General features: G+C 54.8%; 108 protein-coding genes and 1 riboswitch. Of the genes, 49 read left to right on the forward strand and 59 right to left on the reverse strand.

From position 1 onward, the window contains the following. Positions 1–478: 478 nt before the first annotated feature. Positions 479–793, forward strand: coding sequence for a hypothetical protein (locus OK412_RS17960; RefSeq protein WP_010672113.1), 315 nt, complete (start codon positions 479–481; stop codon positions 791–793). 262 nt (positions 794–1,055) lie between these two features. Here OK412_RS17960 and mobA read toward each other — a convergent pair whose 3' ends face one another. Beyond that, the gene (gene mobA, locus OK412_RS17965; protein ID WP_264353406.1) at positions 1,056–1,661 is read right to left on the reverse strand and encodes a molybdenum cofactor guanylyltransferase MobA; all 606 of its coding nucleotides are present in this window, start codon (positions 1,659–1,661) and stop codon (positions 1,056–1,058) included. A gap of 44 nt (positions 1,662–1,705) precedes the next feature. On the opposite strand from mobA, the gene OK412_RS17970 reads away from it, so the two are divergent. The 4 genes from OK412_RS17970 (at position 1,706) to polA (ending at position 6,834) form a co-directional block, all read left to right on the forward strand. Further along, a complete protein-coding gene (locus tag OK412_RS17970; RefSeq protein WP_033759287.1) occupies positions 1,706–1,981 on the forward strand; it encodes a YihD family protein in 276 nt (91 codons plus the stop codon). A gap of 45 nt (positions 1,982–2,026) precedes the next feature. Beyond that, a complete protein-coding gene (locus tag OK412_RS17975) occupies positions 2,027–3,013 on the forward strand; it encodes a serine/threonine protein kinase (protein ID WP_010258460.1) in 987 nt (328 codons plus the stop codon). Between the two features lie 26 nt (positions 3,014–3,039). After that, positions 3,040–3,669 carry a thiol:disulfide interchange protein DsbA gene (dsbA, locus tag OK412_RS17980; RefSeq protein ID WP_264353407.1) on the forward strand — a complete coding sequence of 210 codons (630 nt, stop codon included), beginning with the start codon at positions 3,040–3,042 and terminating at the stop codon, positions 3,667–3,669. A 378-nt stretch (positions 3,670–4,047) separates the two neighbouring features. Then, complete coding sequence (polA, locus tag OK412_RS17985; protein WP_033773173.1) at positions 4,048–6,834, forward strand: DNA polymerase I; 2,787 nt, start codon at positions 4,048–4,050, stop codon at positions 6,832–6,834. Positions 6,835–7,251: 417 nt separating this feature from the next. Here polA and yihA read toward each other — a convergent pair whose 3' ends face one another. Next, a complete protein-coding gene (yihA, locus tag OK412_RS17990) occupies positions 7,252–7,887 on the reverse strand; it encodes a ribosome biogenesis GTP-binding protein YihA/YsxC (protein WP_010258448.1) in 636 nt (211 codons plus the stop codon). Between the two features lie 551 nt (positions 7,888–8,438). Between yihA and yihI the strand changes: the two genes are divergently transcribed. Together yihI and hemN are read left to right on the forward strand one after the other, a co-directional pair. After that, positions 8,439–8,963, forward strand: a complete 525-nt coding sequence (gene yihI / locus OK412_RS17995) for a Der GTPase-activating protein YihI (protein WP_010258445.1) — start codon at positions 8,439–8,441, stop codon at positions 8,961–8,963. Between the two features lie 233 nt (positions 8,964–9,196). Further along, positions 9,197–10,570, forward strand: a complete 1,374-nt coding sequence (gene hemN, locus OK412_RS18000; protein ID WP_264353408.1) for an oxygen-independent coproporphyrinogen III oxidase — start codon at positions 9,197–9,199, stop codon at positions 10,568–10,570. A 41-nt stretch (positions 10,571–10,611) separates the two neighbouring features. Here the strand turns inward: hemN and glnG are convergent, their stop codons facing one another. The 3 genes from glnG to glnA form a co-directional block, all read right to left on the reverse strand. Then, entirely contained in the window at positions 10,612–12,021 is a 1,410-nt protein-coding gene (gene glnG / locus OK412_RS18005) for a nitrogen regulation protein NR(I) (protein WP_010258440.1), read from the reverse strand. A 7-nt stretch (positions 12,022–12,028) separates the two neighbouring features. Continuing rightward, positions 12,029–13,078: a nitrogen regulation protein NR(II) gene (glnL, locus tag OK412_RS18010; RefSeq protein WP_008926971.1), complete on the reverse strand. Its 1,050-nt coding sequence runs from the start codon at positions 13,076–13,078 to the stop codon at positions 12,029–12,031. Between the two features lie 139 nt (positions 13,079–13,217). Further along, positions 13,218–14,627 (reverse strand): glutamate--ammonia ligase, encoded by a 1,410-nt coding sequence (glnA, locus tag OK412_RS18015; RefSeq protein WP_010258434.1) that lies wholly within the window; start codon positions 14,625–14,627, stop codon positions 13,218–13,220. Positions 14,628–15,065: 438 nt separating this feature from the next. Between glnA and typA the strand changes: the two genes are divergently transcribed. The 5 genes from typA (at position 15,066) to fabY (ending at position 20,007) form a co-directional block, all read left to right on the forward strand. Beyond that, a complete protein-coding gene (gene typA, locus OK412_RS18020) occupies positions 15,066–16,889 on the forward strand; it encodes a ribosome-dependent GTPase TypA (RefSeq protein WP_010258429.1) in 1,824 nt (607 codons plus the stop codon). 210 nt (positions 16,890–17,099) lie between these two features. Continuing rightward, positions 17,100–17,696, forward strand: a complete 597-nt coding sequence (gene yihX, locus OK412_RS18025; RefSeq protein ID WP_010258428.1) for a glucose-1-phosphatase — start codon at positions 17,100–17,102, stop codon at positions 17,694–17,696. 3 nt (positions 17,697–17,699) lie between these two features. Continuing rightward, positions 17,700–18,569 carry a virulence factor BrkB family protein gene (locus OK412_RS18030; protein ID WP_010672108.1) on the forward strand — a complete coding sequence of 290 codons (870 nt, stop codon included), beginning with the start codon at positions 17,700–17,702 and terminating at the stop codon, positions 18,567–18,569. After that, entirely contained in the window at positions 18,566–19,003 is a 438-nt protein-coding gene (gene dtd / locus OK412_RS18035) for a D-aminoacyl-tRNA deacylase (protein ID WP_010258426.1), read from the forward strand. The genes OK412_RS18030 and dtd overlap by 4 nt, the downstream gene beginning before the upstream one ends. 56 nt (positions 19,004–19,059) lie before the next feature. Further along, entirely contained in the window at positions 19,060–20,007 is a 948-nt protein-coding gene (gene fabY, locus OK412_RS18040; protein ID WP_010258423.1) for a fatty acid biosynthesis protein FabY, read from the forward strand. Between the two features lie 34 nt (positions 20,008–20,041). Here fabY and OK412_RS18045 read toward each other — a convergent pair whose 3' ends face one another. The 7 genes from OK412_RS18045 to gmk all read right to left on the reverse strand — a co-directional run bounded on the left by OK412_RS18045 (position 20,042) and on the right by gmk (position 29,175). After that, the gene (locus OK412_RS18045; RefSeq protein WP_182501009.1) at positions 20,042–21,721 is read right to left on the reverse strand and encodes an AsmA family protein; all 1,680 of its coding nucleotides are present in this window, start codon (positions 21,719–21,721) and stop codon (positions 20,042–20,044) included. Positions 21,722–21,839: 118 nt separating this feature from the next. After that, positions 21,840–23,213, reverse strand: coding sequence for a nucleobase:cation symporter-2 family protein (locus OK412_RS18050; RefSeq protein ID WP_122457462.1), 1,374 nt, complete (start codon positions 23,211–23,213; stop codon positions 21,840–21,842). A gap of 103 nt (positions 23,214–23,316) precedes the next feature. Then, positions 23,317–25,395, reverse strand: coding sequence for an ATP-dependent DNA helicase RecG (recG, locus tag OK412_RS18055; protein ID WP_010258417.1), 2,079 nt, complete (start codon positions 25,393–25,395; stop codon positions 23,317–23,319). Next, positions 25,392–26,090, reverse strand: coding sequence for a tRNA (guanosine(18)-2'-O)-methyltransferase TrmH (gene trmH, locus OK412_RS18060; RefSeq protein ID WP_003851348.1), 699 nt, complete (start codon positions 26,088–26,090; stop codon positions 25,392–25,394). The genes recG and trmH overlap by 4 nt, the downstream gene beginning before the upstream one ends. A gap of 2 nt (positions 26,091–26,092) precedes the next feature. Next, a complete protein-coding gene (spoT, locus tag OK412_RS18065) occupies positions 26,093–28,201 on the reverse strand; it encodes a bifunctional GTP diphosphokinase/guanosine-3',5'-bis pyrophosphate 3'-pyrophosphohydrolase (protein ID WP_010258411.1) in 2,109 nt (702 codons plus the stop codon). A 20-nt stretch (positions 28,202–28,221) separates the two neighbouring features. Then, entirely contained in the window at positions 28,222–28,497 is a 276-nt protein-coding gene (gene rpoZ, locus OK412_RS18070; RefSeq protein ID WP_003851346.1) for a DNA-directed RNA polymerase subunit omega, read from the reverse strand. Between the two features lie 54 nt (positions 28,498–28,551). After that, the gene (gmk, locus tag OK412_RS18075; protein WP_010258405.1) at positions 28,552–29,175 is read right to left on the reverse strand and encodes a guanylate kinase; all 624 of its coding nucleotides are present in this window, start codon (positions 29,173–29,175) and stop codon (positions 28,552–28,554) included. 239 nt (positions 29,176–29,414) lie between these two features. Here gmk and ligB point away from each other — a divergent pair, with 239 nt between their 5' ends. Continuing rightward, a complete protein-coding gene (gene ligB, locus OK412_RS18080) occupies positions 29,415–31,166 on the forward strand; it encodes an NAD-dependent DNA ligase LigB (RefSeq protein ID WP_264353409.1) in 1,752 nt (583 codons plus the stop codon). Here ligB and OK412_RS18085 read toward each other — a convergent pair. The 7 genes from OK412_RS18085 to OK412_RS18115 all read right to left on the reverse strand — a co-directional run bounded on the left by OK412_RS18085 (position 31,104) and on the right by OK412_RS18115 (position 37,704). Next, complete coding sequence (locus OK412_RS18085; protein ID WP_010258398.1) at positions 31,104–31,721, reverse strand: trimeric intracellular cation channel family protein; 618 nt, start codon at positions 31,719–31,721, stop codon at positions 31,104–31,106. The genes ligB and OK412_RS18085 overlap by 63 nt on opposite strands. 433 nt (positions 31,722–32,154) lie before the next feature. Continuing rightward, positions 32,155–32,799, reverse strand: a complete 645-nt coding sequence (locus tag OK412_RS18090) for an oligosaccharide flippase family protein (RefSeq protein ID WP_010258395.1) — start codon at positions 32,797–32,799, stop codon at positions 32,155–32,157. 146 nt (positions 32,800–32,945) lie between these two features. After that, positions 32,946–33,146 (reverse strand): hypothetical protein, encoded by a 201-nt coding sequence (locus OK412_RS18095; protein ID WP_249655193.1) that lies wholly within the window; start codon positions 33,144–33,146, stop codon positions 32,946–32,948. 434 nt (positions 33,147–33,580) lie between these two features. Further along, positions 33,581–33,976 carry a hypothetical protein gene (locus OK412_RS18100; RefSeq protein WP_010258391.1) on the reverse strand — a complete coding sequence of 132 codons (396 nt, stop codon included), beginning with the start codon at positions 33,974–33,976 and terminating at the stop codon, positions 33,581–33,583. A 136-nt stretch (positions 33,977–34,112) separates the two neighbouring features. After that, on the reverse strand, positions 34,113–35,255 hold the full coding sequence (locus tag OK412_RS18105; protein WP_264353410.1) for an alanine racemase: 1,143 nt from the start codon (positions 35,253–35,255) through the stop codon (positions 34,113–34,115). A gap of 238 nt (positions 35,256–35,493) precedes the next feature. Continuing rightward, positions 35,494–36,417 carry a kdo(2)-lipid IV(A) palmitoleoyltransferase gene (gene lpxP / locus OK412_RS18110; protein ID WP_031591897.1) on the reverse strand — a complete coding sequence of 308 codons (924 nt, stop codon included), beginning with the start codon at positions 36,415–36,417 and terminating at the stop codon, positions 35,494–35,496. Between the two features lie 423 nt (positions 36,418–36,840). Continuing rightward, positions 36,841–37,704 carry a YicC/YloC family endoribonuclease gene (locus OK412_RS18115; protein WP_264353411.1) on the reverse strand — a complete coding sequence of 288 codons (864 nt, stop codon included), beginning with the start codon at positions 37,702–37,704 and terminating at the stop codon, positions 36,841–36,843. Between the two features lie 155 nt (positions 37,705–37,859). Between OK412_RS18115 and OK412_RS18120 the strand changes: the two genes are divergently transcribed. Then, positions 37,860–38,285, forward strand: coding sequence for a DUF3574 domain-containing protein (locus OK412_RS18120; RefSeq protein WP_010672099.1), 426 nt, complete (start codon positions 37,860–37,862; stop codon positions 38,283–38,285). A 38-nt stretch (positions 38,286–38,323) separates the two neighbouring features. Here OK412_RS18120 and OK412_RS18125 read toward each other — a convergent pair whose 3' ends face one another. Beyond that, entirely contained in the window at positions 38,324–39,508 is a 1,185-nt protein-coding gene (locus tag OK412_RS18125) for a NupC/NupG family nucleoside CNT transporter (RefSeq protein ID WP_010672098.1), read from the reverse strand. A 150-nt stretch (positions 39,509–39,658) separates the two neighbouring features. On the opposite strand from OK412_RS18125, the gene rph reads away from it, so the two are divergent. Further along, positions 39,659–40,375: a ribonuclease PH gene (gene rph, locus OK412_RS18130; RefSeq protein WP_010258378.1), complete on the forward strand. Its 717-nt coding sequence runs from the start codon at positions 39,659–39,661 to the stop codon at positions 40,373–40,375. A gap of 49 nt (positions 40,376–40,424) precedes the next feature. Beyond that, positions 40,425–41,066: an orotate phosphoribosyltransferase gene (gene pyrE / locus OK412_RS18135; RefSeq protein ID WP_031591887.1), complete on the forward strand. Its 642-nt coding sequence runs from the start codon at positions 40,425–40,427 to the stop codon at positions 41,064–41,066. Between the two features lie 35 nt (positions 41,067–41,101). Here the strand turns inward: pyrE and slmA are convergent, their stop codons facing one another. The 3 genes from slmA to coaBC form a co-directional block, all read right to left on the reverse strand. After that, positions 41,102–41,698 (reverse strand): nucleoid occlusion factor SlmA, encoded by a 597-nt coding sequence (gene slmA, locus OK412_RS18140; protein ID WP_010258372.1) that lies wholly within the window; start codon positions 41,696–41,698, stop codon positions 41,102–41,104. Between the two features lie 120 nt (positions 41,699–41,818). After that, positions 41,819–42,277 (reverse strand): dUTP diphosphatase, encoded by a 459-nt coding sequence (gene dut, locus OK412_RS18145; RefSeq protein WP_022624903.1) that lies wholly within the window; start codon positions 42,275–42,277, stop codon positions 41,819–41,821. After that, on the reverse strand, positions 42,255–43,475 hold the full coding sequence (gene coaBC, locus OK412_RS18150; protein ID WP_187493098.1) for a bifunctional phosphopantothenoylcysteine decarboxylase/phosphopantothenate--cysteine ligase CoaBC: 1,221 nt from the start codon (positions 43,473–43,475) through the stop codon (positions 42,255–42,257). Before coaBC ends, dut begins: the two co-directional genes overlap by 23 nt. A gap of 180 nt (positions 43,476–43,655) precedes the next feature. On the opposite strand from coaBC, the gene radC reads away from it, so the two are divergent. From radC to mutM, 4 genes are all read left to right on the forward strand, one after another. Then, a complete protein-coding gene (radC, locus tag OK412_RS18155; RefSeq protein WP_010258361.1) occupies positions 43,656–44,312 on the forward strand; it encodes a RadC family protein in 657 nt (218 codons plus the stop codon). 241 nt (positions 44,313–44,553) lie between these two features. Next, positions 44,554–44,790, forward strand: coding sequence for a 50S ribosomal protein L28 (rpmB, locus tag OK412_RS18160; RefSeq protein ID WP_006121249.1), 237 nt, complete (start codon positions 44,554–44,556; stop codon positions 44,788–44,790). Between the two features lie 19 nt (positions 44,791–44,809). Next, positions 44,810–44,977: a 50S ribosomal protein L33 gene (gene rpmG / locus OK412_RS18165; protein WP_003024094.1), complete on the forward strand. Its 168-nt coding sequence runs from the start codon at positions 44,810–44,812 to the stop codon at positions 44,975–44,977. A gap of 69 nt (positions 44,978–45,046) precedes the next feature. Then, the gene (gene mutM / locus OK412_RS18170; RefSeq protein WP_031591878.1) at positions 45,047–45,856 is read left to right on the forward strand and encodes a bifunctional DNA-formamidopyrimidine glycosylase/DNA-(apurinic or apyrimidinic site) lyase; all 810 of its coding nucleotides are present in this window, start codon (positions 45,047–45,049) and stop codon (positions 45,854–45,856) included. Here mutM and coaD read toward each other — a convergent pair. The 11 genes from coaD to rfaD form a co-directional block, all read right to left on the reverse strand. Next, positions 45,853–46,332, reverse strand: coding sequence for a pantetheine-phosphate adenylyltransferase (coaD, locus tag OK412_RS18175; protein ID WP_264353413.1), 480 nt, complete (start codon positions 46,330–46,332; stop codon positions 45,853–45,855). The two genes, mutM and coaD, sit on opposite strands and share 4 nt — an antisense overlap. After that, on the reverse strand, positions 46,329–47,105 hold the full coding sequence (locus OK412_RS18180) for a glycosyltransferase family 2 protein (RefSeq protein WP_264353414.1): 777 nt from the start codon (positions 47,103–47,105) through the stop codon (positions 46,329–46,331). Before OK412_RS18180 ends, coaD begins: the two co-directional genes overlap by 4 nt. Next, a complete protein-coding gene (gene waaA, locus OK412_RS18185; protein WP_264353415.1) occupies positions 47,105–48,379 on the reverse strand; it encodes a lipid IV(A) 3-deoxy-D-manno-octulosonic acid transferase in 1,275 nt (424 codons plus the stop codon). Before waaA ends, OK412_RS18180 begins: the two co-directional genes overlap by 1 nt. Positions 48,380–48,460: 81 nt before the next feature. Further along, positions 48,461–49,594 (reverse strand): glycosyltransferase family 4 protein, encoded by a 1,134-nt coding sequence (locus OK412_RS18190; RefSeq protein WP_264353416.1) that lies wholly within the window; start codon positions 49,592–49,594, stop codon positions 48,461–48,463. Next, the gene (gene rfaQ / locus OK412_RS18195; protein ID WP_010672090.1) at positions 49,587–50,663 is read right to left on the reverse strand and encodes a putative lipopolysaccharide heptosyltransferase III; all 1,077 of its coding nucleotides are present in this window, start codon (positions 50,661–50,663) and stop codon (positions 49,587–49,589) included. The genes OK412_RS18190 and rfaQ overlap by 8 nt, the downstream gene beginning before the upstream one ends. Before the next feature lie 73 nt (positions 50,664–50,736). Beyond that, entirely contained in the window at positions 50,737–51,723 is a 987-nt protein-coding gene (locus OK412_RS18200) for a glycosyltransferase (RefSeq protein WP_223564656.1), read from the reverse strand. A gap of 327 nt (positions 51,724–52,050) precedes the next feature. Beyond that, the gene (locus OK412_RS18205; protein ID WP_089415157.1) at positions 52,051–53,055 is read right to left on the reverse strand and encodes a glycosyltransferase family 8 protein; all 1,005 of its coding nucleotides are present in this window, start codon (positions 53,053–53,055) and stop codon (positions 52,051–52,053) included. Between the two features lie 9 nt (positions 53,056–53,064). After that, the gene (locus tag OK412_RS18210) at positions 53,065–54,141 is read right to left on the reverse strand and encodes a glycosyltransferase family 9 protein (protein ID WP_050680319.1); all 1,077 of its coding nucleotides are present in this window, start codon (positions 54,139–54,141) and stop codon (positions 53,065–53,067) included. Beyond that, a complete protein-coding gene (gene rfaC / locus OK412_RS18215; RefSeq protein WP_010258262.1) occupies positions 54,138–55,115 on the reverse strand; it encodes a lipopolysaccharide heptosyltransferase RfaC in 978 nt (325 codons plus the stop codon). The genes OK412_RS18210 and rfaC overlap by 4 nt, the downstream gene beginning before the upstream one ends. Further along, positions 55,103–56,158, reverse strand: a complete 1,056-nt coding sequence (gene rfaF / locus OK412_RS18220) for an ADP-heptose--LPS heptosyltransferase RfaF (RefSeq protein ID WP_010258260.1) — start codon at positions 56,156–56,158, stop codon at positions 55,103–55,105. Before rfaF ends, rfaC begins: the two co-directional genes overlap by 13 nt. A gap of 17 nt (positions 56,159–56,175) precedes the next feature. Next, positions 56,176–57,108, reverse strand: a complete 933-nt coding sequence (gene rfaD / locus OK412_RS18225) for an ADP-glyceromanno-heptose 6-epimerase (RefSeq protein WP_010258257.1) — start codon at positions 57,106–57,108, stop codon at positions 56,176–56,178. Positions 57,109–57,338: 230 nt separating this feature from the next. On the opposite strand from rfaD, the gene OK412_RS18230 reads away from it, so the two are divergent. Both OK412_RS18230 and tdh read left to right on the forward strand, forming a co-directional pair. After that, positions 57,339–58,535, forward strand: coding sequence for a glycine C-acetyltransferase (locus tag OK412_RS18230; RefSeq protein WP_061704418.1), 1,197 nt, complete (start codon positions 57,339–57,341; stop codon positions 58,533–58,535). A 10-nt stretch (positions 58,536–58,545) separates the two neighbouring features. Then, positions 58,546–59,574, forward strand: coding sequence for an L-threonine 3-dehydrogenase (tdh, locus tag OK412_RS18235; protein WP_031591867.1), 1,029 nt, complete (start codon positions 58,546–58,548; stop codon positions 59,572–59,574). Positions 59,575–59,602: 28 nt separating this feature from the next. On the opposite strand, the gene OK412_RS18240 is transcribed toward tdh, so the two are convergent. The 4 genes from OK412_RS18240 to envC all read right to left on the reverse strand — a co-directional run bounded on the left by OK412_RS18240 (position 59,603) and on the right by envC (position 64,048). Next, positions 59,603–60,514, reverse strand: a complete 912-nt coding sequence (locus tag OK412_RS18240) for a hypothetical protein (RefSeq protein WP_033759220.1) — start codon at positions 60,512–60,514, stop codon at positions 59,603–59,605. Beyond that, positions 60,507–61,736: a glycosyltransferase gene (locus OK412_RS18245; RefSeq protein ID WP_033759218.1), complete on the reverse strand. Its 1,230-nt coding sequence runs from the start codon at positions 61,734–61,736 to the stop codon at positions 60,507–60,509. The genes OK412_RS18240 and OK412_RS18245 overlap by 8 nt, the downstream gene beginning before the upstream one ends. A 104-nt stretch (positions 61,737–61,840) precedes the next feature. Continuing rightward, on the reverse strand, positions 61,841–62,743 hold the full coding sequence (locus OK412_RS18250) for a divergent polysaccharide deacetylase family protein (protein WP_264353417.1): 903 nt from the start codon (positions 62,741–62,743) through the stop codon (positions 61,841–61,843). A gap of 3 nt (positions 62,744–62,746) precedes the next feature. Next, on the reverse strand, positions 62,747–64,048 hold the full coding sequence (gene envC, locus OK412_RS18255) for a murein hydrolase activator EnvC (protein ID WP_029519509.1): 1,302 nt from the start codon (positions 64,046–64,048) through the stop codon (positions 62,747–62,749). A gap of 252 nt (positions 64,049–64,300) precedes the next feature. On the opposite strand from envC, the gene OK412_RS18260 reads away from it, so the two are divergent. The 5 genes from OK412_RS18260 to cysE all read left to right on the forward strand — a co-directional run bounded on the left by OK412_RS18260 (position 64,301) and on the right by cysE (position 67,421). Beyond that, positions 64,301–64,732 (forward strand): rhodanese-like domain-containing protein, encoded by a 432-nt coding sequence (locus OK412_RS18260; RefSeq protein ID WP_010258234.1) that lies wholly within the window; start codon positions 64,301–64,303, stop codon positions 64,730–64,732. Positions 64,733–64,751: 19 nt separating this feature from the next. Next, entirely contained in the window at positions 64,752–65,006 is a 255-nt protein-coding gene (grxC, locus tag OK412_RS18265) for a glutaredoxin 3 (protein WP_010258231.1), read from the forward strand. 38 nt (positions 65,007–65,044) lie between these two features. After that, positions 65,045–65,515 (forward strand): protein-export chaperone SecB, encoded by a 471-nt coding sequence (secB, locus tag OK412_RS18270; protein WP_010258229.1) that lies wholly within the window; start codon positions 65,045–65,047, stop codon positions 65,513–65,515. Continuing rightward, positions 65,515–66,531 carry an NAD(P)H-dependent glycerol-3-phosphate dehydrogenase gene (gpsA, locus tag OK412_RS18275; RefSeq protein ID WP_010258227.1) on the forward strand — a complete coding sequence of 339 codons (1,017 nt, stop codon included), beginning with the start codon at positions 65,515–65,517 and terminating at the stop codon, positions 66,529–66,531. The genes secB and gpsA overlap by 1 nt, the downstream gene beginning before the upstream one ends. Before the next feature lie 68 nt (positions 66,532–66,599). Then, the gene (gene cysE / locus OK412_RS18280; RefSeq protein ID WP_010258225.1) at positions 66,600–67,421 is read left to right on the forward strand and encodes a serine O-acetyltransferase; all 822 of its coding nucleotides are present in this window, start codon (positions 66,600–66,602) and stop codon (positions 67,419–67,421) included. Here cysE and trmL read toward each other — a convergent pair. From trmL to cpxR, 3 genes are read right to left on the reverse strand one after another with little or no spacing between them, the layout of a single operon-like run. After that, the gene (trmL, locus tag OK412_RS18285) at positions 67,418–67,891 is read right to left on the reverse strand and encodes a tRNA (uridine(34)/cytosine(34)/5-carboxymethylaminomethyluridine(34)-2'-O)-methyltransferase TrmL (RefSeq protein WP_010672079.1); all 474 of its coding nucleotides are present in this window, start codon (positions 67,889–67,891) and stop codon (positions 67,418–67,420) included. The two genes, cysE and trmL, sit on opposite strands and share 4 nt — an antisense overlap. A gap of 35 nt (positions 67,892–67,926) precedes the next feature. Continuing rightward, positions 67,927–69,306, reverse strand: a complete 1,380-nt coding sequence (gene cpxA / locus OK412_RS18290; RefSeq protein WP_010258221.1) for an envelope stress sensor histidine kinase CpxA — start codon at positions 69,304–69,306, stop codon at positions 67,927–67,929. Then, positions 69,303–70,001 (reverse strand): envelope stress response regulator transcription factor CpxR, encoded by a 699-nt coding sequence (cpxR, locus tag OK412_RS18295; RefSeq protein WP_009088062.1) that lies wholly within the window; start codon positions 69,999–70,001, stop codon positions 69,303–69,305. The genes cpxA and cpxR overlap by 4 nt, the downstream gene beginning before the upstream one ends. A 148-nt stretch (positions 70,002–70,149) precedes the next feature. Here cpxR and cpxP point away from each other — a divergent pair, with 148 nt between their 5' ends. The 6 genes from cpxP (at position 70,150) to OK412_RS18325 (ending at position 75,651) form a co-directional block, all read left to right on the forward strand. Further along, the gene (gene cpxP / locus OK412_RS18300) at positions 70,150–70,659 is read left to right on the forward strand and encodes a cell-envelope stress modulator CpxP (protein WP_010258214.1); all 510 of its coding nucleotides are present in this window, start codon (positions 70,150–70,152) and stop codon (positions 70,657–70,659) included. Between the two features lie 455 nt (positions 70,660–71,114). Beyond that, the gene (locus tag OK412_RS18305; RefSeq protein WP_010258211.1) at positions 71,115–71,270 is read left to right on the forward strand and encodes a general stress protein; all 156 of its coding nucleotides are present in this window, start codon (positions 71,115–71,117) and stop codon (positions 71,268–71,270) included. A gap of 239 nt (positions 71,271–71,509) precedes the next feature. Beyond that, positions 71,510–72,412, forward strand: coding sequence for a CDF family cation-efflux transporter FieF (gene fieF / locus OK412_RS18310; RefSeq protein WP_010258208.1), 903 nt, complete (start codon positions 71,510–71,512; stop codon positions 72,410–72,412). Positions 72,413–72,619: 207 nt separating this feature from the next. Continuing rightward, positions 72,620–73,582, forward strand: coding sequence for a 6-phosphofructokinase (gene pfkA, locus OK412_RS18315; protein ID WP_003851263.1), 963 nt, complete (start codon positions 72,620–72,622; stop codon positions 73,580–73,582). A 143-nt stretch (positions 73,583–73,725) separates the two neighbouring features. Further along, positions 73,726–74,715 carry a sulfate ABC transporter substrate-binding protein gene (locus tag OK412_RS18320; protein WP_010258203.1) on the forward strand — a complete coding sequence of 330 codons (990 nt, stop codon included), beginning with the start codon at positions 73,726–73,728 and terminating at the stop codon, positions 74,713–74,715. Positions 74,716–74,877: 162 nt separating this feature from the next. Further along, entirely contained in the window at positions 74,878–75,651 is a 774-nt protein-coding gene (locus OK412_RS18325; RefSeq protein WP_033759213.1) for a CDP-diacylglycerol diphosphatase, read from the forward strand. 27 nt (positions 75,652–75,678) lie between these two features. Here the strand turns inward: OK412_RS18325 and tpiA are convergent, their stop codons facing one another. Continuing rightward, a complete protein-coding gene (gene tpiA, locus OK412_RS18330) occupies positions 75,679–76,446 on the reverse strand; it encodes a triose-phosphate isomerase (protein ID WP_033759211.1) in 768 nt (255 codons plus the stop codon). A gap of 120 nt (positions 76,447–76,566) precedes the next feature. Beyond that, complete coding sequence (locus OK412_RS18335; RefSeq protein WP_033759209.1) at positions 76,567–77,157, reverse strand: DUF1454 family protein; 591 nt, start codon at positions 77,155–77,157, stop codon at positions 76,567–76,569. Positions 77,158–77,255: 98 nt separating this feature from the next. Here OK412_RS18335 and OK412_RS18340 point away from each other — a divergent pair, with 98 nt between their 5' ends. Continuing rightward, positions 77,256–77,690, forward strand: a complete 435-nt coding sequence (locus tag OK412_RS18340) for a DUF805 domain-containing protein (protein ID WP_010258192.1) — start codon at positions 77,256–77,258, stop codon at positions 77,688–77,690. On the opposite strand, the gene fpr is transcribed toward OK412_RS18340, so the two are convergent. Continuing rightward, positions 77,681–78,427, reverse strand: a complete 747-nt coding sequence (gene fpr / locus OK412_RS18345) for a ferredoxin--NADP(+) reductase (protein ID WP_264353418.1) — start codon at positions 78,425–78,427, stop codon at positions 77,681–77,683. The genes OK412_RS18340 and fpr overlap by 10 nt on opposite strands. Positions 78,428–78,700: 273 nt before the next feature. Between fpr and emrD the strand changes: the two genes are divergently transcribed. Further along, positions 78,701–79,894 (forward strand): multidrug efflux MFS transporter EmrD, encoded by a 1,194-nt coding sequence (gene emrD / locus OK412_RS18350; RefSeq protein ID WP_022624918.1) that lies wholly within the window; start codon positions 78,701–78,703, stop codon positions 79,892–79,894. On the opposite strand, the gene glpX is transcribed toward emrD, so the two are convergent. From glpX to OK412_RS18365, 3 genes are all read right to left on the reverse strand, one after another. After that, a complete protein-coding gene (glpX, locus tag OK412_RS18355) occupies positions 79,884–80,894 on the reverse strand; it encodes a class II fructose-bisphosphatase (protein WP_264353419.1) in 1,011 nt (336 codons plus the stop codon). The genes emrD and glpX overlap by 11 nt on opposite strands. Positions 80,895–80,990: 96 nt before the next feature. Continuing rightward, on the reverse strand, positions 80,991–82,502 hold the full coding sequence (gene glpK, locus OK412_RS18360) for a glycerol kinase GlpK (protein ID WP_010258184.1): 1,512 nt from the start codon (positions 82,500–82,502) through the stop codon (positions 80,991–80,993). A gap of 30 nt (positions 82,503–82,532) precedes the next feature. Further along, a complete protein-coding gene (locus OK412_RS18365) occupies positions 82,533–83,387 on the reverse strand; it encodes an MIP/aquaporin family protein (protein ID WP_010258182.1) in 855 nt (284 codons plus the stop codon). A gap of 405 nt (positions 83,388–83,792) precedes the next feature. Between OK412_RS18365 and zapB the strand changes: the two genes are divergently transcribed. After that, positions 83,793–84,032, forward strand: a complete 240-nt coding sequence (gene zapB / locus OK412_RS18370; RefSeq protein WP_003851242.1) for a cell division protein ZapB — start codon at positions 83,793–83,795, stop codon at positions 84,030–84,032. Positions 84,033–84,085: 53 nt separating this feature from the next. Here zapB and rraA read toward each other — a convergent pair whose 3' ends face one another. The 6 genes from rraA to priA all read right to left on the reverse strand — a co-directional run bounded on the left by rraA (position 84,086) and on the right by priA (position 91,284). After that, positions 84,086–84,571 carry a ribonuclease E activity regulator RraA gene (rraA, locus tag OK412_RS18375; RefSeq protein ID WP_009088032.1) on the reverse strand — a complete coding sequence of 162 codons (486 nt, stop codon included), beginning with the start codon at positions 84,569–84,571 and terminating at the stop codon, positions 84,086–84,088. Positions 84,572–84,729: 158 nt separating this feature from the next. Next, a complete protein-coding gene (gene hslU, locus OK412_RS18380; protein WP_031591847.1) occupies positions 84,730–86,067 on the reverse strand; it encodes an HslU--HslV peptidase ATPase subunit in 1,338 nt (445 codons plus the stop codon). Between the two features lie 10 nt (positions 86,068–86,077). Next, positions 86,078–86,608 carry an ATP-dependent protease subunit HslV gene (gene hslV, locus OK412_RS18385; protein WP_010258174.1) on the reverse strand — a complete coding sequence of 177 codons (531 nt, stop codon included), beginning with the start codon at positions 86,606–86,608 and terminating at the stop codon, positions 86,078–86,080. Positions 86,609–86,696: 88 nt separating this feature from the next. Further along, a complete protein-coding gene (ftsN, locus tag OK412_RS18390; protein WP_264353420.1) occupies positions 86,697–87,734 on the reverse strand; it encodes a cell division protein FtsN in 1,038 nt (345 codons plus the stop codon). 152 nt (positions 87,735–87,886) lie between these two features. Continuing rightward, complete coding sequence (cytR, locus tag OK412_RS18395) at positions 87,887–88,924, reverse strand: DNA-binding transcriptional regulator CytR (RefSeq protein ID WP_010672069.1); 1,038 nt, start codon at positions 88,922–88,924, stop codon at positions 87,887–87,889. 164 nt (positions 88,925–89,088) lie between these two features. Next, positions 89,089–91,284 carry a primosomal protein N' gene (gene priA / locus OK412_RS18400; RefSeq protein WP_250328053.1) on the reverse strand — a complete coding sequence of 732 codons (2,196 nt, stop codon included), beginning with the start codon at positions 91,282–91,284 and terminating at the stop codon, positions 89,089–89,091. A gap of 225 nt (positions 91,285–91,509) precedes the next feature. On the opposite strand from priA, the gene rpmE reads away from it, so the two are divergent. Continuing rightward, positions 91,510–91,725, forward strand: coding sequence for a 50S ribosomal protein L31 (rpmE, locus tag OK412_RS18405; protein WP_003851227.1), 216 nt, complete (start codon positions 91,510–91,512; stop codon positions 91,723–91,725). Positions 91,726–91,804: 79 nt separating this feature from the next. Here rpmE and metJ read toward each other — a convergent pair whose 3' ends face one another. Further along, the gene (gene metJ, locus OK412_RS18410; protein WP_009088019.1) at positions 91,805–92,122 is read right to left on the reverse strand and encodes a met regulon transcriptional regulator MetJ; all 318 of its coding nucleotides are present in this window, start codon (positions 92,120–92,122) and stop codon (positions 91,805–91,807) included. 273 nt (positions 92,123–92,395) lie between these two features. On the opposite strand from metJ, the gene metB reads away from it, so the two are divergent. The 3 genes from metB to metF all read left to right on the forward strand — a co-directional run bounded on the left by metB (position 92,396) and on the right by metF (position 97,096). Beyond that, positions 92,396–93,556, forward strand: a complete 1,161-nt coding sequence (gene metB / locus OK412_RS18415; protein ID WP_182505218.1) for a cystathionine gamma-synthase — start codon at positions 92,396–92,398, stop codon at positions 93,554–93,556. A 2-nt stretch (positions 93,557–93,558) separates the two neighbouring features. Beyond that, the gene (locus OK412_RS18420; protein ID WP_010258152.1) at positions 93,559–95,994 is read left to right on the forward strand and encodes a bifunctional aspartate kinase/homoserine dehydrogenase II; all 2,436 of its coding nucleotides are present in this window, start codon (positions 93,559–93,561) and stop codon (positions 95,992–95,994) included. Between the two features lie 202 nt (positions 95,995–96,196). Continuing rightward, positions 96,197–97,096 carry a methylenetetrahydrofolate reductase gene (metF, locus tag OK412_RS18425; protein ID WP_010258148.1) on the forward strand — a complete coding sequence of 300 codons (900 nt, stop codon included), beginning with the start codon at positions 96,197–96,199 and terminating at the stop codon, positions 97,094–97,096. A gap of 67 nt (positions 97,097–97,163) precedes the next feature. On the opposite strand, the gene ppc is transcribed toward metF, so the two are convergent. After that, complete coding sequence (gene ppc / locus OK412_RS18430; protein ID WP_022624923.1) at positions 97,164–99,815, reverse strand: phosphoenolpyruvate carboxylase; 2,652 nt, start codon at positions 99,813–99,815, stop codon at positions 97,164–97,166. A gap of 353 nt (positions 99,816–100,168) precedes the next feature. Further along, complete coding sequence (gene argE / locus OK412_RS18435) at positions 100,169–101,317, reverse strand: acetylornithine deacetylase (RefSeq protein WP_033786464.1); 1,149 nt, start codon at positions 101,315–101,317, stop codon at positions 100,169–100,171. Between the two features lie 167 nt (positions 101,318–101,484). Between argE and argC the strand changes: the two genes are divergently transcribed. The 4 genes from argC (at position 101,485) to argH (ending at position 105,986) form a co-directional block, all read left to right on the forward strand. Further along, positions 101,485–102,489, forward strand: coding sequence for an N-acetyl-gamma-glutamyl-phosphate reductase (gene argC / locus OK412_RS18440; RefSeq protein ID WP_010672063.1), 1,005 nt, complete (start codon positions 101,485–101,487; stop codon positions 102,487–102,489). A gap of 14 nt (positions 102,490–102,503) precedes the next feature. Further along, a complete protein-coding gene (gene argB / locus OK412_RS18445; protein ID WP_010258140.1) occupies positions 102,504–103,280 on the forward strand; it encodes an acetylglutamate kinase in 777 nt (258 codons plus the stop codon). A 24-nt stretch (positions 103,281–103,304) separates the two neighbouring features. After that, the gene (locus OK412_RS18450) at positions 103,305–104,522 is read left to right on the forward strand and encodes an argininosuccinate synthase (RefSeq protein ID WP_022624925.1); all 1,218 of its coding nucleotides are present in this window, start codon (positions 103,305–103,307) and stop codon (positions 104,520–104,522) included. Positions 104,523–104,612: 90 nt separating this feature from the next. Beyond that, entirely contained in the window at positions 104,613–105,986 is a 1,374-nt protein-coding gene (argH, locus tag OK412_RS18455) for an argininosuccinate lyase (protein ID WP_264353421.1), read from the forward strand. Positions 105,987–106,104: 118 nt separating this feature from the next. Here argH and OK412_RS18460 read toward each other — a convergent pair whose 3' ends face one another. Continuing rightward, positions 106,105–106,839, reverse strand: coding sequence for a glutathione peroxidase (locus OK412_RS18460; RefSeq protein ID WP_010672060.1), 735 nt, complete (start codon positions 106,837–106,839; stop codon positions 106,105–106,107). A gap of 124 nt (positions 106,840–106,963) precedes the next feature. On the opposite strand from OK412_RS18460, the gene oxyR reads away from it, so the two are divergent. Further along, positions 106,964–107,881, forward strand: coding sequence for a DNA-binding transcriptional regulator OxyR (gene oxyR / locus OK412_RS18465; protein ID WP_010258132.1), 918 nt, complete (start codon positions 106,964–106,966; stop codon positions 107,879–107,881). Here the strand turns inward: oxyR and sthA are convergent. Further along, positions 107,864–109,264, reverse strand: a complete 1,401-nt coding sequence (gene sthA, locus OK412_RS18470; RefSeq protein ID WP_010258130.1) for a Si-specific NAD(P)(+) transhydrogenase — start codon at positions 109,262–109,264, stop codon at positions 107,864–107,866. The two genes, oxyR and sthA, sit on opposite strands and share 18 nt — an antisense overlap. Before the next feature lie 192 nt (positions 109,265–109,456). Here sthA and fabR point away from each other — a divergent pair, with 192 nt between their 5' ends. Then, on the forward strand, positions 109,457–110,104 hold the full coding sequence (gene fabR / locus OK412_RS18475; RefSeq protein ID WP_010258128.1) for an HTH-type transcriptional repressor FabR: 648 nt from the start codon (positions 109,457–109,459) through the stop codon (positions 110,102–110,104). Positions 110,105–110,118: 14 nt separating this feature from the next. Next, positions 110,119–110,472, forward strand: a complete 354-nt coding sequence (locus OK412_RS18480) for a YijD family membrane protein (protein WP_010258126.1) — start codon at positions 110,119–110,121, stop codon at positions 110,470–110,472. 39 nt (positions 110,473–110,511) lie between these two features. Here the strand turns inward: OK412_RS18480 and trmA are convergent, their stop codons facing one another. Beyond that, positions 110,512–111,615: a tRNA (uridine(54)-C5)-methyltransferase TrmA gene (gene trmA, locus OK412_RS18485; RefSeq protein ID WP_010672059.1), complete on the reverse strand. Its 1,104-nt coding sequence runs from the start codon at positions 111,613–111,615 to the stop codon at positions 110,512–110,514. Between the two features lie 110 nt (positions 111,616–111,725). Beyond that, a riboswitch (cobalamin riboswitch) is annotated at positions 111,726–111,909 on the forward strand. Between the two features lie 68 nt (positions 111,910–111,977). Between trmA and btuB the strand changes: the two genes are divergently transcribed. Together btuB and murI are read left to right on the forward strand one after the other, a co-directional pair. Beyond that, positions 111,978–113,855: a TonB-dependent vitamin B12 receptor BtuB gene (gene btuB, locus OK412_RS18490; RefSeq protein ID WP_264353422.1), complete on the forward strand. Its 1,878-nt coding sequence runs from the start codon at positions 111,978–111,980 to the stop codon at positions 113,853–113,855. Continuing rightward, positions 113,800–114,651: a glutamate racemase gene (murI, locus tag OK412_RS18495; protein ID WP_264353423.1), complete on the forward strand. Its 852-nt coding sequence runs from the start codon at positions 113,800–113,802 to the stop codon at positions 114,649–114,651. The genes btuB and murI overlap by 56 nt, the downstream gene beginning before the upstream one ends. Positions 114,652–114,893: the final 242 nt, after the last annotated feature.

The raw sequence follows: 114,893 nt of genomic DNA on the forward strand, positions 1-114,893 counted from the left end.
AACGCCGTAGCGCCGATGGTAGTGTGGGGTCTCCCCATGCGAGAGTAGGGAACTGCCAAGCATTAAATAAGTGAAAAAGCCCCGCACGAAAGTGCGGGGCTTTTTTACGTCTGCACTTTGCCACGTTAAGCTGAAAACTTGACCTGTAAGCCTGCTCCGGTAGCCTCCAGGTTCCTCCATTTCCTTTTTGAATTACCAGTAGCCTGATAAACACCGGAAACTATAATAATCATTAGATCAAAATATAAAATAAAGACTAGCAGATACAAAGTTTTTGAAATTTATAGCTTAATAAGTTACCAACTTATTAAGCTAATATGATAATAAATCTGCTAACAGGACTAACGCTTAGCATTTAGAATGAATGGATTTTATTCTATTTACATTTTTTAGTGCTTGATTGAAACTAATTTCGACATTTAATTAAATGTCTCCGATGGATTTCTATTGAGCATTAACTAATTTAAGGAAGATTAAAATGAAAGAACTGACTGTTGCTGAAACAGAATTAGTATCAGGTGCCGCCTCTACTGGGATCTTAGACAGCATCGGTGGTGCAGTTATCGGAATGTTTGCTGGCGGAATGGGCGTTGCATGGGCGGGCTGGAACATCTCTGCTAATACTAATGGCGTAACCAGTGGAATCCTGGCTCCAGCACAGGGTGTTTTAGGCGGCCTGTTTGGTGGCATTTGGGGCGTTGTTTTTGGTCTGGTAGTCGGTGCTGCGGAAGGTACTGCTGATTCAATGGCACGCGCAGATTCAGTCTGGACAAATATTTTGAACGCTGGCTGATAATGCTCTGATCGTCCGGGGCATCACCTGCCATTTTAAATATCAGGCGTGCTGCCCCTTTTTTCTCTATCCCTGTCTGAAGCTATTTTACTGGTAATCAGTCATCCGATGTTGCAATGGCTGAGAATGCTCAGCGACTCTTATTCCACGAATAACTGTAGCCATCGTCATCCAGAGATAAAAAAGCTCTTTTTTTTGCAAAAATAAGGACGTCCCGTTAATTGTTACTATCGGGCTGGATCTTCTGCTACTGGACTTTACATTATGCTGGCTGACGACCATTTCCGTCCGGCATATTGCCGGCAGGATAGTCCCTAAGGTCATCAGACGTATTCACATTCAGGAATAGCGATTCATCATCATCCAGCAGCACCGCATGTCCACCCTGATCGCGCAGGAACTGCATCAGGCGACGCTCACCAGCCTGCAGGTATTCACCGAGTGGCGTACGGAGATCGCGATGAATAAGCGCCAGAGTAGGATGATCCCGGGTTTGTGAGCGCACCCACACTGCGGGGGCATCGCCTCGTTGTTGCATCAGCCGCTCCACGAAGTTGAGCGGGATAGCGGGGGTGTCGCAGGCGCTGAATACCGCCCATTCCCCTTCAATCTCACGCAACCCACTGTAGATCCCGGCCAGCGGACCGGGATAATCCTCAAAGACGTCCTGCACCACGCGGCATCCGCTTAACTGATAGCGATCAATATTACGATTCGCGTTAATCATGACAATGTCGACTTGTGGCCTGAGCCGTTCAAGGACATGCTGATAAAGCGGCCTGCCATCCAGCTGTACTAACCCTTTGTCCTGACCACCCATACGGCGGCCCTGACCACCGGCCAGAATGATGCCGGTTAATATTGTCATGACTGTGCCCTCGCTGATGACGCACTGTGAAAGGAGAAATCTGAATGAAATGCCATCGTTTAAACGAGTTAATCGAGTTGCTGCAACCCGCCTGGCAAAAAGAGCCTGATCTTAATCTGGTCACATTTTTGCAGAAACTGGCTCAGGAATCTGGTTTCCGTGGCCCGTTAAGTGAATTAACCGATGATGTATTAATTTACCATCTCAAGATGCGTGACTCAGCCAGCGATGATGAGATCCCAGGCCTGAAAAAAGACTATGAAGTTGATTTCAAAACAGCACTGCTCCGCGCACGGGGTGTCATCAAACAGGACGAGTAGTGTTATCCTTGGCTGCTATTTGCAAGGGCAACTACAGGTAACATGATGAGCGACGCTGCTTTTAACTTCCAGACATTGAATCCCGACGTGTTGCTTGATGCGCTCTGGGAAACAGGAATTCGCGTCGAATCGGGTCTGACAGCCCTGAACAGCTACGAGAACAGGGTTTATCAATTCAGCGACGACGAAAAACGCCGCTATGTTGCGAAGTTTTATCGCCCACAGCGCTGGCGTGCCGAACAGATTGCTGAAGAACATCAGTACGCACTTGATCTGCTGGCTGACGAAGTGCCCATCGCGGCGCCACTGCGGTTAAAGGGTGAGACACTGCATAGTCACGCTGGCTTCTTCTTTGCCGTATTCCCCAGCCTGGGCGGGCGACAATATGAGACAGACAACGAAGATCAGATGGAGTGGGTAGGCCGCTTCCTGGGCCGCATTCATCAGACCGGGCGTAAAGCGCTGTTCAGGCATCGGCCTGCCATCGGTCTGGATGAATATCTGCATGAACCCCGACAGGTGCTGGAGCACTCTCTGTTAGTGCCTGCATCGCTTAAAGTCGCACTGCTACAGGCTATCGATAAGCTGGGAAACACGCTGCAACAACAGTGGCACACCACGTGGCAGCCGCTACGATTACATGGCGACTGCCATCCGGGTAATATCCTGTGGCGTGACGGACCGCTGTTTGTCGATCTGGATGATGCCCGTAATGGCCCGGCTGTGCAGGATCTCTGGATGCTGATCAGCGGCGATCGTCAGGAACAGCGTATTCAATGGGATATACTGCTGGAGGCGTACAGTGAGTTCAGTGATTTTGATATTAATGAATTGTCACTGATTGAACCTTTACGCGCCATGCGCATGGTTTATTATCTGGCCTGGGTTGTCCGACGCTGGCAGGATCCCGCTTTTCCGCGCGCTTTCCCCTGGATGACAGATGAAGATTTCTGGCGCAGGCAAATTTCACTCTTTACCGAGCAGGAGAAGCTGTTGCAGGAACCTCCTCTGCAGCTGACACCGCAATATTAATGACGTAGTCAGGAGAATTTTTCACGATGAAAAAAATTTGGTTTGCACTGATGGGTTTAGTGCTGGCATTCAGCGCATCTGCTGCCCAGTTCACTGAAGGTAAACAATATGTGAGTCTGCCTAAACCTGTGGCCGGCGAACCTCAGGTGATGGAGTTCTTCTCCTTCTTCTGCCCGCACTGCTATCAGTTTGAACGTATTTATCACGTCAATGACGCGGTGAAAAAGAATCTGCCTGCTGACACTAAGATGGTGAAATACCACGTCGATTTTCTCGGTGGAGAACTGGGGCCGGTCGTGACCCATGCCTGGGCTGTCGCGATGGCGCTGGGCGTTGAAGATAAAGTGACAGCACCGATCTTCGATGGCATTCAGAAAACGCAGACCATCACCGATCCTGTCAGTCTGAAAGAGACCTTTGTCAAAGCGGCCGGTATCTCTGCGGCGGACTATGATGCAGCCTGGAACAGCTTCGCCGTAAAAGCGCTGGTTGCGCAGCAGCAAAAAGCCGCTGCTGATGTTGATCTGCGTGGTGTGCCTGCTATTTTCGTGAATGGCAAATACATGGTTAACAACGGCGGTCTTGATACCAGCTCTATGGATAATTTCGTCGCAGACTATGCGAACGTGGTTAAATTCCTGGTAAGCCAGAAGTAATCAGCCTCACACCCCCGTTAAACGCCAGCTCTGCTGGCGTTTTTTTTATGCCTTTGAACAACGGTCCAATTTTTGTCCATCTCCAGGGCATAAATTTAATATCCACACAAGGGATCGCGCTATTAAAAATAGCGATCGGGTCACGGAAATTAAATAAGCCAATGAAATTTATGGTTTTTATTCAAGTGTCGATTATTTATTTTCCTGAAAAACAGCGCGTTATAATTTTTACGCACAAAGTTATCCACAGAACGATCGTTGCGATCCTGTCCCCAAAAGCGTGAAAAACACCAGACGTGGCACGCCTTAGTTCACCATTTCTGCCTGGTTGTGGCATCCTTATAGCCCAACTCATAGCAACGAAGACTACACAGACTTATGGCGCAAATAGCAGAAAATCCCCTGATTCTGGTCGATGGCTCATCCTATCTTTATCGCGCGTATCACGCGTTTCCGCCGCTGACCAACAGTGCAGGTGAACCCACTGGCGCCATGTACGGCGTGCTCAACATGCTTAAAAGCCTGCTGGCGCAATACAATCCGAGTCACGTTGCTGTGGTGTTCGATGCCAAAGGCAAAACCTTCAGAGACGAGCTGTTTGAGCATTATAAATCTCACCGTCCCCCGATGCCTGACGAGCTCCGTGCACAAATTGAGCCTCTGCATGAGATGGTGCGGGCGATGGGGCTGCCGTTGCTGGCTGTGAGCGGCGTCGAGGCTGATGATGTCATCGGTACGCTGGCGCTGGAAGCGGAAAAAAAGGGTCTCTCAGTGCTGATCAGCACCGGCGACAAAGATATGGCGCAGCTGGTCACGCCCGCCATCACGCTGATTAACACCATGAGCAACACCATTCTGGGACCAGAAGAGGTTGAGCAGAAATATGGTGTTCCACCCGCATTGATCATCGATTTCCTTGCCATGATGGGTGATAGCTCCGATAACATTCCTGGCGTGCCAGGCGTCGGTGAGAAAACGGCACAGGCGTTGCTGCAGGGGCTGGGCAGCATGCAGACGATCTATGACAATCTGGACAAAGTGGCCGATCTCGGATTTCGTGGTGCCAAAACCATGGCGACCAAACTTGAGCAGAATCGTGATGTGGCGTTTCTCTCTTATCAGCTGGCGACCATTAAGACAGACGTTGAGCTGGCGCTGCCCTGTGAAGAGCTCACAGTCACTGAACCCGATACAGAGGCATTGCAGGCCCTGTTCAGTCGTTACGAGTTCAAACGCTGGCTGAGTGACCTGCAGGACGGTAAATGGCTGCAGGGTAAAAAGAGCACTACGCAGGCGCAAAAAGCGCAGGCCGATGAACCGGCCCCGGTGGCTGAAACCAGCAGCGTGTTACCGACCGAGGGTTATGTCACCATTCTGGATCAGGATCTCTTTGATAGCTGGCTGGAGAAGCTGAAAAACAGCGAAGTCTTTGCGTTTGATCTGGAGACCGACGCGCTGGATACCCTGAGCGCTAATATCGTCGGCATCAGCTTCGCGGTGGCGCCCGGTGAAGCCGCCTATCTGCCGGTTGCCCATGACTATCTTGATGCGCCTGATCAACTGGATCGCGCTACCGTTCTGGCACAGCTCAAGCCCTTGCTGGAAGATGAGAGCGCATGGAAAGTTGGCCAGAACCTGAAATACGATCGCGGCGTGCTGAAAAACTACGACATTGAACTGGCCGGTATCAAATTCGACACCATGCTTGAGTCCTATATCCTCAACAGCGTGGTGGGCAAACATGACATGGATAGCCTGGCCGCTCGCTGGCTTAACCATAAAACCGTGACCTTCCAGGAGATCGCCGGTAAAGGCAAAAATCAGCTGACGTTCAATCAAATCGCGTTAGAGCAGGCATCCCATTACGCTGCCGAAGATGCAGATGTGACCCTGCAGTTGCATCTGAAGATGTGGCCAGAGCTGGAGAAAGAAGCGGGCCCGAAAAAAGTCTTCGAACAGATTGAGATGCCGTTACTGACGGTGATTTCGCGCATAGAGCGCAACGGTGTGTTGATCGATCAGTCTATTCTGGCGCAGCATTCGAAAGAGCTGACGGCCCGACTGGCTGAGCTTGAGTTGAAAGCGCATGAGCTGGCGGGGGAACCCTTCAACCTCTCATCCACCAAGCAGCTTCAGGTGATCCTGTTTGAAAAACAGGGCATCAAGCCCACAAAGAAAACACCAGGCGGCGCGCCGTCAACCAGCGAAGAGGTGTTAGCCGAGCTGGCACTTGATTATCCGTTACCCAAAGTGATTCTGGAGCATCGCGGCTTATCCAAACTTAAGTCTACTTATACGGATAAATTACCGCTGATGATCAATCCGATCAGTGGCAGGGTACATACCTCTTATCATCAGGCCGTCACCGCAACCGGACGCTTATCCTCTGCCGATCCGAATCTGCAAAACATTCCGGTGCGTAATGATGAAGGACGCCGAATCCGTCAGGCATTTGTAGCGGCCAAAGGCCATCGCATTGTGGCGGCAGACTATTCACAAATCGAACTGCGTATCATGGCGCATCTCTCTCAGGACAAAGGATTGCTGGACGCTTTTGCCCAGGGCGAAGATATCCACCGCGCGACGGCATCCGAAGTGTTTGGCGTGGCGCTGGATAAGGTCAGCGGCGAACAGCGTCGCAGCGCCAAAGCGATCAACTTTGGTCTGATTTATGGCATGAGCGCCTTTGGCCTGTCGCGTCAGCTGAATATCGGCGCGGGTGAAGCGAAAAAGTATATGGATCTCTACTTTGAACGCTATCCGGGCGTCCTGCGCTATATGGAGAACACACGCCAGCTGGCGGCGAGTAAAGGCTATGTCGAAACGCTGGAAGGCCGTCGGCTGTGGCTGCCCGATATTAAATCCGGTAACGCCATTCGCCGTAAAGCCGCTGAACGTGCTGCGATCAATGCGCCGATGCAGGGAACGGCAGCGGATATCATTAAGCGGGCAATGATTGCCGTGGATAACTGGCTGGAACAGCAAAACGACAATGCCGTCAGAATGATCATGCAGGTTCACGATGAACTGGTGTTCGAAGTCAAAGCCGGGGCGGTTGAAGAGGCGAGCCAGAAAATCCGTGCGTTGATGGAAGGTAGCGTACAGCTCGACGTACCTTTACTGGTTGAAGTCGGTGTGGGTGACAACTGGGATGAAGCCCACTGATTCGATGCGTGTGGTCGGTTCTGAAGAACAGAACCGGCCCTGAATCAGGTATAAGAAAATCGTTTAGTTGACCGGTTTAGCGTGGTTAACGCTGGCACTGAGAGAAAACGCTTTTCTAACTGCTTATGGTCTAAACACTTTTTTCGTCATTAAACTACATCGCAACGCTATTTTTGTGACGTGCATGGTAAAAAAAGTCCTGTTTCATGTAAGTAAGCAACAAAAAAGCCTTTGTCACGCACAGAAAATCAGGTAAAGTTCGTCGCGTAGGGTACAGAGGTAAGATGTTCTATCTTTCAGACCTTTTACTTCACGTAATCGGATTTGGCTGAATTTAGCCGCCCCAGTCATTCTGTGACTGGGGCGTTTTTTATTGGGCTTTTTGTACCGTCAGCATCACCGGCACAAGGTTGCCACTCACTCTTCCGCGTCCTGATCTTCAACCGCAGGTTCAAGCGTATTAAACCAGCTGTCCAGCTTCTGACGAACCTTATCCACGCCGATTTTCTTCAGCGATGAGAAGAGCTCTACCTGCACATCACCAACAAATTCGAGTGCGGCTTCACGCACGACATTGAGCTGCGCTTTACGGGCACCTGAGGCCAGTTTGTCTGCTTTAGTGAGAAGCAACAGCACCGGAATGCCACTTTCCACTGACCACTGAATCATCTGCCGGTCGAGATCTTTCAGCGGATGACGGATATCCATCAGGATAACCAGTCCTTTCAGCGCCTGACGTTTTTGCAGGTATTCACCTAACGCGCGCTGCCACTTCAGCTTCATCTCTTCCGGGACTTCGGCATAACCGTAACCGGGCAGGTCGACCAGACGCTTACCTTCTTTCACTTCAAACAGGTTAATCAGCTGCGTACGTCCCGGCGTTTTACTGGTACGCGCCAGACCCTTCTGATTGGTTAACGTATTCAGCGCACTCGATTTTCCCGCGTTCGAGCGGCCAGCGAAAGCCACCTCAATTCCGGTATCGGCAGGCAGATGGCGGATATCCGGCGCGCTCATGACAAAGTGGGTAACGTGGTAATTCAATTCAGACAAGGTGACACTCCAGAAAACGCATTAAGGCAATGCGGGCGATTATACGCGTTATGACGCGAAAGTGCTCAATCGCATCTCGGTAACAAACTTTGTAAGAGATTTGCCATTCACGGTGCGGGTTATTTCGCTTTTTACTTTAATTACTAAAAATAAAAAAATATGTAATTCAAACCCTTATCTTAAAACGTTCTTTTTTTGAACTAACTATTTTTGACACTGACTTGAGGCTTTTACCAGTTGGTCTACATTAGTGTGCAGTGCACGGCAGCACACATCAGGATGATGCGCTCAGGGATACCAGGAAGGTTATGAGCGATGGAATGGAATAGGGTCAGGGATGCGGCCAGACAGGGATAAGGAATAGCTCAGGAGTTGAGCAGGCGCGGGATTAACCGGGATGTTACGAGCCGAAAAGGATTTAAAACATGATTCCTTCTTATGAAGGTATGAAATAAGGCGACAGCTTGAGCTGTCGCCTTTTTTCTTTGTCTACTTTCTGCTAGATTTCGCCGCAATTCTATACTGAATAAAAAAAGCCGGGACCGAATACTATGAAGCAACCTGCACGAGCTGCTAACGGCAAACCTGCCGTCAAAGCCAAACGCAAATCGCGTGACGATATCAACCATGAAGCACGCGATCGCAAACGTGATAAAAAGCATCGCGGACATGCATCTGGCAGCCGTGCTAATCCGGCTGCGTCCGAAAACAATGGCGGACGTCAGGCGGACAGCGTGAAAGATCCGCGCATCGGGAGTAAAAAACCGGTGGCCCTGATCGCTGAAGGAAAAACCGCCGCCGTTAAACCAAAGAAAAGCGCAGAAAAACCGGCAGCAGAGAAGAAAGTGCGTCTGACACCAGAAGAAGAGCTGGCGAAGCTGGAAAATGACGAACGTCTGGATGCGCTGCTGGATCGGCTGGAAAATGGCGAAACGCTGTCGGCTGAAGATCAGGGCTGGCTGGATGCCTCGCTGGATCGTATCGACGAACTGATGGAGCAGTTAGGCATTGTGATGGATGATGCCGAAGATGAGCAGGCTGAAGAAGATATGTACCGTCTGCTGAAAGGCAACTAAGCAAATTTGATCGGCATGCGTTACCCGCATGCCGCGCTTAACAGGTAAACGACAATGTTTTGGCCTGGATCAATTTTCGCGCTGCTGGCGACATGTTATCTGCTGTGGTTATTGTTTAAACTACGACGCCTGTCGCGTCTGAAGCAACGTTTACGTCGGGTCTCATCCCGCTCACCTTTTATCTCCTCTTCTTCGCGACCTTCTCTCAGACGACGTCACCGGAAGGAGTGAGCATGCCATCGCAGCAGATTGAGTGGGATCAGGCGTTAATTGAAAAGTACAATTATGCCGGCCCGCGTTACACCTCCTATCCCACTGCGCTGGAGTTCAGCGAGCAGTACGCGGAAAACGACTTCCAGCGTGCCGTGGCGCGTTACCCTGAGCGTCCGCTGTCGCTCTATGTCCATATTCCCTTCTGCCATCGTCTCTGCTACTTCTGCGGCTGCAATAAGATAGTGACGCGTCAGCGCCACAAAGCGGACCGCTATCTGGATGTGCTTGAGCAGGAGATTATTCAGCGTGCGCCGCTGTTTCGTCAGCGTCAGGTCACGCAGCTTCACTGGGGCGGCGGTACGCCAACCTTCCTCGACAATGCGCAGCTTTCCCGGCTGGTGGGTTTACTGAAGCAGCATTTCAGTGTGGCCGATGATGCCGAAATGTCGATCGAAGTGGATCCCCGTGAAATTGCGCTGGATGTGATTGATCACCTGCGATCGCTGGGATTCAACCGGCTGAGCATGGGGGTGCAGGACTTCAACAAATCGGTGCAGGAGCGGGTTAACCGGGTACAGGATGAAGAGGTGATTTTCGGGCTGATGGCGCGTGCCCGTGAACAGGGGTTCAGCTCGACCAGCATTGACCTGATCTATGGTTTACCCCTGCAGACGCCCGCCAGCTTCGCCTGGACGCTGGAGCGGGTACTGGCGCTGAGCCCGGATCGTCTTAGCGTCTTTAACTATGCGCATCTGCCGGCGATGTTCGCGGCACAGCGTAAAATCAAAGAGGGTGAACTGCCATCGGCTCAGCAAAAGCTGGATATTTTACAGCAGACCATCGCAACTCTGACTCAGCAGGGCTACCAGTTCATTGGAATGGATCACTTTGCGAAGCCGCAGGATGAACTGGCTATCGCGCAGCGCAAAGGCCAGCTGCATCGCAATTTCCAGGGATACACGACGCAGGGCGACAGCGATTTGCTGGGGCTTGGCGTCTCTGCCATCAGCATGATTGGCGACAGTTATGCGCAGAACCAGAAAGACCTTAATACCTGGTACAATTGTGTGGAACAGCAGGGAAATGGCCTGTGGCGTGGCATCGCCTTAACCGACGATGATTGTCTGCGTCGTGACGTGATAAAAACGCTGATTTGTAACTTCTCGCTGAATTTTGCCGCGACAGAAGCGCAATGGGGCATTCGCTTCAGCGACTATTTTGCTGAGGATCTGGCGCTGCTGAAACCGTTGATAGCTGATGGGCTGGTGGAACTAACCGCTACGGGGCTGGAGGTGACGGGAATTGGCCGGTTACTGATCCGCAATATCTGCATGTGCTTTGATCGCTATCTGCGTCAGAAAGCGCGTCAGCAGCAGTTCTCCCGCGTTATCTGAAGAAACGGGCTGGCAGACTTCACCAGCCCGTACTGAACCGCTTATTCCATGCCCAGCTCTTTGAGCTTGCGCGTCAGCGTGTTTCGTCCCCAGCCCAGCAAACGTGCCGCTTCCTGTTTGTGGCCCTGCGTATGACGCAGCGCAGTAGTGAGCAGCGTGCGCTCCATCTCTGGCTGGGCTTCTGACAGCAGATTCTGATGACCGGAACGCAGAGCGCGATCGGCCCACTGTGCCAGCAGCGTTGCCCAGCTGTCAGGCAGCGACTGTACCGGATTCTCCGGCGTACTGGATTCAAACAGTTCTCCGGGCAGGTCCTGAATCAGGACTTCCTGACCCGCAGCCATCACGGTCAGCCAGCGACAGGTGTTCTCCAGCTGACGCACGTTACCTGACCAGTGCAGTCGGGTTAACGCTGTCTCGGTTTCCGGATGCAGAATCTTCGCTTCCACACCCAGCTCACGCGCCGCCACCTGCAGGAAATAACGCGCCAGACGCGGGATATCCTCACGACGCTCACGCAGCGGTGGCAGATGCACACGAATCACGTTCAGGCGGTGAAACAGATCCTCACGGAACTTGCCTTCCTGTACGCGTAATTCCAGATTCTGGTGGGTCGCCGCGATAATACGCACATCCACTTTGACCGGCGCATAGCCACCAACGCGATAGAACTGGCCATCGGCCAGCACGCGCAGCAGACGGGTCTGCACATCCAGCGGCATATCACCGATCTCATCCAGAAACAGCGTGCCGCCATCCGCCTGCTCAAAACGGCCCTGACGGATCTGGTTCGCCCCGGTAAAGGCGCCTTTTTCGTGACCAAACAGTTCTGATTCAATTAAATCTTTGGGGATCGCCGCCATGTTGAGCGCGATAAAGGGCGCTTTGGTGCGCGGGCTATGGCGATGCAGCGCATGGGCCACCAGCTCTTTACCGGTACCGGACTCGCCGTTGATCAGCACACTGATCGACGAGCGCGATAATCGTCCGATGATGCGGAACACATCCTGCATCGCGGGCGCTTCACCGATGATATCGGTGGTGGGTCCGCTGACCGGCTGATTACGTGGCTGCTGCTGCTCCTGATAGTGGCTGATAGCACGCTCGACCAGCGCAACCGCTTCATCGATATCGAACGGCTTAGGCAGGTAATCAAAGGCACCCTGCTGATAGGCGCTGACGGCAGCGTCCAGATCTGAATGCGCCGTCATTATGATGACCGGAAGCATCGGATGACGCTGTTTAATCTGTTTCAGCAGCGCCAGGCCATCCATACCGGGCATGCGAATGTCTGACAGTAAAACGTCCGGGGTCTTGGTTGAGAGGGCATCCAGCACCTCGCTTGCGCTGTCAAAAGTCGCACAGCTCAAACCGGCTCCAGTGAGCGCGCGTTCAAGCACCCAGCGGATGGAGCTATCGTCATCGACGATCCAGACTATCCCTCGTTGCATAGAAACCTCACTGGCGAATAGGCAGGTAAACCGAGAATTCGGTGTGTCCCGGCCAACTGTTAAATTCTATTTTTCCTGAATGTTGATCAATCAGGCTACGGGCGATGGAGAGGCCTAAACCGGTACCGCCTTCGCGTCCGCTGACCATCGGATAAAACAGCGTATCCTGCAGCTGGGCCGGAATGCCGGGGCCATCATCTTCAATATCAATACGTGCCACCAGGCGATAACGCGTGCCGTGCAGCGTCAGCTGGAAAGCCGTGCGGGTGCGGATAATAATGGTGCCGCCATCGTCGCCCAGCGCCTGAAGCGCATTGCGCACCACGTTAAGCAGCACCTGTTCAATCTGATCGGGATCGTGCGGCAGTTCCGGCAGGCTGGGATCATAATCCCGTACCAGCGAGACATTCTCCGGCAGCTCCATCGACACCAGATTGACCACCCGTTCGGCCACCTGATGAATGCTCTGCGTGATGTGCATGCCCGGCTGCTGCGGCCCCAGCAGACGATCAACCAGATTCCGCAACCGGTCGGCCTGTTCAATAATCACTTTGGTATATTCATTCAGCGAGGGATCGGGCAGGGCGCGGGATAAAAGCTGTGCCGCGCCGCGCAATCCTCCCAGCGGATTTTTAATCTCATGGGCCAGGCCGCGAACCAGATCGCGAGCGGCCACCTGCTGGGCGTGCTGTAACTGCTCCTGACTGAGACGACGCTGATTATCCATCGGCGCCATTTCCATCAGGATTAAGCCATCGGGTAACCGCTGGGCGGTCAGCGACATAATGTGCGCACGACCATCTACCACCAGCGTGACCTCACTGTCAGTAAATCCCTGGCCAGCCTCAAGACTCTCGCGCATCACCTCGATATTCAGCGAAAAGTAGCCGGTTAATTCCGGTAACGGCGTGCCGAACAATTTGCGTGAGCTTTGCGCCAGTAATTGCTGCGCCGCCGGGTTGGCGTAATGAATAACCAGATCGTTATCCACCAACAAAATACTGTTGATTAACGCGTTGAGAATCTGCCCTGCATCGGGCAGAGAGCCAGTTGCCATACAACGTTCCTCTGCACTAAAGAGGTGCATTTTAGTCTTTAAGCCGAAAAGAGGGCGAATGAACGGTGAATTCGCGGAGAAAAAAGCCCATCCGAAGATGGGCTAAAAGTTTCCACGGCAACAAAAAACGTCTGACCAGTTAAACGCTGTAGTAGAGCTCGAACTCAACCGGGTGTGGCGTCATGCGAACGCGATCCATCTCTGCTTTACGCAGTTCGATGTAAGCATCGATCGATTCGTCAGTGAATACACCGCCGCGGGTCAGGAACTCGCGGTCTTCGTTCAGTGCATTCAGCGCTTCTTCCAGAGAGCCTGCAACTTTTGGAATCTCAGCTTCTTCTTCCGGTGGCAGGTCATACAGGTTCTTGTCCATCGCATCGCCAGGATGGATTTTGTTGATGATGCCATCCAGGCCAGCCATCAGCAGTGCGGTGAACGCCAGGTATGGGTTAGCCGCTGGATCCGGGAAGCGCGCTTCGATACGACGCGCTTTCGGGCTGGCAACAACCGGGATACGGATTGAGGCTGAACGGTTACGGGCAGAGTAAGCCAGCATAACCGGTGCTTCGTAACCCGGGACCAGACGCTTGTAAGAGTTGGTGGTCGGGTTCGCCAGGGCGTTGATCGCTTTAGCGTGCTTGATGATACCGCCGATGTAGAACAGTGCCATTTCAGACAGGCCGCCGTACTTATCGCCGGCAAACAGGTTCTGGCCACCTTTGGAGAGTGACATATGGCAGTGCATGCCTGAACCGTTGTCGCCAAACATAGGCTTCGGCATAAAGGTCGCGGTTTTGCCGTAAGCGTGCGCAACGTTGTGAACCACATATTTGTAGATCTGAATTTCGTCCGCTTTTTTGGTCATGGTATTGAAGCGGGTTGCCACTTCGTTCTGACCCGCGGTCGCCACTTCGTGGTGATGCGCTTCAACAACCAGGCCCATCTGCTCCATGGTCAGACACATGGCAGAACGAATGTCCTGTGATGAGTCAACCGGTGGAACCGGGAAGTAGCCGCCTTTCAGACCTGGACGGTGACCTTTGTTACCGCCTTCGTACTCTTTACCGGTGTTCCATGCCGCTTCGATATCGTCGATAGCAACGTGTGAACCGGACGTCGATGAGCCGAAACGGATGTCATCGAACAGGAAGAATTCTGGTTCTGGTCCAAACAGTACGGTATCAGCGATGCCGGAAGAGCGCAGGAAATCTTCAGCGCGCTTAGCGATAGAGCGTGGATCGCGGTCGTAGCCCTGCATGGTGCCTGGCTCGAGGATGTCACAACGGATGATCAGCGTAGAATCTTCGAAGAAAGGATCCATGACCGCCGTGGTGGCGTCAGGCATCAGCACCATGTCTGATTCGTTAATGCCTTTCCAGCCGCCGATAGACGAACCATCGAACATTTTGCCTTCTTCGAAGAAGTCAGCGTTAACCTGGTGAGCAGGGATCGTAACGTGCTGTTCTTTACCTTTGGTATCGGTAAAACGCAGGTCAACAAACTTAACTTCATGCTCGTTCATCATCGAGAGAACGTGTTCAGCGGACATACTCAACTCTCCTGGAAATGGTCTTTCATTATCTACATGGCGAGGAAACGTCGTTTCCGGAATACATTGCGGGAAAACAACTCCCTGACCAACCTCTTCCGGCACGCTCTTCAACCGACATCTGTCTGGCGTTTACGCTTGATTTAGATAAAGCGAATTCTGTGCCAACTTTTTTGATGTTGCTTAAATCGCCTTGTGGTGCACCTTTTTGTCATAAAGCGGCTGCACCACGATCGTTTTATTGCACCAGTGTGGTGCTTAACGGTCGTCTGACGGCACTATTTTGGTGCATCAGACCAACTTAGTGCATTTTCTGCACCGGTAACAGGGCAAATTGGCCTCCATGCAATAAACTTTCAGTGAAAAGTGTGATCGTGTTCAGTCTTCCGCTTAATCAGTGTACAATAACGCGCTATTTCTAATGCCTGAGGCAAAGCTGTGATCGAAAATTTGCGTAACATCGCCATCATCGCGCACGTTGACCATGGAAAGACCACCCTGGTTGACAAACTGCTGCAACAATCCGGTACTTTTGATGCCCGTACCGAAGCAACAGAGCGCGTGATGGACTCCAATGATTTGGAGAAAGAGCGTGGGATTACCATCCTCGCAAAAAACACCGCCATTAAGTGGAATGACTACCGTATCAACATCGTTGATACCCCGGGACACGCCGACTTCGGTGGTGAAGTTGAGCGCGTCATGTCCATGGTGGACTCGGTGCTGCTGGTTGTAGATGCGATGGATGGCCCTATGCCGCAAACCCGCTTCGTGACCAAAAAAGCGTTCGCGCATGGTCTGAAGCCGATTGTGGTTATCAACAAAGTAGACCGCCCTGGTGCGCGTCCGGATTGGGTTGTTGATCAGGTCTTTGACCTGTTCGTTAACCTGGATGCTACTGATGAGCAGCTCGACTTCCCTATCATTTTCGCCTCTGCGCTGAATGGTATTGCAGGTCTTGAGCATACCGACATGGCTGACGATATGACCCCGCTGTATCAGGCGATCGTCGACCACGTTGCGCCTCCGCAGGTTGAGGCTGACGCCCCACTGCAGATGCAAATCTCTCAGCTGGACTACAACAACTACCTGGGCGTGATCGGCATCGGCCGTATCAAGCGCGGTAAAGTTAAGCCTAACCAGCAAGTCACTATCATCGATAGCGAAGGCAAAACCCGTAACGGTAAAGTCGGTAAAGTCCTGACTCATCTGGGTCTTGAGCGTATCGACAGCGACCTGGCAGAAGCGGGCGATATCATTGCTATCACCGGTCTGGGCGAGCTGAACATCTCTGACACCATCTGTGATCCACAGAACGTGCAGGCGCTGCCAGCACTGAGCGTCGATGAGCCAACCGTAACCATGTTCTTTAACGTCAACACCTCACCGTTCTGCGGTAAAGAAGGTAAGTACGTGACTTCACGTCAGATCCTTGAGCGTCTGAACAAAGAACTGGTTCACAACGTGGCACTGCGCGTTGAAGAAACCGAAGATGCTGACGCGTTCCGCGTATCAGGTCGTGGTGAGCTTCACCTGTCAGTTCTGATCGAAAACATGCGTCGTGAAGGTTTCGAACTGGCGGTATCCCGTCCGAAAGTTATCTTCCGCGAAATCGATGGCCGTAAACAGGAGCCATTCGAGAACGTTACGCTGGATATCGAAGAGAACAACCAGGGTTCAGTCATGCAAGCCATGGGTGAGCGTAAGGGCGATCTGAAAAACATGGATCCGGATGGCAAAGGCCGCGTACGTCTCGACTACGTGATCCCAAGCCGTGGCCTGATCGGCTTCCGTAACGAATTCATGACCATGACTTCCGGTACCGGTCTGCTCTACTCTACCTTCAGCCACTACGATGACATTCGTGCGGGCGAAGTGGGCCAGCGTCAGAACGGCGTACTGATCTCCAACGGTCAGGGTAAAGCAGTTGCGTTTGCACTGTTCAGCCTGCAGGACCGCGGTAAGCTGTTCCTGGGTCACGGTGCAGAAGTCTATGAAGGCCAGATCATCGGTATTCACAGCCGTTCTAACGACCTGACAGTTAACTGCCTGACCGGTAAGAAACTGACCAACATGCGTGCTTCAGGTACTGATGAAGCCACGACGCTGGTTCCGCCAATCAAGATGACCCTTGAGCAGGCGATCGAGTTCATCGATGATGACGAACTGGTAGAAGTTACACCACAGTCAGTGCGTATCCGTAAACGTCACCTGACTGAAAATGACCGTAAACGTGCATCACGTGGTCCTAAAGACGCATAATTGCGCCTTTAACTGATAAAGAGCCCCGCCTGCGGGGCTTTTTTTTTGCCTGAAATTCCTGCCTCTTCAGCCGGGCCAGCGATTATTTGTGGGATATGTCGCGCTTTTTACCTGCCCGCTGCCGTTTACGCTTTTCTCTCCGCGAGTGCCTGTTCAGCCTGCCCTTTTGCCGCTAGAGTGAATACTCCAGGGAACAGAAGGAGACACACCATGCTGTATATCTTTGATTTGGGCAATGTGATTATCGATATCGACTTTAACCGCGTGCTGGGTGTCTGGAGTGACCTTAGTCGTGTGCCGCTGGCCTCGCTGCAAAGCCATTTCCAGATGGATGAGGCGTTTGAACAACACGAACGTGGCGAGATCAGCGATGAAGATTTCGCGCTGGCGCTGTGTGAAAAGCTGGAAATCGCGCTGAGCTATGAACAGTTTGCCGCTGGCTGGCAGGCGGTATTCGTTGACGTGCGTCCGGAAATCCTGGCGCTGATGAACCGGCTGCGGCTGGAGGGCCATCGGGTGGTGATCCTCTCTAACACCAACAAACTGCATTGCGAATTCTGGCCAACACAGTATCCGGACGTGCAGCAGGCAGCCGACAAGCTCTATCTCTCCCAGGAGCTGGGCATGCGTAAACCGGAAGCCCGGATTTATCAGCATGTGCTGGACGCAGAAGGTGTGGCTGCCGATCAGGCGGTATTTTTTGACGATAATCCACAGAATATTGAGGCGGCCCGCGCCCTGGGTATTGAAAGTGTACTGGTTACTGACAGTAAAACGGTACCCAACTGGTTTGCAGGTCAACAGTAATTCATGATGTCACGTAAATTTCGTCCCGGGCTGCATGCGTTCTGGTTGTGGCTCAAACTGTTGTGGAAACGCATTGATGAGGATGGCATGACGACCCAGGCCGGTAATCTGGCTTATGTCTCATTGCTGGCGCTGGTGCCGCTGATTGCGGTGGTGTTTGCCCTGTTTGCGGCGTTTCCGGTCTTCTCTGATATCAGTGTGCAGTTGAAGCACTTTGTCTTTACCAATCTGATGCCGGCTGCAGGTAACACGCTGCAACGCTATCTTGAGCAGTTTGTGGCTAACGTAAACCGGATGACGGCGGTCGGAGCGGTCGGCCTGATTGTTACCGCCTTACTGCTGATGCATTCCGTCGATACCGCGTTAAACACCATCTGGCGCAGCAACAAGAAGCGGCCGATGGTCTATTCCTTTGCGGTCTACTGGATGATCCTGACACTTGGCCCGTTACTGGCCGGTGCCAGTCTGGCGATCAGCTCCTATCTGCTGTCGCTGCGCTGGATTAACGCGACAGGCGTCACCAGCCTGGTCGATCAGATGCTGCGTATTTTCCCGCTCCTGCTGTCGTGGCTCGCCTTCTGGTTGCTCTACAGCATCGTTCCTACCCAGCGAGTGCCGCCGCGCGATGCGCTGATTGGCGCGCTGGTTGCCGGTGCGCTGTTTGAGCTGGGCAAAAAGGGCTTTGCGCTCTATGTTACTATGTTCCCCTCTTATCAGCTGATCTACGGCGTACTGGCCGTGATCCCCATTCTGTTTCTCTGGGTCTACTGGACCTGGTGTATTGTGTTGTTAGGCGCTGAAATCACCGTTGCGTTAGCCGACTATCGGCAGTTAAAGCAGCAACACAAAGAGGAGCAACGCGAGGAAACATGATTGCATTGATTCAACGCGTACAGCGCGCCAGCGTCAGCGTCAATCAGGAAGTGGTCGGTGAAATCGATGCCGGTTTACTGGTTTTGCTGGGCGTGGAAAAGGACGATGACAACGCGCGTGCGGAACGTCTCGCAGAACGCGTATTGGGCTATCGCATCTTTAGTGATGAGCAGGGAAAAATGAACCTGAGTGTTCGCCAGGCGGGCGGAAGCTTGCTGGTGGTGTCACAGTTTACGCTGGCCGCAGATACCCAAAAAGGGATGCGTCCCTCCTTTTCGGGTGGCGCCGAGCCCGCTGAAGCCGAGCGGCTGTATGAATATTTCAGCGACTGCTGTCGCAAGCAGGGCATCACCACGGCTAATGGCCGTTTTGCTGCGGATATGCAGGTCTCGCTGGTGAATGATGGTCCTGTGACGTTCTGGTTACAGGTGTGAGAACGTCAGCTGAGCGGCAGGGAACTGGCCACACATCCGAGCGGGAGAAACATTACATGTATCACCTTCGCGTGCCACAGACGGCGGAAGAGCTGGATATCTATTATCAGTTCCGCTGGGAGATGTTGCGTAAACCTCTGCGTCAGCCGCAGGGGTCGGAACGTGACGCCTGGGATGCGCTGGCGCATCATCAGATGGTGGTTGATGAGCAGGGAAATCCGGTCGCCATCGGCCGTCTCTATATTAATGCCGACAATGAGGCCGCTATCCGCTTCATGGCCGTTCATCCTTCGGTTCAGGGCAAGGGACTGGGTACTCTGGTGGCGATGACGCTGGAATCCGTGGCGCGTCAGGAAGGGGCTAAGCGGGTAACCTGCAGCGCCCGCGAAGATGCTGTCGCTTTCTTCGCTAAACTCGGCTACATCAATCAGGGCGAGATTACCGCGCCGCAGACGACGCCGGTGCGTCACTTTTTGATGATCAAACCGGTCGTCACGCTTGACGATATCCTGCATCGCGCCGACTGGTGCGGTCAGCTGCAACAGGCCTGGTATGATCATATCCCGCTCAGCGAAAAGATGGGCGTCCGTATTCTGCAGTTTACCGGGCAAAAATTTATCACCACCATGCCGGAAGCGGGCAACCAGAATCCACACCAGACGCTGTTCGCTGGCAGCCTGTTTTCGCTGGCAACGCTGACCGGCTGGGGGTTGATTTGGTTGCTGCTGCGCGAGCGTCATCTGGGTGGCACCATTATTCTGGCGGATGCGCACATTCGCTACAGTCACCCCATCAGCGGACGGCCTGGCGCGATTGCCGATCTGGGCTCATTAAGCGGCGATCTCGACCGCCTGGCGCGCGGACGTAAAGCGCGTGTGCAGCTCGAAGTTGAGCTGTTTGGCAATGATGAGTGTGGCGCGGTGTTTGAAGGGGTCTATATCGTCCTGCCCGCCGATCCTGACGGGCCGCTGGAAGAGGGGGGGTCCGGCGCGCGTATCAACTAATCATCAGGGCCGCTTCAGCGGCCCTGATCTGTTGTTAACGTACCTCGCCTGCCTGCATAGTCTGCTGCAGTTGCTGACTGTCGGTTGTCACTGACAAACTGCCATTAACCGTCGGGCGCAGCGGCTGATTTGCGGTTAATGCACCGTTCAGCTGCAGCTGCATATTACTGTCACCGGTTAACGGCAACGCGGGCCATCCCCAGTTCTGCAACACATTCACCGGTACAGCACGACCTGTCAATTGCAGCGTCAGCGGACGGGCTGGCTGCTGGCCTACGGTGGCCGTCCCTTCGAGCAGACCCTTATTACTGAATGCACTCAGCTCCGTAACCTGAATCTGTTGCTGGTCAGCGCTCAGCGCAATCGACGGATGACGCAGGTCGGTGCGATTAAAGGTTGATTCTGCCGCGTTCAGGCTGAGTTTACCCGACCAGATCCCCCACTGGTGCTGCTGCGCCAGCAGCAGGTTTTCACCGGATCCATCCAGTGAGGTCAGCTGGAAGGGAAAAGCCGGATTGATGTCGATAATCAGGTTTCGGTTAGAGGTGAAGCGCGTCACCTCTACGCTATCCAGCCACGCGGGCAGTGTCGCCTGCCAGCGATCGCGCCAGTCCTGCGGCAGAGTGTATTCCAGTCCCGCCACCGCCAGGTTTTTCAGTGTCAGGCGTTTATCGCTACGCGACCAGTCACCGTCAGCCCGAATTACCCCATTTGCCCAGCGTGAACTGAACTGCGTCAGCGCCACGCCCTGCGGTGAGAAGTCCAGGTTAACGATGGGGTCATTTAGTTCGAATCCACCGTTGATAAAATTGCTGGCATTCAGCGCCAGCGAACCATCGTTACTCTGCCAGTCATCACCCTGCCAGTTAACGTTTCTCAGCGTCAGATCCAGATCCGTTACCGCCCAGTCAGGCCCCTGCAGGCGGGCATCGGTCATGTCGAGCCGCGTAATGGCGATCGAGGGGACAACCTGCAGGCTATGCAGGAAATCTTTCAGGCTACTGGTGGTCTGCAGACGGATGTCGTTCAGTCGCAGCTGATTAATTTTCCAGTTGCCCTGGGTATCGCGCTCACCGTTGCCGGTCATAGAGCCACGCGCCAGGTCGGCACCAATATTGTCAAAGCGCATCCGACCCTGGGCAACACTGCCCTGGATCAGTACGTTTTCACCCGGCACATTATTCAGTGTCATGCTGCCTGCGCTCATCTGGAAGCGGGCATCGCGACCCAGCATATCAAGGGCAGTGGGTTTCCACGGCAAAATGCCGCCATTAACCTGCTGAGCAAACAGCGGTAACGCGCTGTTGGGGCTGTCGATACGCATATTGTTGAGTTGCAGGCGATCGGCCTGAATCGGTAGCGCGCTGCCTGGTGCCAGATTGGCCAGATTCACTTCTCCGTCGCGCAGCTCAAGGCTGCTGAAATGCAGCGGATCGCTGAACTGAATCAGTGCCAGACCGAGATCGACCCGTTTCGCCACCAGAACTGCAGGCTGTCCATCGTGACCAAAGCTGAAGTCATCCAGAATGATGTGAGAGGGAGAGGAGAAATTGTGTTCAATTTTACTCAGGGAGAGATGCCATTCGGTTTTGTCACTCACCCAACGGCTAAACCAGCCTGCACCCCACTGTGTCTGCAACAGAACATAGATCACGACCAGGGTGAAAAGCAGCAGCAAAAGTAAGGTGAGGAAAAACTTTCCAATAAATTTCATAGCATCCTTCCCGAGTTAAATCCGGTGAGAGGTTGTTATGCCTGAATTACCGTTACAGCTCAACAGCCTGGATGTAAATCCGAATAATTAGCAGGCAGGCCGAAGCCTGCCTCTGGCCTTACTTCTCTGGCGGAAAAATCAGGTTGAGTGCGATAGCGGTAATACCGCCCGCCGCAATACCGGAAGAGAGCAGGGTTTTCAGCCAGTCAGGCGCAAACTGCAGGATCAGCGGCTGCTGGGAAACGCCCAGGCCCACCGCCAGCGACAGCGCAATAATCATGATGGCGCGGCGGTTAAGCGGCTCGCGTGACACAATGCGAACACCCGAGGCGGCGATGGTGCCGAACATCACAATGGTGGCGCCGCCGAGTACCGGTTCAGGGATCATCTGCACCAGTCCGCTGACCGCCGGGAACAGCCCCAGCACAATCAGCATCAGCGCGACAACAAAGCCGACGTAGCGGCTGGCAACACCGGTCAACTGGATCACGCCATTGTTCTGACCGAAGCAGGAGTTCGGGAAAGTATTAAACAGCGCGGAGACAAAGGAGTTGAGGCCATTCGCCAGCACGCCGCCTTTCAGGCGTTTCATATAGAGGGGCCCGCTGACCGGCTGCTCTGACACATCCGAGGTGGCGGTGATATCGCCGATAGTCTCCAGAGAGGTCACCATAAACACCAGCATCAGCGGGATGAGCAGATTCCAGTCGAAGCCCAGCCCGTAATAGAGCGGGGTCGGCACCACGATCAGCGGCTGATCGGTGGGGATGCCGGCGGCAGGCAGCATGCCCATCGCCCAGGCCAGCAGATAGCCCACCGCCATGGCAATAACCAGGGAGGCAACGCGCAGGTAGGGGTTCTTCTGCCGGTTAAGTAGCACGATCACCAGCAGCACAGCCCCTGCCAGCATCAGATTTTTCGGCGCACCAAAAGTATGGTCGTTAATCGCGCTGAAACCGCCGCCAATGGAGGTCAGCCCCACCTGAATCAGCGACAGGCCGATAATCATCACCACGATACCGGAAACCAGTGGCGTGATGATCCGGCGCGCCAGGTGCAATACGCGTGACAGCACCATTTCGGTACAGGAGGCGACCATCAGCGTACCAAACAGCGCCGCCATCATGGTGGGCACGTCAGCGCCGCCATTTTTTAGCGCCATGCCGCCCATAATCAAGGGCGTAACGAAGTTGAAGCTGGTGCCCTGAATCGACAGCAGGCCCGAACCCACCGGCCCCCATGTTTTGATTTGCAGCAGTGATGCCACACCCGATGCAAACAGCGACATGCTGATCACGTGCCGGGTATCCTCTGCGGGCAGCCCTAACGCCTGACAAATCAGAATCGCGGGGGTAATGACCGCGACAAACATCGCCAGCAGATGCTGACCGGCGGCAAACAGCGTTTGCGGCAGAGGAGGACGATCTTCAAGACGATAAATCAGTTCGCTTTGCGTGGCGGAAGGCTGTTCTGGCTGCGGATTAGTGGACATCTTCTGTTCTTCCCAAAAAATAATGTGGCGATTGTAATCATCCGCAGGCTAAAAGCAATCGTTTGCCCGGCAGGGATAAAAAAGCCGAATCAGAGGGGGGCGTTCAGACGTTGGTATAACGGGTGTTCTCTGGCAGCCAGCGTTCAATCAATGCGCTGGCCTGCTCGGGATAGTGCTGGTGGATGTGGCGCGCCACACGCTGAACTTCGGGCACCATCGCCGCATCGCGCAGCAGGTCGGCCACTTTAAATTCGGCATTGCCGGTCTGACGCGTGCCCAGCAGTTCACCCGGCCCGCGAATCTCCAGATCGAACTGGGCAATGACGAAGCCGTCATTGCTGTCGCGCAGCACCTGTAAACGCTTCTGCGCCGTCTTGCTCAGCGGCGCTTTGTAGAGCAGTACACAGTGTGATGCCACGGCACCACGACCCACACGGCCCCGCAGCTGATGCAGCTGCGCCAGCCCTAACCGCTCCGGGTTTTCGATGATCATCAGGCTGGCATTCGGCACGTCCACGCCAACCTCAATCACGGTCGTCGCCACCAGCAGCTGCAGTTCATTCGCTTTAAACGCCTGCATCACCGCCTGTTTTTCCGCAGGCTTCATCCGGCCATGTACCAGTCCGATGTTTAAGTCGGGCAGCGCCGTTTTCAGGGATTCCCAGCTGGCTTCTGCCGCCTGTGCTTCCAGCAATTCTGACTCTTCAATCAGGGTGCAGACCCAGTAGGCCTGACGCCCTTCGCGGCAGGCATGCTCAACCCGCGCCACAATCTCATCACGTCGGGTATCGGGGATAGCCACGGTGGTCACCGGTGTACGTCCCGGCGGCAGCTCATCAATGGTGGAGGTATCGAGATCGGCATAAGCGGTCATCGCCAGGGTGCGCGGAATTGGTGTGGCGGTCATGATCAGCTGATGCGGATGGAAGCCCTGCTCCTCACCTTTCTCCCACAGCGCCAGTCGCTGGTGGACGCCGAACCGATGCTGCTCATCAATAATGACCAGTGCCAGACCGTTGAACTGCACCTGCTCCTGAAACAGGGCATGTGTGCCCACCACCATCGCCACCTGACCGCTGGCTATCGCTTCCTGCTGTGCCTGGCGGGCTTTGCCTTTCTGTTTTCCTGCCAGCCAGCCCACTTCAATGCCCAGCGGCGCAAACCACTGGCGGAAGTTACTGGCGTGCTGTTCAGCCAGCAGTTCGGTCGGCGCCATCAGAGCAACCTGCTTACCATGTGCGATCACGTTCAGCGCAGAGAGGGCGGCGACCAGTGTCTTACCCGAGCCGACGTCACCCTGCACCAGCCGCATCATCGGAAAGTCATTTGCCAGATCTTTCTCTATCTCCGCCACCACGCGTTTCTGCGCATTGGTCGGTGAAAAGGGCAGCGCAGCCAGCAGCTGGTCGCTAAGGTTGTGCCGGGGAAGCATCGGTAAAGCGTAATAGCGCTGAGCACCGGCGCGTACCGCCAGCATGCTGAGGTTGTGCGCCAGCAGCTCTTCCAGAATCAATCTGCGTTGTGCCGGATGACGACCACTCTCCAGCTCGCTGAGTTTTAGATCGGGTGGGGGACGATGCAGCGTGCGGAGCGCATCTGGCAGGCTGATTAAACCGCCGCTCAGTTCCTGCGGCAGCAGTTCGGCAATCGGGCAGCTCTCCAGCAGCGTCAGTGCCTGATCGGTGAGATTACGCAGCGTGGCCTGCCGAATACCTTCGGTGGTGGGATAAACCGGCGTTAAGGTCTCTTCCAGCGTCACATTGCTCTGTTCGCCCTGGATCCGGTATTCGGGATGGATAATCTCAGCGCCACGCTGACCGCGTTTAATTTCACCATACGCGGTGACGCGCCGGCCCGGCGACAGGTTGTTCTTCATTCCGGCATTGAAATTAAAGAAGCGCATCGTCAGTACACCGCTGCCATCGCTAATCTGGCACACCATCATCCGGCGGCGACCAAAGGTGATATCTGTGTGCAGCACTTCGCCTTCTACTGTGGCCCAGATACCGGGCAGCAGATCATCAATGGCATAAAGTTGGGTACGATCTTCGTAGCGTAGCGGGAGATGAAGCAGGAGATCCTGAATGGTATGCAGGTCAATTTTGGCCAGCTTTGCCGCCTGGCTGGCACCGACGCCGGTCAGGGTACTGAGCGGGATGGCATCCAGCAGACGGCCTTTCATCTTCTTTTACCGGTCGATTGCATGGTTGCCCACCAGCTGGGATCGGCGTCGACTTCGCCCTGCGCATTGATGCGCGGATAGGGTAAACCTTTCTGTTTTGCGACCCGCGCCAGTACCGGGAATCCACCTTCGAACAACAGGCGTTGCTGCTCATCTTCGTCCAGCAGGCTGTAGTCGCGCAGGTACAGACCCGCGTTCTGCCGCTGCCGCTGTGCTTCATACAGGATCAGCGCGCAGGCGACCGAGACATTCAGCGACTGCACCATACCCACCATCGGAATCACAATCTGCCGATCGGCCAGCGCCAGCGCTTCTTCGGTGATGCCGGTTTTTTCCTGGCCCATCAGGATGCAGGTCGGAAGGGTATAATCGATCTCACGGAAATCCACGGCATCGGCAGAGAGATGGGTCGCTAAAACCTGCATCTTCTGTTGTTTGAGCTGTTTTACAGCATCGCCGATAGTGGGATGGGTGACCACTTTCACCCAGCTGTTGCTTCCGGCAGATGCGGAAGCCTGAGTGCGCATCCGCTGGCTCGGCCAGACGGCGTGCACTTCGTGGATGCCGACGGCGTCCGCCGTGCGGATCACTGCGGAAACATTGTGCGGTTTATGCACCTGCTCCATACAGACCGTGAGATCGTGCTGGCGCAGTGCCAGCATCGCCTGAATCCGGGCAAATCGTTGATCGTTCATGCCTAATTACGGTTACGATGGACTTTGATCACATCCGGCATCACGCGAATTTTACGCATGATATTCGCCAGATGGACGCGATCACGTGCGGTCAGGCGGATAAAGGCGCTGTAAACGCGGCCATCACGCTCTTCGGTATTCAGGCTCTGAATATTGGAACCGGCCGTGTTGATTGCCGCCGTCAGGTTAGCCAGTGCGCCCTGATGGTTAAACATGTCGACTTTGATTTCCGCCACGAACTCCTGCTCGGTGACTTTATCCCACTCGACCGGCATGAATTTTTCAGGCTCTTTCTGGTAGCCGCGAATATTCCGACAGGATTCATGATGCACCACCAGCCCTTTGCCGGGACTGACATGGGCAACAATCGGGTCACCGGGAATCGGACGGCAGCATTTGGCGAAGGTAATCAACACGCCATCTGCACCTTTGATCGGCAGTTTACCGCGCTTGCTGTTGCTGCTGATGGCGTTGCTGTCAGCCTGCAACAGGTTCTTCGCCACCACCACGCTCATCGCATTGCCCAGACCGATTTCTGCCAGCAGATCGTCAAGCGAGGTCAGCTTCATACGATCCAGCTCCTGCCTGATATTCTCAGGCGGAATCTCAGCCAGTTTACGGCTGCCGCCCAGCGCATGGCTGAGCAGGCGGCGACCCAGATTAACGGAGTCTTCGCGCTTGAGGTTTTTCAGCAGCTGACGAATTTTTGCGCGGGCTTTGGAGCTGACGACAAAGTTGAGCCAGGCGGCGTTAGGACGGGCGCCTGGCGCGGTGATGATTTCAATCGTCTGACCGCTGGTCAGGGTTTGCGACAGCGGATAAGGCTGGCGGTCAACGCGTGCGCCAACGCAGGCATGGCCGATATCGGTGTGGACCGCATAAGCGAAATCCACCGGCGTCGCACCGGTTGGCAGCTCAACAATGCGGCCTTCAGGTGTAAAGACGTAGATCTCATCGGGAAAGAGATCGGACTTCACGCTTTCAATAAATTCAAACGAACTGCCCGCACTCTGTTGCAGCTCCAGCAGGCTTTGCAGCCAGCGCTGAGCGCGAATCTGTGCGGTGGTGCCACTTTCGCCCGCCTGTTTATAAGCCCAGTGCGCAGCGACCCCCATTTCCGCCATCTGATCCATATCCTCGGTGCGAATCTGTACTTCGACCGGCACGCCATGCGGACCAATCATTGAGGTATGGAGCGATTGATAGCCGTTCGCTTTGGGGATGGCAATGTAATCTTTGACGCGGCCCGGACGCGGTTTATACAAACTGTGCATCTGGCCCAGAACGCGATAGCAGGTATCCAGATCTTTCACGATGACGCGAAAGGCATAGATATCCATGATCGAGTGAAAACGCTGCTCTTTCAGCGTCATTTTGCGGTAAATCGAGTAAAGATGCTTTTCACGCCCGCTGACGCGGCAGGGAATGCCCGCTTCCTGCAAACGGCCGTCGATCTCAGAAAGAATCTTCTGGATCATCTCTTTACGATTACCGCGCGCGGCTTTCACCACCTCTTTAATGACCCGATAACGGTTCGGATAGAGGGCCTCAAAACCGAGCTCTTCCAGCTCTGTTTTAAGATGATGAATACCCAGGCGGTGCGCCAGCGGACTGTAAATCTCTAACGTTTCCAGCGCGATGCGGCGACGTTTGTCCGGGCGTAATGCGCCGAGAGTGCGCATATTGTGGGTGCGGTCAGCCAGCTTGATGAGAATGACGCGGATATCCTGCACCATCGCCATAATCATCTTGCGGAAGTTCTCTGCCTGCGCTTCTTTCTTGTCGCGGAATTTCAGCTTATCCAGCTTGGAAACGCCTTCGACCAGTTCCGCCACGCTTTTACCGAACAGTTGTTCCATGTCCTGGTAAGTGGCAGGCGTATCTTCGATCACGTCATGCAGCAGCGCGGCCATGAGAGTTTCATGGTCGAGCTTCATTTCCGCCAGAATACAGGCCACGGCAACCGGGTGGGTGATATAAGGCTCACCGCTGGAGCGTGTCTGTCCCTCGTGGGCATCACGTGCGACAAGGTAGGCTTGCTGGAGGCGCTTGATCTGCTCCTCTGGCAAGTATTTTTCAATCAGTTGATTGAGACTTTCAAACAGATACAAGGGCGACCTGCAGGTGGCTGTTAACGACGACCTTCAGCGATAGCGGTAACGGCCTGTAACTCAGCGGCTTCCTGCTCTTGCTGTTCCTGACGATCACGCACATCTAAAATCTGATTGGTGACCAAACCTTCTTCGATTTCGCGCAGGGCGATAACGGTAGGTTTATCGTTCTCTTCCGGAACCAGTGGATCTTTGCCGCCTACCTGCATCTGACGTGCACGACGTGCAGCGACCAACACCAGGTCAAAACGATTACCAACTTTTTCTACTGCGTCCTGAACGGTTACGCGTGCCATAGGTGTGCTACTCCACAGATGAAGAAATGACTGCGCATCATACTGAAACTGTATTCAGACTGCCAACAGTTTGCTGATTAAAGCATCGTGACGCGCCTTCTGACGCGCCATACGCAGACGTTCTGCGCGAATAATGGTTTTCAGATCGGACAGCGCCAGATCGAAATCATCATTCACAATTAAATAGTCATACTCGGCGTAGTGGCTCATTTCCGCTACCGCCTGAGCCATGCGACGCGTGATCACCTCTTCGCTGTCCTGGCCACGACCGCGCAGACGGCGATCGAGCTCTTCTTTCGAAGGCGGCAAAACAAAGATGCTGCGTGCGCCAGGCATTTTGGTGCGAATTTGCTGCGCACCCTGCCAGTCGATGTCGAGAAACACGTCAACGCCGGTTGCCAGCACCTGCTCAATAGCATGGCGCGAGGTACCGTAATAGTTGTCGAAAACTTTGGCATGTTCGAGGAAAGCCTCTTCTGCGATCATCTGCTCAAATTCATGCTTCTCAACAAAAAAGTAATGTTCGCCATGGGTTTCACCCGGACGCATACCGCGCGTCGTGTGCGAAACAGAGACCTGCGTATCATACAACGGCTGGGTCTTTAACAGCGCCTGAATCAGGCTGGATTTACCTGCGCCGCTGGGAGCAGAAACAATATAGAGCGTGCCTTGAGCCATGGTTTTCTTGAATTGATTAAAAGCGGAGTCGATTTCCTGCACAGTATACACAGCTTCCCGCCGCCACGCAGCGTTTGCGCAGCGGCAACACCCAACTTTTGCGCATCTTCGCGCAAATCTCTGTCGGACGACTGTAATTATTCCCTGATTGCGACGGCATTCCTTCCATAGCTGAACATCACCTCTGGCTGACGCTGAAGCACTGGTATTGAATGCTGCAAAACGTCAGGAGAGAGATCATGAAAGGATTCGGCTGGCCGCTGTTTGCGGCTGCTCTGTGGATCGTCCTATGGCCTGCGCATAGCGCCCTTTGTCCGGTCTGGACTCCCACCCGGGCGACAGAAGAGATCCGTCGTCTGCAACAGCAGCTGCAGCACTGGGATGATGCTTACTATCGTCAGGGACAGAGTCCGGTGGCTGATGCAGATTATGACAGTCTGCAGCAGCGACTGAATCACTGGCAGCACTGCTTTAACCCTCCGCAGCCCGCTTACGCACCGCAACTGCCGGGTGAGGGTGAGCACCTGCATCCGGTCGCCCACACGGGCGTAAAAAAGATGCGCGACAAGCTGGCCCTGGCTTACTGGATGCAGGGGCGGCACGATCTCTGGGTGCAGCCGAAAGTGGATGGCATTGCCGTTTCCCTGGTTTATCGCCACGGCAGACTGGTTTCACTGTTGAGTCGTGGTGATGGATTACGCGGTGAAGAGTGGCTGGCTAAAGCCGCCTGGATCCCTGCGATTCCGCTGCAGATCGAGACCGGACTTGAAGAGGTTGTGCTGCAGGGTGAGCTGTTTTTGTCGATGACCGGTCATCAGCAGGCGGTTGATGGCGGCAGGAATGCGCGCTCACAGGTCGCTGGCGCCATGATGAGCAAGCAGCGGGTTCCTCTGCTGGACTCGCTCGATATTTTTATCTGGGCCTGGCCAGATGGCCCCGCCACGATGACGGAACGCCTTCAGCAACTCAGCCGCTGGGGACTGGGCGTTGCCGCAAAATGGAGACACAGCGTTAAAGACGAAGAGGAGGTTGCAGCGTGGCGGGAGCGCTGGTTTCATGCTGAGCTGCCCTTTGTCACTGACGGTGTCGTCGTTCATCAGAGCCTGCGACCTGCGGGCAAAAACTGGCTGCCTGGAGAGGGAACATGGGCCGTTGCCTGGAAATATCAGCCTCCGGAAGTCAGCGCTGAAGTGCTCTCCGTCGATTTTCCAGTCGGCCGAACCGGGAAGATAGCCGCGGTACTTAATCTGCAGCCGGTACAGCTGGATGATAAGACGGTCAGGCGGGTCAATGTTGGATCGTTGCGTCGCTGGCAGGAGAGCGATATCGTGGCGGGAGATGTCATCACACTGAGTCTGGCAGGCCAGGGCATTCCCCGGCTGGAGCGGGTGATCTGGCGCGTGGCAGAGCGGCACTATCCTCAGCCTCCCGACGCGTCGCGCTACACGCCGCTGAGTTGTTACACCTTCAGCGCTGAATGCCAGAAGCAGCTACTGGCAAAATTACGCTGGCTCAGTCAGAAAACGGTACTAAATATTCCTGGCGTTGAGCGCAGCACCTGGCTGCACTTACTGGAAACCGGCAGTATGACGCACCTGTTCGGCTGGCTGACGTTAACACCGGAACAGATCGCCGCCGCAACGGGCCTCTCTCGGGAGCGGGCGGGTCAGCTCTGGCACCGTTTTAATCTCACCCGTCAGCAGCCGCTTCGTCGCTGGGTGGATGCCTTAGGTGTTTCACTGCCGCGGAAGGCCCTCAATGCGCTGCCCGATCAGCAGTGGGAGAGCTTAACGCAGCGGGATGTCAGGGATTGGCAAGCTTTACCGGGTGTCGGGGCGGCGCTGGCAAAGCGCCTGGTTACGCAGTTCCATGATGCCCGCCTGCAGACGCTGATCGCTTTTCTGAGACAGCAGGGAATTCCCGCATCCTCAATGCTCGGGATGGGGATAGTTGAAAATCGGCAAACCAAGACGGAAGCGCAGCGCCAGTAAACGGGCGAAGAATCCGAACAACAGGGTAATGATAATCACCGCTTCATGCGCCAGTGTGGTTTTCAGCAGCAGGATATACATCCAGCCAGAGGCGAAAGCGATACCGGCGTAGAGTTCCTTCTGAAACACCAGCGGAATGCGATTACAGAACATGTCACGCAGTACGCCGCCAAAGACGCCGGTAATGACCGCACTTATCGCGGCAATAATCATGGCGTGTCCTGAATCGAGCGCAACCTGCGCGCCGATAATAGAAAAGACCACCAGTCCTAACGCATCGAGCACCAGAAACACTTTGCGAAGATGCGTCATCAGGGGGGCCAGGAAAGTGGTCACTACCGCCGCCGCTGCAACAATCATGATGTATTCGGGATGTTTCACCCAGCCCAGCGGATAGTGACCCAGCAGGATGTCGCGCACCGAACCGCCACCAATGGCGGTCACGGACGCGATAATGATGACACCGAACAGATCCATTTTGCGACGTCCCGCCGCCAGCGCACCCGTCATGGCTTCAGCAGTAATACCAATAATGTAGAGAACGGTCAGTAACATAGCAGACTCCAGTAAGACGGCGGCAAGACTACGGCATTGCCTGAGAGACGGCGACTGAGCTTTTCTGGCGATCGGCGTCCGGGATGAGCGCAGTTTATACCAGCCAGCGCTGGCGTCATCATAGAAAGACTTTTTTGCGAAGGGACTGCGGCAGGTGATTGAAAAAGTTGAAAGGAAACAACGTACAGAGGGTTTGCGCGTTCCGGCGCGGGGTTTTCCGACCCAGGGCGGGCGGTGAACTGACGACGATCGCCAGATAGCCGCTGGTCGAAAACCAGTTTATACAGGAGATAAAAAAGGGCTGGATGCTGCGGGAAAAGAATCGATCAGGTAAATATTGCGACAGACTAAATAAAAAGAAAAGGCGTGCTGGTTAACAGCACGCCAACGCATCGTTTCGGATGCTCAGAGCCCACCATACAGACTTATTTTATTATTTGTTTCTTGCACGAATTTTAGAAAATGCATTCAGGCTAAAACGGTATTCCGGCTGGAACCATGAACGACCGTAGTAGCAGTAAATCAGCATACGAATGGATGCCATCGCCAGGTAACCCCAGATCGCACACAATACTGAAGGGGTCAGCCAGACGGTAAATAAGGTGACGGCAAGTCCGGCTAATACCGAGGAGGTTTCAGCAAAAGCGATACGGGTATATTGTTTTTCGCGCTGTAATATCGCACGGTAATGCTGACCCTGTGGGATGATAATAAACACCACTGAGACCATCTGCAGCATTAATGCCAGTTCAGGCTGATCAAAAAGGCTGGTCAGCAGGTGGCTGCCAGTAAATAACAGACCAAACACCGCGACCCCCATCAACATATTACCCCAGTAGATCGTGGAGAGGTCATTGATAGAGAGAATCGAGCGGCGGATCAGCGTATTTGAGAAGCCCCGATCGGCCAGAGTATCGATAGCCAGTAAAGCTATCACGGCGATCGCCAGCAGATTGAGCTCATTCGCCTGCAGAATCTGCGCCAGCAACGAGAGTTGTAATACGCCGATGCCAATAATTTTGATTGAAGAGAGCAGAGACCATTTTGCGCCATTCAGACTGCTTTCACGTATTGCCATAATATACTCGTTAGAGTCCATCGACTCTGTGAGAATTAAATAGTTGTGTAACGGCAAGGAGAGGTTGCTGTAACACCGTTAGTTAGTGCAATTTTTCCGGCCGAAGTCCTGAAAACGCTTTACAGGCTTGCCATGTTATTATGGGTTCAATCAAATGATGCCTGGATAAAAAAGATATCCCTGGTAAAATTGCTGTTTCGTGTCATGGCGGAATTCCCTGCAGCGAATAAGAATTCCGCCAGATCACGAATAAATCCTGTTATAGTTTTATATTCTCCTGCCAGCATCCTTGCGGCAATCTCAACGCATTCTTTTTTTGATAACAAAGGATACGCTGAGCGGTCCATGACTTTTTTCCTGCTTTATCATTATGGGTATTGCTGTGTGTGGAATGATTTATACATTGTTTTATTTAATTTAACACCATAAGAAAAGTCTGATTACGCGACCGCAGAAATAAATGGTTTCACTTTATGCATGATAAATATTAAATCCCCAGCAGATTGCTAATAAACGATTGTTAATGATTAATGTATGGGTCAGTCAGAAATTGTTTGTGCGGCAAACCAGGAGGCCCGAAATCAGAGGGGGTCGCCTGCCTTTCAGAGGATTTTGCCAGGATTTTTCCTGGCAGCGATGCTTAAGCAGGGTTGGTGATAAATGCGTAAGGATGATGAGTAATCAGATAAGCGCTTTATGCTTTATCGTCGAAAGTTTTTCTATTTTTTTTCATTAACGGCCAGTGATAAATGCAGAGAAAAAGGCGCGCTAAGTCATTGATTTATTGTGTAAGAAGCTGGTTGAGTTTCTCAAGATCGTTGCTAACCCATTCAATATCCTGCTTAAATTTCTCATCTGAAGTAAATGGCTGGCGATAAACCGTTACCATCACCTCGGCGCCCTGTTCGTTTGCTATCACGCGCATCGGTACGTAGATCTCCTTTCCCGAGCCGCTATCAATCCAGTGATCCATTACCCCAAACGGATTATGTGGCGAGAACCGGATCTTCACATTGCCCTGGGGGCCTTTAGCACGCCAGCGATTGCCATCGGGTTCTAACGCACTGTGCGTCAGCCCGGAAGCCCACTTTGGGAAAAACTCCGGCTTCCAGATGGTTTCATAAAGATCTAACCAGTGACGTGGAATCGTCAGGCTCAGAGTGCGAGAGGAGAGCATGTAACCTCCGGTGAATAAGCTAAAAAGGCATTAAAGCATGGGGTCAGGCTTGTTAAAACGTTGTAACAGCAGAAGTGTGGTGTTGAAAGGGTTTCGTACAAATGGCAGACAACGGATGATGCTGTCTGCCACTGACTCAGATGAAATTGCCGCGCGCAGAAACCACATGATCTTCGCTATGGCCGTTAGCGTGCCGCAGAACAAAGCCGTCCGACTGCGCCATCACGGCACAACTGTGATTAGGGAAAATACGCAGCAGCGTGCCGACTTCAGGGCGGCGATCCTGATAAAGCAGAAAACCGTGCTCCTCAGATAATTTTGTCACTTCATAAGTCTGACCCGCTTCGTCGGCTGCCACACCAAAGCCGCTGGCATTGGTGCCGTGTGGCCCTTTATCCGAACTCAGCATTTTTGACCCGGCATCCACAATCGCGAAATGATCGTTCACCGCCACGACACGGGTAATGACGCTCATTGCCAGCTGATCGACGTGAGTTAATCCGAGACGGCAGGCGGTTAGGTCCAGTAGTGCATAGTTTCCGGGCCGGATTTCATTAATACAGGGCGCAATCTCTGCTGCCAGTGCCGTAGGCGTTGAACCCACAGAGAGAGGGCAGTCGGTAAAACCAGCCGCCTGTAGTTTTGCCTGTACTCGCTGCATCAATGCCGTTTCCTGCCGGGCGACATCCGCAATGGCCGCGACGTTACCGGCACCATAAGCGTGGCCGGCATGTGACACTAATCCGGCAAAGCGTAACCCTTTGTCCTGCAGCGCCTGAGCAATCAGCACCGCTTCATCTGTATCAGGATTGACACCAATCCGATGTAATCCAACATCAACCTTAATCGCTACCGCCAGGTCGCATTCCGGTTCCTGCTGACTGGCATCAGCAATAGCCGCCACGCCCTGCAGTCTGTCCGCTATCAGGGTGAGTTTTGCCTGATGAAGCACGGCGTGGCGCAGCAATTCAGCCACGCTTTGCGGTTGTACAATCGGGTAGGCTAATAGCAGATCACGAACGCCGCCCTGAATAAAGCTGATGCCTTCGCTGGGCTTAGAGACGGTAACACCCTGGGCACCGGACGCGATCTGACGCTGCGCAATCCAGACGCTTTTATGCGTTTTGATATGTGGACGCAACGCGACGACTGACGCACTGGCTTTCCGCTGCATATGCTGCAGATTCTGCTCCAGGCGCTCTGCATCCACTTCAATATAGGGCGTAAGGCGATCATCAATCAGCGGACGCTGCCACTGCTGTGTATCGTTGATATCCATAAGATTGTCCGGTATTGACGAGGTAAGAGAATTCATCATTCCTTAATTATTTCTTTGATACCAGTCTGCCGGACGCAGACAGGCGTGCTGAACAGCAAGCAGAAAGTGCAGGGGTAACTATAACGCCAGAGGCAGTATGAGAGCACAGCAACCGGGGATGAGAGAGTGGACGTAAAGCAGATGTCGTTCAACAGATTAAAACAACAAAGCAGGCGCGAGGCCTGCTTTATCAGTTAACTCAGACGTAGAGTGACTCTTCACCCGGTGGCCGGGTTTTGAAGCGACGATGCAGCCAAAGGTACTGTTCGGGTGCGCGAAGGATCTGATTTTCGATTACTTTGTTCATATAAGCTGCAGCAGCAGCCTCGTCCGTATGAGGATAATTTTCCAGCATCGGTTCGATGATCAAATGGTAGCCATCATTTCCTGGATTACGAATCAGCATAATCGGCACCATCGCTGGCTTCGCCAGACGCGACAGAACAAAAGTCCCGTTGGTCGTGGCGGCTTTTTCCACCGCAAACAGCGGCGCAAAGGTGCTGCCTTTAGGGCCGTAATCCTGGTCAGGCGCAAACCAGACCGATTCACCCTGTTTCAGGGCATTAACCATACCGCGTAGATCACGACGGTCGATCATCGCTTTATTTGAGCGCATCCGCCCTTTGGTCTGCACATACTCCATCGCCTGGTTATTGTGTGGGCGATACATCGCCATCATTGGCTGACAGAGTCCGCTGATGCGGCCGCCCAACTCCAGTGACATGAAATGCACACCAATCAGCATCACGCCTCGCTTTTCTTTCTGCGCGGCATGCAGGTTTTCCATTCCCGACACTTTAAACAGACGTCTTACCGCACGGTCAGACCAGAACCAGGCAATACCGGTTTCAGCCAGCGCCATCCCAAGCGACGCGAAATTGCCGGCAATCATATGTTCTGTTTTTTCTTCGCTGATGCCCGGAAAGCAGAGTTCGATGTTACGACGGGTAATACGCTCGCGGCGCTGCAGGAAATGGCGAGAGATTTTGCCGGCACCGGCACCGAGACGCATAAGAACAGGATAGGGGAGCTGGACCAGCAGCCAGAGTACGCCAAGGCCAAACCAGGTAAACCAATAACGCGGATGCAGCAGCGAACTGCTAAATTTTCCGGTGTTTTTCATTAACAACCTTCATGGGATAGAGGGATGCATCGCACAAAGAGCACTTCCATGAGTCTTAAGGCGGTACAGCTGTACTGATTTCGACCAACATTTTATCAAAAAGTGCCTTCAAAGAAAGGGAAACTCCGGCATCTACAGGATTGACCTGTTTCATGGAGAAGCGTTAATACCGGCTATAAAAGTACATTAACCCGATAAAATCATTATTTTTCAAATAATTAATCTAAGCCTGAAAGAAGCTTTAATTGTAAGCGAGGCCGTTTCAGGAACAGTCTGGAAATGATTATTTATTTATCTTTACCTGATTCTGATGCTGGCCGCGCTGAAAAAGCGATCAATTCGCGGAAGGAGCTAACTCTTTAAGTGCTGACAGCGCCTGAGAGGGGAACAAAGCGCTACTGCGAGCGCTTTGTTGAGTGGAAATTACTCGATATTCTGAATCTGCTCGCGCATCTGCTCAATCAGCACCTTCAGTTCAATGGCTGACGTGGTGATTTCGGCGTTGATCGACTTCGAAGCCAGCGTGTTCGACTCACGATTGAACTCCTGCATCATAAAGTCGAGACGGCGGCCAACTGCTTCTTTCTTTTTCAGGATGCTGTAAGTCTCTTTAACGTGCGCATCCAGACGATCCAGCTCTTCAGAAACATCAACACGCTGCGCCATCATCACCAGTTCCTGCTCAAGGCGATTGTTTTCCAGCTGGACTTCAGCATCTTCCAGTTTGGCGACCAGCCGCTCACGCTGCCATTTGATCACCTCAGGCATCTGCGCACGCACTTTGCTGACTTCCTGCGAGACGCCTTCCAGACGCTGCTCAATCATCGCTTTCAGGGCGGTACCTTCGCTTTCGCGTGCCGCAATAAAGTCATCAAGCGCACCATCCAGTGCCTGCAACAACTGGGTGTTGATGGCATCCAGATCCTGTTCCTGCGCAGACATCACACCTGGCCAGCGCAGAATATCCAGCGGATTAATCGCGCCTTCGTCGCTCTGCATTTTTACCCAGTTGGCAGCCTGCACCAGCTGTTTCGCCAGCGTTTCGTTGAGCATCAGTTCGCCCTGTGCGCTGGGATCGGCATCATAACGGAGGTTGCACTCAATTTTACCGCGCGTCAGACGCTGGCGAATGCGCTCGCGGATAACCGGCTCCAGCCCACGAAACTGTTCCGGCAGGCGGATGTAGGTTTCCAGATAACGCTGGTTCACGGAACGCAGCTCCCAGGCGGCGCTGCCCCATTCGCCTTTGGCTTCGCTGCGGGCATAAGCGGTCATACTGCGGATCATAAGCGGTACTCATTTGCGGAAAGATGGGTGAAGTATAGCGAGGCGAGCCACGGCATAACAGGCATAAGCGTCGCACAGGAAAATAACGAACCATTTCCGCTTTCAGCGACAGCCACTTATGATGACCATTGACCCTTTGTGAGGATGACTGATCTATGTCTCGCGTTATTGCCCTTCCTGTTGTGATGGCTCTGCTGCTGGCAGGTTGCCAGGCACGCCACTCGCCGCCCACTAAACCGCAACCCATCTGTGCGGGTGGCGACATGATGATGCAGACCACGTTGTGGTTTGGACTGAGCAAGCCTGATGGCGGCAGGGTGAGTTCACTCGACTGGATGAACTTCGTGGATAATGAGGTCACGCCACGGTTTAAAGCGGGCCTGTCGGTCTATGATGCCAAGGGGCAATGGCTGGGCGAGAACGGTCAGCTGGCACGGGAGAACAGTAAGGCGTTGATGCTGATCCACGGGATCGACCCCGCCACCAACGTTGATATTGAGGCGTTACGCAGCCTCTATAAAAAACGGTTTGGTCAGGAGTCGGTTATGCGGGTGGATGCACCCGTCTGCGTCGGATTCTAAGGCGAAAGCGGGCGGCAGAATTGCCGCCCGTTGAATAATCAGATAAACAGACCGGCAAAGGCTGCGGAGAGCAGACTGACCAGCGTGGAGCCATAGACCAGCTTCCAGCCAAAACGGGAAACCACATTTCCCTGTTTCTCATTCAGGCCTTTTATTGCGCCTGCCACAATGCCGATAGAGGCAAAGTTAGCGAACGAGACCAGGAACACCGACAGAATACCCAGTCCACGCGCACTCATGCCTGCCGCGACTTTCTGCAGTTCAATCATCGCCACAAACTCATTCGCCACCAGTTTGGTTGCCATGATGCTGGCCGCCTGCAGGGCATCGGCTTTGGGAATGCCAATCAGCCAGGCCAGAGGATAGAACAGGTAGCCGAGCAGTTGCTGGAAGCTGTAGCCGAACACCGCCGCAAACAGCGCGTTGACGGCAGCAATCAGGGCAATAAAGCCAATCAGCATGGCCAGAATAATCATCGCGACTTTGAAGCCTGCCAGGATGTACTCACCCAGCATCTCAAAGAAGCTCTGCTCTTCATGCAGTTTATCCAGCGCGATAGGCTGCTCATCCTGGCTTTTCATCGGGTTGATGATCGACAGGATAATAAAGGTGCTGAACATGTTAAGCAGCAGTGCCGCAACCACATACTTCGGTTCGATCATCGACATATAAGCACCGACAATCGACAGCGAAACGGTAGACATCGCGGTCGCCGCCATGGTGTAGAGCCGGCGTGGCGGGATATCACCCAGAATCCCTTTATAAGCGATGAAGTTTTCCGACTGCCCAAGAATCAGCGTGCTGACGGCGTTGAACGACTCCAGCTTGCCCATGCCGTTAATCTTCGACAGCAGCGTCCCGAAAATACGGATCAGCAGCGGCAGGATGCGCCAGTGCTGCAATATGCCGATCAGTGCCGAAATAAAGACAATCGGGCAGAGCACGCCAAGGAAGATAAATGCCAGCCCCTGTTTGCTCATTCCGCCAAACACGAACTCCGTGCCCTGTGCGGCAAAACCCAGCAGCGTTTCAAAGAAACCGGCGAACGAACCGACCAGCGCCAGACCCCCGGCAGAGTGAAGGAAGAACCAACCCAGCGCGGCTTCCACCACAATCAGTTGAACAATAAAGCGCAGACGAATCTGTTTACGGTCATGACTGACCAGCAGCGCAAGGGCAAAAATCACCACCAGCGCCAGCAGGAAATGAAGAATGGCGGCCATATGTCTTTTTTATCAGAGAGAAAGGAACGCGCATTTAGCCACAGCTGGCGGGGAATTTCATCTGATGCCTGCGTCAGACCAGCGTAAGAGACAGCGGACAAGGAAGTCCGTATAATGCGCAGCCAATCATTAGCAAGCCGGAGAATACCCATGCGTCCAGCAGGCCGTAGCGCACAACAGGTGCGTCCAGTCACATTGACCCGCAATTACACCAAACACGCAGAGGGTTCCGTTCTGGTGGAATTCGGCGAAACGAAAGTGCTTTGCACTGCCTCGGTAGACGAAGGGGTTCCGCGTTTCCTCAAAGGCCAGGGCCAGGGTTGGGTAACGGCCGAATATGGCATGCTGCCGCGTTCGACGCACAGCCGTATGGCGCGTGAAGCCGCAAAAGGCAAGCAGGGCGGACGTACGCTTGAGATTCAGCGTCTGATCGCCCGTTCACTGCGCGCCGCGGTTGATCTTAAAGCGCTGGGTGAATTTACTATTACGCTCGACTGTGACGTGATCCAGGCCGATGGCGGCACTCGCACCGCATCAATCACCGGAGCCTGTGTGGCGCTGGCTGATGCGCTGAACAAGCTGGTGGCCAGCGGCAAACTGAAAGCGAACCCGATGAAGGGCATGGTCGCGGCGATTTCAGTGGGCATCGTCAAAGGCGAAGCGCTGTGCGATCTGGAGTATGTTGAAGACTCAGCCGCAGAAACCGACATGAACGTCGTGATGCTGGAAGATGGCCGCATGATCGAGGTGCAGGGCACTGCCGAAGGCGAACCGTTCAGCCATGAAGAGTTGCTGACGCTACTGGCGCTGGCTCGGGGCGGAATTGAGGAATTAATTCAGGCGCAGAAAGCAGCGCTGGAAAATTGATGTAACAGGCGACCTCAGAGTCGCCTTTTCTTTATTTGAGGAGTGAGAAATGAAAGCCTGGCAGCGTCAGTTTATTGAATTTGCCCTGAACAAGCAGGTGCTGAAGTTCGGTGAGTTCACTTTGAAGTCCGGGCGTAAAAGCCCCTATTTCTTTAATGCTGGTCTGTTTAACAGCGGACGGGATTTAGCGCTGCTGGGACGCTTCTACGCGCAGGCGCTGGTGGATGGCGCTGTTGATTTTGATCTGCTGTTCGGCCCGGCCTATAAAGGCATTCCGATTGCCACCACCACGGCGGTGGCGCTGGCGGATCATCATGACCGCGATGTGCCTTACTGCTTTAACCGTAAAGAAGCGAAAGATCACGGCGAAGGTGGCCTGCTGGTTGGCAGTCCGCTGCAGGGCAAAGTGATGCTGGTGGACGATGTGATCACCGCAGGCACCGCGATTCGTGAGTCGATGGATATTATCGGTGCGCACAACGCCACTCTGGCAGGCGTGCTGGTCTCGCTTGATCGTCAGGAGCGTGGACGCGGAGAAATGTCGGCGATTCAGGAAGTGGAACGTGATTACGGCTGCAAAGTGACCGCGATTATAACGCTGGCAGACCTGATTGCCTGGCTGGAAGAGAAGCCTGAGATGGCCGATCATCTGGCCCAGGTACGTGCCTATCAGAAAGCGTACGGGATTTAACAGAGGCGGGCGCAATGCCCGCCTTCTTTTACGCTTTACGCCAGCTGGGCGGCAATCAGCGGCCAGCGAGCCTCAAAGTCTGCGGTAGGACTGAAACGAAATTCAGAACGAACATACCGTGACAGTAAACCCTCACAGAAAGCCAGCAACTGACTTGCCAGCAGCGCCTCATCAGCCTGAAAGGCTTCGCCCTCGCGCATTTTCCGTTCCCGCATCACCTGTCGCAGCTGCACTTCAATCCGCTCAAACAGCTGATTGATGCGTCCCTGCAGTCGGTCCTGCTCAAACATCAATGCATGGCCGGTCAGAATGCGCGTCAGTCCCGGATTACGCTCACCAAATCCCAGAATCAGTTGCACGATCAGACGCAGACGCGTCATGGTCTCTTTTTCATCCTTGAGGATCAGATTGATGCGGGTAATCAGACTGTCTTCGATAAACTCAATCAGGCTATCGAACATTCGTGTTTTACTCGGGAAGTGACGATACAGCGCCGCTTCGGAAACGCCCACCGTGGCTGCCAGTTTGGCTGTGGTAATGCGCTGACTGCCATCACCCGACTCCAGCATCTGCGCCAGCGCCTGCAAAATCTCTTCGCGACGATTCCGCTTCGCGACTTTTTTTTCTGCCATGACCTTAAAGACCCCTGAAATTCACCTAAAAACAGGCAACACCTACGCATCTGCCACAGGAACGCGTCCTGTGGCGATGAGGAAAAAATAACGGGCGTAAGTGAAAGTCGGTAATGCGGGTTACTGGCGACCGGAGTGGCCGAAGCCGCCTTCGCCGCGCAGGCTGGCGTCGAAATCTTCGACCAGATTAAATTCCGCCTGCACCACCGGTACAAAGACCAGTTGTGCCATGCGATCGCCGGGTTGCAGCGAGAAGCTTTCCTGGCCGCGATTCCAGACCGAGACCATCAGCTGTCCCTGATAGTCGGAGTCAATCAGCCCCACCAGGTTGCCCAGCACGATGCCATGTTTATGGCCAAGGCCTGAGCGCGGCAGGATCACAGCGGCCAGGTCGGGGTCGGCAATATGAATCGCCAGGCCGGTCGGAACCAGCGTTGTGGTGCCTGGTGCGATGTCGAGAACATCATCAATGCAGGCGCGTAAATCTAACCCAGCGGAACCTGAAGTCGCGTAGGTCGGCAGTGGAAACTCTTTGCCGACGCGCGGATCCAGAATTTTAACGTCTATTTTTTTCATCATAACGGCTGACAATCTCGTCTATTAATTGTTGGCCAAGGAGAGACTTATCGCTGAGCGGTAAGCGTTTTTCTCCATCCTGCCAAAAAAGGTGAAGAGCATTGGTGTCGCTATTAAACCCCTGTCCGGCTTTAGCGACGTCGTTAGCGCAGATCAGATCCAGATTCTTGCGCACCCGTTTTTGCCGGGCGTATTCTTCCACATTCTGTGTTTCAGCAGCAAATCCAACGACGAATGGCCGGTTTTCCTGAAGTGCAGCGACGCCGGCAACAATATCGGGATTCTTTACCAGGTTCAGCGTGACGTTATCATCGCCGCCCTGTTTCTTGATTTTATCGGCCGCAATATCGGCTGCCCGGTAGTCTGCCACGGCTGCGCTTGCAATGAAAATATGTTGTTTATCTATCTCACTCATGACGGCGGCCTGCATCTCCAGCGCGCTGGTCACATCAATTCGCCGCACACCCGCTGGCGCAGACAGGTTGACCGGGCCGCTGACCAGCGTGACCTGTGCACCGCGTCTGGCGGCGGCGGCGGCAATAGCAAAGCCCATTTTGCCGGAGCTGTGGTTAGTGATGTAGCGCACCGGGTCCAGCGCCTCACGGGTAGGGCCGGCGGTAATCATAATGTTGAGATGTTGCAGATCGTTGACGGGCGAGGCCCACTGCACCGCATGGTCAACAATCACCAGCGGGTCGAGCATCCGGCCCGGCCCGACATCGCCGCAAGCCTGGCTGCCGCTGTCCGGTCCCCAAATCAGCACGCCACGCGCCTGCAGGCTCTGCAGATTATGCTGGGTCACCGCCGCACGATACATCTGCTGATTCATAGCGGGCACCACTGCCACGGGTGAGGCCGTCGCTAACACGGCGGTCGTCACCAGATCGTTTGCCATACCGGCAGTAATACGGGCAATCAGGTCAGCAGTGGCCGGTGCCAGCACAATAAGGTCGGCCCATTTTGCCAGTTCAATATGACCCATCGCCGCCTCCGCTGCCGGATCAAGCAGATCGTCAAATACCGGATAGCCGGAGACAGCCTGCAGGCTGAGCGGAGTAATAAATGCTTTCGCACCCTCTGTCATCATCACGCGGACATCAGCACCGCGATCGCGCAGGCGGCGCACCAGCTCAGGTGCTTTATAAGCAGCAATACCGCCGCTCACGCCAAGAAGAATTTTTTTGCCGGCTAATCCCATCATGATGTTGGCCTCACTAAGCTCTCTGCCGCTCGCGGCGGCGAATGCACGGACTTTATCACAAAAGCGCGGATGCGCCTTTTCACTGACTGCGTTTGCGAGCCGTCTCGTAGATTGCAGCTTCACTGATAGCTGCACTCTTCATGATGGGCCATGCTGAGGCTCATCTCAGGGAGAGCGGACATGAAAATAAAGGGACCACGGGAAAAACTCCGGAAGCTGGGTGCGCATGCCCTCAGCGATACCGAACTACTGGCCATTTTTCTCCGTACCGGATCGCCTGGACAGAACGTCCTGGAGCTGGCCGGACAGATGCTGGACGGTTTTGGCTCGCTTTATCAGCTCATGACGTCAGACAAAGCGGCATTCGGTGAAATCAAAGGGGTCGGCGATGCCAAGCTGGCACAGCTTCATGCGATTGCCGAACTGGCGAAGCGTTTTTTCGCCAGTAAGCTGGCCCGCGAAAGCGCAATGGAAAATCCACAAATCACGCGCCAGTATCTGCAAAGTCTGTTAGCCCATCAGGAGCGTGAGATCTTCATGGCACTGTTTCTGGATAATCAGCATCGGGTGCTGCGGGCACAAAATATGTTCTCTGGTTCCATTAACAGCGTGGAAGTTCACCCCCGCGAGATCGTCCGGGAAGCGCTGAAGCTCAATGCTGCCGCTCTGATACTGGCGCATAATCACCCGTCGGGCATGGCGGAGCCGAGCCGTGCAGACCGTGAAGTGACCCATAAAGTCAGCGAAGCCTGCCAGCTACTCGACATCCGTCTGCTCGATCATCTGGTGATTGGTCATGGCGAATATGTCTCCTTTGCCGAGCGGGGATGGCTCTGACAGGGGGAAATTTCACGCCAGGTGGCGGCTTTTTGCCCGATCATTCGGGATCTTTATCTGTTCGGGACTTGAGCACTTGGGCTGAGCGGCGTATACTACGCCACCTTTGAGAATCTCGGGTTTGGCGGTTAGGCCAGCTTAGCGGGTTCCATGGAATTCGCCTGGCGGGCTGCAAGCCTGACGAGGCGGCCCAAACCTAATTTTTAAAGCTCGAGCTGATTTGATTTTTGGAGATATTGACATGTCACGAGTCTGCCAGGTAACTGGAAAGCGTCCGGTGACGGGTAACAACCGTTCCCACGCAATGAACGCGACGAAACGCCGTTTCCTTCCGAACCTGCACTCACACCGTTTTTGGGTTGAGAGCGAGAAGCGCTTCGTTACTCTGCGTGTATCTGTTAAAGGTATGCGTATTATTGATAAAAAGGGCATTGATACGGTGTTAGCCGATATGCGTGCCCGTGGTGAGAAGTACTAAGGTACTAAGGAACTGAATCATGGCTAAAGGTATTCGTGAGAAGATCAAGCTGGTTTCCTCTGCTGGTACAGGTCACTTCTATACCACCACGAAGAACAAACGTACTAAACCAGAGAAGCTGGAACTGAAAAAGTTCGATCCGGTTGTACGTCAGCATGTGCTCTACAAAGAAGCTAAAATTAAGTAATTTTAGTGTTCTGCTAAAAACCCGGCTCCGGCCGGGTTTTTTGTTTGTGTAAAACGCTGAGGAGAGGGTATGCCAGAGTTGCCAGAGGTTGAAACCAGCCGTCGCGGTATCGAACCGCATTTGGTCGGTGAAACCATCCTTCACGCCGTGGTGCGTAATTCGCGTTTGCGCTGGCCTGTTTCGCAGGAGATCCTGGCGCTAAGCGATCAGCCAGTGCTCAGTGTGCAGCGCCGGGCGAAATATCTGCTGCTGGAGCTGCCGCATGGCTGGATCATTATCCACCTTGGCATGTCCGGTAGCCTGCGCGTGCTGTCAGAAGAGCTGCCAGCGGCGAAGCATGACCATGTTGATCTGGTCATGAGCAACGGCAAAGTGCTGCGCTACACCGACCCGCGCCGCTTTGGTGCCTGGCTCTGGAGCAGCGATCTGGCGGGCAGCAGCGTGCTGGCACATCTCGGGCCGGAGCCGCTTAGCGAGGAGTTTGACGGCGCTTACCTGTTTGAGAAGTCACGCGGCAAGCGGACGCTCATCAAGCAGTGGCTTATGGATAACAAAGTGGTGGTGGGCGTGGGCAACATTTACGCCAGCGAGTCACTGTTTACCGCCGGGATCATTCCCGATCGTGCTGCCGGCAGTCTGTCGCAGGCCGAAGCGGAACTGCTGGTCAATACCATCAAAGCGGTGCTGTTACGCTCCATTGAGCAGGGCGGAACCACACTGCGTGACTTCTTACAGAGCGACGGTAAACCCGGCTATTTTGCACAGCAGTTACAGGTTTATGGGCGGGCAGGCGAACCCTGCCGGGCATGCGGTACGCCGATTGTCAGCGGCAGACACGGGCAGCGCAGCACCTACTGGTGCCCGAACTGCCAGCATTAAGCCAGTTTAGCCAGCAATGCCTGATGCACCGGCGCGGGCAGGAAGGCGGTAACATCGCCGCCGTGACGCGCCACCTCTTTGACCAGCGAAGATGAGATAAACGAGAAGCCTTCAGACGGCATCAGGAAAACACTCTCCAGCGTTGGCAGCAGGTGACGATTCATCTGCGCCAGCTGCATTTCATATTCAAAGTCTGACACCGCACGCAAGCCACGAACCAGCACATTCGCCTGCTGGTCACGGGCGAAATTCGCCATCAGGTCGCTGAATCCGACCACCTCAACGTTGGGCAGATGGGCTATCACTTCACCGGCCAGCACCACGCGCTCATCCAGGCTGAACATTGGTTTTTTGCTGGGGCTGGCGGCAACGGCCAGAATGACCTGATCAAACATCTGCGCTGCTCGCGTCACGATGTCGAGATGGCCGAGCGTCACAGGATCAAACGTTCCGGGATAGATGGCTTTCGTGATCATACTCGCCCTTTTGCCGAAGCATGATTCAGCGCCCAGAGGGCTGAATATTTATTGAAGGTATATTGCGCATTGACCACCGCCAGAATCCAGCCCTGCTTTCCGTCGAGAAAACCGGCACGCAGCAGCAGGGTTTTCACAAATGCGCCCAGCGTATGGCTGAACAGAGAAAACAGGCTGCAACGCTTACCGCGCCGATGGCGTTCCGTAGCCCAGGCTTCGGCATAAGCCAGCTGCTTGCGCTGAAAGGCGATTAAATCGCGGCAGGTCAGATGCTGCAGATCGCCGGGTAATGCCACCACCGGCGCGCCGTCACTCTGCAGTGATTCATGCACCAGATTGTCATTGTAGCGGAAGGTGCGTGGGTAGAGTCGCATGACGCGGTCAGGATACCAGCCGCTATGGCGCATAAAGCGGCCGAGAAACAGATTACTGCGGCCCAGGCTATAAACCGTACGGCTGGGTGGCGCGACCAGCACCTGCTCAATCGCGGCGCGCAGTTCAGGTGTCACGCGTTCATCCGCATCGATCATCAGAATCATGTCGCCGGTGGCATAGTGCTGCGCGCGCTGGCGCTGGATGCCATAGCCCTGCCAGTCATCATTGTGGTAGACCTTCGCCCCAGCCTGTGTGGCGATGTCGACACTGTTGTCATGGCTGCCTGAGTCCAGCACGATAATTTCATCGGCCCAACTGACCGAGGCCAGGCAATCAGGCAGCAGTTCCGCTTCGTTTTTGGCGATCATCACCACGGAAAGACGTTGGCGTACTGACATTAGTGGGCCCGTGGTGGCAGATGCGGTTCGAGTAACTGTAGCAGACGCTGTAGCGCACCCTGATTCTGGTGCAGCACGTCTACCGCATGACGTCCGTAATAACGGCGGTAATCATCATCCTGTAACAGGTTGGTGACCTCTTTTTCCAGCGAAATCACGTCGGTGACGGTGATCAGCCCCTGGCCTTCCTGCAACTTGCTGCAGATATCTTTGAAGTTCCAGATATGGGGTCCCATCAGAACCGGAAGCGCATGGGCAGCAGGCTCCAGCGGGTTGTGTCCACCCCGTTCAACCAGGCTGCCGCCGACAAAGGCCAGATCGGCAATGCCGTATAGCAGCATCAGTTCACCCATTGAGTCTCCGATGACCACCTGCGTTGAGCCAGACGGGATCTCGCCGCTGCTGCGCAGGATAAAACTGAAGCCACGTTCCTGCGTCAGTTCACGGGCATCGTTAAAACGCTCGGGATGGCGGGGCACCAGAATCAGCAGCAAATCCGGGAAGGTCTGCAGCAGGCGGCGATGGGCATCCAGCACAATGGCCTCTTCACCTTCGTGCGTGCTGGTGGCGATCCACACCGGACGGCGCGGCGCCCACTGACGACGCAGCGTCACCGCTCTGGCGGCCAGTTCTGGCGTCACGGAAATATCAAACTTCAGGCTGCCGGTAATCGTTAGTTGAGAACGTTTCAGGCCCAGGCTCAGGAAGCGGTCGCCATCTTCAGCATTCTGCGCCGCGATAAGCGTGATGTTCTGCAACAGCCGGCGCATGAATTTACCCAGCTTGCGGTAGCCTTTGGCCGATCGGGCCGAGAGGCGGGCATTGGCGATCACCAGCGGAATATTACGCTGGTGCAGAATGCGGATAATATTCGGCCATAGCTCGGTTTCCATGATGATCACCAGGCGTGGGTTGACCGTATCCAGAAAACGATTAATCGAACCCGGCAGATCATAAGGCAGATAGACGTGATGCACATCTTTGCCAAATGCAGATTGCGCGCGTTCAGAGCCGGTAGGCGTCATGGTGGTGACGGTAATCGGCAGGGTCGGGTAACGATGACGCAGAGCGCGCACCAGCGGGATCGCGGCCAGGGTTTCACCCACAGAGACCGAGTGCAGCACAATGCCGTCGGGCTTAACTTTGCCGACACAATAGCCATAGCGTTCTGCCCAGCGTTTGCGATAGGCAGGCGCTTTACGACCGCGCAGCCACAGGCGCAGCCAAATCAGTGGCTGAATTAAGTAGAGCAATGCGGTGTAAAAGGTCGTCATAGTTACCGTTACAGCAAATTCGCGTCTAAAATCAGATGGCGGCATGTTATCAGAAACCCCGCATGCACTCATCCCACATTGTCAGTTGCTGCTCAGGACCTGCTGATAAAGCGAAGTCAGCGCCTGCGCCAGCCGTTGTGGACCATAAGGTTCAATTTTGCGCCGCGCCGCGTCACCCATTCGTGAATCGACGGAAAGCGCCGGTAATGCATTAACAGCCTTATTTAACCCGTTGATATCCAACGCATCACAGACGAAGCCTTCCTGACCAGCGGTAATAAATTCTGCGCCACCGCAGCCAGTGCTGGTAATCACCGGTAAGCCGCAGGCCATCGCCTCCAGTACCACATTAGGAAAAGGATCGTAGAGGGTGGGCAGCAGCAGGCCATCAGCCGCGTGATAGAACGGCTGCACATCCTGCTGTACGCCGACAAAGCGCAGGCGGTCCAGACAGTTAAGCTGATTTGCCAGCTGCTGATACCGCTGCAGTTGCTTATCCTGACCCACCACAATCAGATAACGGTCGCTGGCAGCCAGCGCCTGTATCGCCGCTTTCAACCCCTTGCGTTCAAAGCCGGAGCCGACATAAATCAGTACGGTGGCCGCATCGGGCAGCGCCAGCTGCTGACGGGTGGCGCGACGTGCTGCTTCCGTGGCGGGCTGGAAACGGCTGGCGTCGATAGCATTATGAATAACGTGGATTTTTCCGGCGTCGAGCGAGAAACAGCGCAGGATATCGCGCTTTACCATCTCAGAATTACAGATCACCGCTTTCAGCGTCGGAGAGTTAAACATCTCCGCTTCCGCCTGCAGGACATAGCGATGATAAGGGCTGAGCACAGCACTCAGTCGTTGCCACGATGAGACGATGCGGGCGCGCTGTTCCAGCCAGACGCGATGAACACCATCACCCGCGCGAAAAATATCACAGCCCGCGATGCGCTCGTGGCTTTGCACAATATCGAACTTTTCGCGCTCCCAGCAGGCGCGTGCTGCAAGGGCAAAACCGCGCTCACGGGATACCCGGCCCAGCTTTGCAGGATTACAGATATGCAGATGCCAGTCAGGATTGGGTGTGCCCTGCCAGCTGCGGGTAATGATGTTGAGATCGAGCTGCTCGCTGCCCAGCGCTTCCAGCGCGCGCGAGATAAAACGCTCGGCACCGCCATCCGGACGATATTTCTGCCGGACAATCGCCAGCCGTAACTTACTCATTCAGATAACTCCTCGCTGCCGCGACCACATCCTTCACCGGAATGGCCGACAGATAACGCTGGTCTGTTTTGGTGTCGATGGAATCGGGTGAGGGCAGCGGGCCATAATCCCCCGCCCAGATGACATGATTATTGTCGCCCCATGGCCGCCAGTGCTGCAGCTTGGTCGGGCCAAACAGCGCAATACAGGGCGTTTCAAGTGCGGCGGCCATGTGCATTGGTGCAGAGTCGACACCAATAAACAGCCGGGCATGATCGATAAGCGCCGCCAGCTGTGGCAGAGTAAACTGACCGGCCAGCGAAACCACATCCGGCGACGCACACAGTGCCCGAATGCGGTTGATCATCGCCAGCTCCTGTTTGTCCGGCCCGGCGGTCAGCACCACTTTGCGGCCCGGCTGCGCCAGCTGATCGAGCGTGGCGGCAACACTCTCCTCTTCCCAGCATTTAAAGCCCCAGCGTGAGGTCGGCTGCACCACAATATAGGGCGCGGTTACCTGGTGTTCTGCCAGTCGGGTCAGCACAATTTGCTGGTCAGCGTCGCTGTAGTGCATTGAGACCCGTGCGCCGTCGCTGCTGATGCCGAGGGGTGCCAGCGCCGACATATTCTGCTCAACGGTATGCAGCTTGCTGTGATTGTGTGTGGAGACTAGCTGGTTGTGACACCATCGCCACAGGACGTTATCACGTTTTTTATAGGCAAAACCGATGCGAACGGGTGCCGCAGAGAGCCGCGTAATCAGGGCAGCCCGCCACTGATCGGCCAGATTAATCACCAGATCATAATGTGCATCACGTATGGCGCGAATTAATGCACGCTCATGGCCCAGCTTGCGCCAGGTGCCCTCCTGCTTCCATTTACGATCGATGACGTGCAAATGGCGGATAGCCGGATGCGCTTCCAGCATCGGACGCGTCTCCTGATAGAGCAACACGTCGATGCTGGCCTGCGGATAACGCTCATGAAGCGCATTGATGGCGGGCGTTGTGAGCAGCATGTCACCATGATGGCGCAGCTTAATCAGTAATATATTTTTTGGAGAGATGTTTGCTGGAGTCAGGCTGGCCATAAACAAGAGTTCTCAGAATTCAGTGAACCGATTGTAGGGCAAACCCTTTTTAGGATAAAGCCAGCCTCAAAGGTTATTTATCACGCCAGCGATAGAGCCGGGCCAGCCACAACAGCAACTGATACCACTGCTTAATTCCCCGGGCGTTGCGTAACATGCGCAGGTGTGTCCGGGTGGCGAACAGCTCGGCAATGATTGCCTGGCGTGCGCGGGCGTCAGGCTCACGTCTTACACTGTGGCAAACGCTGAGCGCTTCATGGGTCACCTGATAGTGAAACGACGGGTAGATCTTCACGCGGTCACGATAGCGGTCATTGAGCTCTTCCAGCAGTCGCGCAATCTTCATGTAGTGACGCTGATACTCTACGTTGCGCTCGCCGGTACGTTTGCGATTGCTGATTGAGGCGTCGTGCATATAGTAGCGATAGAGTACCGCTTCGGTATAACGCACGCGTTTTGCCAGCAGCATAAACTCGGTGGTCCAGGGAATATCCTGATGATGCAGGCCGGGTTCAAACTGCAACTGATGCTGCTCAATCAGTTCCCGGCGATAGATGCCCAGCCAGACCACATGCATATAACGATGGGTTTTCAGCGCGGTATTCAGCCAGTCGGCACCGCTCAGTACCGGCGTGCTGCGCAGGCGATCCAGCGGAATCAGCGGCTTTACCCGCTGGCTGTGTTTGAAAAACCACTCGGCGTTGCACTGTGCCGCATCCAGATTATCTGCCTCCGCCAGTGTCACCAGCGTCTGATACATATCGGGTTGCATGGTGTCATCCGCATCAGGGAAGGTGACATATTTCCCGCGGGCAATCGCCAGTCCGGCGTTGCGGGCGCGCGAGACGCCGCCATTTTCCTGATGTATCACACGAATGTGAGAATGCTGCTGTGCATACTGATCGGCGCGCTCGCCTGAGCCATCGGTTGAACCGTCATCGACGATAATGATCTCAAGCAGAGTCAGCGTCTGCGCCAGCAGTGACTGCATGAACTCATCAAACATGCCGCCCGCATTGTACATCGGGGTAATGATACTCAGCAGAGGAGAAGTACTCATGACAATATCTGCACCAGCATTGTATTCACTGCGAAAAGGCGTTGCCTCGTCATAAATCATTTCCAAATCAGCAGAGTGAAATCAGGGAGTTCACAATTATAAAACGATGTTGCATCCCTGCTTTACTAAAAACCACGCCCGACAATAATAATGCGCTATATGCGCTTTTTTTACGCAATGTGGCCGTGCAGGTAAACAGATTATTATGCTGGCTTGCTGTCAGCGTCGTTATTACAGAGGTCGTGGCAAACAGCCGGCGGGATAAATGGCGGGAAAGTCAGGCGCTGAAATAACAGCGCCCGTATCAATCTGATAAACCTGAGTGTGCTATTGCTCACTCTGTTTAAAAAACTTGAGACTGACATACTTCATCATCCAGCTCAGGCTTTCAGCATACTGTTTCTGATGCCATTTTACGCGGGCGAATCGCTTCATCTCTTTATAATGCTTTGGTGTATCAAGCGGTTGTGAAGCCCAGGGTGAGCGCTGGTAATAGCTGTAGTAGCGGTGGGAAAGATCGCTGCCAGCCCATGCATGCCAGGGTTTGCATTTACCGGTGTAGTGAATCATCACCGTCTCTTCTGGCACGCTCGTGTGATCCCAGACTTTATTGGCGATGATGTCGTAAATGTGGTTATAGCGGTCTGGCAGGATCAGGACCTCATCCTCCAGCACGATATTCAGCGCATCCTGATCGGGAAAACCAAACTCTGCGCCCCGCGTTACCAGCACGTCGGTAATGCGCGCGGTGGTCTGCCTTTCGAGCCAGCGTGGAATATTAATCAGCATAAAGCCGGAGTTGAAATAGTGGTGGTGCTTCAGCCCCAGCCTTGCGCACTGGTTATGTCGCGCTCGCGGTGTGTCATTACAGGCCGCCAGCGTGTAATCAGTGATATCCAGCGTGAACAGGGGAGAGTAGTCGCCCACCACCAGGGTGTCAGCATCAATATAGATCACCCGATCGCTGTAGCTCGCTACGGTTTCCGGGATCAGGAAACGGTAGTGGATACTTTTGGGATAGCGTCCGACCGCAGGCAGCTGATCAACCCAGGCACGGTTAAAGATATGCAGCGTGATCGCCAGACGATGGCCCGTGGCCAGTGAACGCAGTTTTTCCACATCCTCTTCGCAAAGCGAGTCTGAAAAAACATGGGCGTGGAAAGCGGTATCAGGATGATGGCTGAGAAGTGAAAACAACGTAATGCCCAGGCCACGCGCGTAGGCGTAGTTGATGCCAAACGCAACATGAACCGGATTATCATCCGTGTCAGCAAGCGTGTTAACCAGCAGCTGACTTTGCTGAACGGCCTCAGCAAGAGGGGTAATTGCCATTACGCTTCACTATTCCAGATTATGAGTAATAAACGTTTGTATTCTAGTCAGTTTATCGTGATCCAGCCCGAATAATTTTTCAGCAGGCTGATCAAACTGAAAACGGGTGGCAAAAACGAACGTCGACGCAGCAATATTATCCGGTCCGATAAACAAAACGTTATTGACCGGACGCTGTTCCCTGACTTCACACGGCCCGTAAAGCATGATCACCGGTATCTGCTGCGCATCCGCAATATAAGCATTGCCAGAGTCAGAGGAGATGTAGAAATCCATCTGTGCAATGGCCCACGGAACCTCTTCCAGTTTTAGCTCACCAATCAGACTGACGATATTGTCTTTCGGGCCGGTCAGGCTCAGTAACTCATCCAGCCACGGCTGCTCAGCCGGTGGGCCAAACACATAAAAGGTGCAGGGCAGGTCAGCCAGCGACGCCATCAGCTGCTGCCAGATGCTGGCAGGAATGGTTTTAGCCCGGTTACCAGCAGAAATACTGATGCCAATTTTAATACCGCTGCGCGGATTAAGCAGCGCGGCGGGCGGCGCAGGCGGCTGCCAGAGCGGTGAGGTCGCATGCTTAGGGAAATCGGTGTAGCGGTAGTCACGATTAATCAGCTTCAGGTAGCTGTCGAGCGTTAAATCCGTTTTGGTGTGGTCGACAATACCGCTGGCGCTGCGATAGAAGGTCTTATGGTAGGACTTACGCACATAGGTGCGCAGAAACTGCTTGTTCGATGCGTTGCAGAGCGCGGCGAAAAACAGGTTCACGCTGTTTGGCTGCACCAGATAGACGTTGTCATAGCGGTTCATCAGCGTGAACGCGAGCTTCAGTTTGGCAAAAAAGCTGCGCTTCGCCTCTTCAATCAGGAAATAGCGGCTGACCGTGTCATCGTGACGCGCCAGCGGCTCCACCGCTTTGCTGATCAGCAACTCAGACTGACCCAGTGCGCGCAGCATCGGGGTGATATTAATAAAATCACCAATCTTTGCCGTCTGGATGATCAGGCTGCGTCCGGTTGGCCGGTAAAACAGCCGCATTATGGCCCGGAAAGGCAGCAACAGCAGGTAGATCAGCACATAGTTCATGGCATGTTTTCCGTAATAACGGCCCGCAGTTTCTCTGCCACCGTGTCAGCAGTCAGCTCTGCCAGATTATGATTCGGGGCGCTCAGTGCCTGTTGGTTCTGCCCGTAACCGCCAATCAATCCAGGATCGGTCGGACCATACAGCGTGAGGTTGGGGCGATCCAGTGCCGCCGTCAGATGGCTCAATCCGGTGTCCACTGAGACCACCGCGCGTGCGCCCGCCAGCTGTTGTGCTATCGCTTCCAGCGTCAGCTTAGGCAGTACATCGACATGCTCAAATCCTTCTGCAAGGCGCTGCGCACGCTGATGCTCATGTTCAGCACCCCAGGGCAATTTCACCCGCAACCCGCTGGGCTGCATCTGCTCAATCAGCTGTCGCCAGTGTGATTCCGGCCAGTGCTTGTTGTCACGCGTCGTGGCATGCAGAAAGACCAGGTAATGATGTGCGTCAGCGGGCAGATGATGCAGGAAGTGTCCAGCAATTGCGTAGTCACCCTGACTTTGCGGCTTTTCATAGCCCAGGCTTTTGGCGAACAGTTCGCGCGTCCGCTCAACCGCGTGCTGTCGCTTACTGACCTCATGGCGGATGTCATACCACCAACTGGCGAACGGCTCACGCGCGCTGCGGCTGTCCTGCCCATGTTTCACCCCTTTCGATAAGCGGGTGACCAGCGCGGCACTTTTGATCAGGCCCTGTGCATCAATCACGATATCGTACTCACGTGACTGTAACGCGCGCTTAAACAGCACGCGCTCTTCACGCTGCTGACTGCCAAACCAGTGTTTGCGCCAGCGGCGAATCGCAACCGGTAACACCTTATCTACTGCGGGATGCCAGCCAGGGATCTGTGCGAAATTCTCTTCCACTACCCAGTCGAAACGGATGCCGGGAATGGCATGCATTGCATCGGTCAGTGCCGGGAGCGAATGCAGCACATCGCCCATTGATGAGGTTTTAACAATCAGGACGTGCATGGCACCTCCTGTGGCGCGAGCAGTTCGCTCAGCGTCTGATGTACACGTTCAGGCTGAATATCGATCAGGCTCTGGTGATAGCCCTGTTCGGCATCGCCTTTGCGCACTTTGTGATAGCCGGTAATCAGGCGAATAATTCGCGCCTGCTTTGCCAGCGGCGGCGTAAAGTCAGGACTGCTTGGTCCATAGAGCGCCACCAGTGGACGATCCAGCGCCGCGGCGATATGCATCAGGCCGGAGTCGTTGCTGACCACGGCACGGCATTGTGCCAGCAGAATCACCGCCTGTTCCAGCTGGGTTTCACCCGCCAGATTACGGCAGTGGCCGCGAGCCTCTTCGGGCAGCGCAGCGATAATCTCTTCGCCGGTCGGGCGATCTTTGGCGGAGCCAAACAGCACGATCTGAAAGCCTTCAGCAATCAACTGGCGGGCCAGCGTGGCGTAGTGATAGTGCGGCCAGCGTTTGGCCGGACCAAATTCAGCGCCCGGACAAAAACCGATGACCGGACGGGTCGCGGCGAGCTGAAACTGTGCGGCCGTTTCAATTTTTTCCTGCTCTTCAACCTGCAGTTTTGGCCACAACAACGGCTGGGGCAGCTGCGCCGCCGACGCAACAGGTGTGTCGTAGCCCAGCGCAACGTAGCGCTCAACCATCAGTGGAAATGCGGCTTTATCCAGCACGCGCAAATCATTCAGCAGGCCATAGCGCATTTCACCGCGCCAGCCGACGCGGCGTTTTATTCCGGCAAAGAAGGGGACCAGCGCCGACTTGAAGGAGTTAGGCAGCACATAAGCACGGTCGTAGTGACTGGCGCGCAGCACTTTGCCCAACCGGCGACGCTCACCGATTTCCAGTGCGCCATGCCCAAGCGGCATCGCCAGCGCCTGATTCACCTCCGGCATTCGTGACAACAACGGACGGCACCATGCAGGTGCCATCACGTCAATCACCGCATCGGGATGTTCGGCCTTGAGGGTGCGATAGAGACTTTGCGACATCATCATATCGCCGACCCACGACGGGCCGATTACCAGAATTTTCATCGCCGGAGCAGCTTCCTTTATGCGTTACGGTTCAGCCAGACCATATAGTCAGCGACGCCCTGCGCCACCGTTTTAAATGGCTTGTCGTAGCCGGCGGCACGCAGCTTAGTGAGATCGGCCTGAGTATAGGCCTGGTACCGTCCTTTGAGTTTTTCCGGGAACGGGATGTACTCGATCTGACCTTTCTGGTGGAACTTCAGTACTGCGTCAGCCACTTCCTGGAAGGACTCGGCGCGGCCTGTGCCACAGTTGTAAATCCCGGAGACGCCATTTTCCCAGCACCACAGGTTCACTTCCGCAACATCATCAACGTGGATGAAATCACGTTTAAAGCCGTCGCTGCCTTCAAACAGTTTTGGATTTTCATCGTTGCTGATCTGCGTGTTCAGATGGAAGGCCACGCTTGCCATGCTGCCCTTGTGGCCTTCACGCGGTCCATAGACGTTGAAATAGCGGAAGCCGCATACCGGCGAGTTCGCTTCCGGCAGCATCTGACGGACGTAATGGTCGAACAGCATCTTAGAGTAGCCATAAACATTAAGCGGCTGCTCATACTGACGCTCTTCAATGAAATTCTCGTTGCGTCCGCCGTAGGTCGCTGCGGAAGAGGCGTAGAGGAACGGGATCTCGCGCTCAAGACAGAAGTGCAGCAGCTCTTTGGAGTACTGATAGTTGTTCTCCATCATGTACTTGCCATCCCACTCGGTGGTGGAGGAGCAGGCGCCCTGATGGAACACCGCTTCGATCGGGCCTAAATCATCGCCCGCCATCACGCTCATCAGGAACTCTTCTTTGTCCATGTAATCGACGATATCCAGGTCGACTAAATTGGCAAACTTGGTGCCATCCTTCAGATTATCCACCACCAGAATGTCGGTGTGACCGCGATCGTTCAGCGCTTTGACGATGTTGCTGCCAATCATTCCTGCGCCGCCAGTTACGATAATCATGTTGTTACCTTCAACGTTGTGGGGTGAAACAGGAGGTTTCACACACGAATACCTCACATCATAACATTTCATCAGGGTGCAGACAGCCAGATGACTCTGTAACGCTTTGTGCGTACATCCTTGCGGCGTGAACTATGCTGCAAAAATGACATTCTGTTGGGCGATTTATCGTGAAGAAGCGGCCTGTTCAGTAAGATATGCCAGATTTTTGCCATCTGAGGAGAGCAATGATGCCTGCGCAATTTTATCAACAACTTCGTCAGCAACTTGATGATGCACGTCAGGAAGGACTGTTTAAACAGGAGCGGATCATCACCTCTGCCCAGCAGACGGAGATCGCGGTTGGCGATAACCCGGCGGTGATTAACTTCTGTGCCAATAACTACTTAGGTTTAGCGAACCATCCGGCGCTGATTCAGGCGGCGAAAGAGGGGATGGATTCGCATGGTTTTGGCATGGCGTCGGTGCGCTTTATTTGCGGCACGCAGGATAGTCATAAGCAGCTGGAAAAGCGGCTGGCAGACTTTCTCGGCATGGAGGATGCCATTCTTTACTCCTCCTGTTTCGATGCCAATGGCGGCCTGTTTGAAACCCTGCTCGATGCGCAGGATGCCGTCATCTCTGATGCGCTGAACCACGCTTCCATTATCGATGGCGTCCGGCTGTGCAAAGCGCAGCGTTACCGCTATGCCAATAACGATATGGCGCAGCTGCGCGCCTGCTTGCAGGAAGCGCGCGCTAAAGGCGCGCGTCATATTTTGATCGCCACCGATGGGGTCTTCTCAATGGATGGGGTGATTGCGAATCTGCCCGCTATCTGCGATCTGGCCGACGAGTTCTCTGCGCTGGTGATGGTGGATGATTCCCATGCGGTGGGCTTTGTCGGGAACGCCGGACGCGGAACCCATGAATATTGCGACGTCATGGGCCGGGTCGACATCATTACCGGCACGCTGGGTAAAGCGCTGGGTGGCGCCTCCGGTGGCTACACCGCCGCAAAAGCAGAAGTGGTGGAGTGGCTGCGCCAGCGTTCCCGTCCCTATCTGTTCTCTAACTCGCTGGCCCCGGCCATTGTTGCCGCCTCGCTGCGGGTGCTGGATCTGCTCAGTGAAGGCGACGGGCTGCGTCAGCGTCTGTGGGACAACGCCCGTTACTTCCGGGAGCAGATGACGGCGGCGGGCTTTACGCTGGCGGGAGCCGATCACGCCATTATCCCGGTGATGCTGGGTGAAGCCAGCGTCGCCCAGGAGTTCGCCCGCCTGCTGCAACAGGAAGGCATCTACGTTACCGGCTTCTTCTATCCGGTGGTGCCAAAAGGTCAGGCACGCATTCGCACCCAAATCTCTGCGGCGCATACCCAGCAACAGCTGGAACGTGCGGTGGCGGCCTTTACCCGTATCGGCAAACAACTGGGCGTTATCGCCTGAGGAGTCCGTCATGAAAGCACTCGCCAAACTGAAGAAGGAAACGGGCATCTGGATGGTGACCGATGCGCCGGTTCCGGAGCCGGGCCACAACGATTTGCTGATTAAGATTCGCAAAACCGCTATCTGCGGTACCGATGTCCATATTTACAACTGGGATGACTGGTCGCGCAAAACCATTCCGGTACCGATGATTGTCGGTCATGAATATGTGGGGGAAGTGGTTGCGATAGGACAGGAAGTGAAAGGCTTTACGATTGGCGATCGGGTCTCGGGCGAAGGGCACATCACCTGCGGACATTGCCGTAATTGCCGTGCCGGGCGAACGCATTTATGCCGTAACACAATGGGTGTAGGCGTTAACCGCCAGGGCTGCTTTGCGGAGTATCTGGTTATCCCGGCCTTCAATGCGTTCAAAATTCCCGACAACATTTCCGATGAGCTGGCGGCAATCTTTGATCCGTTCGGTAACGCCGTGCATACCGCGCTATCGTTCGATCTGGTGGGTGAGGATGTGCTGATCTCCGGCGCGGGTCCTATCGGCATCATGGCCGCCGCGGTCTGTCGCCATGTCGGCGCACGCAACGTGGTGATCACGGACATCAATGAGTATCGTCTGGCACTGGCGCGCAAAATGGGCGTCACGCGCGCGGTCAATGTGGCGAATGAGGATCTGCGAGACGTGATGCACTCGCTGGGCATGACGGAGGGATTCGATGTCGGACTGGAGATGTCTGGTGCACCGCCTGCCTTCCGTTCATTGCTGGAGGTAATGAATCACGGAGGGCGGATTGCACTGCTGGGCATCCCGCCGGGTGAAATGGCGATCGACTGGAATCAGGTGATCTTCAAAGGGCTTTTTATCAAGGGCATTTATGGCCGGGAGATGTTTGAAACCTGGTATAAAATGGCGGCGCTGATCCAGTCCGGGCTTGATTTAACGCCGGTTATTACCCATCGCTATGGAATCGACGATTTCCAGCAGGGCTTTGATGAGATGCGTTCTGGACGCTCGGGAAAGGTGATACTGAGCTGGGATTAAAACAACGGCCGCCAGGGCGGCCGCATGATTAGCTTTGTTTTTTCTCTTCATCGGTCAGGTAGCGCACTTTGCGCGTGTAGTCCTGGCCTTTAAAGTTCAGCGGCTGTTGCGGATCGGCGAGGTATTTTTGCCATTCCGACAGCGGAAAGCCGCCATGTGCGCCTACCACTTCAGGCGGGATCACCGCCGACTGACCGCCAATTTTCTTTGATACCGGCCAGTTAGCCCATTCGCCCAGATTGACGGTTTTAATATCCAGCATGTCCAGCAATACCGCGAGCGGCAGCTGGTCAGTAGGCGGCTGGCTGTCGTTCATTAAATTCCAGGTATCATTAAACAGCGTCAGCCACAGCGGTGAAATACGCTGCCAGACTTCACGGGTGGCAGCCAGGTAAGCCCCATTCACGTGATCCACCAGCCAGGGCCGGATACTGTGCGGGTAGTAGGCGGGAATCGCCTCTTCCGGCGCATCAGCCAGCTTGGCAATCATTTTCCCCTGACGAAAACTGGAATAGAGATGGCCGGGCTTCATCATGATCTCCGGCATCTTAAGCAGATTGAGGTCGGAATCGATCATCAGAATGCCGTCGCCTTTTGCCTGTAAGGGCGCCTGCAATTTAATCAAACGACTGCGATAGATCTGCTTGTAGCGATAGCTCTCTTCCCGATGCGGGACATCCAGCGTCGCCACGCGGGTTTTTACTGGCAGGCTGCCAAAGGCGTGAGCCGGCTGATCGCTGACAATTACGATCTCTTCAGCCTCTGTCGCAAAGCGCGCCGCAAAATCGGCACTGAGCAGGGCTTCTTCAATATAGTCCGCGCCGGTGCAGGGAATCACGACCGAGGTTACCGGTACAGTGCCCTGAACCTCTTTCTGCGAATAAGGCAGGTTATGGCTCGCCCTGATATGGCGATAACGGGGATTTAAAAAATTAAGCATGAGGTTTCTTTTTCACGACGCTTTGCAAAATATTCTCGACGCCGCTGATATAAGTTTCAATAGCGTACTGTTCACGTACGCGTTTCGCTGCCGCATTGATCAGGCGTTGACGTAAATCCGCATCCTGCCACAGCGCGGTCAGATGCTGGGTCAGTTGCACCACGTTGCCATAATCAAACAGCAGCCCGGTTTCGTCATGACTGATCAATTCGGCAGTACCGACCACGCGGGATCCCACTACGGCGGTATTCACCAGCATCGCCTCCAGCACAACCCTTGGTAATCCCTCACTGCGTGAGGCAAGAATAAACGCATCAAAGGCAGTGAGGTAATCCAGCGCGTTGTTCTGAAAGCCGGTAAAGACCACGTGCTGCTGGATGTTCTCTGCAGTAGCGAGTTGCAGCAGATGCTGAAGTTCCGGACCCGCTCCGACCACCACCATCTTCCAGTCGGCATCGGGATTAGCGCGTTTAAAACGGCCCAGCGCCTGCAGAATATGGTGATTAGATTTACGCAATATCAGCGAGCCAATCGTGCCGAACACAAAGGTCGAAGGGGAGAGTTTAAAGCGCTGGCGTACTTCAAGGCGGTCGGGCAGAGGCTGGTGGATGTCGATAGCGTTATTGACGGTAAAACAGCGTTCCGCGTCAACACCGTGGCTGCGCAGGGTGTTATTCACGCCCTGCGACACGGCAATGATCGCCTGGCAATCCTGATTAACCATGCTGACCAGCCGCGGTTCCAGAACCGGATCGATACGGCAGTGTTGCACTACCGCAACATCCAGGCTGCGCGCCGCCAGATAACCTTCCATATTGGTGCTGGGCTGGTTATTCATATAGAGCGTGTCAAACTTCCCCAGCTGCAGCAGTGAGTTGATTTTGCTGGCATTGGGCATAATGCGCCAGTGTGTATCAATCTGATCGATGGCGCGCTTCTTGAGCTTTTTATTAAAAAACAGCAGTGCCCGCGCGACTTCTTTAACAAACTTTGCCCAGCGTGGCTGCCTGATTTGCGGAATAAAAAAGACCGGGATAGCCAGCGCATTCAGCGTGGCCTCAATGGTTTCGTCGTTGCCACGGCTGTAGTTGTGATAGAAGCAGCAGGTGATATCAAACTTTTGACGATCAATACGCTTCAACAGCTCCAGCATACTGTTGGTGCCGCCGCCCCACTCTCTGCCGTTATCCAGCAGCAGGATTTTTTGTTTAATAATCGTCATCCCTATCACTGTTCCTGCACAGCCTGTTATTGCCCGACCCAGGATTATAGTAATTTCTGCGTATAAATGAACGCTAAGCTGAACACTTAGCATTCATAGCAAATTCAGAACAGATTTTTTAGCGTGTTAAACAGCGGGCTGTTATTCACACTTTCCGCTATTACCGTTAAGGCTCGGGTGGCAGGAACCGGCGCCAGCGGCTGTTTCGGTTTACACAGGTCTGCAGGCTGGAAGCGCGGTGTCACCGGTTTTTCCGGCGCCACAGGCGGCCGTGAGTTGCTGCGGAGTGATTCGTTCAGCAGCTGACTGGGGCGAACCAGCGTAACGTCGGCTGGCAATGTGGGTAACATCTGCTGCAGCACCCGCACGGTGTTAGGGTGGGGATGACCAATGGCAATGGCGTAACCGTCGCGCTGCGCCAGTTTCACCGCCCGACTGAACTGCTGGCGGATGGCATTAATATCCTGGCTGTCATCCAGAAATACCCGGCGTTTTAATACCCTGACCTGGGTGCCCTGTGCGGCAGGAACAGCCTGACTGTTAGCGATGGTCATGCTATCCAGAAAGTAGAGATTGTAGTGGTTCAGCGCCTGCATCACTTTCTGCATGCCAGGCAGGCTGGAGGTCATCCTGCTGCCCATATGGTTGTTCAGACCTACGGCATAAGGCACGTTGTTAACCGCATTGCGCATGATGCGGGTAACCTCTTCGCTGCTCATCTCCGGCGTTAAGGTATCTTTTTCCAGCGGCTGTTTGCTCAGCGGCGCCATGGGCAGATGGATCAACACTTCGTGACCACTCTGGTGCGCTTTGGTGGCCATTTCACGGGCATGTGGCGCGTTGGGCAAAACCGCCACTGAAATGGCCTGCGGCATCTGCAGGACCTTGTTCTCTTCGGCAGGGCGATAGCCTACGTCATCGATGACAATGGCCAGTTTGCCCGCCTGCGCAGCGTAGCTGAACAGCAGGGCGCTCAACAGAACGGGGATTTTTCGAAGTTGCAGCAAAACCTATTTTCCTAACCACGGGAGTGGATTGACGGCCTGTCCCTGACGTCGGATTTCAAAATAGAGCGACGGAGTACCGCGGCCACCACTGGTGCCCACCAGTGCGATAGGCTGTCCTGCCTTCACCTGCGTACCCACGCTCACCAGCGCACTTTGGTTGTAGCCATACAGGCTCATATCGCCTTTACCATGTTCCAGCACGACCACCAGGCCGTAGCCCTGTAACCAGTCGGCCATCAGCACGCGGCCATCGGCAATAGCTTTCACCTCGGTACCTTCGCGCGCATCAATCACCAGTCCTTTCCAGCGCAGTTCACCCTGCAGCTGTTCACCAAAGCGATGTTCAATGCGTCCGCGTACCGGCCACAAGGCCTGCCCGCCCGCGCGACCGAGTCCACCGGTGCGCGCCACCAGTTCGCGTTCGCTCTGGGTCGGCTGATAGCTGGAGCCTTTGGCTTTCGCCTGCGCCTGACGCTGACGCACTTTTTCCGCCTCACGCGCTTCACGGGCGGCGCGCTCGCGCGCCTCGCGTTCCGCACGGGCGATCTTATCCTGCAGACGGCTTTCGTTCTGACGCATCTCGACCAGATCGGCCTGATCTTTTTCCAGCGCGCTTTCCAGTGTCGTCAGGGTTTTTTTCCGCGCTTCGCTCGCCTGTTGCAGCTTCTGCTGCTGGCCCTGCTGCTGCGCTAATAAGCCTTTCTGCTGCTGTTGCTTCTGCTCCAGCGTGGCGCGTTGCTGAGCTAAGTCCTGACGCGTCTGTTGCAGCGATTCGATACTCTTCTGGCGCGCAGCATTCAGATAGCCGAAATAGGCCAGAATACGCTCGCTGCGCTGACTCTCTTCACCGCCCATCAACAGCTGTACACCGTTGTGCTTACCCTGACGAAACGCCGCATCAAGCTGCTCTGAAAGCAGGTTTTCCTGTTGGGTTTGCTGTTTTTCAAGGCGGGCGATGGAGGTGGCAAGCTGTTTGATTTCGTCATTCAGGGCGTTGAGGCTATTGCGGGTGTCACGCAACTGACGGCTCGCCTGAGCGATGATTTTTTCCTGGCTCTGCAACTGATCCAGTAATTTGCTGCGCTGCAACTTTTGCGCTTTAACGCTTTTCTCTTTTTCAGCGATGTTTTGCTGAATAGATTGCAGCTGAGATTTGCTGTCTTCTGCACTAACGGCGGCGGCAGGCAATAACAGTGCCCCCGCACAAAGCAGGCTAAGGGAGAGGCTGGACAAGTGTGTGAACAACGGCAGGTTATCGCCGTTGGGACGGGTCCTTGTGTGCGAAACGGTTGTTTTTCCCTTCATAGGCCAATGATTATTCCACGATGAACCGCCGCTTACCAGTGCTCCCCACTGGCATTTGCTTTTCCAGTTATGTCCACTTTCACAATGACATGGATTAAGCCTTACGCCATTTTTGCTATTCAGCCACTTTTTTTGGAAAATGAAGCACAAATCGATACTCTGGCCGCATAGCATCTGTACATGCGAAGTGGCGCAGGTATACTCAGAACCCTTGTTTTAGCTTATTAGCCCGGTCTGGAGTCGTTACCCCTCATGCAAGAAATTATGCAGTTTGCAAGCAATCACCCCATCCTGAGTCTGGCATGGGTCGTTTTACTCGTTCTGGTGATTGTGACTACCGTTAAAGGAATGTTCTCTAAGGTAAAAACGATCAGCCGCGGTGAAGCAACCCGCCTGATTAATAAAGAGGACGCGGTAGTTGTAGACGTGCGTTCGCGCGACGATTTCCGCAGAGGCCATATTTCAGGTGCGCTGAATGTCGCAGCCGCTGAGATTAAAAAAGGCAACATCGACGAACTGGCAAAGCATAAAGCGCAGCCCATAATTGTGGTGTGTGCAACCGGACAAAGCGCGGGTGATTCTGCTGCGCATCTCAGCGCGGCCGGCTTTGAGCGGGTTTCAGTGCTGAAAGATGGTATCAGTGGCTGGAGCGGCGAAAATCTGCCGTTAGTTCGCGGCAAATAATCTTACAGAGGTGCTGATCATGGCAAATGTTGAAGTGTATACCAAGGCGACCTGTCCTTACTGCCATCGGGCGAAGGCGCTGTTAACGCAAAAAGGCGTATCGTTTCAGGAGATCCCCATTGATGGAGACATGGCGAAACGCGAAGAGATGATCAAGCGTAGCGGCCGCACCACCGTGCCTCAGATTTTTATTGATGCGCAGCACATTGGTGGCTGCGACGACTTATTCGCACTCGATAATCGCGAAGGTTTAGATCCCTTACTGCAGGCGTAATTTTACGCCGGACAATCTCATACATAGGATTTGGTCACATGTCAGAACATAACACCAACGAAATGCAATTCCAGATTCAGCGCGTATTCACCAAAGACATCTCTTTTGAAGCGCCAAATGCACCGCAGGTTTTCCAGAAAGAGTGGGAACCGGACGTTAAACTGGATCTGGACACTGCATCTTCTCAGCTGGCTGACGAAGTTTACGAAGTGGTACTTCGTGTGACTGTAACCGCCACCGTGGGCGAAGAAACCGCTTTCCTGTGTGAAGTTCAGCAGGCCGGTATTTTCACCATCAGCGGTATCGAAGGAACGCAGATGGCACATTGCCTGGGCGCATACTGCCCGAACATCCTGTTCCCGTACGCACGCGAATGCATTACCAGCCTGGTATCACGTGGTACCTTCCCGCAGCTGAACCTGGCACCGGTTAACTTTGATGCGCTGTTCATGAACTACCTGCAGCAGCAGCAAGGTGAAGAAGGTGCTGAACCACATCAGGATGCCTGATGACAACTCACGCTTCGATTAGCGTCATCGGTGCCGGTTCATACGGCACCGCTTTGGCGATTACGCTGGCCCGTAACGGCCATCCGGTGCTGTTGTGGGGACATAACCCGGCGCATCTGGCGCAACTTCAGAGTGACCGCTGCAACACCGCTTTCCTGCCTGATGTCCCGTTCCCCGACCATCTTTCTCTTGAACCTGATCTGACTAAAGCTATTGCTGCCAGCCGCGATTTATTGATCGTGGTGCCGAGTCATGTGTTTGGCGAGGTGCTGCAGCAGATCAAGCCTCATCTGCGGTCAGACTCGCGTATTGTCTGGGCGACCAAAGGGCTGGAAAAAGAGACCGGCCGTCTGCTGCAGGATGTGGCGCGGGAAATTGTCGGCGATGACATTCCGCTGGCTGTGATCTCCGGACCGACCTTTGCGAAAGAGCTGGCAGCCGGATTACCGACGGCTATCGCGCTGGCCGCAACGGATGCGCAGTTTGCTGAGGATCTGCAGCAGAAGCTGCACTGCGGTAAGAGCTTCCGCGTTTATAACAACCCTGACTTCATCGGCGTACAGCTGGGCGGCGCGGTAAAAAACGTAATTGCTATCGGTGCCGGGATCTCTGACGGGATTGGTTTTGGCGCGAATGCACGTACCGCACTGATCACCCGTGGTCTGGCTGAAATGAGCCGGCTGGGTGCCGCGCTGGGTGCCGATCCCACCACCTTTATGGGGATGGCGGGTCTGGGCGATCTGGTGCTGACCTGTACCGATAATCAGTCGCGTAACCGTCGTTTTGGCATGATGCTGGGCCAGGGCGAGGATGTAGATAGCGCGCAACGCATTATCGGACAAGTTGTAGAAGGCTACAGAAACACCAAAGAAGTCAAAGCATTGGCAGCCCGTTTTGGTGTGGAAATGCCGATCACCGAGCAGATTTATCAGGTGCTGTATTGCGAAAAGCCGGCGAGAGATGCAGCATTGAGTCTGCTGGGACGAACAAGGAAGGACGAAAACAGCACTGGCTAACGCAGGACGCGTAGCATCATCACCTGCAGCGCCCATTCAGGCGCTTTTTTTATCGGGAGAAAACAGCAATGTCGTCTGATGAGTTAGAACTGGTCTGGAATAATATCAAAGCAGAAGCGCGCGCCCTGGCTGATTGTGAGCCGATGCTGGCCAGCTTCTTCCACGCGACATTGCTCAAGCATGAAAATCTCGGTAGCGCACTGAGTTATATGCTGGCCAACAAGCTGGCTAACCCGATTATGCCCGCCATCGCCATTCGTGAAATCGTTGAAGAAGCCTACCGTGAAGATCCGTCGATGATTATGTCAGCGGCGTATGATATTCAGGCTGTTCGCCAGCGTGACCCGGCAGTCGATAAATACTCCACGCCGCTGCTCTACCTCAAAGGTTTTCACGCCTTACAGGCCTACCGCATTGGCCACTGGCTGTGGAATGAAGGCCGGCGCGCGCTGGCGGTTTATCTGCAGAATGAAATCTCCGTCTCCTTTGCCGTCGATATTCATCCCGCCGCCAACATCGGCCACGGCATCATGCTCGACCATGCCACAGGCATTGTGATTGGTGAAACCGCCGTGGTTGAGAATGATGTCTCGATCCTGCAATCGGTTACGCTGGGCGGAACCGGCAAAACCAGCGGCGATCGTCACCCGAAAATCCGTGAAGGGGTGATGATTGGTGCCGGTGCGAAAGTCCTGGGCAATATTGAAGTTGGCAAGGGAGCCAAAATCGGTGCCGGTTCCGTGGTGTTACAGCCCGTGCCGCCGCACACCACTGCAGCAGGCGTACCCGCGCGAATCGTTGGTAAGCCAGGCAGTGAAAAGCCGTCGATGGATATGGATCAGCACTTTAATGGCAGCCTGGCGGGTTTTCAGTTTGGCGACGGCATCTAGTCTTTAATCAGCGCGCCCGCGAAATCAAGCTGGCGCCAGGCTTCATAGACCACCACCGATACGGCGTTCGACAAATTCATACTGCGGCTTTCCGCTTTCATCGGGATACGGATTTTCTGCTGAGCCGGTAGCGCCGCTAAGATCTCAGCCGGAAGTCCACGGCTCTCCGGGCCAAACAGCAGATAATCGCCAGCCTGGTACGCTACGGCACTGTGTGCGGGCGTACCTTTGGTCGTCAGCGCAAACAGACGCTCAGGCGACTCTGAGGCGATAAATGCCTGATAGTCGGCGTGGAATTTAATGGCAGTGAATTCGTGGTAATCCAGCCCGGCGCGGCGTAAACGCTTGTCATCCCAGGCAAAACCAAGCGGCTGAATCAGATGAAGCTGAAAGCCAGTATTGGCACACAGGCGGATGATATTGCCGGTATTCGGCGGAATTTCTGGTTCAAACAAGACAATGTTAAGCATAAGGCCCCCGATGACAGGGGCCGAAGCATAACAAATTATTGGCGAGCGGAGGAGTAGAGCGGCAACCAGAGGGTCAGACGCAGGCCGCCCAATGGGCTGTCATCCGCTTTAACCCAGCCGCGATGTTGCTGCACTGCCGTTTCAACAATCGCCAGGCCAAGACCGGTGCCGCCTGATTCGCGATCGCGTGCTTCATCGGTACGGTAGAAAGGCCGGAAAATCTGTTCACGATCTTCCGGACTCACGCCAGGACCATCGTCATCAACGTGTACCGTGATGCCGGAAATATCGACGGAGAAGCTGACGCTGATATGGGTGTGTGAATAGCGCAGCGCATTGCGTACGATATTTTCCAGCGCACTCTCCAGCGCATGGGGATTACCATAAAGCGGCCACGGGCCAGGCGGATAGGGAATATCCATCTTCTTGCCCATCTGCTCCGCTTCGAAGCGGGCATCTTCCAGCACCCCATTCCACAACTGATTCGCCTTCATCGCTTCGCTGACCAGCGCATTTTTATGCTGGGTGCGCGACAGCACCAGCAGATCGTTAATCATGCCATCCAGGCGCTGTGCTTCCATCTCAATGCGGCCCAGCTCTTTGCCTTCACCCTGGCGCCGACGCAGCAGCGCGGTAGCCAGTTGCAGACGGGTGAGCGGGGTACGAAGTTCATGGCTGATATCTGATAACAGACGTTGCTGACCGGTCATCATCCGCTCCAGCGCACTGACCATCTGGTTAAAGCTGGAACCCGCCGCCAGAAACTCCTGTGGGCCCGATTCCAGTTCCGGATGCTGACGCAGGTTTCCGCTTGCGACTTCGTCGGCAGCATATTTCAGCTTACGTGCCGGACGTGCCAGGCTCCAGGCGAGCCAGAGCAGTAGCGGGGAGCTGATGAGCATGGTGACGATAAGCAGTAACAGGGGACGGTCAAACAGCAGATTGACGAAATCGAGCTGGGAACTGTTGGCGGGACGAATCATGTAAAGCTGGTAGTTATCTTCGCCATCCCGAACGGCGAAAGGCCCTACCAGCTCAACACGACCATATTTCTTCTTCTGCGGATGATCGGCATTGTCAGACTGGCCGATAAAATTGCGGATAACCTGCATTTCGTTATGTTGCGCGCCGATCACCCGACCTTCACTCGTCACTAATAGCAGCCGCTGACCCGGCGGTGCCCACTTTTCCACTGCCCGAAACAGACGACGCCACCACATCAGATCGTTAGGGGGATCCTGTGACAGCTCTGCTTCGACGTGTTGCTCAATCATGATTCCCTGCCGCTGTTCACTCTCCAGCAGCGAGGTCATCTGTCGTGAATCGAGCTTGGGCACCATTAGCACCAGCATCAACACCAGCGCCAGCGTCAACCAGAAGATGGCGAAGATACGGGTGGTCAGACTTCCAATCATGATGCCGAAACCATCAGATAGCCGCGGCCACGTAAAGTTTTGAACCAGGGATGACCGTCACGGCGTTCAGGCAGCTTGCGACGCAGATTGGAGATATGCATATCAATAGCGCGGTCAAAAGGCGTCAGGCGTTTTCCCAGCACTTCCTGACTCAGGTGCTCACGCGACACCACCTGGCCCAGATGCTGCGCCAGCAGATAGAGCAGGGTGAACTCCGTGCCGGTCAAATCCAGCGTCACATCATCAAAACTGGCCTCCTGACGGCCGGGATTGAGACGCAGGCAGTCCACTTCCAGCGTGGGCGAGCTATTATCGTGTTGCTGCTGCTGTTCACTCCAGTTTGAGCGCCGCAGAATAGCGCGGATACGCGCCACCAGTTCACGATCGTTAAACGGCTTAGGCAGATAGTCATCTGCGCCCAGTTCGAGGCCCAGTACGCGATCCAGCTCGCTGCCGCGCGCCGTTAGCATGATGACGGGGGTTTGATGTTGCTGACGCAGTTCTTTCAGGGTGTCGATACCGTTTTTCTTCGGCATCATGACATCCAGTAAAAGCAGATCAATTGAGTTATCGAGCAGGTTCAGCGCTTGTTCACCATCGCTGGCTACCACCACTTCAAACCCTTCCATTTCTAACAGTTCTTTTAAAAGCGAAGTTAATTCGCGATCGTCATCTACCAACAGGATTTTATTCATTTTTGTAGCCCTCCGCAGGCAAAATACCGTGTTCCTGGCGCACCTATCCATCGCTTTACGTAGTTTTACACCCCCTGACGGATGTTTGCAGCTGTCGCCGTACACTGGCTCTCGTTGAATCGCAAAACGGAACGAACTGGAGTACACGATGCGCAAATTAACCGCCGTCGTCCTTGCCTCAGCGATGGCTCTGAGTGTCGCCAGCGCAGGTGCTAAAGATGCGACGACGATTGACGAGATGCATCATGGCGGATTGCCGACAGGCAGTATGACGCAAAATCCGCAAAGCCACATGTTCGATGGCATCGAACTGACTGAAGAGCAACGTCAGCAGATGCGAGACCTGATGCAACAGGCCCGACATGAGCGCCCGGTCGTCCATATTGACGATATCGCAGCACTACATGAGTTAGTGACTGCAGACCAGTTTAACGAAGCGGCCATCCGCGAGAAGGCGGAAGTGATCGCCAGAGTTCAGGTTGAACAGCAGGTCGAGATGGCGCGCGTACAGAATCAAATGTTCCAGCTGCTAACGCCAGCCCAGCAGTCGGCGTTACAGCAGAATTACCAGCGGCGACTTAATGAGCTGCGACAGTTTTCGAATTTGCAGTCAGCGTCATCGCTGCAGGCAGTGAGTAGTACCAGCAGTAACCAGTAACATAGTATCCCTGTTTTCCTTGCCATAGACACATCCCTGTCTTCCCCCGCCATGATGGTGGGGGTTTTTTTTATCTTTTTTTCACTTTTTTTATTTTGACTGGAATCATCACTCCGCAATAAAACCTTTGTTTGATTAGCGCTTGTTGAGCTTTTATGGGTAAGTCTCACCGATTCCTTACTATTCAGGTCATGACTTAAATTTAAGCGTACCGGTAAGGGTTTTACCGCCTGTTAAATATTATAACTCACTGAAAGTGAATGAATTACAGGCAGGCATAGAAAGCTTTAATTATATTTTTCAATGAGATAAATCCCCCGCGTTACGCTTGCCGGTTCAGGCGCACCCTCTACACTTAATCCTGTCACTGCAGGGAAGTTAAGTGTCTTTGCGAAGTCTCAGGGAGCAGCAACCACATTATGTAGTCCTGAATGAATCTATTAACGGAGTAAGTTATGGCAGAGCATCGTGGTGGTTCAGGTAATTTCGCAGATAATCCGCAAAAAGCGTCTGAAGCCGGTAAGAAAGGCGGCCAGAGTAGCGGCGGCGGAAATTTCAAAAACGATCGTGAAAAAGCATCAGAAGCCGGGAAAAAAGGCGGCAAAAAGTAGTCGCCGCCCCTTTCTCAGCCCAGACCTGGGCCTGAATGTGGCCTGGTACTGATGTGTATGACACTTTGCCCCGACCTCCCACAGAGGCCGGGGCTTGTTTTTTTGTACCTGTCGCGCCTTCCCAAAAAAGCCTGATCCGTTGATCGACCCGCTAAGCAGTGCCCGCCTCCCGATGTTAAACTTGAGCCATTCATTCATTTTGGTGCGCATCTTCACTGATGCCGCACAGGGAACCTGGCATGCAACCCTCTTATGGCCGACTGGTAAAGCGTGCTGCGCTCGGCGCGACCATTCTTGCGTCTGTGCTGTTGCTCGTGAAAATTTTTGCCTGGTGGTACACCGGTTCGGTGAGTTTACTGGCCTCTCTGGTGGATTCACTGGTGGATATCGCCGCCTCGCTAACCAATCTGCTGGTGGTGCGTTATGCACTGCAGCCCGCTGACGAAGATCATACTTTCGGGCACGGCAAAGCGGAGTCGCTGGCAGCGCTGGCGCAAAGTATGTTTATTTCCGGGTCGGCGCTGTTTCTGTTTCTGACCGGCCTGCAGCATCTGGCGACGCCCAATGAGTTGCGGGCGCCCGGCGTCGGTATTGTAGTGACCGTGGTGGCGCTGAGCTCAACGCTGGTGCTGGTGGCCTTTCAGCGCTGGGTGGTTCGTAAAACCCGCAGCCAGGCGATCAGGGCTGACATGCTGCACTATCAGTCCGACGTCATCATGAATGGCGCTATTTTGGTTGCGCTGGTGCTGAGCAGCTATGGCTTTGCCCGGGCGGATGCCCTGTTTGCGCTGGGCATTGGTATTTTTATTCTCTACAGCGCACTGCGTATGGGCTACGAGGCGGTTCAGTCATTGCTGGATCGCGCGTTACCGGAAGAGGAACGGCAGCAAATCCTGACGCTTGCGACAAACTGGCCGCAGGTGCAGGGCGTTCACGATCTGCGAACCCGTCAGTCCGGGCCGACCAAATTTATTCAGCTGCATCTGGAACTGGAAGATCAGCTGCCACTGGTGCAGGCGCATCGGGTAGCCGATCAGGTTGAGAAGGCGTTACGCAAAGAATTTCCCGGGTCAGACGTAATTATCCATCAGGATCCCTGTTCTGTGGTACCGTTCGAGAGAGAGGATTCTTTAGGTTTTTAACTTAAATGAATCAAATCGATACGGCAGGGATGACGTAACGCTAACATTGCTGCAAAAAATAGTGAAAAGTTGTCTGACCTGAATCAATTCAGCAGCAAGCCTTTGATATACTATCTGCCATCACGTGTCGCGCGAGTCGTAAAATGAGCTTCAGCAGCGATCGACAGGCAGGATTAACCCTTAGTTTTGAACAATCCAGAGGTTGTCATGATCAAAAAAATTGGTGTATTAACCAGCGGCGGTGACGCCCCAGGCATGAACGCAGCTATTCGTGGCGTGGTGCGTTCCGCGCTGAGTGAAGGACTGGAAGTTTTTGGGATCTATGACGGTTACCTGGGATTGTACGAAGATCGCATGATCAATCTTGATCGCTACAGCGTTTCCGACATGATTAACCGCGGCGGCACTTTCCTGGGCTCAGCACGCTTCCCTGAATTCCGTAATGAAGATGTGCGTCAGGTTGCCATTGAGAACATGAAAAAGCGCGGCATTGATGCGCTGGTTGTTATTGGTGGTGACGGTTCCTACATGGGGGCTAAGCGCCTGACTGAAATGGGCTTCCCGTGCATTGGTCTGCCAGGCACCATCGATAACGACGTTGCCGGAACGGATTACACTATCGGTTATTTCACTGCGCTGGAAACTGTGGTTGAAGCGATTGACCGCCTGCGTGATACCTCTTCATCGCATCAGCGTATTTCGATTGTGGAAGTGATGGGTCGCTACTGTGGCGATCTGACACTGGCGGCCGCCATTGCGGGTGGCTGTGAGTTCATCGTACTGCCTGAGTTCCCGTATACTCGTGAAGAGCTGGTAGCGGAAATCAAAGCGGGCATCGCCAAAGGTAAAAAGCACGCTATCGTGGCGATTACTGAGCACATCTGCGATATCGACGATCTGGCGCGTTTCATCGAAACAGAAACCAAGCGTGAAACCCGTTCTACCGTTCTGGGCCACATTCAGCGTGGCGGTGCACCTTGTGCGTATGACCGTATTCTGGCCTCACGCATGGGGGCCTACTCCATTGAACTGCTGATGCAGGGTTACGGCGGCCGTTGCGTGGGTATTCAGAACGAGAAGATGGTGCATCACGACATCGTCGACGCCATTGAAAATATGAAGCGTCCGTTCAAACGCGACTGGCTCGACACCGCGAAAAAACTCTATTAATTCCTCTTCGGGGTGTGCGACCTGGCGCGCCCCGGCACCCCGCCTCTATATTCCCCATGGTTATAACAGCTTATTTTTAATTCTTTTAGCTCTGTATTGGTTTATGTCACGCTTAGCCCATAACGACATTGGGAGAGTGCGTAATGAACAAGTGGAGTATCGGCGTTACCCTGTTGCTGGCCTCAACCAGCGTTCTGGCGAAAGACATTCAGCTGTTAAACGTTTCCTACGATCCAACGCGTGAGCTTTACGAACAGTACAACAAAGCGTTCAGTGCGCACTACAAACAGGAAACCGGCGATAATGTCGTGGTCCGTCAGTCGCATGGCGGTTCCGGTAAGCAGGCGACCTCCGTGATTAACGGCATTCGGGCGGATGTGGTCACACTGGCGTTGCAATCGGATGTTGATGCCATTGCAGAACGCGGTCGTATTGATAAAAACTGGATTCAGCGTCTGCCGGACAACTCTGCGCCCTACACCTCGACCATTGTCTTCCTGGTTCGTAAAGATAACCCTAAAGGCATCCATGACTGGAGCGACCTGACGAAGCCAGGCGTATCTGTTATCACCCCTAACCCGAAAACGTCCGGCGGCGCACGCTGGAACTATCTGGCGGCCTGGGGCTGGGCGCTGGATCATAACAACGGCGATCAGGCTAAAGCGCTGGCTTACGTCAGAGCGCTGTTTAAAAACGTTGAAGTGCAGGATTCCGGCGCACGCGGCGCAACCAACACCTTCGTTGAGCGCGGGATTGGTGATGTGCTGATCGCCTGGGAAAACGAAGCCTATCTGGCGGTTAACAAGCTGGGCAAAGACAAGTTCGAGATTGTCACTCCGAGCGAATCGATTCTGGCGGAACCGACCGTGTCGGTGGTCGATAAAGTGGTAGATGAAAAGGGGACGCGTAAGGTCGCCGACGCTTATCTGAAATACCTCTACTCGCCAGAAGGCCAGACTATCGCTGCACAGAACTACTACCGTCCGCGTGATGCTGAAGTCGCGAAGAAATTCGCCAGCACCTTTGCGCCAGTGAAGCTGTTTACCATTCAGGACAAGTTTGGTGGCTGGACACAGGCTCAGAAAGCCCACTTCGCCGATGGCGGCAGCTATGACCAGGTCATGAAACCGTAATGCGCTGCGGTCAGCGCATCCCTGTGCTGACCGCTTATCTCCCACAACCACGCCTTTTCTCCTTCTCCGCCCAGCCGCTGGGTTATCTGCCAGAATTCCCCGTGACATTTTTTTCTCGCCAGGCGAGGATGCAGGCTGCTAAGCCATTCAGGAAGCGTTGTTATGCCGACACATCGTCGTGCAACCCGCCTGGTTGCGGTTCTGCTGGTACTGGTCATTGCGGGGATGCTGGCTGCCGCACTGCATTTCAAAAAGAACAGTGATGCGTTGTGGCAGATCGTCAGCGAGAAATGTCTGCCTCACCAGCAGAGTAGTGGAGAACCTGCGCCCTGTCAGCGCGTCGATCAGCGGCATCGCTATGCCATGCTGAAAGATATGCACGGGCCGTTGCAGTATCTGCTGATCCCGATCGACAGGATCACCGGCATCGAAAGCCCGGGGTTACTGCAATCCGCTACGCCCAACTACTTTGCCCTTGCCTGGAATGAGCGGACTCTGCTTGCGCAGCGACACGGCTCACCTATTGATGATCGGGTCCTGTCACTGGCTATCAATTCACAGTATGGCCGCACGCAGAACCAGCTCCATATTCATATCTCCTGCCTGCGACCCGATGTGCGTCAGCAGCTTGATCAGCTGACGCCGCAGCTTAACGGGCGGTGGCAGAGTATCACGCTGCGTAAGCACCGCTACTGGCTGCGTGCATTGACCCCGGACGAGCTGACCCGGCAGAGTGCGTTTATCCGACTGGCCGATGAGCGGCCAGAGGCACGCAGTGAGATGGGGAAATATGGGCTGGCACTGGCTGAATTAAGTGATGGACGACTGGTGCTGATGGCGATAGAGCGAAACTGGCTGCTGCTGAACAGCGGTTCGGCGGAGGAGGTACAGGATCACGCCTGTCAGCTGATAGCGCCCATAAAAAAGGCGGCTTAAGCCGCCTTTAATCGGTATGTTTACTGCTTAGGCGCTTTTTGCAGCCGCAGCAGCTTTAACGATCACAGCGAAAGCGTCCGCTTTCAGTGAAGCACCGCCAACCAGCGCGCCATCGATGTCAGGCTGGGTGAAGAGCTCAGCCGCATTTTTATCGTTAACTGAGCCGCCGTACTGGATGATGACCTGTTCTGCGATAGCCGCATCTTTCTTCGCGATATGGTCACGAATGAATTTGTGAACGGCCTGAGCCTGAGCAGGGGTGGCAGATTTGCCGGTACCGATGGCCCAGACTGGCTCATAAGCGATGACCGCATCTTTAAACGCTTCTGCGCCCTGACTTTCCAGAACGGCATCCAGCTGACGAGCGCAGACTTCTTCGGTTTTACCCGCTTCGTTTTCCGCTTCGGTTTCACCAATGCACAGCACCGGTACCAGGCCCACTGACTTCAGCACTGCGTATTTCTTCGCGATGAATTCGTCGCTCTCTTTGTGGTAAGTGCGGCGCTCTGAGTGACCGATAATGATATATTTCGCGCCGATATCTTTCAGCATCTCTGCGGAAACTTCACCGGTAAACGCACCAGACAGGTTAACGTCTACGTTCTGCGCACCCAGTGCGATGTGGCTACCGGAGATGGCGTGTTTTGCCTGCTCGAGATAGAGAGCTGGCGGTGCAATGGCGACGCCACAACCCTCAACGCCAGACAGTTCCTTGCGCAGACCGGCGATCAGTTCAGCTGTGATCTGCTTGCTGCCATTCAACTTCCAGTTACCCATAACCAGTGGATGTCGCATTCTATCCTCCGCATAAAGCGATACATGAAAAATCGCTGCCAGCTGGCAGCGTTGTCTGCCAGACAGTATAGAGATCAAATGTAGCGATGGCTTTGCTTTTCGTCATTTTCGGCCTCATCATCAGGGGCTGGCGAGCGCCAGTTTGACCGGCTCAACGGCGAAGGTCAGCCCCTTGTCGCCGTTGTCAGCCACCACAAAACGCAACGCGCCCTCGACCTGCGCAAAGTAGGGTAAATCCTTACCTTGCTTCAGCAAACCCTCCAGCTTTTTACGTCCCTCATCGGCGCTCAGTCCCGGTACAAAGAAGCGCAACATGGCGGTCATGTAGGCCAGCGCTTTTTGCTGTGAGGCGTTCTGATCCGGGCCTGGCAACGGTAGCCAGGTAATCTGCAGCGTCTTAATTTTGCCGGTACCAGGCTCCAGCGCGGTAGACGCATAGAGGGTCTCGTTGATTTTGCTGGCGGCGCGCGTCAGGGTGCTTTTGTCGCCCCGATTATCAATGGCGCGATATTCCGGCAGCATCAGCGCCCCGTTGGCCTGATTATACTTTTCGCGGAACTGGCCGATAGTCATATCAAAGGTGGGGGCGCCCGCCAGCAGATAGGGGGCGGTGGGCAACGCATCGGTCCGTTCCTGCGGTGGCGGATCGGCGGCAAAGACCGGAACCGTCAGCGCAAACGATAACAGCAGTGCGCCAGGCAAATTCTTCATTTTGTCGATCCTAACCCGTAAACTCAGGCGCAAATTAAAACGGTTTTTATCCGCAAGGTCAAAACCGCAGCGGTTCTCTTCTCTCTGGATGATAATGCATGACGTTACAACAATGGTGTTTTTCCTGGCGCGGCCGGCTGGGACGACGTGATTTCTGGATCTGGCAGGCGGTCTGGTTGCTGACAACAACCCTGTTATTCGCGTTAGCGGCTAACGACTGGCTTGATACTCAGATGGCGGCCTTTGGCGTGGTCTGCCTGCTGTGGCCCGCCAGCGCGGTTATCGTTAAACGGTTGCACGATCGTAATCGCCGCGGCTACTGGGGATTTCTGGTGATTGTTGCCTGGCTGCTGGTGGCAGGGAACTGGAGCATGCTGGACGGCATACTGCCCTGGCTGTTGGGTCGCGCCATTCCGTTTGTGTTACTGGCTGGCCTGCTGCTCGATCTCGGTCTCTTTCGCGGTACCCCCGGCGCTAACCGGTTTGGTACCGCGACTCAGCCGGTGAGATACCGGCAAACGGCTCACCAGTAATGTTCGCTGGTGATATGGCCCGGCTTACGCTTCAGGTGCTTGCGCATCTCGCGCGTCTCTTTCAGTAATTGCTGGGTGTCACGCACCATCTGCGGGTTGCCGCACAGCATCACATGGCTGCTGTCGGCATCCAGGCTTAACCCGGTGGCGCGCTCCAGCTCACCGTTTTCGATCAACGCCGGGACCCGGCCAGTCAGCGAACCGGCGATCTCTTCGCGACTCACCACCGTCTGGATGTGCAGCTTGCCTTGATAATGTTGTTGCAGCTGCTGCATCAGCGGCAAAAAGCTCAGATCGGCCGCATAGCGTGCAGCATGGACCAGCACGAGGTTTTCAAAGCGATCCAGCCCTTCGCCCTGCTGTAGCATCGACAGGTAGGGGCCAATAGCGGTGCCGGTTGCCAGCATCCATAAGGTTTTGCATTCAGGGACCTCATCCAGCACAAAGAATCCTGCCGCTTCTTTGGTGACCATCACCTGATCGCCAGGCCGAAGTGCCTGCAGATGCGGACTCAGTTTGCCCTCTGGCACGGTGACCAGGTAAAACTCCAGCAGATCATCTTTCGGCGCATTGACGTAAGAGTAAGCGCGCTGTACCCGCTCACCGTCGATTTCCAGTGCCAGCTTGGCAAATTGCCCGGCGATAAAGGGATCGATGGGCGCTTTTACCCGGAGACTGAACAGCGCATCCGTCCAGTTTTTCACTTCCTTTACTTCAGCATTGACCCACTCAGCCATAATCACTCCCTGGTTGTTGATTATTCAGGCAGGTCACTATTTTCGCGGCTGCCCGGTGAGATTGCCAGCCTGCGCCGGGGCAAAGGCTCTAATCGACAAACTGTTACTTTGTCTTTACAGGCTGGCCCATAAACTTGACAGGCGCAAGCCGGGACCTTTTCGCTTACCTCTCGCTTTGTCATCTAATCCTGATATTTTGCCCGCCATAACAAGATGACTGGCGGGTGAACCGCTGTTTTAACCTCCTTTCACAGAAAGAAATTTTGCATAATCATGATGACTAAACTCGAAAATCGCCCGCTGCTGGTGATGCTCATTGTGCTGGTGGCAGTAGGGCAGATGGCACAGACTATCTACGTCCCGGCGATGTCGGTGATGGCGGATGCTCTGAATGTGCGGGATGGCGCGCTGCAGCGTGTGATGGCGGCCTATCTGATGACCTATGGCGGATCCCAGCTGATCTATGGCCCGCTGTCAGACAGCATCGGTCGTCGTCCGGTGATTCTGGCGGGCATGATGATCTTTATGATCGGCGCAATCACGGCACTGATGGCGACGTCGCTCGATATGCTGGTGTTCGGCAGCGCTGTTCAGGGACTGGGCACCGGCGTAGCTGGCGTGATGGCCCGCACCATGCCGCGCGATCTCTACGAGGGGCACGCACTGCGCCGCGCTAACAGCCTGCTTAATATGGGCATTCTGGTCAGCCCGCTGCTGGCGCCGGTGATTGGTGCACTGCTGACGCAGCTCTTTGGCTGGCACGCCTGCTTTGCCTTTCTGCTGCTGCTCTGTCTGGCGGTAACCGTTTCAATGGCACGCTGGCTGCCGGAGACCCGACCGCAGAGTGCGGAAGTGACCCCTTTCTTTAAACGCTACGCCCGCCTGCTCAGTGACGCGAATTTCGTTCGCTACATTGTGCTGCTGATTGGCGCGCTGGCCGGGATTGCGGTATTTGAGTCGAGCTGTGGCGTTCTGCTGGGCGGCGTGCTCGGCCTGCATAGCCTGACCGTCAGCATCCTGTTCATCCTGCCGATTCCGGCAGCATTTTTTGGTGCCTGGTTTGCCGGTCGCGAGCAGGGTTCATGGCACAGTCTGATGTGGTGGGGCGTAAATAGCTGCCTGCTGGCGGGCATCCTGATGTGGATCCCGGCGTGGTTCGGCGTGATGAATATCTGGACGCTGCTGGTTCCGGCTGCGCTGTTCTTCTTTGGGGCTGGCATGCTGTTCCCGCTGGCGACTTCAGGCGCGATGGAGCCTTATGCCTGGCTGGCGGGTAGCGCGGGCGCGCTGATTGGCGGGATGCAGAACCTGGGATCGGGCCTGGTGGCGTGGTTGTCAGCCATGATGCCGCAGCGCGATCAGTTCAGCCTTGGCATGCTGATGTTCTTCACTGCGCTGGTGATGCTGCTCTGCTGGTTGCCGCTCTCACGTCAGCCGGAGCGCGGCAACCAGCCGGTTACAGGATAAAGGGATGGAGCGCCGGATCTTTACGGTCGAGATAGTGAATCGACTGAATACGGCGGATGGTGCGTGATTTACCGCGAATCAGCAGGGTCTCGCTGGTGGCGATATTGCCCTGACGCGTAATGCCTTTCAGTAGTTCGCCACTGGTAATGCCGGTGGCGGCAAACACCACGTTGTCATTGCGTGCCATCTCATTCAGCGTCAGCCTTTTGCCCGCTTCAATCCCCATCTCCGCGCAGCGCTGCAGCTCCTGCTCACCCAGCAGACGGTTTTCAGCGCTGTCGCCTTTCACGTGGTGACGCGCCAGTAAACGGCCCTGCATATCCCCATCCAGCGCGCGGATCACCGCTGCAGAGACCACGCCTTCCGGCGCGCCGCCGATGCCATACATCACATCCACTTCGCTGTCCGGCATGCAGGTCAGAATGGAGGCGGCGACATCGCCATCCGGGAAGGTAAACACCCGCACGCCCAGCTGCTGCAACTGGCCGATCACTGCGTCATGACGTGGCTTTGCCAGAATCGATACGGTTAGCTGTGATAGCGGCTTATTCATCGCGATGGCGATGTTACGCAGGTTGGTTTCCAGCGGCAGGTCAAGATCGATCTCTCCACGCGCAGCGGGGCCAACAATCAGTTTTTCCATGTACATGTCGGGTGCGTGCAGAAAGCTGCCCTTATCGCCCACGGCCATCACCGCCAGCGCATTAGCCTGGCCAAGCGCCGTCATGCGGGTGCCTTCAATCGGATCGACCGCAATGTCGACCGCATCGCCGCGGCCGGTACCGACTTTTTCACCGATATAGAGCATCGGAGCTTCGTCGATTTCGCCTTCACCGATCACAATCTGACCGTCGATTTCAATGGAGTTCAGGACATGACGCATGGCATGGACAGCCGCGCCGTCAGCCGCATTTTTGTCGCCGCGTCCTAACCAGTGATAGCCTGCCAGGGCGGCAGCTTCGGTTACGCGGGAAAATTCAATGGCAAGTTCTCGTTTCATGGCATCTACCTGACAAAAAACAGGCAGGCAGTGTAACACAGCGGGGCAGTGGGGCGGGGAAAAGGCCCGCGACAGCAACGGTCGCGGGCATTGATATTACTCTTGTTCTTCCCACGCCTGGGCGCGGGCTACGGCTTTTTTCCAGCCAGCATAACGGAAGTTACGCTCGGTGGTTTCCAGGCTTGGACGGAATTCACGCTCAATAACCGCTTTAGAGCGGACTTCATCCAGATCCTGCCAGAAGCCAACAGCCAGACCTGCCAGATAAGCAGAACCCAGCGCGGTGACTTCACGCACTTCCGGACGCTCAACACGGGTGCCGAGGATGTCCGACTGGAACTGCATCAGGAAGTTGTTGGAAACCGCACCACCATCGACACGCAGCGCCTGCAGGCGGGTGTTGGCATCGTTCTGCATCGCTTCCAGCACGTCGCGCGTCTGATAAGCGATAGACTCCAGCGTCGCACGGATGATGTGGTTAGCATTAGCACCACGGGTCAGGCCGAAGATAGCACCACGGGCATACGGGTCCCAGTAAGGGGCGCCCAGACCGGTGAAAGCAGGCACCATGTAAACGCCGTTGGTGTCTTTCACTTTCATCGCAAAGTATTCAGAGTCAGCAGCTTCACTGATCAGCTTCATCTCATCGCGCAGCCACTGAATAGAGGCGCCACCGATAAACACAGCCCCTTCCAGTGCATAGTTCACTTCACCGCGCGGGCCACAGGCGATAGTGGTCAGCAGGCCGTGCGTTGAAGTTACCGCTTCAGTACCGGTGTTCATCAGCATAAAGCAGCCGGTGCCGTAGGTGTTTTTCGCCATGCCAGGCTGAACACAGAGCTGGCCATACAGCGCAGCCTGCTGGTCACCGGCAATACCGGCGATTGGAATACGTGTACCGCCTTTACCGCCGATGTTGGTCTGACCATAGACTTCAGAAGAGGACTTCACTTCTGGCAGCATTTCACGCGGGATATCCAGGATATCCAGCATACGCTGATCCCACTCCAGCTTATGGATGTTAAACATCATGGTACGGGAGGCGTTGGTATAGTCGGTGATATGCACGCGGCCCTGGGTCATTTTCCAGACCAGCCAGGTATCAACGGTACCAAACAGCAACTCGCCGCGTTTTGCACGCTCACGAGAGCCTTCAACGTGATCCAGGATCCACTTCACTTTGGTTCCGGAGAAGTAAGGGTTAATCACCAGACCGGTGGTGTGCTGGATATACTCTTCCAGACCCTCTTTCTTCAGTTTGTGACAGTAGTCGGCGGTGCGGGGATCCTGCCAGACGATGGCGTTGTAGATCGGCTTACCGGTCTCTTTTTCCCAGACGATAGCGGTTTCGCGCTGGTTGGTGATACCGATTGCCGCAATCTCATCAGAGCGGATGTCGGCATGGGCCAGCACTTCAACCAGCGTTGAGCTTTGTGAAGCCCAGATATCCATTGGATCATGTTCAACCCAGCCCGCTTTCGGGTAGATCTGGGTGAATTCGCGCTGCGATACCGCGACGATATTAGAGTCGTGGTCGAGAATGACGGCGCGGGAGCTGGTTGTGCCCTGATCGAGCGCGACAATATATTTTTTATCTGTGGTAGTCATAAATTCTGTCCTGATGATAAAAGGTGAAACTTACGCTTTACGCTGCTGAGCGCGTGCAACCGGTTTGTCTGCTGGAACGCTTGCAGGTTCCTGGGCGGTACCTGGCAGGTAGCGACCAATCAGTGTGCGATAACCTACTGCACCCAGGCAGGCACCGACCAGCGGGCCAAAAATCGGCACGAGGAAGTAAGGGATGTCACGACCACCGGTAAAGGCAACGTTACCCCAGCCTGCCAGCCATGCGAAGATCTTCGGTCCGAAATCACGAGCCGGGTTAAGGGCGAAGCCGGTCAGAGGACCCATGGAGCCACCGATAACCGCAACAAGCAGGCCAATCAGCAGTGGAGCCAGTGGGCCACGTGGAATGCCGTTGCCGTCATCCGTCAGACCCATAATGACCGCCATTAATACTGCAGTGATGACCATCTCAACCAGGAAGGCCTGGCCGACACCGATATGTGGATTAGGGTAGGTTGAGAAGATGCCTGCCAGGTCGAGACTTTCAACCGTGCCGCGCACCATCTGGTGGCTCTGCTCATAATCAAAAAACAGGCTGTAGTAGAGACCGTATACCAGCGCCGCGGCACAGAAGGCACCGGCAATCTGCGATACGATATAAGGCAGAACTTTACGTCCTTCAAAATTAGCAAACAGGCAGAGTGCAACGGTAATTGCCGGGTTCAGGTGCGCGCCCGAAATGCCTGCGGTGAGGTAGGCGGCCATGGAAACGCCAAGACCCCAGATGATGCAGATCTCCCACTGACCGAAGGCGGCACCGGCGAGTTTCAGTGCAGCCACACAGCCTGCGCCAAAGAAAATAATCAAGCCTGTCCCCAGAAATTCGGCAATACACTGACCTTTGAGCGTGTTAGTTGTCTGACTCATAATAGTGGTTCCTGAAGCGAGGTTAAATTTTATCAGTTTTTGTTCTCATTCCATGAGGCACCCAGCTTTAATGTAGGGCTGGTGTGAATTTATCGTTAACGAACATAAACGAGAAATAGCGAAATCGTTTTTTGTGTACTGCGTCATAAAAATGCGCGTTTTCGCGTATTCTGGCTTTCCTTAGCCAATATTCGCGCCTGATGACGGGGATAACGCACCCGTACCAGAAAGCCGTCGCAGTAAGCGCAGCGTAAATTCAGGGATTGGCTGAAAAGTGTTACAGACTACGCCCGCAGCGGCCGCGTTGCTGGACTTGCGGGGTGAGGCTACATACAATCGGGACAACGTTGCTGGCTTAAGCTGGCATCATCAACGCCTTGCAGGAATTTAGGAGAGGTCAGAAAGATGTCATTTGAAGTGTTTGAGAAACTGGAAGCGAAAGTACAGCAGGCGATTGATACCATCACCCTGTTGCAGATGGAAATCGAAGAGCTGAAAGAGCAGAACAACTCACTGCGTAACGATGCGCAACAAGTCGCGGGCAACCACGATGCGCTGATGCGTGAAAATCAGCACCTGAAAGAAGAGCAACACGTGTGGCAGGAACGTCTGCGTGCATTGCTGGGAAAAATGGAAGAGGTTTGAAGCCTCAGCTGATGTGAAAAACGGGTGCTCAGGCACCCGTTTTCATGTCTGGCCTATTCGAGGTCCAGCGCATCCTCTGACAGAATGATACCGGTGTTGTCTGCATAGAGATGGTCGCCGGAGAAGAAGGTGACGCCGCCGAAATTAACGCGCACATCGCTTTCGCCAATCCCTTCACCCGCAGCGCCTGCCGGAATCGCGGCAATCGCCTGAATGCCAATCTCCAGCTCTTCCAGCTCATCAACCTGGCGTACCGAACCGTAAATCACCAGACCTTCCCACTCGTTGGTTGCCGCCAGACGTGCCAGCTGCGCATCCACCAGTGCACGGCGCACTGAGCCGCCGCCATCAATCACCAGTACCCGACCCCGGCCATTCTCTTCCAGCAGATCGTAAAGTAAGCCGTTGTCTTCAAAGCATTTCACTGTGGTAATCTGACCACCGAATGAAGTGCGCCCACCAAAATTTGAAAAAAGCGGTTCAACAACATTCACTTCTTCATGGTAGATATCGCAGAGTTCAGATGTATCGTATTTCATAAGGGTTTCGTCTGTTTGCCACAGGAAGGGTAAGTATATCGCTATATGCAGATTGTTGGCAAAATCATCAGTATGAAAAAAGCATCGTTCGATCAAGAACATGCATAAAAAAGCCCAGCCGGGTGGGCTGGGCTTCTGAAAAGCGCTGAATCAGTGGATCAGAGAATGAAGCGGCTAAGGTCTTCGTCAGCCACCAGTTCATCCAGATGTTTACCGACATAGTCAGCATCGATGGTAACGGATTCACCATGACGATCGCTGGCGTCATACGAAATATCTTCCATCAGACGCTCCAGCACAGTATGCAGACGGCGCGCACCGATGTTTTCGGTGGTTTCGTTGACCTGCCATGCGGCTTCAGCGATCCGGCGAATACCCTCTTCGGTGAACTCAATGTTCACGCCCTCGGTATTCATCAGCGCTTTGTACTGCACGGTAATCGAGGCATTTGGCTCGGTCAGGATGCGCTGGAAATCGTTCACGGTCAGCGCCTGCAGCTCAACACGGATGGGCAGACGACCCTGCAGTTCCGGGATCAGATCGGATGGGCTGGCAACCTGGAACGCGCCTGAGGCGATAAACAGAATGTGGTCTGTTTTCACCATACCATGCTTGGTGGAGACGGTGCAGCCTTCCACCAGCGGCAGCAGGTCGCGCTGAACGCCTTCGCGTGAGACATCCGGGCCGCCGGCATTCTGGCCGCCGCGCTTACAGATTTTGTCGATCTCATCGATAAACACGATACCGTGCTGCTCAACGGCATCAATGGCGTCCTGCTTAAGCTCTTCCGGGTTAACCAGTTTGGCCGCTTCTTCTTCGATCAGCAGCTTCATCGCTTCTTTGATCTTCAGCTTGCGGGCTTTCTGCTTCTGGCCGCCGAGGTTCTGGAACATCGACTGCAGCTGGCTGGTCATCTCTTCCATGCCCGGAGGGGCCATGATTTCGACGCCAGGGCTGCTGGCGGCCAGGTCGATCTCAATCTCTTTATCGTCCAGCTGGCCTTCGCGCAGCTTTTTGCGGAACGACTGGCGTGCTGCAGAGGGTTCAGCGCTCTGCTCTGACTGGCCCCAGTTGTTTTTTGCTGGTGGAATCAGCACATCAAGAATGCGCTCTTCCGCCATCTCTTCGGCACGATATTTGTTCTTTTCAATCGCCTGACTGCGCACCATCTTAATGGCCGAATCGGTCAGGTCACGAATGATAGAGTCCACTTCCTTACCGACATAACCGACTTCGGTAAATTTGGTCGCCTCTACTTTGATAAACGGCGCATTGGCCAGCTTAGCCAGACGACGCGCGATTTCGGTTTTACCGACACCGGTCGGACCGATCATCAGGATATTTTTAGGGGTCACTTCATGGCGCAGCTCTTCGTCGAGCTGCATGCGGCGCCAGCGGTTACGCAGTGCAATAGCCACGGCGCGCTTAGCGCTGTCCTGGCCGATGATAAAGCGGTTCAGTTCGCTGACGATTTCGCGAGGAGTCATCTCAGACATATTTATACCCTTACGACTTAGACGTTAATTCTTCGAAATTAACGTTGTGGTTAGTGTAGATGCAGATATCACCCGCGATATTCAGCGACTTTTCGACGATGTCGCGTGCGCCCATCTCGGTATTCTCCAGCAGCGCACGTGCCGCTGCCTGGGCGAAAGGCCCACCGGAGCCGATGGCGATCAGATCGTTTTCAGGCTGGATGACGTCACCGTTACCGCTGATGATCAGTGAAGCTGATTCATCTGCGACGGCCAGTAAGGCTTCAAGGCGACGCAGCATACGGTCAGTACGCCAGTCTTTAGCCAGTTCCACAGCAGCTTTCACCAGATGGCCCTGATGCATTTCCAGTTTACGTTCGAAAAGTTCAAACAGGGTGAAGGCGTCTGCGGTGCCGCCAGCAAATCCGGCAATCACTTTATCGTTGTATAAACGACGCACTTTTTTAACGTTGCCTTTCATCACGGTATTGCCGAGCGTAGCCTGGCCATCACCGCCAATCACTACCTGGCCGTTGCGTCGTACACTTACTATTGTTGTCACGGGCAGACCCCTTGTTGCAGTCGGAAAAGGACTCCGCGCACCGGGCGCGGAGTATCATGCAACAGATATGGGGCGGGTTTGACGGGTTTCAACCCCCGACGGAGAGCGGAATACAGCTGGAGTGTCCGGAACTGCGCAGGCGCTTCAGGGTGCTGTCAGCGGAGGCGCGGTCTTTATAAGGACCGATAACCACACGATTCCAGCCGCCACCGGTGGTAATACGGCTTTCAAATCCTTCAAAGGCTAAGCCTGCGCGCACCGATTCAGCCTGGTCAGTGCCCTTAAACGAACCACACTGCACCATCCAGCGCTGCGAAGAGGCTTTCTCCGCCGGTTTCGCTTTCGCGGTCTCCTGCGGTTTTGGCTGCACTTCCGGTTCACGCGTAACAGGTGCTGGCTGCGTCTGGCGCTGTACGTTTTGCTGCTGCTGCTGCTGCTGCTGCTGCTGACGTTGCTGTTGTTGTAATTGCTGCTGCTGCTGACGTTGCTGTTGTTGTAATTGCTGCTGTTGCTGGCGCTGTTGTTGTTGCTGCAACTGCTGCTGGCGTTGCTGTTGCTGCTGAGCCTGCAACTGCTGACGTTGCTGCTGAACCTGTTGCTGCTGCTGTTGTTGCTGAACCTGCTGCTGCTGACGCTGCAGTTGTTGCAACTGCTGCTGATGCTGCAGTGTCTGCTGACGTTGCGCCGGCGTCTGTTCGTTCCACGGCACTTCGTTGAGCTGCGTCGGCTGCTGACGCATATCCGCCTGCATCTGCTCCAGCAACTGGCGCTGCTCGTCGGTCAGCTGTGTCTGCGACTTCACTTCGCCACCCGAAGAGGGTTCGATAGGTGTCGGCACAGTGACCTGACGGTTCTCCAGCTCTTTAATATATTTCCAGCGCTCTTCTGGCTTCGGCGGCAGGCCATTGCCGTTGGCTTTATGATCCGTAATGACCGGCACGTCCTCTTTTTTGTGATGCGCCAGGAACCATAAACCACCGGCAAAGGTCACCAACACTGCGACCGCCAGTACAATCATCAATTTAGATGTTCCCGAACCGCCTTTGCTCTTCTTGCCACGGCTGGGGCTTTTTTTGCGACGCGTCCCTGTTGAACGCCCGCGGCCTACGTAATCTTTTTGTGCCACTCTCGTTCTTATACCCTTCAAAAATAGTGCCAGATGGGCGAAATGATGATTTTTACGCGCCCGGCAAGGAGTCCGCCATGTTACTTAAGGGTCGGAACTTTGACCAGCAGTGTTCGCCTTAAGAATCTACTGAAAAAATCAGACAAATACGCTTATTTTTCACGCTTTTTTGCTCGCGCCGTGCTGCCACGAATGGTTAAACCGGCATCCAGCAGCCGCGATCCGCTGATGACCCGTTTGCCATTTAACTCATCCAGTAGCAGAAGCATCGCTTCCCGGCCTATCTGGTAACGTGGCTGCGTGACCGTGGTCAGCGGCGGCTCGCAGTAACGTGATAGCTCAATGTCATCGAAGCCGACCACAGAGAGGTCCTCCGGTATCCGCAGTCCGCAGCGCCGGGCCTGATTCATCGCCCCAAGTGCCATAATATCGCTGTGGCAGAAGAGCGCGCGCGGCGGTTGCGGCAGGGTCATCAGCTGATTCATGGCGGCAACGCCCGCTTCAAATGTGAAGTCACCGCGCACAATATAGGTGGGATCGACCGTCAGCCCGCTGCGACGCATCGCCTGGACATACCCCTGCAAACGATACTGGCAGAGCGGCATCTCTTCCGGCCCGGCGATACAGGCGATATGTGTGTGACCCAACTGCAGTAAATGATTTACCGCTTCAAATGCGGCGGTCAGGTTATCAATGTGGACAGTGGGCAGTGACATTTCCGGCGCAAACTCATTCGCCATTACCATAGGCGGCAAGTTGCGTTGCTCATCAATGCTGGCATCAAAAGGCAACTTTGAGCCGAGCAGCACCATGCCATCGATCTGTCGCGTCACCATCAGGTTAAGAAAAGTTCTCTCCTGCTGATTCTGATGCGCGCAGTCACCAATCAGCACCAGATAGCCCTCTTCGGCTGCCGTAACTTCAACGCCTCGGATGATTTCACTAAAGAAGGGATCGCAGATGTCAGGGACAATGACCAGGATGGTACGCGTCTCATTACGACGGGCGTTGCGCGTGGGGCCATGTGCCGCGTAGCCGACGGCGGCAACCGCCTGCTCGACTTTCTGGCGGGTGGCCGCAGAAACCTTCTCCGGATTCATCAGCGCACGCGATACGGTGGCGGTTGAGACGCCCGCATGCTCCGCAACATCTTTCATCGTGGCGGCGGGCGGTTGTTGATTCTGCTCCAACACATGCTCCTGACGCGTTATGGCGCGTTCAATTCTGTTTCTGCCTGACCTGAAGGCAAACCGGGCAACATTGTTAACGATTGCCCGGCTGGTTGTTACTTAATTTGCATAAAAATTGTGACTTATGCGACATTTTTCGATCTGGCTCGCAGTGTCAGCTTAAATCAGCTCTCGGTAGGGTCGATATCCAGCGTCCATTTCACTTTGCGCGCCGCGGGCAGTGTTGAAACCAGCGGCAACGAACTGCTCAGCAACTGTTGCAGACGCTGCCGGGAAGGATGCTGCAGCAGCAGTTGCCAGCGCCAGCGTCCACTGCGTTTTGGCTGCAGTGCAGGCAACGGACCCATAAACCACATCGCCTTATCGTTCAGCGGGCTTGCCTCCAGCAAATTACGGAGTTGTTGCAGGAATTCCGCCGCCTGCTGGTTATCCATATCTTCAGCGCGGAACAGCGCATGGCGGCTCCAGGGCGGCAGATGGACTGCCTGTCGCTCCAGTAAGGCCTGCTGGGCGAACGCTGAATAGCCCTGGTGCAACAGCGTCTGCAGCAGCGGATGTTCCGGATGGTGAGTCTGCAGCAACACCTCGCCCTGTTTGCCGGCACGGCCAGCACGACCGGCGACCTGGGTGTAGAGCTGAGCGAAGCGTTCCGCCGCACGAAAATCGGCTGAGAACAGCGCACCATCGACATCCAGCAGCGACACCAGCGTAACATCGGGGAAGTGGTGGCCTTTGGCCAGCATCTGGGTGCCGACAAGGATTCGTGCGCCGCCGCGATGAACGTCAGCCAGATGCTGCTCCAGCGCACCTTTGCGGCTGGTGGTATCACGATCGATTCGCGACACCGGCACGCCAGGGAAAAGTGTGCCGAGCTGCTGCTCCAGTTGCTCAGTCCCGACGCCTACCGGTAGCAAATGGGTTGAACCACACTGCGGGCATTGATTAGGCAGCGGACGCTGGCTGTCGCAATGGTGGCAGCGTAGCTGGCGATGGTGCTGATGCAGCGTGTAGTAGCGGTCACAGCGGGTACACTCAGCAATCCAGCCGCAATCATGACAGAGCAGGGCGGGCGAAAAGCCGCGGCGGTTAAGAAACAGCAGCACCTGATTATCGGCCTGCAGATGCTGGCGCATTTTACCAATCAGGCCCGGTGCCAGACCGCCGATCAGCTGCACACCTTTTAAGTCGATAAGCTGTTGCAGTGCCGGTCTGGCATTGCCGGCGCGTTTTGTCAGGTCGAGCTGGCGATACTTGCCGCTGCGGACATTGTGCAGTGTCTCCAGAGCGGGGGTCGCCGATCCCATAACAATCGGGATATCCTCTTCATGTGCGCGGAAGACGGCCAGATCGCGCGCCTGATAGCGCCAGCCTTCCTGCTGTTTATAGGAGCTGTCATGCTCTTCATCGATAATAATTACGCCAGGACGGGCCAGTGGCGTAAACAGCGCCGATCGGGTGCCAATCACAATCGCCGTTTCGCCGCGCCGCGCACGTAACCAGACCGCCAGCCGCTCACTGTCATTTAATGCGGAGTGCAGCACATCAATGGGCGCATCAAAACGTTCGCGAAAACGGGCGATAGTTTGCGGGGTCAGGCCAATCTCCGGTACCAGCACCAGCGCCTGTTTACCGCGTGCCAGCACATTTTCCAGCACGCTGAGATAAACCTCGGTTTTGCCTGAACCCGTGATGCCCGCCAGCAGCCAGGCTGCATAATGTTCATCATCTGCCCGAATCGCACCCACGGCCATCGCCTGATCGGTATTCAGCCGCAGACGTTCGCCTTTTACGGCATAAGTGGTACGCCAGTCGTGCATCTGCGGCTGATGCTCATGCAGTTCGCATAACCCTTTGGCGCGCAGCGCCTGCAGCGTCGCATCCGTGAGGTCATGTTCACTGACCTGATGACGATAGAGCGGTTGCTGCCGCAGTGCAGCCAGCGCCTGCTGCTGTTTCGGTGCCCGCTTTAAACTCTCCGGCGCAGTCGCCCGACCCTGCTCGGTGATTTCCCAGCGCCATAAGGGATTGTCCTGCGCCGCTTTGCCCTGACGCAGCAGTACCGGAATAGCATGACTCAGTACCTCTCCCTGCGGCGAATGATAATAGCTGGCGGCCCAGTTAAGGATGCGCCACAGCGAGGGCGGATAGAGGGATTCACTATCCAGTACCTCGATCACGCGCTTGAGTTGTGCTTCCGGCAGATCGCTGCTGTCACGAAAGGCGACCACAATCCCGATCATCCTGCGATTGCCAAAGGGCACACTCACGCGACCACCAATGACCGGCTGCGCGCCCTGTGGCGGCAGATAATCAAACAGGCGGGGCAAGGGGACGGGCAGGGCGACCTGGACTACGGGCATAACTCTCTCTTTCCGGCTCAATGATCGGGGAAGCTAGTGTACACGCTGACCCTGATGGCGGGTATCTCAGCAGATATTTGCAGCAATCGAAACTTACCTGTATAATATGCCGCCTTCGGTGAGAAATATCTGGCCGGAGTACACCCTATAATGTTCAATCGCGTGTGGTGCTGTGCAGGTTAAAGCCTGGCACGGAGAGCGACACGGCCTTCAATGAGGTTTCCCATGAAACAAGGTATTCACCCGAAATACGAAGCAGTTACTATCAAATGTACCTGCGGCAACGAGATCCACACCCGTTCAACACTGACTCACGAACTGAACCTGGACGTTTGTGGCAAATGCCACCCGTTCTATACCGGTAAGCAGCGTGAAGTGGCAACTGGTGGCCGTGTTGACCGCTTTAACAAGCGTTTCAGCGTGCCAGGCGCTAAAAAATAAGATTAAAAGGCACCTGAACCTGCGGGTTCGGCGGCAAGAAAAAACCCAGCTTCGGCTGGGTTTTTTTATGGCTGAAAGATCAATACTCCCAGGTATCCGGATCGACACCCATCTGGCGCATGATTGCTTTTGCTTCTTCCGGAATCTCATCACTACGCTCTTTGCGCAGGTCGACGTCATCCGGCAGCGGTTGGCCCGTAAAGGCATGTAAAAAGGCTTCGCAAAGCAGCTCGCTGTTGGTGGCGTGACGCAGGTTGTTCACCTGACGACGGGTACGCTCATCCGTTAAAATCTTCAGCACGCTCAATGGGATAGATACTGTGATCTTCTTGACCTGCTCGCTCTTCTTACCGTGCTCAGCGTACGGGCTGATATATTCGCCGTTCCATTCAGCCATGGGTTACCTTAATTAATAAACGTTAAATGTTAGGAAATCAGCGGATTATGCCTGATTTTTTCCTGCCTGACCCCTGATATGGCGGGTTTTCTTCGCTCACTGCCTCTGTCTCACAGAGGGGAACGCCAGGCGATGACGCATAATTTTAGCGGTTATTGCGGTTTTGCTCAATCTATACGCAAAGACATTTAGATGTCCAGATGTATTGACGTCTAATTAGAGGGTGATATCCTGTGGCCTACATTTTATTCACTCTTCAGGAACAATTCGCTCATGACGCGTAAACCGGCAACCATCGCAGTGCGCAGCGGTTTGAATGATGACGAGCAATATGGCTGCGTTGTCCCGCCAATCCACCTCTCTACCACCTATAACTTCCTGGATTTCAATGAGCCTCGTGCGCATGACTACTCCCGTCGTGGCAACCCCACTCGTGATGTCGTACAGCGTACGCTGGCAGAACTGGAAGGGGGAGCGGGCGCGGTATTAACCAATACCGGGATGTCGGCGATTCACCTGGTCACGACGGTGTTTCTGAAGCCTGGCGATCTGCTGGTCGCGCCACATGACTGTTATGGCGGCAGCTATCGGCTGTTTGACAGCCTGAGTAAGCGCGGCGCCTATCGGGTGAAATTTGTCGACCAGGGTGATCCGGTAGCGCTGCAGGCCGCTCTGGATGAAAACCCAAAACTGGTGCTGATTGAAAGCCCCAGCAATCCGCTGCTGCGCGTGGTAGATATCAGCGCGATTTGCGCCGCTACGCGTGCTGCGGGTGCCATCAGCGTGGTGGACAACACCTTTATGAGTCCGGCGCTGCAGAATCCTCTGGCGCTGGGTGCGGACCTGGTGATCCACTCCTGTACCAAATACCTCAATGGCCACTCCGATGTCGTGGCGGGCGCGGTCATCGCCAAAGATCCGCAACTCGCTACCGACCTGGCCTGGTGGGCAAATAACATTGGTGTGACAGGAGCAGCGTTTGACAGTTATCTGCTGCTGCGCGGGATTCGTACGCTTTCACCGCGGATTGCAGCCGCACAACGCAACGCACTCGCGATTGTAGAGTATCTGAAGCAGCAGAAACTGGTGAAAAAGTTGTATCATCCTTCGCTGCCGGAAAACGCCGGACACGAACATGCTGTACGTCAGCAGCGCGGCTTTGGCGCGATGCTGAGTTTCGAGGTCGACGGTGATGAGGCGCTACTGCGTCGCTTCCTGAAAGCACTGCAGCTATTTACGCTGGCGGAATCGCTGGGCGGAGTAGAGAGTCTGATCTCCCATACCGCCACCATGACGCACGCGGGGATGTCGGCAGAAGCACGCGCGGCAGCGGGCATTTCCGATACGCTGCTGCGGGTTTCTGTCGGTATTGAAGATCACGAAGATTTAATTGCCGATCTGGATAATGCATTCCGGGTCGCAGCCGAGGGTTAAGCATGACGATTTCAGCAGGCGCGGGAACGCCGAACATCAGGCAGTTGCATAAGTTTGGCGGCAGCAGCCTGGCCGATGCGCGCTGCTATCAGCGCGTTGCCGGTATTATGGCGGACTACAGCCAGCCGGGCGACCTGATGGTGGTCTCTGCGGCAGGCTCAACCACCAACCAGCTGATTAGCTGGCTGAAGCTGAGCCAGAGCGATCGGCTCTCTGCGCATCAGGTGCAACAGGCCTTACGGCGCTACCAGAGCGAACTGATCAGTGCGCTGCTGCCTGCTGAGGTCGCAGAACCTTTAATCACCGCGTTTATCCGTGATCTGGAAAAGCTCGCCGCACTGCTGGATGCGCCGATCACCGATGCGGTCTATGCCGAAGTGGTCGGTCACGGTGAAGTCTGGTCGGCACGCCTGATGTCAGCGGTACTGAGCCAGCGTGACCTTCAGGCCTGCTGGCTGGATGCGCGTGAGTTTCTGCGCGCTGAACGTGCCGCACAACCGCAGGTAGATGAAGGGAAGTCCTGGCCACTGCTACAGACTCTACTGGCGCAGCATCCGCACAAGCGCATCGTGGTGACCGGATTTATCAGCCGCAACGACGCCGGTGAAACCGTCCTGCTTGGCCGTAACGGTTCCGACTATTCTGCCACGCAGATTGGCGCACTGGCGGGTGTCGGGCGGGTGACCATCTGGAGCGATGTGGCGGGTGTCTACAGTGCCGATCCCCGCAAAGTCTCTGATGCCTGTCTGCTGCCGCTGTTAAGGCTGGATGAAGCCAGCGAGCTGGCGCGCCTGGCGGCACCGGTTCTCCATACCCGTACTCTGCAGCCGGTTTCAGGCAGCGATATCGACCTGCAACTGCGCTGCAGTTATCAGCCGGAGCAGGGCTCAACCCGCATTGAGCGCGTGCTGGCCTCCGGGACGGGCGCGCGTATCGTCACCAGCCATGATGATGTTTGCCTGATTGAGATTCAGCTGCCAGAGCAGCATGACTTCGCCATCCTGCACAAAGAGATCGACCTGTTGCTGAAGCGCGCGCAGCTGCGTCCGCTGGCGTTTGGCGTTCATCCCGATCGTCAATTGCTGCAGCTCTGTTACACCGCCGAAGTGGTAAACAGCGCCTTTACGCTGCTACAGGATGCCGGTTTACCGGGCCATCTGCAGCTGCGCGACGGCCTGGCGCTGGTGGCGCTGGTTGGCGCAGGCGTTACCCGCAATCCGCTGCATACCCATCGCTTCTGGCAGCAGTTAAAGGATCAGCCAATTGAGTTCATCTGGCAGTCAGAAGAGCACATCAGCGTGGTCGCAGTGCTGCGCGTCGGCCCGACTCAGCATCTGATTCAGGGATTGCATCAGTCGCTGTTCCGGGCAGAAAAGCGCATCGGTCTGATGCTGTTTGGCAAAGGCAATATCGGTTCACGCTGGCTGGAGCTGTTTGCCCGCGATCAGGAAACGCTGTCAGCGCGGACCGGCTTTGAATTTGTGCTGGCGGGCGTCGCGGACAGCCGTCGCAGCCTGCTGAGCTATGAAGGGCTGGAAGCCAGCCGGGCACTCGCCTTCTTTGATGATGAAGCGGTAGAGCGCGATGAAGAGTCGCTGTTCCTGTGGATGCGTGCTCACCCGTTTGATGACCTGGTGGTGCTGGATGTCACTGCCAGCACACCGCTGGCGCAGCAGTATCTCGACTTCGCCAGTCACGGTTTTCACGTTATCAGCGCCAATAAGGTCGCGGGAGCGTCTGACAGTCAGACCTGGCGCCAGATCCGCGATGCCTTTACCAAAACCGGACGTCACTGGCTCTATAACGCCACCGTTGGCGCAGGTCTGCCGATCAACTATACGGTGCGCGATCTGCGCGACAGCGGCGATACCATCCTGGCGATCAGCGGGATCTTCTCCGGCACGTTGTCGTGGCTGTTCCTGCAGTTTGATGGCACGGTGCCCTTTACCGAGCTGGTGGATCAGGCCTGGCAGCAGGGTTTAACCGAGCCCGACCCGCGCGCCGATCTCTCGGGTCAGGATGTGATGCGCAAGCTGGTTATCCTGGCGCGTGAGGCAGGCTACAACATCGAGCCGGATCAGGTGCGGGTGGAATCGCTGGTGCCCAGTAACTGTCAGCAGGGATCTGTCGACCACTTCTTTGAAAATGGCGAAGAGCTGAATGAGCAGATGCTGCAGCGGCTCGAAGCGGCGCAGGAGATGGACCTGGTGCTGCGTTACGTTGCCCGGTTTGATGCTAACGGCAAGGCGCGCGTGGGTGTTGAAGCGGTGCGTCCGGAACATCCGCTGGCCTCACTGCTGCCGTGCGACAACGTCTTTGCGATTGAGAGCCGCTGGTACCGCGATAATCCGCTGGTGATCCGCGGACCGGGCGCAGGCCGGGATGTCACCGCAGGCGCTATCCAGTCAGATATTAATCGCCTCGCACAACTGCTGTAACTCCTCCTCCTCAGGCGCTTCGGCGCCTGTTTTCAATGCGTTATCGCTCCCCTGTTGAATCTCCTTCATGTTGATTGAAAATTGATCACGACTGTCGACCATTTTTAAGTTGACGGCACAGTCAGATTACGTCATTTTGAACATCTGGACGTCTAAACGTGTAGATGTTCACAGGCCGATTGTTAATCGATGAGGGTGCAGGATGAGTTTCTTTCATGCCAATCAGCGCGAAGCGCTAAACCAGAGCCTGGCTGAGCTGAACGGGCAAATTAATGTTTCATTTGAGTTCTTCCCGCCTCGTACCAGCGACATGGAAGAGACCCTGTGGACCTCTATCGATCGCCTGAGCAGTCTGAAACCGAAATTCGTTTCTGTGACCTACGGTGCGAACTCAGGTGAACGTGATCGCACCCATAGCATTATCAAAGGCATTAAAGATCGCACCGGTCTGGAAGCTGCTCCCCATCTGACCTGTGTCGATGCCACGCGCGATGAACTGCGTACCATCGCTCAGGATTACTGGAACAACGGCATCCGTCACATTGTGGCGCTGCGCGGCGATCTGCCCCCAGGCAGCGGTAAGCCAGAAATGTACGGCAGCGATCTGGTTTCGCTGCTGAAAGAGGTGGGTGATTTTGATATTTCGGTTGCGGCCTATCCGGAAGTCCATCCCGAAGCGAAAAGCGCCCAGGCCGATCTGATTAACCTGAAGCGAAAAATCGATGCAGGTGCCAACCGGGCTATTACCCAGTTTTTCTTCGACGTTGAAAGTTATCTGCGTTTCCGCGATCGCTGTGTCGCGACCGGCATTGACGTGGAAATTGTGCCGGGCATTCTGCCGGTCTCTAACTTTAAACAGCTGCAACGCTTTGCCACGCTGACCAATGTGCGTGTGCCGGGCTGGATGAGCGCGATGTTCGCCGGTCTGGATGATGATCCGGAAACGCGGAAAATGGTGGGAGCCAATATCGCGATGGATATGGTGAAAATCCTGTCACGCGAAGGGGTGAAGGATTTCCATTTCTACACGCTGAACCGTGCCGAAATGAGTTACGCCATTTGTCACACCCTGGGCGTGCGTCCTGCTGCTGCTGCGGCTTAACCGCTCTGCTTCAGCCAATAAAAAAGTCGGGAGAGTCCCGACTTTTTTTGTTTTTACTGCACCACCATTAACCGGTATTGCGCATGCCTGCCGCGACACCGGCAATGGTCACCATCAGCGCCTGCTCAACGCGGGCATCCGGTTCATCGCCATTCGCTTCCCGCGCGCGCGAACGATGCAGCAGTTCGGCCTGGAGTACGTTGAGCGGATCGGTATAGACGTTACGCAGTGCAATTGACTCGGCAATCCACGGCTGATCGGCCATCAGGTGTGAGTCATTGGCAATGGTCAGTACCGCTTTGATATCCGCATCAAGCTGATCGCGCAGCTGTTTGCCCAGCGGCCAGAGTGATTTCTCGACCAGACGCTGATCGTAATATTCCGCCAGCCACAGGTCCGCTTTTGAGAATACCATCTCCAGCATACCCAGACGGGTAGAGAAGAATGGCCAGTCGCGGCACATCGCTTCCAGCTGATCCTGATGACCGGCGGCCATCGCCTGTTGCAGGGCCGCACCGGCACCCAGCCACGCAGGCAGCATCAGACGGTTCTGCGTCCAGGCGAAAATCCATGGAATCGCACGCAGCGACTCTACGCCGCCGGTAGGTCGGCGCTTGGCGGGACGTGAGCCCAGCGGTAATTTACCCAGCTCCTGCTCCGGCGTCGCTGAGCGGAAATAGGGCACGAAGTCAGCATTTTCACGCACATAACCGCGATACATCGCACAGGAGTCGGCGGAGAGCTGATCCATAATGTCGCGCCATTCGCGTTTTGGCTCCGGCGGCGGCATCAGGTTCGCTTCCAGAATTGCGCCGGTGTAGAGCGACAGGCTGGCGATGGTGACGGCGGGTAAACCATATTTAAAGCGGATCATCTCGCCCTGTTCGGTCACGCGCAGACCGCCGCGCAGGCTGCCTGGTGGTTGCGACAGCAGCGCTGCATGGGCGGGTGCGCCGCCACGGCCAATGCTGCCGCCGCGTCCGTGGAACAGCGTCAGTGAAATCCCGGCCTTCTCACAGGTTTTAATCAGGGCATCCTGTGCCTGATATTGCGCCCAGCTGGCGGCCATCACACCGGCATCTTTCGCCGAGTCAGAATAGCCAATCATCACCATCTGTTTGCCCTGAATTAAGCCGCGATACCAGTCGATGCTCAGCAGCTGGCTCATTACGTCATTGGCATTATTCAGGTCATCAAGCGTTTCAAACAGCGGTGCAACCGGCATGGCATAGCCGATGCCTGCTTCTTTCAGCAGCAGATGCACGGCCAGCACGTCAGAAGGGGTTTTCGCCATGGAAATAACATAGGCGGCGATAGAACCCTGTGGCGCTTCAGCCGCGACGCGACAGGTCTCCAGCACTTCACGCGTTTCATCGCTGGGCTCCCAGCTGCGAGGCAGCAGCGGACGCTTGGAGTTCAGTTCACGGATCAGGAAGGCCTGCTTGTCCGCTTCGGACCAGCTTTCATAATCGCCGAGGCCCAGATAGCGGGTCACTTCAGCAATCGCTTCGGTGTGACGGGTACTCTCCTGACGCAGATCGATACGCACCAGCGGCACGCCGAAACATTTCACGCGGCGCAGCGTATCAAGCAACTGACCGTTGGCGATAATGCCCATGCCGCACTTTTGCAGTGACTGATAGATGGTAAAAAGCGGATCCCACAGCTGATCGTTGGAGACCAGCAGATCGGCCGGGCGCGGCAGACGTTCACCTTTCAGGCGACGTTCCAGGAATGACTGGGTAGTCATTAACTGGCTGCGCAGGCGTTTCAGGATCATACGATAAGGTTCAAGTGCTTCCGGATCGCCGCTGAGTTCCCGGATCTCTTCAGTGCACTCTGACATCGACAACTCAGAGATCAGTACGCCGATATCGCGCAGGAACAGGTCAGTGGCTTTCCAGCGACTCAGCTGCATAACGTGGCGGGTAATCGCCGCCGTAACGTTAGGGTTACCGTCGCGGTCGCCACCCATCCATGAGGTGAACTGAACCGGCACGAAATCGACCGGCAGCTTAATGCCGAACGCCTCTTCTACCTGCTCGTTCAGCTCACGCAGGAAGGCGGGTACGCCTTCCCACAGGCTGTTTTCCACCACGGCAAAGCCCCATTTGGCTTCGTCGATAGGGGTCGGACGATATTTGCGAATCTCATCGGTGTGCCACGCCTGTGCCACCAGCTGACGCAGACGGCGCATAATCTGGTTACGTTCGTAGTCGGAGACGTCGCTGTGATCGAGCTGTTTCAGGCAGCTGTTAACTTCGACCAGCTTGTGAATCAGCGTACGGCGGGTGATTTCAGTCGGGTGAGCCGTCAGCACCAGTTCCAGCGACAGCGACTCAATGGCCGCAAGGATGTCACTTTCGCTGATATCTTTCTGCTGCTTCAGGGTATCAAAGGTCTTTTTCAGCAGTTCGGGATGGTTCTCACCCTCGCCACTTTGCGAGATGGTCTGATACTGCTCAGCCACGTTGGTGAGGTTCAGAAACTGGCTAAAAGCGCGTGCAACCGGCAGAAGCTCCTCGTTGGAGAGGTTCTGCAGCGTATTGAGCAGTTCTTTACGATGAGTGTCATTTCCTGCACGGGATGACTTGGAGAGCTTACGGATGGTTTCCACCTGGTCGAGGATGTTCTCTCCCAGTGCATCCTTAATCGTATCCCCGAGCAGTTTGCCGAGCATACTGACATTACTTCGCATTGCGGAATATTGTTCGTTCATTGGACCCTGACACCCTTATCGTCTTGAAAAACTTCTACACCCGACCTTTCAGGCAGCAGAAAAATCAGCAACGCCATGTTCCCCCTAATCTACAGGGAACCGGCTCCGTTGCCGCCTGTCCACATTCTGAAACGCTCTGGATAATCACCCGGTGGGCATAACATCGTCTTTTATCTAGCCACGTAATGTTGCGTTCGTCAAATGCGTTAAAGTGCGCTGAAGGTGTGGCTAAATAACGGAAATTCGTAGAATTTATCGGGAACAAAGCGGGATAAGTTATTCTTATTGCTAAATCCCGCAGAATGAAGGGGCATTTTACTGTTAATGCAGTGAAATGCCCCATTTGCTGTTAATCAGTGGCAAAAATGCTGCACAACCTGACTGATAAGCGCCCTTGTCGGCTTAATAAATGCAGTATCAATAAATTCGTCTGGCTGATGTGCCTGCTCAATCGACCCCGGGCCCAGTACCAGCGTTGGGCAGAGCTGCTGAATAAAAGGCGCTTCGGTGCAGTAGTTCACCACCTCAGTGGGTATACCCAGCAATTTCTCGACCACACTAACCAGTTCATGATCTGCCGGACACTCGTAGCCAGGAATCGGCGGATGCAACTCGGCAACCGTGACACGGCCCGGCCAGCGCGCACTGACCGGTGCCAGCGCCTCGTTCAGTAGCCCATCGAGATCGTTCAGCGACAGACCCGGCAGCGGACGGATATCCATATGCAGTTCACAGCAGGCACAGATACGGTTAGCGGCGTCACCGCCATGAATATGGCCGAAGTTCATGGTGGGATAGGGGATGGCAAAGCCGTCATGGTGATAACGCTGCTGCAGCGTATTGCGCAGTTGCATCAGATGGGTGATCGACTCATGCATCAGTTCAATGGCGTTAACGCCACGTGCGGGATCGCTGGAGTGGCCCGATTTTCCCTCGATACGGATCACATTCGACAGGTGACCTTTGTGCGCACGCACCGGTTTAAGCGAGGTTGGTTCACCGATGATGGCGCAGTCGGGACGCAGCTGCGTCGATTCAGAAAAATATTTGGCGCCAGCCATGGTGGTCTCTTCATCGGCCGTAGCGAGGATATAGAGCGGCTTGCTCAGCGTGCTGACATCCACATCGCGCAGCGTATCGAGAATAAAGGCGAAGAAGCCTTTCATGTCTGCCGTGCCCAGGCCATAGAGCTTGTTGTCGTGCTCGGTCAGGGTAAAAGGATCGCGTGTCCAGCGGCCATCGTCAAAAGGAACGGTATCGGTATGACCTGCTAGCAGCAGGCCGCCCGCACCGCTTCCGGTACGCGCCAGCATATTAAATTTATTGCGGGTGCCGGGCACTGGCTGTACTTCAACGCTGAAGCCGAGGTCGCGGAACCAGCCGGCCAGCAAATTGATTAAAGTTTCATTACTCTGATCCAGTGCGGCATCGGTTGCGCTGATCGACGGTGTGGCGATTAACTGGCGGTACAGTTCAATAAAAGGCGGTAATTTTGTCTTCACTGTTGGCGGTCCTTGGGTTAGGATGTATCCATATTCATGCAGTAATAGTGAATAAAAATACATTAACGTCCTCTGCAAGGGAACCTTAAATCACTGCAGATGACAGGGCGGGTAACGGGGCAAGGCCGCGACCCGGAACGTGCGACTGTAAAAAGGGTTACAGCCTGATGTTGAATACGCTGATCGTTGGTGCCAGTGGTTATGCTGGTACAGAGCTTGCCACCTTCCTGAATCGCCATCCACATATCAACATAACCGCTTTGGCGGTTTCGGCGCAAAGCCCTGATGCCGGCAAGCGCCTCTCCGATCTCCATCCGCAGCTGAAAGGTGTGGTGGATTTGCCGCTGCAGCCGCTGAGCAGCGCGGCCGAGTGGGCAGACAAGGTGGATGTGGTGTTCCTGGCGACGGCCCACGAAGTCAGCCACGATCTGGCGCCGGAATTTCTCAAGGCTGGCTGTGTGGTGTTCGACCTGTCGGGTGCGTTCCGCGTGAATGACGCTGATTTTTATACCCGCTTTTATGGCTTCACCCATCAGCATGGCGACTGGCTGGACAAAGCCGTTTACGGCCTTGCCGAATATCAGCATGAGAAAATCCAGCAGGCGCAGCTGGTGGCTGTGCCAGGTTGCTATCCGACCGCTGCGCAGCTGGCGCTGAAGCCCCTTGTGGATGCCGGACTGTTAAACGAGGCGCAGTGGCCGGTAATCAACGCCACCAGCGGCGTGAGCGGTGCCGGACGTAAAGCCAATGTCGGCACCAGCTTCTGCGAAGTGAGCCTGCAGCCTTACGGCCTGTTCAATCATCGTCATCACCCGGAAATCGTCGCGCACCTTGGTACGCCGGTGATCTTCACTCCGCATCTGGGTAACTTCCCGCGCGGTATCCTGGCGACGATTACCTGCCGTCTGAAAGCAGGTGTCAGCCGTGAAGATATCGCCGCAGTTTTCCATCGCGCCTATGACAACAAGCCACTGGTGCGGCTCTACGAACAGGGCGTACCGGCGCTGAAAGCCGTTGTAGGTCTGCCTTACTGCGATATCGGTTTTGAAGTGCAGGGCGAGCATCTGATTGTCGTGGCAGCCGAAGATAATCTGCTGAAAGGCGCGGCATCGCAGGCGGTACAGTGCCTGAACATCCGGTTCGGCTTCCCTGAAACGCAGTCACTGATTTAACGGACAAATATACCATGACCAATCCATTGATTATCAAGCTGGGCGGTGTGTTGTTAGACAGCGAAGAAGCGCTGGCCCGCCTGTTTGAAGCGCTGCTGACCTACCGCAGCGCCCATCAGCGTCCGCTGATTATTGTCCACGGCGGCGGTTGCCTGGTGGATGAACTGATGAAAAAGCTGGCGCTGCCGGTGAAGAAGAAAAATGGCCTGCGTGTCACGCCAGCCGATCAGATCGACATTATTACCGGTGCGCTGGCGGGAACCGCGAATAAAACGCTGCTGGCCTGGGCAAAAAAATCGGGCATCAACGCGGTAGGCCTCTGCCTGGGCGATGCGGGCATCGTGAATGTCACACCGTTTGATGAAGAACTCGGCCACGTTGGCCACGCAATGCCGGGCGATCCGGCATTGCTGAACACCCTGCTGGCGGCCGGCTATATGCCGGTGGTGAGCTCAATTGGTATAACTGACAGCGGCGACCTGATGAACGTCAACGCTGACCAGGCGGCGACCGCACTGGCCTCGACGCTGGGCGCTGATCTGGTCCTGTTGTCAGACGTCAGTGGTATTCTCGACGGCAAAGGTCAGCGCATCGAAGAGATGACCGCCGACAAAGCTGAGCAGCTGATTACCCAGGGCATTATTACCGACGGCATGATTGTGAAAGTGCACGCTGCGCTTGATGCAGCGCGTACCCTGGGCCGCCCGGTGGATATTGCCAGCTGGCGTCACGCTGAGCGGCTGCCTGACCTGTTTAACGGCGTGTCGATTGGCACCCGGATTCTCGCTTAACGACTCTGATTCAAGGATTACGAAATGCAAACGCAAAACATCAAAAAAATCGTTCTGGCTTACTCCGGTGGTCTTGATACTTCGGCCATCATTCCATGGCTGAAAGAGAACTACGGCGGCTGTGAAGTCGTCGCTTTTGTCGCAGATATCGGTCAGGAGCGCGGCGATCTGGAAGGTGTAGAGAAGAAAGCCCTGCAGTCCGGCGCATCTGAATGCCACGTGGTTGACCTGCGTGAAGAGTTCATCAGCGACTATGTCTATCCGGTGCTGCAGACTGGCGCCCTCTATGAAGGCACTTATCTGCTGGGCACTTCAATGGCGCGTCCTATCATCGCTAAAGCACAGGTTGAGCTGGCGCTGAAAGTGGGTGCGGATGCGCTGTGTCACGGCGCAACCGGTAAAGGGAATGACCAGGTGCGTTTCGAAACCACCTACACCGCGCTGGCACCGCAGCTGAAAGTGGTGGCTCCGTGGCGTGAATGGAACCTGCGTTCACGTGAAGCGCTGCTGGACTACCTGAAAGAGCGCAACATTCCGACCACCGCGTCACTGGAGAAAATCTACAGCCGCGACGAAAACGCCTGGCACATCTCCACCGAAGGTGGCGTGCTGGAAAGCCCGGCCAATGCACCGAATAAAGATTGCTGGGTCTGGACTGTCGATCCGCTGGAAGCGCCTGACCAGCCTGAAGAAGTGACCGTGACCGTGGAAAAAGGTCGGGTCGTGGCGGTTAACGGTGAAAAACTGAGTCCGTTCCAGTGCCTGGAAAAACTTAACGTGCTGGGCGCAAAACATGGCGTCGGCCGTATTGATATCGTTGAAAACCGTCTGGTAGGGATTAAATCCCGCGGCTGCTACGAAACCCCTGGCGGCACTATCATGGTCAATGCGCTGCGTGCGGTTGAGCAGTTGGTGCTGGATCGCGATAGCTTCAAATGGCGTGAGCAGCTCGGCCACGAGATGTCCTATGTGGTTTATGACGGCCGCTGGTTCGCCCCGCTGCGTAAGTCGATTCAGGCCGCTGCCGAATCGCTGGCGGAAGAGGTTAACGGTGAAGTGGTACTGCAGCTCTACAAAGGCCAGGCGACAGCCACCCAGAAGCGTTCCGCGAACAGCCTCTACTCGGAAGAGTTCGCCACCTTCGGTGAAGATGAAGTGTACGATCACCGTCATGCGGGCGGCTTTATCCGTCTGTTCTCGCTCTCTTCGCGTATCCGCGCCCTGAACGAGCAGAAGAAGTAATTTTCAGGCGAGGTGCGCCTCGCCTCACAGTTTCATTTCAGGGGCGGCATTTATGCCGCCCCTTGTTTAACGATTCAGAGGAGTTTTCACATGGCACTTTGGGGTGGACGGTTTACTCAGGCAGCGGATCAACGTTTTAAACAGTTCAATGACTCGCTGCGCTTCGATTACCGCCTGGCAGAGCAGGACATTATTGGCTCTGTTGCCTGGTCCAAAGCGCTGGTGACGGTAAATGTCCTGACTCAGGATGAGCAGCAGCAGCTGGAAGCGGCCCTGAATACGTTACTGGATGAAGTCCGTGAGGATCCTGAGCAGATTCTGCAGAGCGACGCCGAAGATATCCACAGCTGGGTTGAAGGCCAGCTGATCGACAAGGTGGGCGCGCTGGGCAAAAAACTGCACACCGGACGTAGCCGTAACGATCAGGTCGCGACCGATCTTAAGCTGTGGTGCAAGGTGCAGATTGAGGCGCTGCTGGGTGCCACCCGTGATCTGCAGCAGGCGCTGGTGGTCACCGCTGAAGCCAATCAGGATGCGGTGATGCCGGGCTACACGCATCTGCAGCGTGCGCAGCCGGTGACGTTTGCGCACTGGTGCCTGGCCTACGTTGAAATGCTGGCGCGTGACGAGAGCCGTCTGCAGGATACGCTGAAGCGGCTCGATGTCAGCCCGCTGGGCTGTGGCGCACTGGCCGGTACCGCGTATGAGATCGATCGTCAGCAGCTGGCAGGCTGGCTGGGCTTTGCTTCCGCCACGCGCAACAGTCTGGATACCGTATCAGACCGCGATCACGTGCTGGAGCTGCTTTCTGACGCTGCCATCGGCATGGTGCATCTGTCGCGCTTCGCCGAAGATATGATCTTCTTCAACACCGGTGAAGCGGGCTTTATCGAACTGTCAGATAAAGTGACCTCCGGCTCATCGCTGATGCCGCAGAAGAAAAATCCGGATGCGCTGGAGCTGATTCGCGGCAAGTGTGGCCGGGTGCAGGGCGCGCTGACCGGCATGATGATGACGCTGAAAGGTCTGCCGCTGGCGTACAACAAAGATATGCAGGAAGACAAAGAGGGGCTGTTTGACGCGCTCGACACCTGGCTCGACTGTCTGCATATGTCAGTTCTGGTGCTGGATGGCCTGCAGGTTAAACGCCCGCGCTGCCAGGAAGCGGCTGAACAGGGTTACGCAAACTCCACTGAACTGGCTGACTATCTGGTCGCCAAAGGCGTGCCGTTCCGTGAAGCACACCATATCGTCGGGGAAGTAGTGGTTGCCGCCATCGGGCAGGGTGTGGCGCTGGAAGCGCTGTCGCTGGCACAGCTGCAGCAGTTCAGTGCGGTGATTAGCGAGGATGTCTATCCGATTCTGGCGCTGCAATCCTGTCTGGATAAGCGTAATGCGCAGGGCGGCGTCTCGCCACAGCAGGTTGCGCGTGCCATCGGTGACGCAAAGCAGCGTCTGGCGTAATTAACAGGTAAAAAAAAGCGGGCACATTAAATGCCCGCCAACCTCTAGCTTCAGAATTACTCATTTTTATAGGCACATCATCAAACCGCCTGCTCTCCCGGCCGACGCTCAGATTCTCTTACGCTGACAGCAAATATTGCTGCAGATCCTCACTGCCGCCAATGTGACGACCTCCCATGAAGATCTGCGGTACCGTCGCCCGGCCTGAAACGGCGCGCAGACTCACGGTTGTTGCATCCTGTCCCAGCACGATCTCTTCGTACTGAATACCATGATCCATCAGCATCTGTTTTGCCTGGGTGCAGAAGGTACAGCCAGGTTTGGTGAAGATTGAGACCGACTCCTGAGCTTTACACTCGGGCGCCAGATAGCGCAGCATGGTGTCGGCATCAGAGACCTCAAATGGGTCGCCCGGCTTGTTTGGCTCAACAAACATTTTCTCTACCACGCCGTTACGCACCAGCATCGAGTAGCGCCATGAACGTGGGCCAAAGCCTAGATCGGCTTTCTCAACCAGCATCTCCATGCCGCGGGTAAACTCGCCGTTGCCATCAGGGATAAAGGTAATGTTGTCTGCGCGCTGTTCTGCTTTCCAGGCGTTCATCACAAACGTGTCATTCACCGAGACGCACAGAATGCTGTCCACACCCTGCTGGGCAAACAGACCCGCTAATTCGTTGTAACGCGGCAGATGGCTGGAGGAGCAGGTCGGTGTGAATGCGCCCGGCAGTGAAAAAACGATGACCGTTTTGTCTTTAAACAGCGCTTCAGTGGTGACATCGACCCAGCGATCGCCCTGACGTGTGTGAAAAGTCACTGACGGAATAGCTTTACCTTCCTGACTTGCAAACATTTTTTTCTCCTGACATACCGCGTTCCATTTGATGTGCGCATTATTCCCAACCACCCTTGATAGGGCCAATCGTTCATTGCTATTCTATCTATCGCCACGGTCTATCGTGGCTTGGAGGGTAATAATGAATATTCGTGATCTTGAATATCTGGTTTCGCTTGCTGAACACCGTCATTTCCGCCGTGCTGCGGATGCGTGTCATGTCAGTCAGCCGACGTTAAGCGGGCAGATCCGTAAGCTGGAAGATGAGCTGGGTGTGATGCTGCTGGAGCGCACCAGCCGTAAAGTGCTGTTCACCCAGGCAGGTTTGCTGCTGGTGGATCAGGCGCGTACGGTGCTGCGTGAAGTGAAAGTGCTGAAAGAGATGGCCAGTCAGCAAGGGGAAGCGATGTCAGGTCCGCTGCATATCGGCCTCATCCCGACTACCGCGCCCTACTTATTGCCACAGATTATCCCGACGCTGCACCAGACATTCCCGAAACTGGAGATGTATCTGCACGAAGCGCAGACGCAGCAACTGCTGGCACAGCTCGATAGCGGCAAGCTGGACTGCGCGATTATCGCGCTGGTCAAAGAGAGCCAGGCCTTTATCGAAGTGCCGTTGTTTGATGAGCCGATGAAGCTGGCAGTCTATGCCGATCATCCCTGGTGCGATCGCGACCGGGTACCTATGTCCGATCTGGCAGGCGAGAAATTGCTGATGCTGGAAGATGGGCACTGTCTGCGTGACCAGGCGATGGGGTTCTGCTTTGAGGCGGGCGCCGATGAAGATACCCATTTCCGCGCGACCAGTCTTGAAACGCTGCGCAATATGGTGGCGGCAGGCAGCGGGATTACGCTGTTACCGGCGCTGGCAGTCCCACCGGAGCGTATCCGCGATGGCGTCTGCTATCTCACCTGCTACAAACCGGTGCCACAGCGTACAATTGCGCTGGTCTATCGACCGGGTTCACCACTGCGCAGCCGTTATGAACAGCTGGCAGAGGCGATTAAAACCCACATGCAGCACTATTTCGACGCTGCGTTAAAACAGGCGGTTTAAGCCGTTTAACGCCGCAACGCGATAGGCTTCGGCCATGGTCGGATAGTTAAAGGTGGTATTCACGAAGTACTCAATCGTGTTGCCACCGTTTTTCTGCTCCATGATCGCCTGACCGATGTGAATAATCTCGGCGGCACGTTCACCAAAGCAGTGAATTCCCAGAATCTCTTTGGTTTCCCGATGGAACAGAATCTTCAGGCTGCCAACGTTCATGCCAACGATCTGCGCTCGCGCCAGATGTTTGAACTGCGCGCGGCCCACTTCGTAAGGCACCTTCATTGCCGTCAGCTGCTGCTCGGTTTTACCCACGGAGCTGATTTCCGGAATGGTGTAAATCCCGGTTGGGATATCTTCAATCAGGTGCGCTGACGCTTCCCCTTTGATTATCGCCTGAGCGGCAATACGGCCCTGATCGTAGGCGGCTGAGGCCAGGCTCGGATAGCCAATGACGTCTCCGACGGCATAAATGTGCGGCTGAGCCGTCTGATACATGCTGTTCACTTTCAGCAGGCCACGACCATCCGCTTCCAGACCCACATTTTCCAGCGACAGTGAATCGGTATTGCCGGTACGGCCGTTAGCGTAAAGCAGACAGTCGGCTTTCACTTTCTTACCCGACTTCAGATGCATGATGACGCCATCTTCCACCCCTTCGATCTTCTCAAACTCTTCGTTGTGACGAATCACCACGCCGCTGTTCCAGAAGTGGTAAGAGAGAGAGTCAGACATCTCCTGATCAAGAAACGCCAGCAGGCGATCGCGGGTGTTAATCAGGTCAACTTTGACGTTCAGGCCACGGAAAATCGACGCATATTCACAGCCAATCACGCCCGCGCCATAAATAATGACGTGGCCCGGTTCGTGGTGCAGATTGAGAATAGAGTCGGAGTCATAAACGCGTGGATGGGTAAAGTCGACATTGTCAGGATGGTAAGGTCGTGAACCACAGGCGATAACAAACTTCTCTGCCGTCAGCGTCTCACGCGTGCCATCCGGTTGCTCAATCTCAATGGTGTTGGCATCAACAAAATGCGCATCGCCCTGATAAAGTTCACAACGGTTACGCTCGTAGAAGCCCTGACGCATGGCTGTCTGCTGGCTGATCACGTTTTCAGTGTGATTGAGTATGTCGGCAAAAGAGGAGCGAAGCAGTCGGGTATGATCGCTGTAGAGCGGATTTTGGTTGAATTCAATAATGCGACTGACGGCGTGGCGAAGGGCTTTAGAAGGGATGGTGCCCCAGTGCGTACAACCGCCGCCGATGTTGTGGTAGCGTTCAATCACGGCGATGCGCGCTCCCTGTTTTACCAGCCCCATCGCCGCCCCTTCACCGCCGGGCCCTGAGCCAATCACAATGGCATCGTAATCGTAAGACTTTTGCATACCGATACGTCCTATTATTTATACATTTTTACAACGAGATTCTAACATCTCGTCGCGCACTTCTGAATTCTATCAGCGATTTTCATCACATTTTGACAAAGAGTGAGGTTCACAGGCGGTGACAAAGATTGCCAATCTGTACGCTGAAAATTTTGTTATAGTGCCTGCTTAACACCGCTAAAGGCAGAGAGAATGGGCGTCAGAGCGCAACAAAAAGAACGTACACGACGTACACTGATTGAAGCAGCGTTCAGTCAGCTCAGCGCCGAGCGCAGTTTTGCCAGTCTGAGTTTGCGGGAGGTTGCCCGTGAAGCAGGGATTGCACCTACCTCCTTTTATCGTCATTTCAAGGATGTTGATGAGCTTGGCCTGACGATGGTAGATGAAAGCGGGCTGATGTTGCGACAGCTGATGCGCCAGGCGCGCCAGCGTATTGCCAAAGGCGGCAGCATCATTAAAACGTCGGTGTCGACCTTTATGGAGTTTATCGGCAACAATCCCAACGCTTTCCGCCTGTTACTGCGTGAACGTTCCGGCACCTCTGCCGCTTTTCGTGCCGCCGTGGCGCGTGAAATTCAGCACTTTATCGCTGAACTGGCCGATTATCTTGAGGTCGAAAATCGCATGCCGCGCAGTTTTACCGAAGCGCAGGCTGAAGCGATGGTGACCATTGTTTTCAGCGCCGGTGCAGAAGCACTGGATGTTGATGCTGAGCAGCGACGTAAGCTTGAGGATCGGCTGGTGTTACAGCTGCGTATGATCGCCAAAGGCGCTTATTACTGGTACCGCCGGGAGCAAGAGCGACTGGCGGCCACCCTGGAAAAACCCGAAGAGCAATGAGTAAGGATCAGTCCATGACCCACCCAGGTACTCGCGATAAAAGCACACTGGTACTGGCTTTTATTACCGGCTTAGCAATTAACGGCTCGTTTTCTGTGCTGTTCAGCGCCTTTGTTCCATTTTCGATTTTTCCGCTGATTGCGCTGGGTCTGGCGGCCTGGTGTCTGCATCAGCGTTACCTCAACACCAATATGCCGGACGGCATGCCAGGACTGGCAGCGGCGTTTTTCCTGCTGGGGATTCTGGTTTATAGCGCGCTGGTGCGGGCAGAATACCCGGATATTGGCTCCAACTTCGTTCCCACCGTTCTGATGGTAGCGCTGGTGTTCTGGATTGCGACGCGTTTTAAGCGCAAGCGTAATCAGTAGTGATAAAAAAAACGGGAACCTCAGGGTTCCCGTTTTTGTTTACGCTTTACGTGTCAGCAGGACACCGCATTCCATATGGTGGGTATAGGGGAACTGATCAAACAGCGCCAGCCGCGTCACATCGTGCGTTTCCGCCAGCGTCTGCAGATTGTCGCTGAGGGTCTGCGGATTGCAGGAGATATAAAGGATGCGCGGATACGCCTGCACCATTTTCACCGTCTCTTCATCCAGTCCGCTGCGCGGCGGATCGACAAAAATCGTCTCGCATTCGTAGCTGGTCAGGTCAATTCCTTCCAGACGATTAAAGCTGCGCACGCCATTCATCGCCTGGGTAAACTCTTCCGCCGCCATACGAATGATCTGCACGTTATCAATCTGGTTCACGGCAATATTGTATTGTGCTGACGCAACAGAGGGCTTGGCGATCTCAGTCGCCAGAACGCGGCGGAAATTGCGTGCCAGCGCCAGCGAGAAGTTGCCATTACCGCAGTAGAGTTCCAGCAGGTCGCCCTGTGAATCCTGCGTCACATCCAGCGCCCACTCCAGCATCTGAATATTCATCGCCGCATTAGGCTGGGTAAAACTGTTTTCGACCTGACGATAGATAATCTCGCGACCCGCTACCGGCAGACACTCATCAACGTAGTCGCGATCCAGACAGATTTTGGTTTTGGTGGCGCGACCAATCAACTGCACATCCAGCCCTTCCGCGCGAAGCTGGTCACGCAGCGCCACGGCTGCCTGCTGCCACTCATCATCCAGTTTGCGGTGATAGAGCAGCGAAATCACAATCTGATTGCTCAGGGTCGACAGATAGTCGATCTGGAACAGTTTATGACGCAGGGTACGGTTATCACGGATCGCGGCGATCATCTTTGGCATCAGCTGATTGATCAGCTGGCTGGCCGCCGGGAACTGATCAACACGGATCCGCTCGCGTGTCTGCTGATCAAAGATGATGTGATAGATATCATCGCCGTCGTGCCACAGGCGGAATTCGGCGCGCATCCGATAGTGGCTGACCGGTGAACGGAACACCTCCACGTCGGGCGCAGCAAACGGTGTCATCATCGTTTCTAAACGACTGACTTTTTCCGCCAGCTGTGCGTCATAGTCTTCAATGGGGAGATGTTCGGGTGTCATGAGCAATCCTGATTAATAGCTTACCAGCGGGCGATTGTAGGCATTCACTTGCTGATGTCCAGTCCCGCAGCGAGAAGATGTTTGGCAGTCTGGACTTCCGTATCTCCACTCCGTAGACTGCAGACGCCGGCCTCAAGCCCGAGTTAATAGGGAATCCAGTGTGAATCTGGAGCTGACGCGCAGCGGTAAGGAATGTCGTGATGAGTGCAATTGCAGACACTGTCCTGTGGGATGGGAAGTCATCATCACTTATGGTTCCCAGCCCGAAGACCTGCCGGTGTAACGTCGCTACTCGTACAATCATCGCGTGCTATTGATTGTCGGCCTGCGGCATCCTGCTTCGTCTTATGGATGCGATAAAAATGACAAAAAAAACTGCTTCGCTGTTCGCTCTGAGCGCAACGGCGATTTCTCTCTGGGCGCAATACGGTTTTGCTCAGGGGAATGATGATACGCAAATAGTCACCGCCAACCGTTTTGCTGAACCTGTTTCAGGTGTGCTGGCACCCACCACCGTTGTCACACGTGATGAGATTGATCGCTGGCAGGCCAAAAGCCTGACGGATGTGATGCGCCGCCTGCCGGGTGTCGATGTTGCGCAAAGTGGCGGGTTAGGGCAGCAGAGTTCGCTGTTTATTCGGGGCACCGAATCGAGACATGTACTGATCCTGATTGATGGTATCCGGCTTAATCAGGCGGGCATCACCGGTTCGTCTGACCTCAGCCAGATCCCGCTGTCACTGGTGCAACGCATCGAATACATTCGCGGTGCGCGTTCTGCAGTCTACGGTTCCGATGCGATTGGCGGCGTGGTGAATATCATTACGGGCCGATCGCAACCGGGCACCACGCTGACGGCGGGCGTCGGGTCAAACGGCTATCAATCCTACGACAGCTCAACCCAGCAGATGCTGGGCGATGCGACAAAGCTCACTCTGGCAGGTAACTACACCTATACCAAAGGGTATGACGTGGTGGCGGGTTATCCCAATGACTTTAGCCCGGCGCAGCACGATCGCGACGGCTTCATGAGCAAAACCCTGTATGGCAACCTTGAGCATCAGTTCAGCGATGAGCTCAGTGGTTTTGTGCGCGGCTACGGGTTTGATAACCGCACCGCCTACGACGGTTCATACACCTACGATAATAATTTCAATATTATCGGGCTGGCGGATACCCGCCAGCTCTACAGCCAGACCTGGGACACCGGGTTACGCTTCAATCGTGACTTCTACTCTACCCAGCTCATCGCCAGTTATGGCCATACCAAAGACATCAACTACGATCCGCGCAATGGCCGCTACGGTGCCGCGTCCACCTTTGATGATGTCACCCAGTACAATCTGCAGTGGGGCAACACCGTGCAGGTGGGGCAGGGGGCGATCAGCGCGGGTGTCGACTGGCAGAAAGAGACGACCGAGCCGGGCACGAACTATTTGTCAGATAGTTATGAGCAGCGTAATACCGGTCTCTACCTGACCGGCCAGCAGCAGTTTGGCAGCGTCACCCTCGAAGGTGCGGTACGCGGTGACGACAACAATCAGTTTGGCTGGCATAACACCTGGCAGACGGCGGCCTCATGGGAGTTTATCTCTGGCTATCGCGCGTTCGCCTCTTATGGCACCGCTTTTAAAGCGCCCAATCTGTCGCAGGTTTACAGCCCGTTTTATGGCAACCGTGACCTCGATCCTGAAAAAAGTAAGCAGTGGGAAGGCGGCTTTGAAGGGCTGAGCGGACCGGTGAACTGGCGTGTTTCAGGCTATCGCAACGACATCGATAATCTGATTGATAGTGATCCGGCGACTTTCCGTTACTACAACATTAAGCAGGCTCGCATTAAAGGCGTTGAAGCGACCGCAGGATTCGACACCGGGCCGCTGGCGCATCAGCTCTCTTATGATTATGTCGACGCACGGGATGGCAGCACCGATCAGCCGCTCGTACGCCGGACTAAGCAGCAGGTGAAATACCAGCTCGACTGGACGCTGTATGAGTTTGACTGGTCAGTCACCTACCATTATCTGGGTGACCGTTATGATACGGACTTTAACAGCTCTCCCAGCCGTCGCGTGAAGTTAGGGGGCGTCAGCCTGTGGGATCTCGCCGTCTCATATCCTGTCACTTCACAACTCACGGTTCGTGGTAGAATTGCCAACCTGTTCGATAAAGATTACGAGACAGTGTATGGCTATCAGACACCAGGACGAGAGTATTACCTCAGCGGCAGCTACAACTTCTGATTTGCGTCCCACCGTGCTGGTGTTTGATTCCGGCGTCGGTGGGCTTTCTGTCTATGATGAGGTCCGTCAGCTGTTGCCGGATCTTCATTATCTCTACGCCTTCGATAACGCTGGCTTCCCTTACGGTGAGAAAAGCGAGACTTTCATTGTGGATCGGGTGGTCGCTATCGTTGAGGCCATTACCCGCAGCTATCCTCTCTCGTTAGTGATCATCGCCTGTAATACGGCCAGCACCGTTTCATTGCCCGCTTTACGTGAACGTTTTGCCTTTCCTGTCGTGGGGGTGGTTCCGGCGATTAAACCGGCCGCGCGCCTGACGCGAAATGGTGTAGTGGGCTTGCTGGCGACGCGTGCCACGGTGCGCCGTCCTTATACCCATGAGCTGGTGTCGCAGTTTGCCGGTTCCTGCAAGATAGAGATGCTGGGATCAGCGGAGCTGGTTGAACTGGCAGAAGCGAAGCTCCATGGTGCGGAAGTTGCTCTGAATGAGGTGCGCCGTATTGTTCAGCCGTGGCTGCGGATGGCGGAACCACCGGACACGGTCGTTTTAGGCTGTACGCACTTTCCTTTACTGCGCGAAGAGTTGCAGCAGGTGTTACCGGAAGGAACGCGTCTGATTGATTCCGGTGCGGCAATTGCACGACGCACAGCCTGGCTGCTGGAGCATGAAGCACCTGAAGTACATTCATCGCAGCAGAACGTTGCATTTTGTACGGAGCTGGATGGCGAAGCGGTACAATTATCACCCGTTTTACAGCGTTATGGCTTCCCGTTGCTGGAAAAACTGGCGCTTTAGCGGCTTTTAGCTGAAAAAATCAGCACTCGGAATTTTATTTGAAATTAGCACTTGTCACCCTCCGAGAACTCCCTATAATGCGCCTCCACTGACACGGCACAACGGCTTACGAAGCGCCGGGTTGAGTAGGTTCGAAATCATACGAACCAGTGAGTTAAGCGAAAATAAATGCTTGACTGACAATGCGGAAAGCGTAATATACGCAGCCCGCGCCGCAGTAAATCGCGGCATGCTCTTTAACA

Origin of the sequence: Pantoea sp. JV6 (assembly GCF_025910055.1) — a bacterium.
Taxonomy (GTDB): Bacteria; Pseudomonadota; Gammaproteobacteria; order Enterobacterales; family Enterobacteriaceae; genus Pantoea; species Pantoea agglomerans.

What these genes read in the sequence shown, in the direction of transcription:
- OK412_RS17960 (WP_010672113.1), top strand. Translation starts at nt 479, where the DNA reads ATGAAAGAACTGACTGTTGCTGAAACAGAATTAGTATCAGGTGCCGCC.
- mobA (WP_264353406.1), bottom strand. Translation starts at nt 1,661, where the DNA reads ATGACAATATTAACCGGCATCATTCTGGCCGGTGGTCAGGGCCGCCGT.
- OK412_RS17970 (WP_033759287.1), top strand. Translation starts at nt 1,706, where the DNA reads ATGAAATGCCATCGTTTAAACGAGTTAATCGAGTTGCTGCAACCCGCC.
- OK412_RS17975 (WP_010258460.1), top strand. Translation starts at nt 2,027, where the DNA reads ATGAGCGACGCTGCTTTTAACTTCCAGACATTGAATCCCGACGTGTTG.
- dsbA (WP_264353407.1), top strand. Translation starts at nt 3,040, where the DNA reads ATGAAAAAAATTTGGTTTGCACTGATGGGTTTAGTGCTGGCATTCAGC.
- polA (WP_033773173.1), top strand. Translation starts at nt 4,048, where the DNA reads ATGGCGCAAATAGCAGAAAATCCCCTGATTCTGGTCGATGGCTCATCC.
- yihI (WP_010258445.1), top strand. Translation starts at nt 8,439, where the DNA reads ATGAAGCAACCTGCACGAGCTGCTAACGGCAAACCTGCCGTCAAAGCC.
- hemN (WP_264353408.1), top strand. Translation starts at nt 9,197, where the DNA reads ATGCCATCGCAGCAGATTGAGTGGGATCAGGCGTTAATTGAAAAGTAC.
- glnG (WP_010258440.1), bottom strand. Translation starts at nt 12,021, where the DNA reads ATGCAACGAGGGATAGTCTGGATCGTCGATGACGATAGCTCCATCCGC.
- glnL (WP_008926971.1), bottom strand. Translation starts at nt 13,078, where the DNA reads ATGGCAACTGGCTCTCTGCCCGATGCAGGGCAGATTCTCAACGCGTTA.
- glnA (WP_010258434.1), bottom strand. Translation starts at nt 14,627, where the DNA reads ATGTCCGCTGAACACGTTCTCTCGATGATGAACGAGCATGAAGTTAAG.
- yihX (WP_010258428.1), top strand. Translation starts at nt 17,100, where the DNA reads ATGCTGTATATCTTTGATTTGGGCAATGTGATTATCGATATCGACTTT.
- OK412_RS18030 (WP_010672108.1), top strand. Translation starts at nt 17,700, where the DNA reads ATGATGTCACGTAAATTTCGTCCCGGGCTGCATGCGTTCTGGTTGTGG.
- dtd (WP_010258426.1), top strand. Translation starts at nt 18,566, where the DNA reads ATGATTGCATTGATTCAACGCGTACAGCGCGCCAGCGTCAGCGTCAAT.
- fabY (WP_010258423.1), top strand. Translation starts at nt 19,060, where the DNA reads ATGTATCACCTTCGCGTGCCACAGACGGCGGAAGAGCTGGATATCTAT.
- OK412_RS18045 (WP_182501009.1), bottom strand. Translation starts at nt 21,721, where the DNA reads ATGAAATTTATTGGAAAGTTTTTCCTCACCTTACTTTTGCTGCTGCTT.
- OK412_RS18050 (WP_122457462.1), bottom strand. Translation starts at nt 23,213, where the DNA reads ATGTCCACTAATCCGCAGCCAGAACAGCCTTCCGCCACGCAAAGCGAA.
- recG (WP_010258417.1), bottom strand. Translation starts at nt 25,395, where the DNA reads ATGAAAGGCCGTCTGCTGGATGCCATCCCGCTCAGTACCCTGACCGGC.
- trmH (WP_003851348.1), bottom strand. Translation starts at nt 26,090, where the DNA reads ATGAACGATCAACGATTTGCCCGGATTCAGGCGATGCTGGCACTGCGC.
- rpoZ (WP_003851346.1), bottom strand. Translation starts at nt 28,497, where the DNA reads ATGGCACGCGTAACCGTTCAGGACGCAGTAGAAAAAGTTGGTAATCGT.
- gmk (WP_010258405.1), bottom strand. Translation starts at nt 29,175, where the DNA reads ATGGCTCAAGGCACGCTCTATATTGTTTCTGCTCCCAGCGGCGCAGGT.
- ligB (WP_264353409.1), top strand. Translation starts at nt 29,415, where the DNA reads ATGAAAGGATTCGGCTGGCCGCTGTTTGCGGCTGCTCTGTGGATCGTC.
- OK412_RS18085 (WP_010258398.1), bottom strand. Translation starts at nt 31,721, where the DNA reads ATGTTACTGACCGTTCTCTACATTATTGGTATTACTGCTGAAGCCATG.
- OK412_RS18090 (WP_010258395.1), bottom strand. Translation starts at nt 32,799, where the DNA reads ATGGCAATACGTGAAAGCAGTCTGAATGGCGCAAAATGGTCTCTGCTC.
- OK412_RS18095 (WP_249655193.1), bottom strand. Translation starts at nt 33,146, where the DNA reads ATGGACCGCTCAGCGTATCCTTTGTTATCAAAAAAAGAATGCGTTGAG.
- OK412_RS18100 (WP_010258391.1), bottom strand. Translation starts at nt 33,976, where the DNA reads ATGCTCTCCTCTCGCACTCTGAGCCTGACGATTCCACGTCACTGGTTA.
- OK412_RS18105 (WP_264353410.1), bottom strand. Translation starts at nt 35,255, where the DNA reads ATGGATATCAACGATACACAGCAGTGGCAGCGTCCGCTGATTGATGAT.
- lpxP (WP_031591897.1), bottom strand. Translation starts at nt 36,417, where the DNA reads ATGAAAAACACCGGAAAATTTAGCAGTTCGCTGCTGCATCCGCGTTAT.
- OK412_RS18115 (WP_264353411.1), bottom strand. Translation starts at nt 37,704, where the DNA reads ATGATCCGCAGTATGACCGCTTATGCCCGCAGCGAAGCCAAAGGCGAA.
- OK412_RS18120 (WP_010672099.1), top strand. Translation starts at nt 37,860, where the DNA reads ATGTCTCGCGTTATTGCCCTTCCTGTTGTGATGGCTCTGCTGCTGGCA.
- OK412_RS18125 (WP_010672098.1), bottom strand. Translation starts at nt 39,508, where the DNA reads ATGGCCGCCATTCTTCATTTCCTGCTGGCGCTGGTGGTGATTTTTGCC.
- rph (WP_010258378.1), top strand. Translation starts at nt 39,659, where the DNA reads ATGCGTCCAGCAGGCCGTAGCGCACAACAGGTGCGTCCAGTCACATTG.
- pyrE (WP_031591887.1), top strand. Translation starts at nt 40,425, where the DNA reads ATGAAAGCCTGGCAGCGTCAGTTTATTGAATTTGCCCTGAACAAGCAG.
- slmA (WP_010258372.1), bottom strand. Translation starts at nt 41,698, where the DNA reads ATGGCAGAAAAAAAAGTCGCGAAGCGGAATCGTCGCGAAGAGATTTTG.
- dut (WP_022624903.1), bottom strand. Translation starts at nt 42,277, where the DNA reads ATGATGAAAAAAATAGACGTTAAAATTCTGGATCCGCGCGTCGGCAAA.
- coaBC (WP_187493098.1), bottom strand. Translation starts at nt 43,475, where the DNA reads ATGATGGGATTAGCCGGCAAAAAAATTCTTCTTGGCGTGAGCGGCGGT.
- radC (WP_010258361.1), top strand. Translation starts at nt 43,656, where the DNA reads ATGAAAATAAAGGGACCACGGGAAAAACTCCGGAAGCTGGGTGCGCAT.
- rpmB (WP_006121249.1), top strand. Translation starts at nt 44,554, where the DNA reads ATGTCACGAGTCTGCCAGGTAACTGGAAAGCGTCCGGTGACGGGTAAC.
- rpmG (WP_003024094.1), top strand. Translation starts at nt 44,810, where the DNA reads ATGGCTAAAGGTATTCGTGAGAAGATCAAGCTGGTTTCCTCTGCTGGT.
- mutM (WP_031591878.1), top strand. Translation starts at nt 45,047, where the DNA reads ATGCCAGAGTTGCCAGAGGTTGAAACCAGCCGTCGCGGTATCGAACCG.
- coaD (WP_264353413.1), bottom strand. Translation starts at nt 46,332, where the DNA reads ATGATCACGAAAGCCATCTATCCCGGAACGTTTGATCCTGTGACGCTC.
- OK412_RS18180 (WP_264353414.1), bottom strand. Translation starts at nt 47,105, where the DNA reads ATGTCAGTACGCCAACGTCTTTCCGTGGTGATGATCGCCAAAAACGAA.
- waaA (WP_264353415.1), bottom strand. Translation starts at nt 48,379, where the DNA reads ATGACGACCTTTTACACCGCATTGCTCTACTTAATTCAGCCACTGATT.
- OK412_RS18190 (WP_264353416.1), bottom strand. Translation starts at nt 49,594, where the DNA reads ATGAGTAAGTTACGGCTGGCGATTGTCCGGCAGAAATATCGTCCGGAT.
- rfaQ (WP_010672090.1), bottom strand. Translation starts at nt 50,663, where the DNA reads ATGGCCAGCCTGACTCCAGCAAACATCTCTCCAAAAAATATATTACTG.
- OK412_RS18200 (WP_223564656.1), bottom strand. Translation starts at nt 51,723, where the DNA reads ATGAGTACTTCTCCTCTGCTGAGTATCATTACCCCGATGTACAATGCG.
- OK412_RS18205 (WP_089415157.1), bottom strand. Translation starts at nt 53,055, where the DNA reads ATGGCAATTACCCCTCTTGCTGAGGCCGTTCAGCAAAGTCAGCTGCTG.
- OK412_RS18210 (WP_050680319.1), bottom strand. Translation starts at nt 54,141, where the DNA reads ATGAACTATGTGCTGATCTACCTGCTGTTGCTGCCTTTCCGGGCCATA.
- rfaC (WP_010258262.1), bottom strand. Translation starts at nt 55,115, where the DNA reads ATGCACGTCCTGATTGTTAAAACCTCATCAATGGGCGATGTGCTGCAT.
- rfaF (WP_010258260.1), bottom strand. Translation starts at nt 56,158, where the DNA reads ATGAAAATTCTGGTAATCGGCCCGTCGTGGGTCGGCGATATGATGATG.
- rfaD (WP_010258257.1), bottom strand. Translation starts at nt 57,108, where the DNA reads ATGATTATCGTAACTGGCGGCGCAGGAATGATTGGCAGCAACATCGTC.
- OK412_RS18230 (WP_061704418.1), top strand. Translation starts at nt 57,339, where the DNA reads ATGCCTGCGCAATTTTATCAACAACTTCGTCAGCAACTTGATGATGCA.
- tdh (WP_031591867.1), top strand. Translation starts at nt 58,546, where the DNA reads ATGAAAGCACTCGCCAAACTGAAGAAGGAAACGGGCATCTGGATGGTG.
- OK412_RS18240 (WP_033759220.1), bottom strand. Translation starts at nt 60,514, where the DNA reads ATGCTTAATTTTTTAAATCCCCGTTATCGCCATATCAGGGCGAGCCAT.
- OK412_RS18245 (WP_033759218.1), bottom strand. Translation starts at nt 61,736, where the DNA reads ATGACGATTATTAAACAAAAAATCCTGCTGCTGGATAACGGCAGAGAG.
- envC (WP_029519509.1), bottom strand. Translation starts at nt 64,048, where the DNA reads ATGAAGGGAAAAACAACCGTTTCGCACACAAGGACCCGTCCCAACGGC.
- OK412_RS18260 (WP_010258234.1), top strand. Translation starts at nt 64,301, where the DNA reads ATGCAAGAAATTATGCAGTTTGCAAGCAATCACCCCATCCTGAGTCTG.
- grxC (WP_010258231.1), top strand. Translation starts at nt 64,752, where the DNA reads ATGGCAAATGTTGAAGTGTATACCAAGGCGACCTGTCCTTACTGCCAT.
- secB (WP_010258229.1), top strand. Translation starts at nt 65,045, where the DNA reads ATGTCAGAACATAACACCAACGAAATGCAATTCCAGATTCAGCGCGTA.
- gpsA (WP_010258227.1), top strand. Translation starts at nt 65,515, where the DNA reads ATGACAACTCACGCTTCGATTAGCGTCATCGGTGCCGGTTCATACGGC.
- cysE (WP_010258225.1), top strand. Translation starts at nt 66,600, where the DNA reads ATGTCGTCTGATGAGTTAGAACTGGTCTGGAATAATATCAAAGCAGAA.
- trmL (WP_010672079.1), bottom strand. Translation starts at nt 67,891, where the DNA reads ATGCTTAACATTGTCTTGTTTGAACCAGAAATTCCGCCGAATACCGGC.
- cpxA (WP_010258221.1), bottom strand. Translation starts at nt 69,306, where the DNA reads ATGATTGGAAGTCTGACCACCCGTATCTTCGCCATCTTCTGGTTGACG.
- cpxR (WP_009088062.1), bottom strand. Translation starts at nt 70,001, where the DNA reads ATGAATAAAATCCTGTTGGTAGATGACGATCGCGAATTAACTTCGCTT.
- cpxP (WP_010258214.1), top strand. Translation starts at nt 70,150, where the DNA reads ATGCGCAAATTAACCGCCGTCGTCCTTGCCTCAGCGATGGCTCTGAGT.
- OK412_RS18305 (WP_010258211.1), top strand. Translation starts at nt 71,115, where the DNA reads ATGGCAGAGCATCGTGGTGGTTCAGGTAATTTCGCAGATAATCCGCAA.
- fieF (WP_010258208.1), top strand. Translation starts at nt 71,510, where the DNA reads ATGCAACCCTCTTATGGCCGACTGGTAAAGCGTGCTGCGCTCGGCGCG.
- pfkA (WP_003851263.1), top strand. Translation starts at nt 72,620, where the DNA reads ATGATCAAAAAAATTGGTGTATTAACCAGCGGCGGTGACGCCCCAGGC.
- OK412_RS18320 (WP_010258203.1), top strand. Translation starts at nt 73,726, where the DNA reads ATGAACAAGTGGAGTATCGGCGTTACCCTGTTGCTGGCCTCAACCAGC.
- OK412_RS18325 (WP_033759213.1), top strand. Translation starts at nt 74,878, where the DNA reads ATGCCGACACATCGTCGTGCAACCCGCCTGGTTGCGGTTCTGCTGGTA.
- tpiA (WP_033759211.1), bottom strand. Translation starts at nt 76,446, where the DNA reads ATGCGACATCCACTGGTTATGGGTAACTGGAAGTTGAATGGCAGCAAG.
- OK412_RS18335 (WP_033759209.1), bottom strand. Translation starts at nt 77,157, where the DNA reads ATGAAGAATTTGCCTGGCGCACTGCTGTTATCGTTTGCGCTGACGGTT.
- OK412_RS18340 (WP_010258192.1), top strand. Translation starts at nt 77,256, where the DNA reads ATGACGTTACAACAATGGTGTTTTTCCTGGCGCGGCCGGCTGGGACGA.
- fpr (WP_264353418.1), bottom strand. Translation starts at nt 78,427, where the DNA reads ATGGCTGAGTGGGTCAATGCTGAAGTAAAGGAAGTGAAAAACTGGACG.
- emrD (WP_022624918.1), top strand. Translation starts at nt 78,701, where the DNA reads ATGATGACTAAACTCGAAAATCGCCCGCTGCTGGTGATGCTCATTGTG.
- glpX (WP_264353419.1), bottom strand. Translation starts at nt 80,894, where the DNA reads ATGAAACGAGAACTTGCCATTGAATTTTCCCGCGTAACCGAAGCTGCC.
- glpK (WP_010258184.1), bottom strand. Translation starts at nt 82,502, where the DNA reads ATGACTACCACAGATAAAAAATATATTGTCGCGCTCGATCAGGGCACA.
- OK412_RS18365 (WP_010258182.1), bottom strand. Translation starts at nt 83,387, where the DNA reads ATGAGTCAGACAACTAACACGCTCAAAGGTCAGTGTATTGCCGAATTT.
- zapB (WP_003851242.1), top strand. Translation starts at nt 83,793, where the DNA reads ATGTCATTTGAAGTGTTTGAGAAACTGGAAGCGAAAGTACAGCAGGCG.
- rraA (WP_009088032.1), bottom strand. Translation starts at nt 84,571, where the DNA reads ATGAAATACGATACATCTGAACTCTGCGATATCTACCATGAAGAAGTG.
- hslU (WP_031591847.1), bottom strand. Translation starts at nt 86,067, where the DNA reads ATGTCTGAGATGACTCCTCGCGAAATCGTCAGCGAACTGAACCGCTTT.
- priA (WP_250328053.1), bottom strand. Translation starts at nt 91,284, where the DNA reads ATGCCCGTAGTCCAGGTCGCCCTGCCCGTCCCCTTGCCCCGCCTGTTT.
- rpmE (WP_003851227.1), top strand. Translation starts at nt 91,510, where the DNA reads ATGAAACAAGGTATTCACCCGAAATACGAAGCAGTTACTATCAAATGT.
- metJ (WP_009088019.1), bottom strand. Translation starts at nt 92,122, where the DNA reads ATGGCTGAATGGAACGGCGAATATATCAGCCCGTACGCTGAGCACGGT.
- metB (WP_182505218.1), top strand. Translation starts at nt 92,396, where the DNA reads ATGACGCGTAAACCGGCAACCATCGCAGTGCGCAGCGGTTTGAATGAT.
- OK412_RS18420 (WP_010258152.1), top strand. Translation starts at nt 93,559, where the DNA reads ATGACGATTTCAGCAGGCGCGGGAACGCCGAACATCAGGCAGTTGCAT.
- metF (WP_010258148.1), top strand. Translation starts at nt 96,197, where the DNA reads ATGAGTTTCTTTCATGCCAATCAGCGCGAAGCGCTAAACCAGAGCCTG.
- ppc (WP_022624923.1), bottom strand. Translation starts at nt 99,815, where the DNA reads ATGAACGAACAATATTCCGCAATGCGAAGTAATGTCAGTATGCTCGGC.
- argC (WP_010672063.1), top strand. Translation starts at nt 101,485, where the DNA reads ATGTTGAATACGCTGATCGTTGGTGCCAGTGGTTATGCTGGTACAGAG.
- argB (WP_010258140.1), top strand. Translation starts at nt 102,504, where the DNA reads ATGACCAATCCATTGATTATCAAGCTGGGCGGTGTGTTGTTAGACAGC.
- OK412_RS18450 (WP_022624925.1), top strand. Translation starts at nt 103,305, where the DNA reads ATGCAAACGCAAAACATCAAAAAAATCGTTCTGGCTTACTCCGGTGGT.
- argH (WP_264353421.1), top strand. Translation starts at nt 104,613, where the DNA reads ATGGCACTTTGGGGTGGACGGTTTACTCAGGCAGCGGATCAACGTTTT.
- OK412_RS18460 (WP_010672060.1), bottom strand. Translation starts at nt 106,839, where the DNA reads ATGTTTGCAAGTCAGGAAGGTAAAGCTATTCCGTCAGTGACTTTTCAC.
- oxyR (WP_010258132.1), top strand. Translation starts at nt 106,964, where the DNA reads ATGAATATTCGTGATCTTGAATATCTGGTTTCGCTTGCTGAACACCGT.
- sthA (WP_010258130.1), bottom strand. Translation starts at nt 109,264, where the DNA reads ATGCAAAAGTCTTACGATTACGATGCCATTGTGATTGGCTCAGGGCCC.
- fabR (WP_010258128.1), top strand. Translation starts at nt 109,457, where the DNA reads ATGGGCGTCAGAGCGCAACAAAAAGAACGTACACGACGTACACTGATT.
- OK412_RS18480 (WP_010258126.1), top strand. Translation starts at nt 110,119, where the DNA reads ATGACCCACCCAGGTACTCGCGATAAAAGCACACTGGTACTGGCTTTT.
- trmA (WP_010672059.1), bottom strand. Translation starts at nt 111,615, where the DNA reads ATGACACCCGAACATCTCCCCATTGAAGACTATGACGCACAGCTGGCG.
- btuB (WP_264353422.1), top strand. Translation starts at nt 111,978, where the DNA reads ATGACAAAAAAAACTGCTTCGCTGTTCGCTCTGAGCGCAACGGCGATT.
- murI (WP_264353423.1), top strand. Translation starts at nt 113,800, where the DNA reads ATGGCTATCAGACACCAGGACGAGAGTATTACCTCAGCGGCAGCTACA.